Origin of the sequence: Mixta hanseatica (assembly GCF_023517775.1) — a bacterium.
GTDB classification, from domain to species: Bacteria; Pseudomonadota; Gammaproteobacteria; order Enterobacterales; family Enterobacteriaceae; genus Mixta; species Mixta hanseatica.
Window position 1 is genome coordinate 2108452 of sequence record NZ_CP082904.1, and the last position, 115343, is coordinate 2223794.

Below are 115343 nucleotides of genomic sequence, written 5' to 3' on the forward strand. Positions count from 1 at the left end.
CCGTGGGCATTGAGCCGAACCGTGACCGTATTACCCAGCTGTTGAATGAATCGCTGATGCTGGTGACAGCGCTGAATACCCATATCGGCTACGATAAAGCGGCCGAAATCGCTAAAAAAGCGCACAAAGAGGGGCTGACGTTAAAAGCTTCTGCGCTGAAGCTGGGCTATCTGAGCGAAGAAGAGTTTGATGCCTGGGTTCGACCAGAAGAAATGGTCGGCAGCATGAAGCAGTAAGGGGTGCAACGGGGCCGTCTGGCCCCGTTTTTAGCGCGTTGATACCTACTATTTTTTACCTCGCCGTTATATCCTCTGTATAAGCTGTTCATCCTCGTCTGACTGATGCTTGCCTGGTTTTATGCCGTGCCTGTCGGCCGATCGCAGTAAAGATGCAGGCGGGGGATTAACAGCCACAGCGGTTCCGCCTGTGGCTTATAGCGATGGGTAATATTCTCCGCATCATAATTTAACAACTCGCCTAATACCGGCACCTGCTGGCGATGCGGGCAAAGCACCAGCAGCGGTGAAGGGCAGGCCAGCTGCGTCTGCTTTTGCTGCTCTTTATCCCAGATACGCGCAATCGGCTGAACTTTAACCGGCCGCTTTATTTTCAGCCGGGCACCCGCTGGCAGCGACTGTACCGCGATCAGCTCTTGTTGTACTTTCTCCGCCCACTGTTCCCGCGTCCAGGGCGCCTGAGCACGTCCCGCCTTCAGGCTTTTTTCCAGCTTCTCGATAATTTCCTGCGGCGTAACATTTTTAATAATATGCTTATTGGCCCAGCCGAAGCGCACGCTGTCCGGCGCATCAAGCAGGGTAATGGCGCGGTAGGCGTTCAGGGTTAACAGGCCACGCAGATGGGTATGCACAAACTCAAAGCGCGCTTCGCTTGGTAGCCCGGACTCAACGGTTATGATTTGCTCCAGCCGCGCTTTGAGCTGATTAATGTTTTCCACCTGCTGGTGGAGCAGGGCATGCTGATGCTCATCGGTCTCAAAACAGAGCGCGCCAGGCAGACGAACCGCCGCTTTAGTACTGATATTCTCGGACTGACGCTGGATAAACAGGCGACAGTAGTGCTGTAGCGCCAGCTGCCGTGCTTCTTCGCCCAGGTGCTGGGTAACGCTGATCTGCGTAATCGGCTCGTGCTCAGCGCCTTTTGCTACCGGCGGCAATGAGAACACACGACCAACTAACAGCGGCAGCGCGGATAACTGATGTTGTAACGCATTAAGCTCTTCATCCAGCCGGTCGGCGCACTGACGCAGATCTTCAACTAAATCGTAGCGGCTCATTGTGCTTCCTTATGTAATAGATCACCATCTCAATTAGTTACAACATACTTATATATAAATAAAAATACCAGCTCAGCATCGGGGAAATCATCAGTTAAGCAGGAAAAAAGCCGCACAAGGGCGGCCAGAGAAAAAGATGCGTTACAGCTTTTTAGCATAGAGACGGGCGGCGACAAGCAGCGCCAGTAATAGCATGAGCGCGATAAATGCCGTAATGCCCGGCCAGCCGAACGCATGCCAAAATAGGCCGCCCAGCGTACCGGCTACGCTGGAGCCCGCATAGTAGCTAAACAGATAGAGTGATGAGGCCTGGCCTTTAGCACGCCGCGCGCGTGGGCCAATCCAGCCGCTGGCGACAGAGTGGGCAGCAAAAAATCCGGCGGTAAACAGCACCATCCCGGGGAAAATCAGCCACAGCGAATTGAACAGAGTGATAAGTAGGCCGCTCAGCATCAATGCAGTAGAGAACAGCAGCACGGGTCCGCGCCCAAAGCGTGCCGTCATCGCGCCAGCTTTCGGCGAACTCCATGAGCCGGTCAGGTAAACGACTGATAGCAGGCCGACCACCGCCTGGCTGAGAAACCAGGGCGCGCTCAGCAGGCGGTAGCCAATATAGTTAAACAGCGTAACGAACGCGCCCATTAGCAGAAACCCTTCCGCAAACAGCAGCGGTAAACCACGATCGCGCCAATGCAGACGAAAGTTAATCATCAGGCTGCGGGGTTTTAACGAAGCAGGGCGGAAATGACGCGACGCGGGCAGGATTTTCCAAAACATCAGAGCCGAGGCCAGCGCAAAACAACCGATAAAAGCCACCGCCACGCGCCAGGAGCTGAAGTCGGTAATCACGCCGCTTAGCAGGCGGCCGCTCATGCCGCCTATCGAGTTACCGCTAATATAGAGGCCCATCGAAAAGGCGATAACGCTGGGATGGATTTCTTCGCTCAGATAGGTCATACCCACCGCGGCTACGCCGCTCAGCGATAAGCCAATCAGGGCGCGCATAATCAGGATGCCGTGCCAGCTGGTCATGGCGGCGGAAATCAGCGTACAGATCGCTGCCAGCAGTAGCGCAATAACCATGACCGGCTTGCGGCCTACCGCATCGGAAAGCGGGCCGGTAACCAACAGTCCCAGCGCCATAAGCGCGGTTGAAACAGAGAGCGAAATGCTGCTTGCCGCGGGCGAGACGCCAAACTCCTGCGAAAGCACCGGCAGAATAGGCTGAACGCAATAGAGCAGAGCGAAAGTGGCCAGCCCGGCTGAAAACAGCGCCAGCGTTACGCGCATAAATTGCGGCGTACCGCGTTTGATATAAAGGTGTTTATTTACAACAGCGGGCGAGACGCGCTGAGCTTTGTCGGCGGGCAACGTCGCGCTCTGGGATAAGCGTTCCACAACGGTTCCTTATTTAAACATCAACCGTTTAATTGTGATTCGGTCAGATTATACTGTCTAATATATTAATTATCTGAATTGATACTTATAGAATATGAATATCGAGCTGCGTCATTTACGCTATTTTATCGCCGTGGCAGAAGAGCTGCATTTTGGCCGCGCGGCGCTGCGGCTGAATATCTCTCAGCCGCCGTTAAGCCAGCAAATTCAGCTGCTGGAGCAGCAGATTGGCGCCCGTTTGCTGGCGCGAACGAATCGCAGCGTCCAGCTGACGGCGGCTGGACGTCAGTTTTTGCAGGATGCGCGCGCTATTTTACTGGATGTTGACCAGGCGGCCAGCCGCGCCGCACGTTTACATCAGGGAGAAGAGGGGGAAATACGCATCGGTTTCACCTCATCGGCGCCTTTTATCGCCGTCGTTTCTGACGCGCTGTTTACCTTTCGTCAACGTTTTCCGCAGGTACATATCCAGATGCAAGAGATGAACACCCGCCAACAGCTGGCGCCGATCGGTGACGGCCGGCTGGATCTTGGTGTGATGCGCAACACGCCGCTGCCCGATACGCTCGCCTGGCAACTGTTGCTGCGTGAACCGCTATGTTGCGTAGTACATCATGCGCATCCTCTGGCGAGCCGGCAAAGCGTTTCAGTGACCGCGCTACGCAATGAACCTTTTGTTTTTTTCGATGCGCAAAGCGGCACCGCGCTGTATGGCGAAACCATGGCGCTGCTGCATCGTTATCACATCCAGCCATTAATTACGCAGGAAGTGGGCGAGGCGATGACCATTCTTGGGCTGGTCGCCACCGGGTTGGGAATTTCTATTCTGCCGGCTTCTTTCCGCCGCGCGCAGCTGACCGGCGTGGTGTGGCTACCGCTGGAAGAGAAAGATGCGCGTTCGGAAATGTGGTTAGTCTGGTCAAAACAGCGGGAAATGACGGCGGTAATGGCGCAGATGAAAGCGCTGTTACTGCGCGAAGAGTAAGCGTTATCGTAACGAAAAACGTTGTTTTTGTGCAGTAAATCACATATCGAATCAAATAGTTGACGCCCATTAATATCTCATCCACCATAGCCTGAGCAGGTTTATTTTGAAGCGCGAAAATAAGTGGGAGCAGGGGGAGTGATTGCGGACAGTCAACCTGGTCATATTGACCAGATCAAGCAGACAAACGCTGGGGCTGTATATCGCCTGATCGACCAATTTGGCCCGATATCGCGTATTGAGCTTTCCCGGCGGGCCCAGCTGGCGCCGGCCAGTATTACCAAAATCGTGCGTGAAATGCTGGAAGCGCATCTGGTACAGGAAACGGAGTATCAGGAGCCGGGGAGCCGTGGCCGGCCGGCGGTCGGACTGATTCTGGATACCGTTGCCTGGCACTATTTGGGGGTGCGTATCGGCAACGGTGAAATCACGCTGGCGCTGCGCGATCTTAGCAGCGCGCTGGTGACCGAAGAGACTCGCCCGCTACCGGTGCAAAGCGATACGCCACTGCTAAACCGCATTATCCTCGAAGTCGACCAGTTTTTTATCCGCCATCAGCGCCAGCTTGAGCGCCTGACCGCCATAGCCATTACTTTGCCCGGTATTATCCATACCGGTAAAGGGATGGTGCACCGCATGCCATTTTATCACGTCGCTGATATGCCGCTCGGGCCTGAGCTTTCTGCCCATACCGGCCTGCCGGTTTATATTCAGCATGATGTCTGCGCCTGGACCATCGCTGAGTCGCTGTTTGGCGCCTCACGCGGCGCCAGTGATGTTATCCAAATTGTGATTGATGATAATGTCGGCGCGGGCGTGATCACCGGCGGACGTCTGCTGCATAACAGCCGTAGCTCGCTGGTCGAGATTGGGCATACCCAGGTGGATGCGTACGGCAAGCAGTGCTATTGCGGCAATCATGGTTGTCTGGAGACGGTGGCCAGCATCGGCAGTATTCTGGAACTGGCTTCCCAGCGTATGCAAACTTCGCTCAGCTCGATTCTGCATCATCAGGCGTTAACGGTTGAATCCCTGTGTGATGCGGCGCTGAATGGCGATCCGCTGGCGCGCGATATCATTACCGGTATCGGCAACAGCGTTGGGCGTATTCTGGCCATTATGGTCAACCTGTTTAACCCGGAAAAGATCCTGATTGGCTCACCGCTTAATCGCGCCGCCGAGGTGCTTTATCCGGCGATCGGCGCATCAATCCGCCAGCAGGCGCTGCCGGCCTATAGTGCGGATATCCATGTTGAACCCACAGAATTTCCTAACGTTGGCACCATGCCTGGCGCGGCGCTGGTCAAAAACGCCCTGTACAACGGCGAACTGCTGATAAAACTGTTGCAGGGCTAATCTAATATCAGTTATCACTAAAAAATTGCGCTAACGCAAGCCCTGCAAAAGCGCGATTTCCTACACTGTGCAACACAAACCGATGATTAAAGTTTAACTATTTCAGGCCGTCAGCCTGCCGGAGTGTTGCTATGCTGAGTCGTCTTTTCGTTACCGGTACGGATACTGCCGTCGGTAAAACAGTTATTACCCGTGCCCTGATGCAAAAGCTGGCGGAGACGCATCCGGCCGTAGTGGGGTATAAACCGGTAGCAAAAAGCAGCCAGATGACGGCGGACGGGCTGCGTAATAAAGATGCGTTGATATTGCATCGCGCCTCCACGCTTGATGTGCCTTATGAAGCGATCAATCCCGTGACGCTGCTGGAGGATGAGATCAGCACGCATCGCGGCGAAACGATTAACTACGCGCGCCTGAGCAGCGGCCTGCAGTTGTTAGAGGCGCAGGCGGACGTGGTGGTGGTTGAGGGAACCGGCGGCTGGCGTAGCCTGATGAACGATCTACGCCCGTTATCTGACTGGGTTATCCAGGAACAACTGCCGGTGGTATTGGTGGTCGGCATAAAGCTGGGCTGCATTAGCCATGCCTTACTAACCGCGCAGGCAATTATTAACGACGGCCTGCCGCTGATGGGTTGGGTAGCGAACCGAATCAATCCGGGGCTGGCGCACTACGCAGAAATTATTGACGTGCTGCAAGAGAAGATCCCGGCGCCGCTGTTAGGCGAGCTGCCTTATTTACCCCGCGCCGAAGAGCGCGAACTGGCGGGCTATATCGACCTGTCGGCGCTCTCCTTGCCGCAGGCGGTGGCCTGAGTCTCAGGCAGCGAAAGGCAGGGCGTTCCAACAGCAACGTCCTGCGCAGTGGCATTAACGCGCCCTGCGGCGCGTATTTCCTTTAGCGGCTGAGCGCGCGCCGCGTACGGCCTGAGCTGAGATAATCCGCAATATAGTCCTGCGAAATTTCGCCGCTGTAGCGGCCATCTTCATCCACAATCGGCATCCACACCAGGTTATGTTCATAAAGCTTCGACAGCACCACGCGCAGATTCTCTTCCGCCTTGCCGGTTACGGTAAAGCTGTGCAGCTTCTCTTCGCAACAGCCGCTGGCACCGCGCGCTTCACGCCGTTTCACAAATCCCAGCGGGCGGTCATCGTTATCCACTACGGTAATGGAGCGCATATCGTTATCATCCATGATGACAAACGCTTCCGACAACGGCGTGGCGCGTTTAACGGTGAAAGTTTGCTGTTGATCGGTTACGTCGCCCGCCTGCACTAACAGCAGACGCTTCAGGGTACGATCCTGACCAACAAAAGAGCCGACAAATTCATTGGCTGGTTTCGCCAACAGTTCATCTGGCGTGGCGCACTGCACAATTTTTCCCTGACCGAAAACGGCGATACGATCGCCCAGCTTTAACGCCTCATCGATATCGTGACTGACCAGCATTACGGTTTTCTTTAACTGGCGCTGCATTTCCAGGAATTCGTTTTGAATCGACTCGCGGTTAATCGGATCGACCGCGCCGAAAGGCTCGTCCATCAGCAGAACCGGCGGATCTGCCGCCAGGGCGCGGATAACGCCGATGCGCTGCTGCTGCCCGCCGGACATTTCTTTTGGATAGCGGTGTAAAAACTTATGCGGATCGAGGGCCACCATGCTCATCAGTTCACTGGCGCGCTCGCGGCAACGTTTTTTATCCCAGCCCAGCATCCGCGGCACGACGGTGATATTTTCTTCAATCGTCATATTGGGGAACAGGCCGATCTGCTGAATCACATAGCCGATATTGCGGCGCAGGGTAACGGTATCCTGAGTGCTGGTATCTTCACCGTTAATGGTAATTTTGCCGCTGGTCGCCGGGATCAGGCGGTTAATCATCTTCAGCGTGGTGGTTTTGCCACAGCCGGACGGCCCAAGCAGCACGCACATTTCCCCAGCTGGCACATGCAGGCTGACATTATCTACTGCGTTAAGCGTGGTGCCATTCTTTTGAGTGAAGGTTTTAGTCAGGTTTTCCAGTTTTATCATTATCGAATCCCCTTCGGTGTCAGCGCCAGCTGCAGCCGATGCAGCAGCCAGTCAAGAATAATTGCCAAAAGGCAGATCAGCAGCGCGCCGGCGATCAGCATACGAATATCGCTGCCGCTGATGCCATCCAACAGCAGCAGGCCAAGACCTCCAGCGCCGATGACCGCCGCGATGGCCATCACGCCGACATTCATCACTACCGCCGTACGAATGCCGCCGAAAATTACCGGCAGAGCCAGCGGGATTTCCACCCAGCGCAGACGCTGCCAAAAGGTCATGCCGATACCGCGGCCCGCTTCGCGCAGACCGGGCGGTATGCTTTCCAGCGCGGTATGGGTATTGCGTACAATAGGCAACAGAGAATAGAGAAATACTGCCGTAATCGCCGGCACCACGCCGATGCCCTGGCCGATCAGCGAAAAAAGCGGGATCATCAGGCCAAACAGCGCAATTGAGGGAATGGTCAGCACAATGGTCGCCACGCCCAGCACCGGGGTTGCCAGCCATTTAAAGCGTACAATCAAGATGCCCAGCGGCACGCCGGCCAGAATGGCGCAACCGACCGCCACCAGCACCAACCACAGATGTTGCCAGGTGAGGGCGACGAGGTGAGGCCAGTTGCCGATCATATAGTGAATCGTATCCATTAGCGTCTCCTTACAGCATGCCTTTAGACTGCAGGAAATCGCGGGCGACCTGCTGCGGTGATTGATGATCAATATCGACGCGTTTATTCAGTTCGGTAATGACATCATCGGTGATCAGCGCGGAAAGCTGATTAAGTGCCTCCGCCAGGCCCGGGTTCGCTTCCAGCACCTCTTTACGCACCAGCGGCGTCACGTTATAGCTGGGGAAGAAATGTTTATCATCCTCCAGAATTTTCAGATCGAAGCCTTTCACCCGGCCGTCAGTAGTGTAAACCAGCCCGGCATCGACAAAGCCGTCGCGAATGGCGTTATACACCAGGCCGGGATCCATCTGCCGGATTTGCGGACGATCGAGCGTTAATCCATAAAGTTTTTGTAACGGCTTCAGGCCATCGGAGCGGCCGGCGAACTCCAAATCCAGACCCAGCATCCAGTTATGCTTCGGGTCCTGTTTACGGATCTGCTCGATGCGCGCCACCAGCTGGGAAACGGTGGCGATATGCTCTTTTTCGGCCCGTTCACGCTGCATGGCAAAGGCGTAGGTGTTGTTCATCGGCGCTGGATGTAGCCAGACCAGCCCCAGCTTGCCATCCAGTCGCTTTACCGTTTGATAAGCTTCTTCCGAGGTCATCCGGGTAGTTATATGGTTAAAGATAATCAGCGAAGAGCCGGTATATTCCCAGGTCATATCGATCTGCTTGTTCAGCATGGCGTTACGTCCGATCGATACCGGGATATTGGTTTTTGGGATCACCTCGAAGCCTTTCTTATTCAGCCACAGGGTGGTCATCGCCGATAAAATATGCTGCTCGGTAAAGTCTTTAGTGGCCATGGTAATCGGCGCGGCCTGAGCATGGGTAAGGCAGAGTAACAGCATCGCCAGCAGCATGCCCAGCACGCGCGTCATTTTAGCAATAGTCATAAGGCTCCTTTACAACGCGTGTGGGCTTAACCAGCGACCCAGGGCCGCCAGCAGCATATCCAGAATCAGCGCAAACAGCGCCGTCGCCACCGCGCCTAAAATCAGGACGGGAAAGTCGTTGAGGTAAATACCGGGGAAGATCAGCTCGCCATAGCTGCTGGCACCAATCAGGAACGCCAGCGGAGCGGTGCCAACGTTAATCGCCATGGCGATACGGATCCCGGAAAGGATCACCGGCCAGGCGTTCGGTAGCTCGACCTGGCGCAGCCGCTGCCATTTAGTCATGCCGATGCCGTTGGCGGCTTCCAGCAGCGATTCCGGCACGCCAATCAATCCGGCATAGGTGTTGCGTACAATGGGCAGCAGAGAAGCAAGAAACAGGGCGATAATCGCCGGGCGGTCGCCAATACCGATTACCACCATCGCCAGCGCCAGTACCGCCAATGGCGGCAGCGTGTTGCCGACGTTAAAGATCTGCATAATATATTCCGCCCAGCGGCGCATATAAGGACGGCTTAGTAAAATACCGCTGGGGATCCCGACCAGCAGGGCGAACAGCATAGACCAGCCCACCAGCCAGAGATGTTGCCTGCCAAGGTAAATTAAATCGACCTGGCGCGCTTTAATCACCTCAAGACCGACACCGTAAATCAACAGCGCAGCCACCAGCGCTATTACCAGTAGCGCCAGAAGTGTTCGCTTAATCGCGGGGGAAACATGCATGAACAAGGTTCTCCTGGGGATGACCTGAAGCGCATCCTGAAAGATGCCTCAATTGTTATATTAATCCGTGGGCTTCACGCCGAGAGAGGCAGCCTCCCGTCAGCGCAGCCGGACGATAAAGATAAAGTGCTGATTTTTACGCCTTTATCAGCAAAAACAAACGCGGCGCCTTAAAGCTATAGCAGCGCTCAGGCAGGTTCGCCAGTTTTAGCGGCTAAATCAGCGGGATAGTTTTTCGGCTGCGGCGCCCGCAGCGGGCATGGGTAGCCGTTTCCGCGCCGCAGATATCAATAGCGGCCTTTACGTGACGCTGTCACAAAAAGGATTACGCGCTGCGTTACGCGGTGGGCTACGCTTAGTGCATTAACAGGAAGGGATAACATGTCAGAAGCTCAACATCAGACGGTCGTGCATCGTCACTGGATCTTAATCGCCTGTATGCTGGCGATGTTTATGGCGGCGATCGAAGTCACCATCGTTGCGACGGCGATGCCGACTATTATTGCTCAGCTTGGCGGCTTTTCGCAGTTTGGCTGGGTGTTTTCCATTTATTTGCTCACCCAGGCGGTCAGCGTGCCGATCTACGGGCGTCTGGCCGATCTGTGGGGACGCAAGCGGATGTTCCTGATCGGAACCTCACTATTTTTACTCGGTTCGGTGCTGTGCGGCATGGCACAGAGTATGGCCTGGTTGATTCTGTTCCGCGCTTTTCAGGGGTTAGGGGCCGGGGCGATTATGCCGATCACCTCAACTATCGTTGCGGATATCTATTCGCCACGCGAACGGGCGGGCATTCAGGGTTGGCTTTCCAGCGTCTGGGGCGTCGCGGCAATTATCGGGCCGCTAACCGGCGCGTGGATTGTGCAACACTTCAGCTGGTCGCTGGTTTTCTGGGTTAACGTACCGCTGGGCATTATCTCTATGCTGATGCTGATACGCTGGCTGCCTGCGCATCAACAGCCCTCAGCGCAGCGTCTTAACGTTTCTGGCAGCGCCTGGCTGATGTTGAGCGTAAGCGCCTTACTGGTTGCGCTGCTCCAGGCAGAGGCGCTGGGATACTGGCTGCTGCTGTTCCTGGCCGTAGCGCTGATTGCCGGTTTTATCCTGCTGCGCCATGAAAAAAAGGCCGAGGCGCCGCTGTTTCCGCTCGCTATCTGGCAAAGCCGGGTTATCGTTGCCGGCAATGCGGGCAATTTGATCATCGGCGCGGCGATGATGGGCATCAGCGCCTTTTTGCCTACCTGGATCCAGGGAATTAACGGCGGTTCGCCGCTGCAGGCGGGCAGCGCGCTGGCGATGATGTCGATTGGCTGGCCGCTCGCCAGTACCCTGAGCGGTCGTCTGATGTTACGCACCTCCTATCGTTTTACTGCACAGTTGGGCGCGCTGTTATTGATTGCCGGTACCGCGCTGCTGCTGACGCTGCATGCTAACAGCAGCCTGCTGCAGGCGGGCTTTGCCGCCTTTGTGATCGGCACCGGCATGGGCATGACCAGCACCACCTTTCTGGTATCGGTGCAGAACAGCGCGGATTTCGCTATTCGCGGCATCTGTACCGCCTCAATTATGTTTAGCCGGATGCTGGGATCGGCGCTGGGCACAGCTATTATGGGCGCGGTACTGAATTATAATTTGCTATTGCGCCTGCCTGATGCCAGGGATCCGGTACAGCAAATTATGTCGCCGGAGCAGCGGCAGGCGTTAGACGGCGGCACGCTACAGCAAATGACGCTACAAATCGCCGCTTCGCTACATTGGGTGTTTATTGTGTCGTTAGTGATTGCCACAGGCAGCCTGTTTATCGCCTGGAGCATGCCGCGACGCAGACCGGAATAGTGAAAAGTTAAAAAAACAGGCGCTAACTGAAAAGCGCCTGAAATAACAGAAAGTTTACAGCGGCACAAATGACCGACTGTAAACTCTACAGCTATTAAGGATGCTCACTGACAAACTGCCACCATTCATTCTCTTTCTGGGTAGGATAGTACCAGTATTTCCCATCTTCTTTTAAGATAAAATAGCGTTCTGCTGAATCATCCTGATAGAGCCATCCTTTTTTCCCCGTTCTATTCATCTCATCCCATTTATGCACGGGGAGCGAAACAGAAGTAGATAGAGGTTCGTTCTTTTTCGGATATCTACCGACATATTGCCAGTATTCATTATCTACTTTATCTATAGGGAAATAGCCTGCTCCTGCTTTTTTCAGTTTAAAAAACTCAGTGTCATCATTATAGGGATTATGATAGATAAAATAATCGCCAATATTTACCTTATCTTCATTCCTTTCAGACCACTCATAAAGTTTCTGATTGCGAAAAAACAGGTCGTTTATAATAGGGTAACCTTTACCAATAGATTTCCAGTCACTGTTATTAGTTCCTTCCGGCGGGAGAGGGCCGTAAACGCCATCATGCAAAGCCTGATAAATATAGGGTTCCGCATCATCAAGGTTTTTAACAAACATCATGCCTTTATTGGCCATTTTCTGATAGCTTCCCCACTGATGCATGCCTCTATAATTATTACCCAGTAAGGTTAGCGTGCCATTTGTATCCCAGGACGATGATCCATAATCCTTTGGTGTCATGCCGGGCAGAATATATCTTTGTTCACAATTATCCGGCTCGCCATAAGCATCGTCATTTGTCACTAATAGCTCGGCGTCTTTTCCATAATTTCCTTTTATTTGGCCCATTGTCGCCCTGGCGTGCCTTAATGTCGTACAATCATAAGGCCCCTAAAAGTATTCAAGAAAAACGCCATTGGAGCGGTTAAGCCCTTTCCATTTAGGCGTCTTGATCTCGCCTAATATATCTATAGTCCCCAATGTTAGATCGGCTAAAGTTATTTGCCACCAGTCTCCAGCCTCATCAGAGGCGGTTTGCGGGCTTACCTCTATGCGAAAGCGATAATTATGTCCTACCTTCCAGTCATAATCGCCTTTTATACTGCTGCAGGGACCGAACTCATAACAGCCGACAGCAGGTAACCTACCCGACTTAGCATCAAGACCATCCCAAAAAGAGACCAGGGCTATTTTTGTACCTCCGGCGCGCTGCAATCCCAGGTAGCCTCCAGACGCCTCATTAAACGAAACATATTCAGCCCAATAGACAGAAGAGGGAGCGAAACCCGCGTTGGAGTAATACTCCCCTGGGTCGACATCGATACGCAGGGAATAATCTTTAACGTTTATTGATTCATTTTTTAATTCCCAACCTCCTGAAGGCGTAATGGCGCAAGCACTGCTGATACAGCCACCGCCAATAAGTAATGCAGCTATAATATTTTTAAGCATTATGAATTCCTTTTCTAAAATCGGGATTAATAAGCCCCATGAAAAATATGAAAAATTGCTTTGAGTTAAACAGTGTTGCAAGCAATTTTATTTAAACATAAAAAATATCGCACCGTACAGAAAAACTTAACTCCATGGAATGCCAGATAGTATAAATAATTTTATCTTTATATAAGGGAGTATAGCTGTTGACTTATCAAACTATTATTTTTGACGTTGCGGATTAGTTCTTCCTGATATCAGGGAAATATCCTGTCAACTATACGGAATCCTATCGCAGTATCAATACAGAACGTACAGGAATTGTCTGTTTAACTTAAACAAGCAGGGATTTAATGGATGGATAAAGACGTGGCCGAAAGAGTATGAGCGTGAGGCAAAAAACAGGCGCCTGTTCAGGCGCCTTAAGGATGATCAGGAGGCAGGGGCGTCCTGGGTGGTGCCGGCATCGGCAGGCACGTTAGTTTCGCTGTCGACGCCAGTGCGTTTATAGACAATTTTCTGTGAATCGTTTTCACAATGGCCTACCACCTGACCGCCGGCAGCGTCAGCCTGATCGTTAGGCACAATATCCAGCGTAAAGCCTGATTCAGGCACGCCATTATTGATAATCTTCTGACTAATATCCGCTTTTACCGACTCGCACGACGCCTGGGCAGCCAGCGGAGCAACAACCAGCAGGGCGCTTAACATCCACTTCTTCGCTCTCATCACATCATCCTTTTGCAATAAAACCAGCGGTAACTATAGCAGTAAAGTACGATCAGGGCGTGACGGGACGTCCGGTGCGTCGATCCAGGCAGCGCAACGTATTGCCTTCCCAGTAGGCGTTAACGTTATAGCTTTTCTCACAGGCGTCGCGGGTATCAAACGCGCGATCGGTTTTATCGAACTCTTTTTCGACGCGGCTGTTCACTTTTTTGCGCAGCATACGCGTGTCATCCCATTGTTCTTTATCCTGACGCGCTTCTTCATTGCTTAACGCGTTATTGCCGTTTTCAATGACCAGGCGGTCAGTGCGCGCCTGCGCCGCGCCGGATGAGAGCGCCAGGGCGCTGAACAGCGTAAGCGGGAGCAGGGCGATAGCCAGACGTTTAGATAATGTTTGCATCATCGGTTCCTTAACTTTCATGGCAACCTGCCATGAGGTGACTCAGGTTTTAGTATATCATTGCCGATCATTTACTCACCAGCGAGCCAGGCGCTTCGTTTAGCCTGGAGAAAGCTTTTTTATGATCAAAACCACGCTGCTGTTTTTCCTTACCGCGCTGGCGGAAATTATTGGCTGTTTCCTTCCCTGGCTGTGGCTGAAAAAGGGCGCCTCGGTGTTGCTGTTGGTTCCGGCTGCGCTGAGCCTTGCGGCATTTGTCTGGCTTCTGACGCTGCATCCGGCCGCCAGCGGGCGCGTTTATGCCGCCTACGGCGGCGTATATGTGGTCACGGCGCTGCTGTGGTTGCGCTGGGTGGATGGCGTGCGCCTCAGCTATACCGACTGGCTGGGCGCAGCGGTGGCCTTTTGCGGCATGTTGATTATCGTGGCGGGATGGGGAAAGGCCTGACGGCAGCAGGGTAAGGTTGGCCTGCTGAACGCCTGCGCAAAGCCCGATCGCATCGACCGGGCTACGTCAGACACTTGATGTTTGCCGCCTCAGGCGGTTGCCTGGCGCGGCATCAGGACTCTTTAGCCACTTTCAGTCCGGCGGTGGTCTGGCTGACCGGCATCATTTCCAGCGTATTGATATTCACATGCGCAGGCAGCGTCGCTACCCAGTAGACCGCCTCGGTGACATCTTCCGGCGTCAGCGCGGTGGTACCGGCATAGACATTCTCCGCCCGGCTGTCGTCGCCTTTGAAACGAACGTTGGAAAACTCAGTGCCGCCGACCAGGCCTGGCTCGATATCCGTAACGCGCAGCGCGGTGCCGTGCAGATCGGTACGTAAGTTCAGACTAAACTGACGAACAAAAGCTTTGGTTGCGCCATAAACGTTGCCGCCCAGGTAAGGCCAGTTACCGGCAACCGAACCCAGGTTAATAATATGGCCGGTATTGCGTTCGACCATGCCGGGCAGCAGCGCGCGGGTCATATACACCAGCCCTTTATTATTGGTATCGATCATGGTTTCCCAGTCTTCGATACTGGCCTGATGCGCAGGCTCAACGCCCAGCGCCAGCCCGGCGTTATTGACCAGAATATCGATCTGTTGCCAGTCTGCGGGCAGCGTCGCCAGCGCGGCATCCATCGCGGCGCGATCGCGCACGTCGAATTGCAGGGTATAGAGGTTATTTCCCAGCTCCGCCTTCAGCGCATCCAGGCGCTCCTGACGACGTCCGGTGGCGATTACTTTATGTCCTGCCGCAATAAAGCGACGGGCGATGGCCTGACCAAAACCGGCGGTCGCGCCGGTAACGCAAATGATCATCTCACTGTTCCTCAACAGATTTTCCGGGTCGATCACCATAACATTTCGTTTTACTGCTGCCCAGCACCGCTTAAAGATGGATAAAACGCCCCGTACTGGTGCGCTCTGCACCAAAAGTTTGCCTGCGCAGGCACCCGTTCAGCTGTTTTTTTGCCCGTTTTTCACCTGGCGTAAGAAATTAAAGTTTTCTCCCTGCAGGCAAGCGTTTGCGCAATCGATTAGGTCACTGTAGAGGGGGGGTTCTTAATTTAATGTGTTGATTACAAATAAGATTATCGAAATCAGCGGCTGGCATAACTCTTGCAGTTTGCTAATTATCCGCTCACCTGCCATAACGATAATTTAGGTTAAGGAAGCCTTATGTCAGCAACCGAAACGTATGCTATTCGCAGCAGTTTTTTTGATATTACCGCCACGGCCAGCGATCCGCAGAAAATCGAACAGCAGGCGCGCTATATCGAAGATGGCCTGTTACTTATTAACGCGGGCAAGGTGGTCAGCCTGCGTCCCTGGCTGGAGGCGGAGGGCGCCTTGCCGATCGCATGCCCGGTTCTGGATCGGCGCGGGAGCCTGATCGTTCCGGGGTTTATTGATTGCCATATTCACTATCCGCAAACCGAGATGGTCGGCGCCTTTGGCGAACAGCTACTGAGCTGGCTGGAGAACTACACCTTCCCGACTGAGGGACAATACCATTCCGCTGAACATGCGGCAGCAATGTCGGAATTCTTTTTACAGCAGCTGCTCAGCAACGGCACCACCAGCGCGCTGATTTTCGGCACCGTACATCCTGAATCGGTTGAGGCGCTGTTTCAGGCTGCAGAGCGGCGCGAGATGCGCATTATCGCCGGTAAAGTAATGATGGATCGCAACGCGCCGGATTATCTGCTGGAAAGCGCGGAACAGAGCTATCAGCAGACGCGCGCGCTAATTCAGCGCTGGCACAAACGCGGCCGGCTGGGCTACGCGCTGACGCCTCGTTTTGCGCCAACTTCATCGCCAGCGCTGCTGGAAAAGGTGACGCAGCTGCATCAGGAGTTTCCCGACACCTGGATCCATACCCACCTGGCGGAAAACCCGCAGGAAGTCGCATGGGTAAAGAAACTGTTCCCGGAACAGGCAGGCTACCTGGACGTTTATCATCACTATCAGCTCACCGGCCCGCGCAGCGTATTTGCCCACTGTTTACATCTGCAGCCGGAAGAGTGGCGCTGCCTGCATCACACTGACTCCGCCATCGCCTTTTGTCCCACCTCGAACCTGTTTCTCGGCAGCGGGCTGTTTAATTTACAACGCAGCTGGCAGGAGCAGATAAAAATCGGCATCGGCACCGATATCGGCGCGGGCACCACCTTTAACCTGCTGCAAACGCTGGGCGAGGCCTACAAAGTGGGGCAGCTCCAGCACTATAAGCTGCACGCCAGCGAAGCCTTTTATCACGCCACGCTGGGCGGCGCCCGGGCGCTGAGCCTGGATCATCTGATCGGCAACTTTATGCCCGGCAAAGAGGCGGATTTTGTCGTACTGCAACCAGCGGCGACGCCGCTACAGAAAATGCGCTGGCATAACAGCCGCGACATCTGGGAAAAGCTTTTTGTATTAATGACGCTGGGTGACGATCGCACCATCGCCGAAACCTGGATCAACGGCCAGTGCGCCTGGCGCCAACAACACGGGGAGAGGGCATGATTCAATTTCTGCTTAATCAAACGCTGGTCAGCGAGCATCAGATTGATGCCAATACGACGGTGCTGAATTATCTGCGCCAGCGCAAAGGGCGTAGCGGCACGAAAGAGGGCTGCGCCTCCGGCGATTGCGGCGCCTGTACCGTGACGTTGGGCAGCGTGGTAGCGGGCAAAATGCGTTATGAAACGGTTAACAGCTGCCTGTTGCCGATCGGCGCGCTGGACGGTAAGCAGTTAATTACCGTAGAAGATCTCCAGCAGGGCGATCGGCTGCACTGCGTACAACAGGCAATGGTGGACAGCCACGCTTCGCAGTGCGGCTTTTGTACACCGGGTTTTGTTATGTCGCTGTTCGCCCTGCAAAAAAATAGCAGCGGCTGGGATGCACAGCGGGCTGAAAGCGCGCTGGCTGGCAATCTGTGCCGCTGCACCGGCTACCGGCCGATTGTCGAGGCGGCACGTATCGCCTGCGAACAGCCGGAAGAGGACAGTTTTAGTCAGCGTGCAGAGGAGACCGTTGCCCGCCTGCAGGCGTTGCAGCAAAACATTCCAGGTGACGTTGTCACGGAAAGCAGCCGCTGCTTCATTCCGAAAACCTGCGCGCAGCTGGCACGTTTTTATCTGGCGAATCCGCAGGCAGAGCTGCTGGCAGGCGGGACGGACCTGACACTGCGTATTACCCAGCAGTATCAAAAGCTGCCGCTGATGATTGCGCTGGAACAGGTCGAAGAGTTACAGCAGTGGCAGGAAACGCCGGAAGCGATCGTTATCGGCGCTGCCATACCGCTTAGCGTTTGTCAGCAGCGGCTGCGCGCCAGTCTCCCGCCGTTCAGCGAGATGCTGGATCGCTTTGCCTCCTTGCAGATCCGTAATCGCGGCACCCTGGGTGGCAACATCGCCAACGCCTCGCCGATCGGCGACTGCTCTCCCATGCTGCTGGCGCTGGAGGCAACGCTGATTTTGCAGCGGGGCGATCGGTTACGAGAGCTACCGCTCGATCGTTTTTTTCTCGGCTACCGTCGTACGTCGCTGGAAGCGGGCGAGTTTATTCGCGCTATTCGCCTGGATAAAGTGACGCTGTCACCTGATTTTCGCGCCTGGAAAGTCTCAAAACGGCATGAGGATGATATTTCCGCTGTGTTCGCTGCTTTTAATATTAAACGTGTTGAAGGGGTGATTACCGCAGCGCGCCTGGCCTTTGGCGGCATGGCGGAAATCCCGCGTCGCGCCGCGGCCTGCGAAGCGGCGCTTATCGGCCAGGCGCTGACACCTGCCGCGCTGGAAAACGCCTGCCGGGCGCTGGAGCAAGATTTTCAGCCGTTAAGCGATGCGCGAGCCAGCGCCGCCTGGCGTATGCAGCTGGCGAAAAACTTGCTGCGCCGCTATTTCCATCAGCTGAACGGCGAACTGGCCGTGAGCGAGGTATCCCACTATGTCTCATAATCGTCCGCCGGTTGAGCAAGAGGTGCTGGAGGCGCAGTATCTGGCCGGCATACAGAACGGCGTTGGCCGTAATCAGCGCCACGAGAGCGCGGAAAAGCATGTGACCGGCGAAGCGCAATATATTGATGACCGGTTAGCCTTTCCCGGCCTGCTACACCTGTGTCCGCGCCTGAGCGACCAGGCGCACGCGCGCATTTTGCATATCGATACCGCCGCCTGCTATGCCGTGCCCGGCGTGATTGAGGTACTTACCTGGCGCGACGTACCTGGCGAACTGGATATAGGCCCGCTGGAACCCGGCGATCCGCTGCTGGCGCGCGACACGGTCTGTTATGTCGGGCAAATAGTGCTGGTTGTGGCGGCCGAAAGCGAAGAGGCGGCGCGTCTGGGCGCGGAAGCGGCGCGCATTGCATACGCGCCGTTGCCCGCCATTCTTGATGTGGAAATGGCGCTGGCACAGCGTCATTTTGTCCAGGAGCCGCACGTCCATCAGCGCGGCGACGTCGATGCGGCGCTGGCACATGCGCCGCATCGCCTCCAGGGCGCGTTTCATATCGGCGGGCAAGAGCACTTCTATCTGGAAACCCAGATCGCGCTGGTCGCGCCCGGCGAGGATCATTCTTTTCAGGTCTGGTCATCCACGCAAAACCCCACCGAAGTACAGAAACTGGTCGCCTCGGTGATGGGCATCGGGATGAATAACGTGACCATCGATATGCGCCGGATGGGCGGCGGTTTTGGCGGTAAAGAAACCCAGGCGGCGGGCGTCGCCTGTTTATGCGCGCTGGCGGCGCATAAAACCGGGCGACCGGCGAAAATGCGGTTGGCGCGTCGTGACGATATGCGCATTACCGGCAAGCGTCATCCTTTTTTTGTGCGCTATGACGTCGGCTTCGATGATCAGGGGCTGTTTTGTGGGGTCAATATCGAGCTGGCGGGCAACTGCGGCTATTCGCTCGATCTTTCCGGTTCGATTGTCGACCGCGCGATGTTTCACGCCGATAATGCCTATTACCTTGGCGACGCGCGCATTACCGGTTACCGCTGCCGTACGCATACCGCCTCCAATACCGCTTACCGCGGCTTCGGCGGCCCGCAGGGCATGGTGGCGATAGAACAAATTATCGAAGCGATTGCCCGCCATCGCCAGCTGGACCCGCTGATGGTGCGTAAGCGCAACTATTATGGTCAGCAGACGCGCAATATCACTCATTACCACCAGCGGGTAGAGGATAACCTGCTGGAAGAGATTACCACCCAGCTGGAACAGAGCGCGGATTATCAGGCTCGACGGGAGGCGGTACGGCAGTTTAACGCCGCCAGCCCGATCCTGAAACGCGGTCTGGCACTGACGCCGGTGAAATTTGGCATCTCTTTTACCTCCAGCTTTCTCAATCAGGCTGGCGCGCTGATCCTGATTTATACCGACGGCACCGTTCAGCTGAACCATGGCGGCACCGAAATGGGCCAGGGGCTGCATACCAAAGTGGCGCAAATCGTGGCGGAAGTTTTACAGATCGATGTGAGCACAATTCGCATTACCGCCACCGATACCGGTAAAGTACCCAATACCTCGCCGACGGCCGCCTCCAGCGGTACCGATCTTAACGGCAAAGCCGCCCAGCACGCGGCGGAAATTTTGCGCCAGCGCCTGACGGACATGCTGTGTCGCCTGCATCAATGCAAAGCGCAGGAGGTCAGCTTCAGCAACGGTATCGTGCGGGTGAAACAGCAGCATTTTACCTTTAGTCAGGTTGCGCAGCTGGCCTGGTTGAATCAGGTGCCGCTCTCCGCTACCGGTTACTATCGCGTTCCCGGCATCCATTACGATCGCGAAGCGGGGCGCGGCCAGCCTTTTTACTATTTCTCTTACGGCGCGGCCTGTAGCGAAGTGCTGATCGACACCTTAACCGGCGAATATCGCCTGCTGCGCGCGGATATTTTGCATGATGTCGGCGCTTCGCTGAATCCCGCTATTGATGTGGGCCAGGTGGAAGGCGGCTTTGTACAGGGCATGGGCTGGCTCACCTGCGAAGAGCTGGTATGGGATAGCCAGGGTCGGTTAATGACTGACGGTCCGGCCAGCTACAAGATCCCGACGATTGGCGACGTGCCCGCAGATTTACGCGTGCAGTTGCTCGAGAACCGTAAAAACCCGCAGCAAACGGTGTTTCATTCTAAAGCGGTAGGCGAACCGCCGTTTATGCTGGGCATTTCCGTCTGGATCGCGTTGCAGGACGCGATAGCCAGCGTGGCTGATTATCGTCTGCATCCGCATCTGGATACGCCCGCCACGCCGGAACGGGTCTTCTGGGCTGTCGACCGGCTAACGGGAGACAAAAATGCTGGCGCATGAATGGATTGAAACGCTGCAGCAGCTGCGGGCGCAGCGGCAGTCATGCGTGCTGATTACCGTGCTGAACGAACGAGGGTCGGTGCCGCGCGATCGCGGGAGTAAAATGATCGTCACGGCTGATCGGCAGTTTCTGACTATCGGCGGCGGACATCTGGAATTCCAGTGTATTGAAATAGCGCGCAACCTGCTGATACAGGGGCGCGCAGAGCCGCACAGCGAACAGTTCAGCCTTGGCGCCCGACTTGGGCAGTGCTGCGGCGGCGCCAGCACCATTCTATTTGAGCCGCTGCTCTATGTGCAGCCGCAGATTGCCGTTTTCGGCGCAGGCCATGTTGGACAGGCGCTGGTGTCGCTGCTGGCGACGTTACCCTGTCACATTCACTGGATCGATCAGCGCGCTGAACAGTTCATCCAGGTGCCGCCTGGCGTCACCGTCTGCCAGACTGACGATCCGGTAGAGTATGTGCAACAGCTGCCGCCGGAGAGCTATTTTGTGGTGATGACCCATCATCATCCGCTTGATTTAGCGCTATGCGAAGCTATTTTACGCCGCAACGATTACCGTTACGCTGGCGTGATCGGCTCCAGCACCAAACGCCAACGCTTTGAATATCGCCTGAGCGGCAAAGGGTTCAGTCAGCAACAGCTGACGCGTCTGCGTTGTCCAATAGGTTTGCCGCAGGTGACCGGCAAACTGCCGGCGGAAATCGCCGTTGCTATCGCAGCGGAAATTATCGCCGTTTATCAACAGACGCAGAACGCTGGCACCATCGTTTAACTGCGCTTATGATTCTGACTTTACAGGCAAGGAACAGGAGAGTAAGGATATGCGGTTATCGGTGTTATTTTTAGCCATTAGCCTGGCGCTGAGCGGAGCCGCTCAGGCAGCCGACGCGACGGCTAACCACGATCAGGAGAAGACCATGTCCGGCGAACAGCAGAATCCCTTTAGCCAGCCCAGCGCGTTGCCTTTTCAGGCGCCGCCTTTCGATCGTATCAAGGACAGCGACTATCTTCCCGCAATTGAAGCGGGTATCCGTGAGAAACAGCAGGAAGTGGCGCACATCGCCAACGACTCGCAGCCGCCCACCTTTGAAAATACCTATGTGGCGCTGGAAAAAAGCGGCCTGATGCTGAATCGCGTACTTAACGTGTTTAGCGCGATGACCTCGGCCAATACGAATGACGAACTGCAAAAAATTGATGAAGCAATGGCGCCCAAACTGGCGGCGCTGGATGATGAAATCCACCTTAACAGCAAACTCTTTGCGCGCCTCGACAGCATTTATCAGCAGCGCGATAAGCTCCAGCTGGATGCGGAGTCCCGTCGTCTGGTTGAGGTGACCTGGCAGTCATTTCAGCTGGCCGGCGCCAGCCTGAGCGATGAGCAAAAAACCGAACTCAAGGCGCTGAACCAGGAAGCGGCCACGCTCAGCACCCAGTTTACCAATCGTCTGCTGGCGGCGACCAAAGCGGGTGGTCTGGTGGTCAAAGATAAGGCGGCGCTGGCCGGGCTCAGCGAGGGCGAAATCGCCGCTGCGGCGGAAGCGGCCGAGGCGCGCGGTTTGAAACACCAATGGCTGCTGGCGCTGCAAAACACCACGCAGCAGCCGGAGCTGCAAAGCTTGTCTAATCGCCAGACGCGCGAAGCGCTGTTTAACGCCTCATGGCAGCGCGCGGAAAAAGGCGACGCCAACGATACGCGTCAGCTGATTGCGCGGCTGGCCGCGGTGCGGGCACAGCAGGCGAAGCTGCTGGGCTTTGATAGCTACGCCGCCTGGAAATTGCAGGATCAGATGGCGAAAACCCCGCAGGCGGCGCTCGACTTTATGCGCGATATCGTCCCGGCGGCCACGGCGCGCGCGCAGCGCGAAGCGGCGGATATCCAGGCGGTTATTGATAAGCAGCAGGGCGGCTTTAAGCTGGCGCCCTGGGACTGGACCTTTTACGCCGAGCAGGTACGTCGTGCTAAATACGATCTCGATGAATCGCAAATCCGTCCCTATTTCGAACTGAACAACGTGCTGGAGAACGGCGTATTTTATGCTGCTAACCAGCTTTACGGGCTGACCTTTAAGCAGCGTAAAGATTTGCCGGTTTATCAACCTGACGTACGCGTCTATGAGGTATTTGATAAGGATGGCGCCTCGCTGGCGCTGTTCTATACCGATTTCTTTAAGCGTGATAACAAAGGCGGCGGGGCGTGGATGAGCAATTTCGTCGATCAGTCGACGCTGCTGGGCACTAAACCGGTGATTTATAACGTCGCTAACTTTAGCAAACCAGCGGCGGGACAGCCGGCGCTGCTGTCGTGGGACGATGTCATCACTATGTTCCATGAGTTTGGTCATGCGCTGCATGGGATGTTTGCCGATCAGCAATATCCGAGCCTCTCCGGCACCGCCACTCCTCGTGACTTTGTAGAATTTCCGTCGCAGTTTAATGAGCACTGGGCCAGCGACGATAAGGTGTTTAAGCATTTTGCCCGTCACTATCAGAGCGGTGAACCCATGCCGCAGGCGCTACACGATAAGATCCTGAAGGCGGATAAGTTTAACAAAGGCTATGACATGACCGAACTGTTGGCGGCGGCGCTGCTGGATATGCACTGGCACAGCCTCAGCGCCGGTAAGCCGCAGCCAGATGTGGACGCCTTTGAACAGCAGGCGCTGGCGCAGGATAAGGTCAACTTGCCGCAGGTGCCGCCGCGCTATCGTTCCAGCTATTTCCAGCATATCTGGGGCAACGGCTATGCGGCGGGCTATTACGCCTATCTGTGGACCGAAATGCTGGCGGATGACGGCTTCACCTGGTTTAAAGAGCACGGCGGCCTGACGCGTGAAAACGGCCAGCGCTTCCGCGATATGATCCTGTCACGCGGTAACAGCAGCGATCTTAAACAGCTCTATCATGACTGGCGCGGCCACGATCCGGAAATCGAACCGATGCTGATTAACCGTGGCCTGAAAGAAGCGCCGTAAACTTCTTCTTTATCAACCAGTGAAAAGGGCAGCGATGCCCTTTTTTTACGCCTGTCGCACGCGGAACATAGCGGCTAAAACAGGTACTTAATGTACAATAATGCTTCATCTTCAGGGCTATCTTTAACAGGATGTTTCAAATGCAAAAAACGCGGTTATGGCGCTATTCACTGCTGGCTGGATTATTGTCTCTGTGGACGGCTAACGCGCTGGGCAGCGAGGCTTCGCTGACGCAACAACTGGCTGAGCTGGAGAAATCCAGCGGCGGGCGGCTCGGCGTGGCATGGATTGATGGCAATCATCGCTACGGCTATCGGGCCGATGAACGTTTTCCCATGACCAGCACCTTTAAAACGCTGGCGGTCGCGGCCATTCTGCATAAAAGCGTCAGCCAGCCCGATCTGCTGGAGAAAAAAGTGGTAATTAACAATCCGCATCAGGTGCCCTGGACGCCGGTCACCGGAGAATCGTTTGGGAAGCCGATGACTATCGCCGCACTGTGTGCCGCCGCCATCGAATACAGCGATAATCTGGCCGCCAACTATTTATTGCAGGAGCTGGGCGGTCCGCAGGGCGTTACCGCTCTGGCGCGTCAGCTGGGCGACCCGCTAACGCAGCTCGATCGCAATGAGCCAGCGTTAAATACCGCCATTCCGGGGGATAAGCGCGACACCAGCACGCCTGCGGCAATGGCGGCTAATTTGCATCAGCTGGCGCTGGGCGACGCGTTGCCAGTTAAACAGCGCCAGCTATTTAACCGCTGGCTTCAGCAAAATACCACCGGCAATGAGAGCATTCGTGCTGGCGTACCGGCTGACTGGCGCATAGGCGACAAGACCGGCTCCGGCGATTATGGCACCACCAACGATCTGGCGGTGATCTGGCCGACAACCGGGCAGCCCAAAATTTTAGCCATCTACTTTACCCAGCCGCAGCAGAAGGCAGCGAATAATAAAGCGGTGCTGGCAGCCGCCACGCGTGCGGTCATTGCCGAGCTTCCCTGAGAAGCCGGGCGTTATGCCCGGTTTTTTTATGCCAGCGGGCCGCCGATGATGGTCTCCTGCATTCCGCTCAGGATGCGCTCGCCGGTCTCCTGTTTCAGTTCCTCATACCAGGCTTGCGTCACCTCCGGCTGTTTGCCATGGGTAACATCGCAACGTCTGCGCGCCTTGAGTACCAGATCTTTTACCCGCTCTGCGCGGCGCGCCTCATAGCGCCGTAGCGCATCCTCAATTCCCAGCGAATGCGACTGAAGCGTTAATGCCAGCACCACTGCATCCTCCATTGCGGCACAGCCGCCCTGACCAATATCCGGCGTGGTGCTGTGTCCGGCATCGCCCAGCAGCGCGACGCGGCCTTTTACCAGCCGCGGGAAGGGGTCGATATCATGGATTTCGATACGGTTGGTGGTTTGCGGATCAATAGCGGCGATCAGCTTCTGTACCGGCGCGGCCCAGCCGCTGAAATAGCGGGTGAGGTCTGCTTTCACGCTGCTGCGATCTTCCGCCAGTCCCTGCGGCAGCGGAACGTCAAAAAAGAAATAGAAACGGTTGCCGCTGACCGGCATTAGCGAAACCCGTTTGCCTTCGCCGACAAAGGTGGTCCACTGATCGGCAGGCGCAATGGACTCATCAATGCTGACCAGTCCATTCCAGTTGACGTAGCCAGCATAGCGCCGCTCGGCGGGCTGGCCGGTTACCGTGGCGCGGATGACCGAGTGGGTGCCGTCGGCGGCGATCAGAAAGTCGCCGCGCGCCTCGCTGCCATCCTCAAACCAGGCGGTAACGCCCGTGGCATCCTGCTCTATATGGCTGACGCGCTTGCCGAAGTTAACGCGCTGCGCACCGTAACGCTCAAGCAACATCGCCTGCAAATCGGCGCGCGCTACCGGATATGGCCGTTCGCCGACGCTCTCCACCAGCGGTCTCATGGAGAAACGGGTCAGGGTTTGTCCGTGCTGAAAATCGTTATAGGCCATAAACGCCATATTGCCGCCCAGCGCCTGCAGCTGCGTCTTCAGGCCAAGAAAATTCAGGCATTTGACGCCGTTTGGCCAGATAGAGATAGCCGCGCCCACCGGACGGATAATTTTTACCGCTTCATAGACCTCGGTTTGATAACCGCTCTGTTCCAGCGCCAGCGCCGCGCACATTCCACCAATACCGCCACCGATTACGATCGCTTTCATTGCCGTCTCCTTGCTGTTGATAGCAGGAGGTTGCAACTTTTGTACCAGCTTTGCCGAGCGGAGAAACGGCCCTTTTCCCGCTGCGGCTGCGCATTCACAGGGCAACCCGCACGACCAACGACCCTTAATGGTGCATTTTTTTGTGCGTTGAAACCTTTGTTTCAGTAATAATCAGAAGATTGAACAGCCGAGCCGCTCGGAAAGCAGCTCCAGCGCAGCGGTTCCCGCCAGTGAGTTGCCGGAGGCGTCCAGACCCGGCGACCAGACGGCAATAGTCATCTCGCCGGGAATAATGGCAATAATTCCGCCGCCTACGCCCGATTTCGCTGGCATCCCGACCCGCCAGGCAAATTCGCCTGCGCCGTCATACATACCACTGGTAATCAACAGGGCATTAATCTGACGCGTCTGGCGTACCGTCAGCACCGGCGCGGTGCTGCCCAGCGGATAGCCCTGATTCGCCAGATAGGAGAAACAGCGCGCCAGCTCCTGACAGCTCATCGCCAGCGAACAGTAGTGAAAATAGGTTTGCAGCACGCCGGGCACATCATTGTCAAAGTTGCCGAAGGATTTCATCAGCCAGGCGATAGCGGCATTACGCGCGGAGTGTTCGAACTCAGAGCGAGCAACGTGACGATCGTAATTAATCGTCGGTTCATCGCATAGCTGGCGTACCACTTCCAACATTCTTTGCCGCGGGGCGGTCAGGCGAGTTTCGAGCATATCGCAAATCACCAGCGCCCCTGCGTTGATAAAAGGATTACGCGGCTTGCCACGTTCCATCTCCAGCTGCACCAGAGAGTTAAAGGGCTGGCCGGAAGGCTCTTTGCCTACGCGCTGCCAAATCTCCTGTTCCTGATAACGCGTTTGCGCCAGCGTTAGCGACAATACTTTGGAAATAGACTGAATAGAGAAACGCACTTGCGCATCGCCAGCCTGAAATAGCTCGCCGTTACGGGTAAGAACGGCAATGCCAAGATAGTCAGGCGATACCTGCGCCAGCGCCGGGATATAATCGGCAACCTTGCCCTGACGCGTTAAAGGGCGCACCTGATGCAGGATCTCTCCCAGTAAAGCATTGCTGAGTTCAGCCACGACAACCTTCTCCGTTACGTTAGATAGCGCAGCATGATCTGAGGTTGTTTGCGCGACGTCAACGGTCAGTGATGCATTGTTGATTTTTCATTCGTCGCGCAATAGATAAGAATTTGGCGCTTGTCGTCCCGTGCTTTTCGCCAGCGGAAACGGAAAGCGCCCTTAAAGGCTATCAGGAGGGAATAATACGGTTGGCCTTCAGCTTATCAAACAGCGTAAAGAAAGCGTCACGCGTGCTGCGATAGCCGGTAAAGCCCGCTTTGCGGCTTTTGCTGATGTCGGTAAACACTTCCATCGGACGGCCGAGATCGGCATCGGTATGCCACCAGGAGGCCAGGCGGGTAACATCCTTCTCGCGCAGCTGATATTTCTCAGCGATTTTTTCCCAGTCGTGATCGGCATTCAGCATACGGCCTTCCAGCGGCTGCATGTCGCCAGGGAACGGCGCGGCTTTGATACCAAAGTAGTCAGCGATTTGTTCCCACATCCATTGCCAGCGGAAAACGTCGCCGTTAACCACATTGAAATCTTCATTTTTCGCCGCAGGCGAGGTGGCGGCCCATTCCAGCTGCTCGGCTAACAGGCTGGCATCGGTCATGTCGGTCACACCCTTCCACTGCGCTTCTGAACCCGGGAAAATAAACGGCTTGCCGGTCTCTTTGCACAGAGTCGCGTAGACGGCCAGCGTCTGGCCCATATTCATCGCGTTGCCCAGCGCATAGCCAATAATGGTATGCGGACGATGCACGCTCCAGGTACAGCCATATTTTTCTGCGGCGGCGAACAGCTCATCTTCCTGCGCATAGTAAAAGTTATCGACCGGCTGGCGACCCTGTTCCTCACGGAACGGCGTCATCGGCACGCTGCCTTTACCATAAGCGTCAAACGGACCCAGATAGTGTTTAAGGCCGGTAACCAACGCCACATGGCTGCCTTTCAGGCGTTCGCCTATCGCTTCCAGTACGTTGCGCACCATTGCGCCGTTCACCCGAATATTCTCTTTCTCATTGGCCTGACGTGACCAGACGCTAAAGAACAGACTGTCGAAACGCAGATCTTTTAGCGCAGCGTTAACCGATTCCGGGGAAGTCAGATCGGCGGTCAAAGCGTGACAGCCTTGCGGCACCGCCGCGCGTCCGCGCGACAGGCCATAAACTTCCCAGCCATCCGCCTGTAGTTTTTCCGCCAGCGCGCTGCCAACCACGCCACTCACACCAATAATCAATGCCTTCTTACTCATTTAGCCTCCTGTGTAACAGATAGAGATAAGCATAGTGCGGAATTAATTTCATATCTGAGGTATAAATTCACAAGATTTCAGAACAGGATTCACTAATTATGATCGGCAATGACTTGCTTAAGGGCATTATGCCGTTTGTAGCGACGGTAGAAGCGGGTAGCTTCAGCGCGGCAGCCGAGCGGCTGAATCTGACCAGCTCGGCTATCAGTAAGAGTATAGCCAGGCTGGAGCAGCGTCTGGGATCGCGACTGTTTGAACGCACCACACGTAGCCTGCGTCTGACCGATGCCGGAGAAGCCTATTATCAAACCTGTCAGCGTGTGGTGAATGAGTTAAGCGAAGCGGAAACGGTGCTGGCGGCGCAGCGTACCCATGCGGTAGGGCGGCTGCGCGTTGCCGTACCGATGACCTTTGGCCGCACGCATGTGATGCCGCTGGTTAATGACTTTTGCCGCGACTATCCCGATCTGCAGATCAATATGACCTTTGCCGATCGCTTTGTTGATCTGTTTGAGGAGAATATCGATATCGCGGTGCGTATCGGCGGTCCGGCAGACTATCCCGCCTCGCTGGGCATGCGCTATCTGGGCAACGAACAGCTGGTGTTTTGCGCCGCGCCGGGCTATCTGCAGCAATATGGTATCCCACAGAATTTTGATGAGCTGCAACAGCATCGCGCTATCGCCTATGATCGGGTTGACGGCACAACCACGCCGTGGCGCTTTATCGCCGCCGACGGGCGGATCGCCAGCCGTACGGTGAATTCCGCGCTGGCCTTTGGCGACAGCGAAGCGCAGTTGAGCGCGGTCTGCGCCGGCCTGGGCATTGCGCAGATGGCGACATGGCTAATCCGGGATGCGGAACTGGCGGGCAGGGTGAAGATCATCCTGCCGCAGCTGATGCTGGATGGCCTGCCGCTCTGGCTGGTTTGGCCACGTAAGAAACAGCTGTTGCCAAAGGTGGATGCGCTACTGAAAACCTTTCATCATTTAGCGATTCGCTAACAGCCGGCAGCGATAAAATCCCCATTCGGGCTGACCGGCACCACGGTCAGAAACAAAATCAGGGCAAAAAGCAGCAACAACAGGCCACCGGCAATGCGTACCAGCGCCAGGACGCTGGTGGTTGCGCCAGGCGACTCACGTAGCCAGATAGCCGCTACCGTGTCCCGTAAGCGGGTTACGGCGATAGCGAGCAATAACAGGGAAAGCCCGGTGCCTAACGCCATGGTCATCACGCCGAGCATGCCCCATTTCACGATGCCGATAGCGTTAGAGAACAATAAAACGGTAATCGCGCCGCTGCAGGGGCGTAAGCCAATGGCCGCAATTACGCTGATCAGCTCTTTCCAGTTAGCAGGCTGAACCAGCGGAATATGATGATGACCGCATCCGCATTGCTGGTGCATATGATGTGTTGATGTGTGTGTATGGGGCATCGCATCGGGCGACATCGGCGCGGCGCTCAGCGTGTAACCGGCGGCATCGGCTGGTGGCTGTGTTGAAAACGCCTGTCGGTTGGCGAAAGCGAGCGGAAAACCACGCAGACCGCGTAGTAGCATCCAGCCGCCAAAAGCGGCAATCAGCAGCGCGCTAACTTTTTCCATAATCCAGCGGCTCAGGCTTAAATCACCCGCTACCAGGTTAAACCCCACCGCCAGAACAAACACGAATAAAATGGCGCTTAGCCCCTGCACCAGGCTACCAACCAGCGGTACTGCTTTTAGCGCAGTGGACGTGTGCTGCTGTTGCGTACTCAGCCAGGTGGTAACAACAAACTTACCGTGGCCGGGTCCAATCGCATGCAGCACGCCATACAGAAAGGTAAACAACAGCAGCCACAGCCCGCCGCTGTACTGACCGTTGTTGATTTGCAGCAGATGCAGCACCAGATAACGATGCAGCGTAATCTGCGTCGCCAGGCTCCAGGCTAAGAAATCACTCCAGTTCCACCAACAAAGCAGCGCCAGCAGCGCTAACAGCGTGGCGATAATTCCCAGGCTTTGCCTGCCAGAGAAGCGCGCGCGACTGAGCATAAGGCATCCAGATTAAGAAAAAACTGTGTTCAGTATATACGCTAAGTCATTCGTGTTGCAGGCAGACGGCGACACAATGCCCCTGTCGATAACAAGATAGGATCCCGTCGCTAACGGGTCGTCTGACGATATTCATACAGCCGATCCCGGGCCAGATTTTTCATTTTCACTTCGCACATAATATCGAAATCGATAAATGACAATGCCCAGTCATTTAATGTGCTGTTGAAATAATAATCGGAATGCGAGCGAAATTTCATTTTCGACAAGCCTAATAAACATTGGTCGGGAAAACCCTGATCAGGAATTAATCCTTCCTGCGAAATAGAGTAGTGCAACACCGGCCTGACGCCGCGCCATGACTCTTTCACTGTGACGATACGGGGATCGTCAGGTTTAATAAATTCGTTTTCTTTCACCCAGTGATGGTGAATATCTAACACCACCGGGCACAGGGCTTTGGCCTGTAATACATCATCCAGCGAGCAGGATATTTCGTCATTCTCTACCGTCAGCATCAGCCTGGCTTCCGGACTCAGCTTGCCGAAGGAATCTCTAAAACCGGCAAAGCCTTTTTTGCCGTTCATATGGATATTGATCTTAAAATCCTGGAATTCGCGGCCATATCCCATCAACTTTGCGCAAAGTGCATGATATTCCACATCCTCCAATGATCTAACTACCACCGACTCATCTTCAGAAGCCAGTACTGAATATTGTCCCGGATGGAAAGAGAGGCGGATATTATTGGCCTTAGCAAAATCACCACATTTAATAAACAGCGGCAAAAGATCGGGCAGAAATTCATTATACAACGGCGTGGCTTCAGGCACGGTATATAAAGGTAACAGATCGCTGCCAATACGCATCATGCGTAAATCATCCGGCAGCAAAGCCAACTGCTCCAGCGTTTGAAATAAATTAACCAGGTTATTTTTAGCTAATTCATAAATCAGACGCGTTCGTTCTTCATTATTATTCAGACCCAGAAATCGCTTCCGGGTGGTGGCTTTGAACGGAAAAGGCTGTTTTAAATCAGCATTCAAATATTTGCACGCAAAGCCTAATTTCATGATTTCTCCTGTCTGTCGGGCATACTTAAGTGTAACAGTTAACAGAGAAATGGCTAAAAACAGGAGAGGAAAGGGCGACGATAGTTATTTGGCTGAAAGCGGAACAGCAGGTGTGGCAGAGAAAAGCCGCGCAAGGATGGCCTGCGCGGCCTGCATCAGAGAAGATTACCAGCCTTTGATAATATCGCCTTTATACAGTTCGTTGGCTTTGTTAAGCACTTCCTGTGACTGGAAGGCTTCTTTCAGCTTCTGAACATTTGGGCTGTCTTTGTTATCTTCACGCGCCACGATGGCATTAACATAAGGAGAGGCTTTGCCTTCCATAAACATGCCGTCGCGTGACGCAGAGAGATTAACCAGCGCCGCGAAGTTGTTATTGATGATGGAAACATAAACCTGCGGATCGTCCAGGGTGCGGGCCAGCTGTGGCGTATCAACCTCAACGAATTTAATTTTTTTCGGGTTAGAGGTGATATCCAGCGTAGTCGGCAGCAGACCGGCTTCCGGCTTAACGGTGATCAAGCCCTGCGCCTGCAGCAGCAACAGGCTACGACCCAGCGTAGTGGCCTCATTGGAAATGGTGATGGTCGCGCCATCCGGCAGTTCTTTCAGCGATTTGATCTTGTGTGAGTAGCCCGCGATCGGGAAAACAAAGGTATTAGTCACTACCGCAAAACGATAGCCGCGCTCTTTCGACTGCATTTCCAGATAGGGCAAGCTCTGGAAAGCGTTAGCGTCAACGTCTTTGTTAAACAGCGCTTCGTTTGGCTGTACGTAGTCGTTAAAGGCCACCACATCGACATCAAGCTTATACTTATCGTGAGCAACCTGCTTAACGGTTTCCCATAATTGCTGATCGGGCCCGGTATTGATGGCTACTTTGATTTTATTCTCGCTGTCGTTATCACAGGCGCTGAGCAGCGTTACAGATGCGGCAAGCAGTACCGTGAGCAGTGTTTTTTTCATTCTGTAGTTCCCTTATAAGTGTTAGAAAACCACTATAATATACATCCAGACGTCTGTACATCCGTAAGCGTTGCGTTAGTTAAAATTTCAGTTGTCCGTAGCGCTTCTCAGAGTAATGATCACAGCTGGCCGATTTTCTTTTCCATCAGGTCGATCATCGCGCCAGTATGGGCATCAACGTTACGGATGTAGCGCATCAGGGTTTCCGGTTTCTTCCACGTGCCTTCCTGCATGATCTGCGCCACGGCATAACCTTGTTTCGCCATATCCTGAGCGGCGCCCACGCGGGCGCTGTGCCCGCTCCAGCCGCGATAACGATTTTTGTTACCCTTTGGCTGACCTTGCCCAACTTCTCGCCAGGCATGGATAAAAATATCCTCCAGCGCCGGCGTGCTTAAAGGGCGGTGCGCGGTTATCAGGGCTTTATTCGCGCGATGTACCGGACAGAAAAGAAAGGCATCCGGCTCGCTGGTAAGTCCGGCAAGGTTTATCCATTCGGTGAGGCGTAGAGAAGATAAGGTGCTAAGCGCCTTAATCAATCCACCGGTTTGAACAATGGTTTTTGTCCAGGCGACATCAAGGATAATGCGGCCATCGTCAGCGCGGGTAATATCGCTGACCCGCAGACGCGCCAGTTCGCTCACACGCAGCAGCGTACTGTACGCCACATGCAAAAATGCCAGATTACGCACTTCTTTTAATTGCGCGGAGTTTTGCCATCGGCTATCAAGCGCCTTTAAATCTGATAAACAAAAAGGGACGGCCTGGCCGGTGCGTTCGCCAGAGACCACGGCCACACGGTTGATTTTCTTCATGGCGCGGAACACCGCAGGAGAACTATTCGGTGGAAGTAGTCCGGCGTTACGATGCAGCATGGAAATAAGCGATGCGTGCGTGGCGATAGTAGAAGAAGCGCGGCCGCTTGCCTGCAACCAGGTCAGGTAATCCCGCAAATCTTCAGGCGTCATCGGCAAAAAGCACCGACCGTTTTCCGTAGCCCAGTGATGACAAATACGCATTACGCTTAGCAGCTGGCGCCAGGTATTCGGCGAGAAAGCGTCACGATCCTGCACAAACGCGCGCAGCTGTTCGGCGATGTTGTCATCGGCAATCAAGGCCGGTAGTTGCGCATCCTGTTGGATAATTTTTGTCATTTTTAGCTCGGTAAATGTCCATATTGCCTTTGATCGCGCTACGTGAAATCTGAGGAATAAGCAGGGTAGTTATGCTGCAGAATTCACGTAGCGCCACCAAAATAGCGGCGTAAATTTGCCTGGTTAAGGGCGCCGATCATCATACCTGCCTGATAATACGCTGTCATAACTTTATATAAGTCCCATTATATAAGGTTAAGCAGCAGGATCCTCAAACGATCGCAAAGGAGAGGGTAAAGACGGCCTGTTTCCGTGGCGCTCGTTGAAAGGCAGCTATAAATATTAATAGCCTTCCGGTAAGCTTTTTTGTGCCAGGGCGAGCGGAATAAAATTAGGTCTGACGTCTTATTGGCATAACGACTGCGATGAAAATAGACTGAAGGCTACTGACATTGCACAGCAGGACTAAAATTGGCTGATGTAAGCAGCGCCGCCTGAATAAGGGAAATCATGCCGAGAATCATCACTGTTGAACCATACAATCCTGACTGGCCAGCCGCGTATAAAAAAGAAGCGAGTCAATTCAACAATGTTTTATCCGATCTGTTGCTGAACATAGAGCATATCGGCAGCACCGCAGTAACGGGGCTGGCAGCCAAGCCGATCATTGATATTTTATTCGTCGTGAAAAGCCTGCAAGAACTGGACGAGAGCGATGCGGCAATCAAAGCGATGGGATACATACCGCGTGGTGAATATGGCATTGCAGGTCGACGTTATTTTGTTAAGGGCGGTGACAGCCGTACGCATCACGTGCATGCATTTGAAAACGGAAGCCAGCATATCGTCAGGCATTTAGCCTTCAGGGATTATCTGCGTAGACATCATGAAATTGCTGAGCAGTATGCCGAGACTAAGCGCAAAGCCGTTGCAGCATGTGGCGACAGTTCAGCCATCTATAGTCAGCTGAAAAGCGCGTTTATCGGTTGCCATGAAAAACGGGCGCTGGAGGAGCTGAGGGCCAGATAGCTATAACATTGAGCCTGAGAACCACGCCAACTGGCTCAGATATATTGGTGCGCATAATGTATATTATGTTAAATTGCATAGGGGGAATATATTGTTCATAAGCATTTACAAGCCACCATCAATCATTCACTTATCTCATGCGTCCCCTTCTTATAGATCATTAGTCAACAACCAGTCAGTCCTTGCCCGGCACAATAAGGACATCAAGCCTGTCAGCAAGATCGAGCACATCGTCGTAAGTAGCGGGATCGTGAACCAGGCTGAGTGACTCACCGGTCTGGCAAAGCGATCCTGGGGTAATCCGATCACCAAATAGCATCATCGCACGTGCGGTGTCATCCTGCCTCGATACCCATGCCAGCCCCTGCGCCGTCAGGCTTTGCTGATAAAGCTTTTCGGCCCATTTTCGGGTCATTGAGTACTGATCCTTTTCGGTGTCGATTAACGCTTTGCGAGTAATACCCAGCTTACGCAACGACACACTGGCAAGGTCCAGTAGTTCCAGATCCTCGACGACCTCAAGTGTGGAATGCACCTGCCCCTTCAGCTTGCTTTTATCGTAAGTTTTAACTCCAGGCGCAAATGAGACATCATGAAACACCGTCTCCATCATGGCACAGTCTTTGGTTACCCCCGCGTACATAGTCGGGATGGGCTCACCTTCAGCATCCTGTATAGGGCTGAAGCGCGCGTTGCCGCGCTGGCCAGGATTAAACTGGTCGGCCGCATACTGCTCTTGATGGACGCGGTGCAATAGGGTCCCTTTCTTTAACGAGTACGTTGTTGTCTTCAGGAGGCCAGAATGAGGCAGCGGCGTATTCCAGGCGTCATCCTGCTTGGGTTGCTCCGACGCCGCTTTTGCTTTGGCGGGACGCTTAGCCATGCTCTATCCCCTGAACTTCATCCCTGGCCGCTGCAATCACCTGCTCAGGCTGCGTAGCCAGCATGTCCTGTGGCCGTTTCCCGCCCAGAAAGCTGTTGGCCGACAAAAACCAGAACGCCATCCCCCAACTATCTTTATGACTTTCAAACACCTCGATCACATGAGCCAGTGCTTTCAGAGGCCGGAAGCCCTCATCCTTGTTCAGACCATAGGCCGGGAAGTAATCAACACCATTATGATGGATGGCAAAGATGCGGCCGGTCTTCTTCCATTTATTCGGCTGCGCACTTGGGTTGGCGGTGCTTAACTGCGCCAGCTCTGTCAGTTCAGCAGCAGTTAGCCAGTCACCACTTTCCAGCACGGCCTTGCGCGCTTTAACCAACATTGCCACTTCTTTAATAATGTGTGGCGACGCAGGTTTAGGTGGCACCAGCGCCTCTGCCAGGCGATCCAGCGTTGCACGACTTTGCTGCTGCTGTTGAAACACCCCGTACATAGAAGACGCCATGTTTGACAGGTTTTCCATCAGAACCTTTGTCTCGTGATGATTCTGGTGCTCAAAAGAGACAACCAGCACTTGCCTGGCATGGGACTTGTCGAGACGGACTCTCACTTCTTTCGGGGTTCCAATCAGGGTGGAAACCCCAGGGTGCTCTTTCTGGACACTCATGGATGCTCTCCTGCATGGGTTATCAACATGATTTAATAATATCATATCCATGATAACCCTCCAAAGCGTTCCTCTCTTTTATGCCCCTGCTACACGGCCCGCCTTTACACCCAACGTCTCAACCATCAGTCCATCAGCCCATCAACCATTCGGGAGCAGCGAGTGATGCTGAACCAACATTTCTGCCAGCGCATTCTCCATTACCGGCAGATTTGATGTTTCACTCGCCCTGTCCTGCATCACCGTGCTCCATATTTCACTGACAGGTGTGGCCAACGAAACCGGCGTCTCCGTCTGTATCGGTAAGCTCTCCCGTGGCGGCTCGCCGTTATCATTGGCCAGCAACAGTAGCGCGTCCTGTTCGTGAGGCGCCTGCAACCCTAAGGCATCCAGCGTCAGCGCATCGGCTATATCTGCCTTATCCACCAACAGCGACTGAACGGCGGTGACTTCATGGCCAAAGGCGTCGTTGGTTCGCACATAAACCGTATTGGATCCCTCTTCCAATAGCGCCAGCTCCGCAGGAGACAGCGTGAAGCTCCATGTCGAACCATCAGGAATGGTGTAGTAAATACTGTCACCGATAACCATTTCGAGCCGGCTGCCGGGAGCAAACGGACCTTCAAGCGTTCCGCTGATTGTAAGCGGGCTAAGCGCCTCTTCAGGCGTCAGGATGTAGTCCTCGCTGACGGGCGACATGGTGATGTAGCCGCGCGGAGGATCCTGGATAAGCAATAGCTCAGCGGTGCTGACCTCCACACCCCGCTCCGTTGTTACCCGCGCTTCAATCACTTCGCTGTCATTAGTCAGCACCTGCAAATCCGCAGCGGGGATTAACGTTGCCCAGTGGCCATCCGTCGATGTCACCGCAGAGTAATCCTTTCCACCCAGCGTAATAGTAATGTTCTGCCCAGACTGGATGTGCTGCGCGGTTCCGGTTAACGGTTGATCCTGTTGGCTTTCCGCCAGTGAAAGCGAGTTATCGCCGGTGAAGGGATCAATATCAATCTGCGGCTGAGGTTTATTAACGTTGATGATCTGTACGCTGGTTGCCGTCTCGCCGAGATCGGCAAGGCTTGCCAACAGCGTCGCGGTTCCTAAACTCAGCGCATGAAGCGCATCACGAGGGATGTTAAGCTGCCAGTAACCCCCATCCTGTACCTCAGTGGTATAGTGTTCGCCATTGAGCGTGACCGTGATGGTTTTACCGCTGGCCGCATTATAAGCCCTGCCGCTAACAGAAAGATCCTGATAATTTTCAAGCGCATTAAATACGCTATCCTCCGCGAGCGGATTGAGCGTGACTCGGGCCGAGTAGCTATTGCCCCGCCCGCCGGCAACATCGATAACTTTATTACTGGTGTAGATATCGCCGTTTTCACTGATGGCCTGAGCGCGTAACAGCACATTCCCCACCGGCAGGGCCAGCATATCCGCGCTGGGGATCACCGCGCTCCAGGCCCCTTCATGGGTTAACGTAGCGTTATAGCTTTTACCGTTCAACTGTACCGTTAACTGCTGCCAGTCGGCATTACTCTCATCCAGCATGCCGGAGATAACCTGATCGACGCGCTTCTCTCGGCCATAAAAACTGTTGTCGCCACTGACATTATCAATGGTAATGGGCTGGTACGGCGGAACACGGTCAACGATAAAAACGGAAGTATCGGCGCTATAGCGATAAAATTCATCATAGCTGTTTACGTAAACGTAATTTTCACCTTCAACCAGGCTTTCCACTTCGTCGTGAGTCAGCGTGACCTGCCAACTGCCATCCTCCTGAATAAGGGCATAATGATAGATATCATTCACCACCACCTCGACGGTGTTTCCTGCTGTAATCCCCTGGCTGATGCCACTCACACTTAACAACCCCTGCGCTTCATTGGCATCAAGAATGTCATCGCCCGCGATCGCATTCAGCGTTAAGCTACCCGCTTCCGTTACGCCGTGCGCCACCAATAGCGGCTGTGACGTTGCGGCGGTTTCCGTCAGATCGGCGACGGAAGCCAGTAACGATGCTCTACCATTATCTAACGCCTGCAAATCCTCATTTGGTACTGTGATACGCCAGAATCCTCCCGGCTGTACCTGCGTGGTGTAATCCTGATCGTTAAGCGTTACCGTAACCGTCTTTCCGCTGGCGACGTTATAGGTCCGCCCGGAAAATGAGAGGGTCTCTCCCGCGACGATCGCATTAAGAATGGCGTCGTCAGCAACAGGGTTAACCTCAATGCGGGCGGAATATTCATTGCCGCTCCCGGCCTGAAGGGTTAATGATTTGGCCGCGAAACGTTGATTGCCATCCATATCGTTAACGGCGGCCGAGAGCACCGTGTCGCCGGCGGGAAAAGATAAAATATCGCTGGCAGGCACTTGCAGGCTCCAGACGCGGTCATTGCCTACCGTGGCTTGCCAGCGTTGGCCAAACGCCTCAACGGTGACGCTTTCGCCTACGGCAATCTCCTCAGAGACGCGGCCAGAAATAAGCTGATCAACCTGTTTTTCCCGGGCATTAAGCAGATCGTTACCGGAAACACTATCTATAATAATCGGAGATACGAGCTGAATGGCGCTGGGAATCAGGCCATTCTCGCTATAAGGGACAGGACGCGTCGAAGCCATATTAAACTCCTTGTACACCAGTTAGTTAGATAACGCGCACGAAACATCACTGTAGACGCGCTACAGCGTTTGCGTACGGCATTAGCGGTAAGTTTCCCCAGGAGCGGAAACGTTTAATGGTGTACACCGGGATCAATCACGACCCAGAATGAGGTAAAAGTGTGCCAGTAGAGCTGGCGTCTTACTTTTTACTTCTACAGCTATAAGTAATTACGCTGGCTTTGTCTTTGAGTGAAATTTATTGTGATGATTAAATAAATTAATTAATAACCGAAAACAACCGAGTTTAGATCCAACGATAAACGGCATGATTTTCGAATAAGCCGAAAAGCCATTTTTTTATTCCTGTTCCCCTGTCACCGGCAGAAAGGAGATTCTGGTCTTTTTACTATTGCCTGGTCTTGAAAAAAACAGGCGCGGCCCGCTCTGGCAAAATGTAACTTTGTGACAGAAACGGCATTGCTAACATGGAGAAACTATGAGCACCAACAGAACTGAACGCACTTCAGCCGTTCCACGCCAAAGTGTCAGTTCTGACATTCGCGTACACGGAGCGAGAACGCATAATCTGAAAGATGTTTCCCTCTCATTCCCCCGGGATGCAATGGTTATCTTTACCGGCGTTTCCGGTTCGGGCAAATCCTCGCTGGCCTTTGATACGATTTATGCTGAAGCACAGCGAAGATATATGGAATCCATCGCACCGCACGCGCGTCGCTTGATTGAGCAGGCTTCGGTGCCTGAAGTGGATAACATTGATGGCCTGCCACCGGCTGTCGCCCTGCAACAGAGTCGTGCCGGCGCGCAGGAACGTTCCACGGTCGGCAGTCTGACCCGTATCTCGGTCACCCTGCGTTTGCTGTTCTCGCGCGCTGGCATAAAACCGGCTGGCATCCCGTTTCTGGCTGCAGAGGCATTTTCCCCAAATAATCCTCAGGGAGCCTGTCCGGTTTGCCAGGGCCTGGGCAGGGTTCATGAAGTTAAACCAGAGGCGATGGTACCCGATAAATCATTAAGCATCCGCGAAGGAGCTATCGCTTCATGGCCTAACGGCTGGCAGGCTAAAAACCTGCGCACCATTCTTGACGCGCTGGGCTATGATATTGATGCGCCCTGGGAAACGCTGCCCCTGAAAGCACAGCAATGGATATTGTTTACCGATGAGCAGCCCACTCTTCCGGTATTTTCTGGCCTGAATGCTGAACAGCGCAAAGCGGCGATAGCCGCTGGCATGGAGCCATCTTACAACGGCACCTATACCAGCGCCCGGAGATATGTGCTGCAAAGCTATGCCAGCGGGAAGGAGTCCGTTAAAAAACGCCTTGCGCCTTTTGTCACCATTGCTTCTTGCCCGGCGTGCCACGGAAAAAGGCTGAATCAACACGCCCTTTCCGTCAAATTTGCGGGCTACAATATCGCCGAGCTGGGAGAATTAACGGTGACGCAGCTCAGAGCATTACTTCATCCCTACGCGCAAGGCACATCCGCCGACCTTCCTGAAGAGATGGCGCTTCGGGAAGCGGTGATCCGAATGAGCGCTGATATCTGTCGACGCCTTGATCAGCTGGATGAATTAGGGCTTGGGCACCTTGCGTTGGGGCGACGAACCACCATGCTGTCATCCGGGGAGCTGCAGCGGATACGGCTGGCGACACAGCTGATTTCCCGGCTTTTCGGCGTGCTGTATGTTCTGGATGAACCCTCTGCCGGGCTGCACCCGGAAGATGTCAAAGCGCTGATGCAGTCGTTGCGCTCGCTTCTGGATGCCGGCAACTCGCTGGCCATCGTTGAGCACAACCTTGATGTCATTTCTGAAGCCGACTGGCTGATCGAAGTCGGTCCTGGCCCGGGCCGTCTGGGCGGCGAAGTGGTATATAGCGGCGTCCCGGCTGGGCTGGCAAACATCGCGGCATCACGTACGGCTGGGTATCTTTTTAATCAAAGCCATAGCGGCTTGCGCCAGCGTCACGCCCCTGATAGCTGGCTCAAACTGGCACAGGTTAGCTGCAACAATATTTCAATGCTTGATGCCGCTATTCCGCTTGAACGCATGACGGTAATTACCGGCGTTTCCGGTTCGGGTAAGTCAACGCTGCTGGCGCGCGTGCTACCTGCATTGCTTGAGCGGCTTGATAAAACGCATACGGATGAGGATAAGCAGGAAGAAGATGTCGCCTTAGAAATAAAGGGGAAAATCATTTCCGGCGCCGCTTTACTTCAACGGCTGGTACGCATCGATCAGCGCCCTATCGGACGTACCCCGCGCTCAAACCTGGCGACATACACCGGTTTTTTCGACACGGTACGTAAACTGTTTGCAGAAACCGAGGAAGCTAAGCGCAGAGGCTTTGATGCCAGCCGTTTTTCCTTCAATCTTCCCGCCGGTCGCTGTCCGGTCTGTGAGGGCCAGGGACAAATCATCATTGAACTGCTGTTTATGCCTGAAGCCAGCGCGCCCTGCTCAACCTGCGGCGGCACCCGCTACAACGAGGAGACGCTTGCGGTACGCTGGGAGAACAGAACCATTGCTGATGTTCTTGACCTGACGGTGGACGATGCCGTGGAGGCGTTCAAAAACAATCCGTCCATTCAACGTTCTCTGACGGCGCTTACCGCCCTGGGGCTGGGCTATTTGAAATTAGGACAGCCAGCAACGGAGTTATCTGGCGGCGAGTGCCAGCGCATTAAACTGGCCTGGGAGCTGCAACGGGTACAACGCGGCAAAACCCTCTATCTGCTGGACGAGCCATCCTCGGGTTTACACCCTTCCGATATGGATAAGTTAATGCGGGTACTGGATCAGCTGGTTCAACGTGGCAATACCGTGGTTATGGCTGAACATGATATGCGCATCGCATCAGAAGCGGACTGGGTTATCGACCTGGGGCCAGGTTCGGGAGTGAACGGCGGCCGCATCGTTGCGGCAGGCACGCCTGAAGAAGTGAGTCAGTCAGCACAAAGCCTTACTGCGCCCTGGCTGGCCAGACAACTGCAAAAAAGAGTTGGCGATCCGCAATAATAAAAAAGGCTGGTTAAAAACCAGCCTTTTTATTTACCGAACCGGGGAATGCAATGTTCTACATCCGCCGGTTAAGCTAACCTTACAGCGCCATATCGTGCTGCGGTTCTGCCGCTTTCGGCGCCTGAGCTGCCGGCGCGTCAGTAGATTTACCGGCCATATTAATCACTGGCGGTTTGGTCAGCTGCAGCGTAGCCGCAGTATCGTTCCACACCTGCTGTGCCAGCGCCGGGTCGTCGTTCAGCTTCTTGCCGTAGCTCGGTACGAAGTTACGGATTTTCGCCTGCCATTCCGGGGTCTTGAACTGCTCAGGGAACAGCTGCTTAACCACGTTCAGCGCAATCGGTGCTGCGGTTGATGCGCCCGGAGATGCGCCCAACAATGCCGCGACAGTTTTCTGCTGATCGGTGACGATTTCAGTGCCCAGTTTCAGCACGCCGCCCTTCTCTGCGTCTTTCTTGATGATCTGTACGCGCTGACCCGCCTGAATCAGGTGCCAGTCTTCTTTCTTCGCATTCGGATAGTACTCTTTCAGCGCCGCGAAACGGTCATCGTCGCTCAGCATTACCTGACCAATCAGATATTTGACCAGATCAAAGTTATCCATACCAACATGCGTCATCGGCATGAAGTTATTGGTAGTGGTGGTGCTCAGCAGATCAAACAACGATCCGTTTTTCAGGAACTTGGTTGAGAACGTCGCAAAAGGTCCGAACAGCACAACCTGTTTGCCATCCAGATAGCGGGAATCCAGATGCGGAACAGACATCGGCGGCGCGCCCACGGAAGCCTGACCATACACTTTCTGGTTATGACGCTTGGCAATTGCCGGATTTTCGGTTACCAGGAAAGAGCCGCCAACCGGGAAGCCTGCATAGTTATCCGCTTCCGGAATACCGGTTTCCTGCAGCAGCTTCAGCGCCCCGCCACCAGCACCGATAAAGACATATTTGGCATCAACGGCACGCGTTTCGCCATTTTTGGCATCTTTGATAGTAACATGCCAGGAATTATCGCCGTTACGTTTGAAATCAGTAACTTCAGACGAGGTTTCCAGCTTGAAGTTATCGTTCTTCTTCAGACTGCCGATCAGCTGACGGGTGATTTCGCCATAGTTAACATCGGTGCCCACCGGCGTCCAGGTCGCGGCTACTTTCTGCTGCGGATCGCGGCCTTCCATAATCAGTGGCGACCATTGTTCAATCTGCTTATGATCGGTAGAGAATTTCATGCCCTGGAACAGCACAGTTTTCTGCAGCGCCTGATAACGACGGCTCAGATAGTCCACGTTCTTATCGCCCCAGACAAAGCTCATGTGCGCCGTGGAGTTGATAAAGGAGTGCGGATTATTCAACACACCGCTTTTAACCTGCGCCGACCAGAACTGACGGGAGATCATAAAGGCTTCGTTGATTTCTAACGCTTTCGTCACATCGATTGAACCGTCCGCGCGCTCTGGCGTGTAGTTCAGTTCCATGTTCGCTGAGTGACCGGTACCGGCATTGTTCCAGCCATTAGAGGATTCCAGCGCGACGCCGTCGAGTTTTTCAACCATGATCTGTTTCCAGTCAGGCTGCAGCTCTTCAAGGAAGGTTCCTAATGAAGCGCTCATAATGCCGCCGCCGATCAGTAATACATCAGTTTTCTCTGGTGTAGTTTCAGCATGCGCTGCGGAAGTGACTAACAGGGCCAAAAGGGAAAGCGAAGGCAGTACTTTTGTTGATTTAATCATGCTTAATCTTCAATATATCGCTGTAACGGTTAAAAAATACTGGGTAACTTTAAAATATTGTTACTGATTAGTTGATATATTTTTAGTTACTTAATTAAAAAAATCGATCCGCGAGTAACTTTAGTTACTAAACACCTCACGCTAAGAATGCAATTAATGAATCTGTCACCACAGCTCACGCCCGCGCCTAAGCGCCCAATGAAACTCAGTACCCTGGCTACGTTAATGATGGTTGGGGTGATATTTACGGTGCTGCTTAGCGTTCACCTTCTCTATTTTATTCAGATCGATAATTTCACTCATTCGCATGTGAAAGATAAGGCCTTAGCTGTTGCGCGCACGCTGGCTGAAGATCCGCAAATTCAGCGCGGCCTGACCCTGCCCGCTGACCAGGGTATTATCCAGCCTGTCGCCAAAGCGGTGCAAAAGCGTAACGATCTGCTGTTTGTCACCGTAACCGATATGCAAGGCGTGCGTTATTCACATGCTAATAGCGCTTTAGTTAATAAACGTTTTATTGGCCAGGATCTGCAACCAGCGCTGGCCGGTCATGAAAACGTCTCGGTTAATCACGGTACGCTGGTTGAAGCCTTACGCGTATTCACACCGGTATTTAATACGCGCCACCAGCAAATCGGCGTGGTAGCGATCGGCATCTCCCTTAGCGATGTCACGGCACAAATTAATCGAAGCCGCTGGAATATTTTCTGGACTATTTTGCTGGGCGGTTCGGTAGGCATATTAGGCGTGCTGATATTGGTCAGGCGCCTGAAGACGATTCTGCTGGGGCTGGAGCCACATGAGATTTCCAGCCTGTTTGAACAGCGGCAGGCGATTCTTGATTCGGTAAAGGAAGGCGTCATTGCGGTGGATGCCGATGCGCGCGTGACGCTGATTAATCAGGCCGCGCAGCAGCTGTTGCGGGAAACAGCGATCGAAGCGCCGCTCAGCGGCGATCGCATCCCTGAGCATTCGCTGATGTTAAGCCATCTGCGGGACGCGCTGCATGACGGCACGGCCCGCTACGATGGAGAACTTAACGTGCAGGGACGCATTATGATCAGCAATACGGTGCCGGTGCGCAGTCACAAACGAATTATCGGCGCGGTATGTACCTTCCGCGATAAAACGGAAATCAGCCAGCTGATGCAGCGTCTCGACGGCATGGTAAACTATGTCGATGCGTTACGTGAACGCTCCCATGAGTTTATGAATAAACTGCACGTTATCCTCGGGCTGCTGCATATGAAAAACTATGCCCAGATGGAAGCCTATATATTAAAAACCGCAAATAATTATCAGACCGAGATCGGCTCCCTGTTGCAACGCATTAAGCCGCCGATAATAGCAGGATGTTTGTTAAGTAAAATTAACCGGGCATCGGATAAGGGGCATCGCTTAATTCTGAACGAGGCCAGTTATCTGCCTGACAGCGGCAGCGAAAAACAGGTTGCGGCGCTGGTAAGCATCCTGGGAAACCTGATTGAGAATGCGCTGGAAGCGTTAGACCAGCAGCAGGAAGGCGAAATACATCTGTTGCTGCATTACCAGAATGGATGGTTGTCCTGCGAGGTCAGCGATGACGGCCCGGGTATTCCCGCCCCGCTGGCAAGTGCCATTTTCACTAAAGGTTTTTCTTCAAAAGGCGATGAACGCGGGATGGGCCTGTTTTTGGTTAAACAGCAAACAGAAAGCCTTGGCGGGAATATTAGCGTCGAATCGGAACCGGGCGTCTATACCCAATTTTTTGTACAACTCCCGTGGGATAAAGGAAATTAAGCTTTATGATGAATGTATTAGTGGTCGACGATGATGCGATGGTCGCTGAGCTTAACCGTTGCTACATTGAACAGATCCCAGGGTTGACCTGCTGTGGTACCGCATCGACCTTACAGCAGGCCAAAGATCGATTACTACAAATCGAACCGCCTGTAGATCTCATCCTGCTGGATATCTACATGCAGCAGGAAAACGGACTGGATCTACTGACAGAGCTACGTCATTCTCACTATCCCGTGGATGTGATTATTATCTCGTCCGCAGCGGATGCAGCCACCATCAAAGCATCGCTTAACTATGGTGTGGTCGACTACCTGATCAAACCTTTCCAGTTCTCTCGTTTTGAGGAAGCATTAACCCACTGGCGACAGAAACGCTCGCAGATGGATAATCAGCAATATTACCAACAGGCGGAGCTTGATCGCTTAATTCATGGCCGTTCCAACCCCACTGAGCAAAAACGGCTGCCGAAAGGATTAACGCCGCAAACATTACGCACCTTATGCCAGTGGATTGATGAGCATCCCGACCGGGAGTTTTCCACCGATGAACTGGCCGCTGAGGTCAATATCTCGCGCGTCTCCTGTCGTAAATATCTTATCTGGCTGGCGGAAATTAATATTCTGTTCACCACCATTCATTACGGCGCCACCGGCAGGCCAGTTTACCGTTATCGCCTGCAGGCGGAATATCACTCCCTGCTAAAGCACTATTGCTAATACGCGCGGCCGGTAAAATTTCCCTTTTACCGGCCTGTCTATAAAGTGCAACCAGGCACGCCCTGATAAAACCAGTAACTTTATGCCAGTCAGTGATTATCCGGCGTAGCGCCTTCAACGACGATACGCGCAAAAAAGGGAAAGGCGCCAAGGGTAATCGGGACAATCGCTGCTGTGCTGCCGAGCGTGGTGCCAACCAGTAAACGCGTAAAGGGGATCAGCGCAATCAACAGCACCACAAACGGTAAGGCGCGTCCGGTGTTAACCAGCACATTGAGCAGCAATGAGACGCTGCGGTTAGGTAAAATGCCCTCTTTACGCGTCAGAAACAGCAGCACGCCGACTGGCAGGCCCAGCGCTATAGTAAACAGCGCGGCGATTAGCACCATATAGAGGTTTCTCCCGTGGCATTCAGCAGCAACTCCGACTCATAATTTGGGCAATGCTGCCGCTCTCCACCAGCTGGCCATGCTCCAGCAACGCCGCGCCGTGGCAAATACGTTTCACCACTGCCATTTCATGAGTAATCAGCACGATAGTAATGTTGAGCTTCTGCTGAATATCGGCCAACAAATCAAGAATCGATCCGGTGGTTTCCGGGTCGAGAGCGCTGGTCGCTTCGTCACACAACAAATAACGTGGCTGCGCCGCCAGCGCGCGCGCAATACCAACGCGTTGCTTCTGCCCGCCGGAAAGTTGCGATGGCCAGGCGCCAGCGAATGTTTCCAGCCCCACCAGCTGCAACAGCGCGTCTACCCGCTGACGCCGTTCTTTCGCGGCAACGCCGGCAATTTCCAGCGGCAAATCGATGTTGTCATGCACATTGCGCGAGTGCAGCAAATTGAAATGCTGAAATATCATGCCCATTTGCTGACGCTGACGGCGACGCCGGGAGCTGATAAATCGGCACCACCTTATCGAGCTGGGCGCCAAGGAAAAAGGCCATAGAGAGGCGCTGATGCGCCGCCTGCGGCGATACCACACGATGCACCGTGGCGCGCAGATAGCCATTGGTTGCCAGCTCCAGCAATTCCCCGATATTCACCACGAAGGAACCAGGCAGCGGCGACGCGGCAACCCAGTTATCGGGCATCACTTCCACTTCGAGGCCGGGTTGGTCATCCTGCAGCAGCAGCGTCAGGAAGCCGGAATCTTTATGGGCGCCAACGCCCTGACGGGATTCGCTATCCGTACGACCGGGATAGCGAATTAGCTTGATGTGTTCATTAGGATAGTCGCCATACAGGTTATCGAAGGCGTTACGCGGCAGATGTAGCGCTTCGGCAAAAGCGCGCAGCAACTCCAGCGCGACTTGGGTCATCGCCTGCTGCCATTGAGTAAGGATGCTTTGCAGTTCGGGCAAGGCGGACGGCCATTGATTCGGCCCCTGCATCCGTTGCCAGCTGGGGGAATCGGCGGTTCGGCGGTGATGGGCAACGCTTCCCGCTCGGCGCCGATATCAAATTGTTCACGAAAATCGGGCTGGCGGCGGGTGATTTCTACGCCGGCCAGATTGTAACCGCGAAAGTGCGGCGAGTTGGCCATGCTAACTTTTAGCTTCTCATCCTGCGGCAGGGCAAAAAAAGCGCGCGTAACGCGTTGTACGTTATCTAATAATTCACGATCAATGCCATGATTGATCAGATAAAAGAAACCGACGTCGCGCGCGGCCTGGCCCAGGTTTTCAAGCAATGCTGTGCGCTCGGCCCCTGCGCCCGATGATAAGTGGGCAAAATTAACGATCGGCAGCGTTAACGAATTCAACTTACTCATTATTAATGACCGGGTTGCAGAGAATAAAACAACATTGCCACTTCGTTAGCTGCTTAACTACGAAGTAATCCTGCTATCAATATGCAACCCGTAGAAATGAGTATATTCCGTTGTGCTTAGCGCCAGCCCAGCTCAGGCGCGACCTGAGTCAAAATCGCTTCCAGCACGTGCGCGCAATAGTCCACGCCCAGCTGGTTAGGGATCGTCAGCAACAGCGTATCCGCTTCGGCGATCGCCTCATCCTGTTTCAGTTGCGCAATCAGTTGTTCCGGCTCTGCGGCATAGCTGCGGCCAAAAATTGCCCGCGTTTTCTCATCCAGATAACCCACCTGATCGCCCTCCTGTCTGCTGGCGCCAAAGTAAGCGCGATCCTGTTCGTTAACTAACGGGAAAATGCTGCGGCTTACCGAAACCCGCGGTTTGCGTGCATGCCCAGCCTCCAGCCAGGCGGCGCGCCAGGCACGGATCTGCTTAGCCTGCTGAATATGAAACGCTTCGCCGGTTTCATCATCCTTCAGCGTGGAGCTCTGCAGATTCATCCCCAGCTTTGCCGCCCAGACCGCGGTGGCGTTGGAACCCGATCCCCACCAGATACGATCGCGCAGCCCTTCGGAAAAAGGCTCCGGTCGTAACAGCCCCGGCGGATTGGCAAACATCGGCTGCGGATTCGGTTTGGCAAATCCTTCGCCGCGCAGCACATCAAGCAATACTTCGCTATGACGTCGCCCCATATCCGCGTCGCTTTCCTCTTCCTGCGGCTGATAGCCGAAATAGCGCCAGCCATCAATCACCTGCTCTGGCGAACCACGGCTGATGCCCAGCTGCAGGCGGCCGCCGCTGATTAAATCGGCTACGCCCGCCTCTTCCGCCATATAAAACGGATTCTCATAGCGCATATCGATCACGCCAGTGCCGATTTCAATACGTCGCGTGCGCGCGCCCACTGCCGCCAGCAAGGGAAACGGCGCGCTAAGCTGACGGGCAAAGTGATGCACGCGGAAGTAAGCGCCGTCCGCTCCCAGGTCTTCCGCCGCCTCGGCCAGTTCGATCGATTGCTGCAGCGCATCAGCGGCGGTACGCGTTGCCGACTGGAACGACGGTCCCCAATGGCCAAATGACAGAAATCCAATTTTTTTCATGCTGTTGCCTTCTGTATAGATGCGGGTTAAGCGGCACGATTAGTGCGGCTTTTCATCCGTTAACTGTAGCGGCCCGTCAGTTGGAAAGCATCTTCTCTGGCGCGAGGAACAGGATTTTTAGCGGTAAAATTTGTTGTACAGCCACAGCCTGGCTATCTGTCATGAATATTTGACGGAGTGTAAAGCTTCCCTTACCCTGCGCGCACGAAGATGAAAGCGGAACCGGACATTCAGGGGAAAGCGTGAAGAACCGCATTTTTGGCAGTATTTTTCTTGTGGCTGGCACCACTATCGGCGCCGGCATGTTGGCGATGCCGTTGGCAGCCGCCGGTATCGGACCCGGCGTCACCCTGCTGTTGCTGGTCGGACTGTGGGCGTTAATGTGTTATACCGCGCTGCTGCTGGTAGAGGTTTATCAGCACGCCTCAGCGGATACCGGGCTGGGCACGCTTACCCAGCGTTATCTTGGCCGGCCGGGCCAGTGGCTGACCGGCTTTAGCATGCTGTTCTTGCTGTATGCCCTGACTGCCGCCTATATCAGCGGCGCGGGCGAATTACTGGCGACCAGCCTGAGCCAGTGGTTCTCTACTGAGATCTCCGCCAGCAGCGGCGTTTTACTGTTTACCCTGGTAGCGGGCAGTATTGTCTGCGTCGGCACCTCTATGGTGGATATGTTTAATCGCCTGTTATTCAGCGCCAAGATCATTTTGCTGGTAGTGATGCTGGGGCTGATGATGCCGCATATCCATCAAACCAACCTGCTGTCGCTGCCGCTGGAGAAAGGCCTGGTGCTGGCCGCCATTCCGGTGATCTTTACCTCGTTTGGCTTTCACGGCAGTGTGCCCAGCATTATCAGCTATCTGAACGGCGACCTGCGCAAGCTGCGCTGGGTGTTTATCACCGGCAGCGCGATCCCGCTGGTAGCCTATATCTTCTGGCAGCTGGCGACGCTCGGCGCTATCGATCAAACCGCCTTTAGCGCCCTGCTCGCCAGCCATGCCGGGCTGAATGGCCTGTTACAGGCGATTCGTGAGATTGTCGCTTCGCCGCACGTTGAGCTGGCGGTGCATCTGTTCGCCGATCTGGCGCTGGCCACCTCCTTTTTAGGCGTATCGCTGGGTCTGTTCGATTATCTGGCTGATATCTGCAAGCGTAACGCCAGCGTTACAGGGCGACTGCAAAGTGGACTGATGACCTTTCTGCCGCCGCTGCTGTTTGCTCTTTTCTATCCGCAGGGTTTTGTGTTGGCGCTGGGCTATGCCGGCGTGGCGCTGGCGGTGCTGGCGCTGATTATTCCCTCTCTGCTGGTATGGCGTAGCCGCCAGCGGCACGGCGCGGCGAATTATCACGTCGTGGGTGGCAAACCGGCTCTGCTGTTGGTGTTTCTCTGCGGTATCGGCGTCATCGTCATTCAGCTATTGATGGCGCTGGGCTGGCTGCCGGAAGTGGGATAAGAGATTTAATAAAAAACGGAGGCCTGGCCTCCGTTTTTGTCGGGCGTCAGGATTATTTATCCTTGCCGAAGCCCTGTTTTAATAGCGCCGGCAATACGTCCGGGAAGTAGATGTTTTTATAGTAGTTAGCTACGGTCTGGCTCCAGTTTTCGCCGCCGTCGCGCTTAATATCACGCCAGTGCTGCTCCAGTTGCTGGTTGAATTCGCCAATTTTCTCAACCATGCCTTCCGTCTGATATTTCTCTTCATGGCGGAACGTCGACATCGGCAGACGCGGCTTCAGATCGGCAGGACGATCGACATAGCCCAGCGCCAGGCCCACCAGCGGGAAGGTCAGCGGTGGCAGATCGAACAGTTCGATAAACTCCGCCGGGCTTCTTCTCATTCCGCCAATCGGCACCACACCCAGCCCCTGCGCATGGGCAGCTGCCATGGCAGATGCCAGTGCAATCCCGACGTCGGTGCTGCCGGAAACGATGCTTTCAATACTTTCATGCGCGATATGCTGCTCATCAATCAGATTCATTGCCTCACGCGTTTTATGCATATCCAGCACAAAGGTGATAAACACCGGCGCCTGTGCGATCCACGGCTGGCCGCCCGCCAGCTCGGCGATTTTCGCCCTGGTGGCTTTATCACGCGTAACGATCACCGAAACCTGTTGCGAGTGAACTGAGGTCGGGGCACGGTAAGCCGCCAGGATAATATTATCCAGAATGTCATCCGGGACGGCTTTATCCAGATAGCTGCGATCGCTGCGGTGATTAATAAGTGTGTCAATTACCGGATTCATGACTTTTCCCTTGTTATAAGATTCCGGCGAAGTGTAGAGGAGCGTGATTCTAGCGGCTTCGCACTCTGTGCCGCCGATGCTGTCAATACGCCCTCCCTGGCGCGCAATTTACGGCAGTTGCGGCCAAACGCCCGGCCCAATCGGCAGCCCAAGCAGATACCAGACCAGCAGCAGTGCGATCCAAGTGATAAAAAACACCAGCGGATAAGGGAATATCAGCACATTGCCGGCGGCACGCAAACCGCGGTTTTCCAGCGAGGTCAGCGCCGCCAGGCGCTCGCCGTTGCCCTCCTGCCACTGCGGCAGACGCGGCTCGACGAATTTATCGGTCAGAATTGCGCCGGCGAGAGTTAAAACAATCACCGAGGTGGCCATAAAGAACCAGTTATCAATCACACTAACATGCACGGTATCGCTGACCGCTTTTGCCGCTTCGGTGCTGATGCCGGACAGCAGCACATCGGTGGTCACGATAAGCAGGTTGGCGGTAAAACCAGAGGCAACCCCGGCAATCGCCGCCAGTAGCCCGGCGACGGGATGGCGACCCACCGCCAAAAAGATCAGCGCGCCAAGCGGCGGCATTACCACCAGCGCAGCATCAGAGGAGATATGACTGAAAAAAGCGATAAACAGCACCATATAACTGGCATAACGCCGACTGACCCGCGAAGCCAGCTTAACCATCAGCGCCTGCAACAGCCCCACCTTCTCCGCCAGACCGGCGCCGATAACCAGCGCCAGAATCGAGCCCAGCGGGGTAAAATTGCTGAAATTTTTAATAATATTCGGCAGGATCCACTGTAAACCGGCAATGCTCATTAGGTTATTGACGCGCACCATTTCGCCATTGGTCGGGTTTTTCACCGCCAGATCAAAGCTGCTAATAATGGCGGTGGCGACCATCAGCACCAGAATCAGATAAACAAACAACAAAAAGGGGTTCGGCACCTTATTGCCGATGCGCTCAATCCAACTGAATACCTTCCCGGGGCTAGGGTTCTCCGATGTCGCTTCCATCGTTATGTCCTCGTTTATGTTGTATTTGCATGATGTTCTTTTTTTATCGGTCCGCGCCTGCTGGCGCGGTCGCGGCTCAGTTGGCCAGTTTTGAAGGCTTTACGCCTTCCGGGACAGGACAAATATAAGGTTGCGCGCTGCGTACCCGGGCAGCGCGGTATGCCGTCAGCGCGGCAGACCAAAATGTTGCAAGTAGCGTGCCATCACCGCCTCCAGCGTGCGGTTCGGAACATAGTCAGAGCAGGCTTTATCAAAGCGCACCGTGAGCTGCGTATCGGTCATCAGCGCTGCCCCTTCGGCTACCCTGATCACGCGCTGATAGATTGTCTGCGCCTGGGGCAACTCTGGTGCACGGATCAGATAGAGCACCTCAGCATCCGCCTGCACTACATTGGGCGATACGCCGCCGCTGTTAGTGACGGCATAGTGCAGACGCGCTTCCGGGACAATATGCTCACGCAGAAAATTCGCGCCGGTATTCAATCCGCATTCATTGGCCGCCTCCAAACTGCGCCTGATTAAGCGCCAGCGTCGCCAGGGTTTTAACGGCGGTCGCCATCACCTGCTCATTAAAGTCGAACCTGGCGTTGTGATGACCGGCCGCCAGATCACAGCCGAAAATCAGATAGGTTGCCTGGCCGCCGCGCTGCTTCACGCGCTCCATCATGTAGGTGGCATCTTCCGAGCCTGCCGCCTGGGCGGTGCGATCGATTACCGAATTGAACTCACCGAGCGCGACCGCCTGCTGATGAATAAAATCGACCCAGGGCTGCGTCGGGGTGCAACTGCGCGCTGCGCCCATCAGTTTCACTTGATACTCCACGCCATACATCGCCGCTGCGCCAGCAATAACCCGTAACGCCTGCTGGTAAATATCATCATTCACCTGATTGCTGACGCCGCGCGTTTCCAGTTTCATCAGGGCCGTATCCGCCACGACATTGCGTCCGCTACCGGCCTGCAATACGCCAACGTTAATCCGTGCCACGCCGCCGCTGTGCTGCGGCAGGCTATACAGCCCTAATGTGGCCTGCGCCGCGGCCAGTAGCGCGTTACGCCCCGCTTCCGGCTTGCCGCCCGCATGGGCGCCGACACCGGTAAAATGCACATCCAGCTTGGTGGTGGCCAGAAAGCTGTCGTTGCCGCACACCAGTTCGCCCGCCGGGACGCCGGTGCCGAGGTGAATGGCGGTAAAGAGATCGACATCATCAACCACGCCCGCTTCCACCATCGCTTTTGCGCCGCGCACGCCCTCTTCGGCTGGCTGAAAAATCAGTTTAATGACACCGGACAGCTGCACCTTCATCGCCATCACCACGGTGGCAAGGCCAAGGCCGATGGTTGTATGGCCATCGTGCGCGCAGGCATGCATCATGCCGGGATTGCAGGAACCGAAACCTTCGCGCTGCGGCAGATGATCCGCCGCCTGACTTTCATTGAGATCGAGCGCATCCATATCGACGCGAAAGCCCATTACCGGACCGGGGCGGCCGGTATCCAGCGTGGCGACAATACCGCAAAAACCGCCGGAGAAATGTGGCAGCCACTGCGCCAGCGCGCCCTGAGCGAGCGCCCGTGCCTCCTGCTGCCGTAGCGTTTCCGCATCCGGCAAGCCCATGCGCGCCTCGGCGGCAATCACTTCACGTCCCAACTGCAGCTGATAACCCAGCTGACGTAACTCTTCAGCTACCAGAGTGGCGGTGCGGAATTCCAGCCAGCCAGATTCAGCAAAGCGATGCAGATCGCGGCGCCAGTTTTGCAGCTTCGGCACCAGCACGCTGACGTGATCGGAGAGGGTTTTCATCGGAGAGGGTTTTCATCAGGATATCCTTACTGTTGGTTTTTTATGCGCTGGTTCGAATTTACACAACGCCCTGCGGCAACGTAAGATGCCAAAACCTTGCTCCTGATAAACAATGGTTATCAACCAAACGATGTCAGCAAACCTTAAACTTCATCAGTTGCGCGCTTTTGTTCAGGTGGCGCGTCAGGGCAGCATTCGTGCCGCCAGCCGCATCTCCGGGCTTTCCCAGCCGGCTCTTACTAAATCGATTCAGGAGCTGGAGCTGTTTTTGGGCGCGCGCCTGTTTATCCGTCGGCAGCAGGGCGTGGTGCTTACCGATATGGGTGATAACTTTTTTCGGCATGCCAGTCTGGTGCTGGAGGAATTACGCGTGGCTCAGGAGGATATTCAGCAGCGGCTGGGGCTGGCGGGCGGTCAGGTAAATATCGGTGTGGGCGGCAGCGTGGCGCGCACGCTGATGCCGCAGGTCATCACCCAGTTTCATCGGGAATATCCGTTGGTAAAAGTGCGCATCGTTGAGGGGCAACTGGTCTCAATGATCCCGGAGTTGCGTCAGGGAGAACTGGATTTTACTATCAGCACCTACGATCGTAGCCATCTCGATCAGGAGTTAACCTGCGAACGGCTGATGCAGCGCAAATATAAAGTGGCGGTACGCAAAGGCCATCCGATGGAGAAGGCGCGATCGCTGGCTGAGCTACAACAGTGTGAATGGACGATGCCGACGCCCCGGGGCAGCTATTATCGTCTGCTGCATGACATGTTCGCTGAGCGCGGCATAGCGCCCAATATTGTGGTGACGTGTGAAACCTTTATGGCCTGCGTCAGCCTGGTGGCGAAAAGTGATTTCGTCACCATCCTTTCCGTCGATGTGCTGGATGATCCGCTGTTAAGTCAACATCTGACGGCGCTGGAGCTGGACGAGCCGCTGCCACAGGCGACCTTTTACCTTATCCAGCGTAAGGATACCGCCCTTACGCCGATGAGCGCGCATATGGCTCAGCTGTTTCGCCGCTCCTGTCAGCGCTGAACCCGGCAAAATTAAAACCTGCAGATAGCGGTGAAAAAGCGGCCACAGGCCAGCTTGTCAGGCGCTGCGAAAGTTGCTGTTTATAAAAGCGTTAGGAGAACCAGTCGCTTTCAGGGCCAGCAATAACCGGATAAAAAATATCCATACAGCCTATATGGATATTGCTTTCCAGGTAATCTTTACTAACTTTAATAACGAGTTCCTGTGTAACCCTTTTTGCTGTAGACGCTTTTCGTCGTCCGGCACCGCTTCATTGCCACGGTGCCGGATTTTTTTATGTTCTAGCGGCGAGCCCGCACCAGCTGGTAACGGCGGGTAAAGTATTCAAACGGCGCGCTCCAGACGTGAACCAGACGGGTGAAAGGAAAGATCAGGAAAATCGTCATCCCCAGCACCAGATGAACGCGATAAATCCATTCAACCCCATCCAGCCAGGTAGAAGCGTTACCCTGGAAGGTTACTACCGACTGTGCCCAGCCCACCAGTTTCATCATTCCCACGCCGTCCAGGTGGCGTAGCGAGAACAGAATAGAGGTCAGGCCGAGGATCAGCTGCGTCATCAAAATCCCCAGAATCACAATATCAGCCCGGCTTGAGGTGGCACGCACGCGTGGATTAAACATGCGGCGTTTCAGCAGCATTAACCCGCCCACCAGCGCCATCAGGCCAAAGACCCCGCCGGCGATCATCGCCAGTTTCTGCTTGGTGGCGATCTCCAGGAACGGTTCATAGACCCAGTGCGGCGTCAGCAGGCCAAACAGATGACCGAAGAAAATGCCGATAATCCCGATATGGAACAGGTTCGAGGCCAGACGGAAGTTGCCTTTATCCAGCATCTGACTGGATCCGGCGCGCCAGGTGTACTGCCCATAGTCATAACGTAACCAGCTGCCGATCAGAAACACCGTCCCGCACAGATAGGGATAGATATCGAAAAAGAAGATGTTCAGATAGTGCATTATTTCGATCCTCCGGCTGACAAATCCAGATATTGCGGGATGGGCTGCTGCTGAAAACGCTGCTGATGCGCTTTTTCCAGTGAGGTGTCGCACGCCTGCGCCCGGTCGTCGATAAATTTTATTTGCGCCTCTTCCCATACGGCATCCAGCGCCTGGCGGGTATCGTCGCGCGGCTCTTTGCTGACCTGTCCGGCCACGCTGCTGCTGCGCAGCGGACTGCCCGCCCAGATCAGCAGCGTATCGAACAGCTGGCTAAAAGCGCTGGCGCGCTGCTGTAGCCGCCCGCCAATCAGCGCCAAAATCGGCGCCACATCCAACAGCCCTTCGCGCGCCGCCATCTCTGGCTGCTGGCTCAGATACTCCAGATAAAGCGGCAAATAGTCCGGCAGCTCGCGGCAGTCCAGCAGCAGCCCCGCCTGCTCATACTGCGCCAGCAAATTGACCATCGCCTGGCCGCGATCGCGTGATTCGCCATGTACATGCTCAAACAGCAGCAGCGAGGTGGCGCAGCCGCGATCGAAAGTTTCACACCACTCCGACTGCCGATCCAGCAGCTCGCCGCTGAGCCAGTGGCTGGCAAACGACTGCAGCATTGGCGCCTGCTGCGCCACCAGCGCTTTCAGCTCCTCCCTCTCCTCCCACAGCGTCTTATCCGGGTACTCCAGCAGCAGGGCAATCACTTTAAGCATCAGCATTATTCGCCCTCCGCCCGGTGGGTGATATTGATGGCATCGATGCGGCGGCTATTGAACAGGTTGAATTTGCTGTCGCTGCCATGGCAGCCGTCGCCAAAGGTAAAGCCGCAGCCGTTGCGCTCCGGGAAAGCGTCCGCCGCCAGCTCGCGATGGCTGGTGGGGATCACGAAGCGATCCTCATAGTTGGCGATGGCCAAATAGCGATACATCTCTTCCACCTGCGCCACGCTCAGGCCAACCTGCTCAATGGCGCGGGTATCGGTCTCGCCATCCACCGTTTGCGCGCGCTTGTAATGGCGCATCGCCATCATTCTTTTCAGTGCCCGCAGCACCGGCGCGGTATCGCCAGCGCTCAGCAGGTTCGCCAGGTATTGCACCGGAATGCGCAGCGTTTCCACCGCCGGCAGCGCGCCATCCATCGGCAGCGCGCCCGCGTCAGCCACCGACTGAATCGGCGACAAGGGCGGCACGTACCAGACCATCGGCAAGGTACGGTATTCAGGGTGCAGCGGCAGCGCCAGTTTCCAGTCCATCGCCAGCTTCCAGACCGGCGATTTTTGCGCCGCGTCCAGCACGTTTTCCGGGATGCCCTGCGCCAGCGCTTCCGCAATCACTTCCGGGTCATTGGGATCCAAAAACACGTCAAGCTGACGCTCATAGAGATCGGTTTCATGCTCGGTGCTGGCGGCATCGGCAATGCGGTCGGCGTCATACAGCACCACGCCAAGATAGCGGATACGGCCAACGCAGGTTTCTGAACAGACGGTCGGCATGCCGGATTCGATACGTGGATAACAAAAAATGCACTTCTCCGATTTCCCGCTTTTCCAGTTAAAGTAGATTTTTTTGTAGGGGCAGCCGCTGATGCACAGGCGCCAGCCGCGGCAGCGGTCCTGATCAATCAGTACGATGCCGTCCTCTTCGCGCTTATAGATAGCGCCGCTGGGACAGGTAGCCACGCAGCTGGGGTTCAGGCAGTGTTCGCACAGGCGCGGCAGATACATCATAAAGGTGTTTTCAAACTGGCCGTACATCTCCTTCTGCATCGCCACGAAGTTGCTGTCCTGCGAGCGCATACTGAATTCGCCGCCAAGAATCTCTTCCCAGTTCGGTCCCCACTCCACCTTTTTCATGCGCTGCCCGCTGATCAGCGAACGCGGGCGGGCGATCGGCTGATATTTACCCTCTTTGGCGTTATGCAGATGCTGATAGTCAAAGCTGAACGGCTCGTAGTAATCATCAATGCCCGGCACTTCCGGGTTAGCGAAGATTTTAGCCATGACGCCCGCTTTGCCGCCCAGCCTTGGCTCCAGCTTGCCGTTGATTTTACGGATCCAGCCGCCCTTCCATTTGTCCTGATCTTCCCAGGCTTTGGGATAGCCGATGCCCGGCTTGGTTTCCACATTATTAAACCAGGCGTATTCCATGCCTTCGCGTCCGGTCCAGACGTTTTTACAGGTAACGGAGCAGGTATGACAGCCAATGCATTTGTCGAGATTCATCACCATCCCGACCTGTGAACGTATTTTCATTGCGCTTCCCCCTGCACCTGGTCCTGGCCTTCGCCATCCAGCCAGTTGATGTTTTTCATTTTGCGGATCATGATGAACTCGTCGCGGTTAGAGCCGACGGTGCCGTAATAGTTAAAGCTGTAGGCCAGATGTGCATAGCCGCCGATCATATGGGTGGGTTTCGGGCAGATGCGGGTCACGGAGTTATGGAAGCCGCCGCGAATGCCGGTTACCTCCGAACCGGGGATATTGGTGATGCGCTCCTGCGCGTGATACATCATGGTGGAGCCAGGCTTCACGCGCTGGCTCACCACCGCGCGACAGGTCAGCGCACCGTTGGCGTTAAACACCTCTACCCAGTCGTTATCCTTGATCCGTAGCTCACGCGCGTCATCCTCGCTCATCCAGATAATCGGTCCGCCGCGCGACATGGTCAGCATCAGCAGGTTTTCGCTGTAGGTAGAGTGAATGCCCCATTTCTGATGCGGCGTCAGGAAGTTCAGCGCCTTTTCCGGGAAACCGTTCGACGGAATATGCTGTAGCTGGGTGACGCTTCGCGTATCAATCGGCGGACGATAGGAGACCAGGCTTTCGCCAAAAGCGCGCATCCACGGATGATCCTGATAAAGCTGCTGACGTCCGGAAAGCGTGCGCCACGGAATCAGCTCATGCACGTTGGTATAGCTGGAGTTATAAGAGACATGCTCATCCTCCAGGCCGGACCAGGTGGGACTGGAGATAATTTTGCGCGGCTGCGCCTGAATATCGCGGAAGCGGATTTTCTCCTCTTCTTTGCGGCGCGCCAGATGGGTATGTTCGCGGCCAGTGATCTCGCCCAGCGCTTCCCAGGCTTTTACCGCCACCTGGCCATTGGTCTCTGGCGCCAGCGTCAGGATCATCTCCGCCGCGTCGATAGCGCTGTTGATCATCGGCTGCCCTTTCGCCGGGCCATCCGCCTTCACATAGTTCAACTTACGCAGCAGCTCGACCTCATTGGCCGTCTGCCAGTTAATCCCCTTGCCGCCGTTACCGATGCTCTCCAGCAGGGGGCCAACCGAGGTAAAGCGCTCCCAGGTGGCCGGATAGTCGCGTTCAACCGTGATGATATTGGGCGCGGTTTTGCCGGGGATCAGATCGCACTCGCCTTTATGCCACTCTTTGATGTCGTAGGGCTGGGCCAGTTCGGCGGGCGAATCGTGCTGAATCGGCTGCAGCACGACATCGGTTTCCTTGCCCAGATGGCCCACACAGAGCGTGGAGAAGGTTTTAGCGATATCTTTATAGATCTCCCAGTCCGAGCGCGACTCCCAGACCGGATCGACCGCGGCAGAAAGCGGATGAATAAACGGATGCATATCCGTGGTGTTCATATCATCCTTCTCATACCAGGAGGCGGTCGGCAGCACCACGTCCGAGTAGAGACAGGTGGTGGACATGCGAAAATCGAGCGTTACCAGCAGATCCAGCTTGCCCTCCAGCGCCTGGGTCTGCCATTCCACCTCTTCCGGGATAGCATCGCCCTTGCCCACGCACTCTTCCCCCTGAATGCCGCTGTCGGTGCCCAGCAGATATTTCAGCAGGTACTCATGGCCCTTGCCGGAGGACCCGAGCAGATTGGATCGCCAGATAAACAGATTACGCGGATGGTTATTGCCGTCGTCCGGCTGTTCACAGGCGAAGCGCAGTTTGCCGCTTTTCAACGCGTCGACGGTGTAATCCACCGGCGACTGTCCCGCCTCTTTCGCCAGCCCGGCGAGGCGCAGCGGGTTGGTGTTCAGCTGCGGCGCCGAAGGCAGCCAGCCCATACGCTCGGCGCGGACATTGAAATCGATCAGCTGGCCGGTGAATTTTTGTTTCTGAGCGATAGGCGACAGCAGCTCGCCGATGCTCAGTTTCTCAAAACGCCACTGGCTGGCATGCGCGTAAAAATAAGAGGTGCTGTTCATCTGACGCGGCGGCCGCGCCCAGTCCAGCGCAAAGGCCAGCGGCATCCAGCCAGTTTGCGGCCGCAGCTTCTCCTGGCCGACATAGTGCGCCCAGCCGCCGCCGGTTTGCCCTACGCAGCCGCAAAAGACCAGCATGTTAATCAGGCCGCGGTAGTTCATATCCATGTGGTACCAGTGGTTGAGACCGGCACCGACGATAATCATTGAGCGCCCACGCGTTTTATGGGCGGTCTCGGCGAACTCGCGCGCGATATGTTCCAGGTTTTTACGCGGCACGCCGCTGATCTGCTCCGCCCAGGCAGGCGTATAGGCCTTGATATCATCGTAGCTTTGCGCGCAGTTGGCATCGTCCATCCCGCGATCCAGCCCGTAATTCGCCAGCATCAAATCGTATACCGTCACCACGCGTCCAGCGCTGCCGTCCGCCAGGGTAATATGCTTCACCGGTAGCTGATGCAGCAGCACCGGCTCTTGCTTCACATGACGGAAGTTAGGGTTTTCGTTACCGCCATAGTAGGGAAAGGCGACTGAGACCACCTCGTCGCGATCGTCAATCAACGAGAGGCGCAGTTCTACCTCGCTGCCTGCCGCCTGCGGCTCCAGGTTCCATTTCCCCTTTTCGCCCCAGCGGAAACCGATGGATCCGTTTGGCACCACCAGATCGCCGCTGGCGCTCAGGGCCACGGTTTTCCAGTCCGGATTATTGGCTTCGCCCAGCGCATCGGTGAGATCGGCGGCGCGCAGCAGCCGGCCCGATGTGTAATAGCCGCTTTCATCTGGCTCCAGCAGCACCAGCATCGGCATATCGGTATAGCGCCGCGCATAGCTGAGAAAATATTCGCTGGGGTTATTCAGATGGAACTCTTTCAGGATCACATGGCCCATCGCCATCGCCAGCGCGCTGTCGGTCCCCTGTTTCGGCGACAGCCACTGATCGCACAGCTTGGCGACTTCTGAATAGTCCGGGCTAATGGCGATGGTTTTGGTGCCTTTGTAACGCACTTCGGTAAAGAAATGGGCATCTGGCGTACGGGTCTGCGGTACGTTTGACCCCCAGGCGATGATATAGCTGGAGTTATACCAGTCGGCCGATTCCGGCACGTCGGTCTGTTCGCCCCAGGTCATCGGCGAGGCGGGCGGCAAATCGCAGTACCAGTCATAAAAGCTCAGACTGGTGGCGCCAATCAGCGAAAGATAGCGCGTGCCGGCAGCGTAGGAGATCATCGACATCGCCGGGATGGGTGAAAAACCAGCGACGCGATCGGGGCCGCAGTGCTTAATGGTCCAGATATTGGCGGCGGCGATCAGCGTATTCAGCTCTTTCCAGTCAGAGCGGATAAAGCCGCCGTGCCCGCGCGCCTGTTTATAACTGCGGCTTTTTTCCGGATCGGTGACAATGGCGTTCCAGGCCAGCACCGGATCGCCATGCTGCGCCAGCGCCTCGCGCCACAGTTCCACCAGCCGTCTGCGCACCAGCGGATATTTCAGCCGGTTGGCGCTGTAGATATACCAGGAGTAGCTGGCGCCGCGTGGGCAGCCGCGCGGCTCATGGTTAGGTAAATCGGGACGGGTGCGCGGATAGTCGGTCTGCTGCGTTTCCCAGGTGACCAGCCCATTTTTGACATAAATTTTCCAGCTACAGGAGCCGGTACAGTTTACGCCGTGGGTCGATCTTACGATTTTGTCGTACTGCCAGCGCTGGCGATAGCTGTCTTCCCAATCGCGGTTGCTGTTCATCAACTGCCCGTGTCCATCCGAGAAGGAGTCGCTTTTCTGGCGGAAATAGCGAAACTTGTCCACTAGCTTGCTCATTACCCACTCCTGGCAGAGAGTTTCCCTGCGGTTACATGGCTCAAATTGCACAACCTGAAAAACAGGTCGAAGAAGATGCCGTGATTAGCCTTGAGAAAAGCGGCGCCCGTAAACCAGCCAGGTCACCAATATGCAGACAAGGTAGAAAACCAGAAAGACTTTCATCGCCCCGACCGGCGAGCCGGTCATCGCCAGCGACGTGCCGAAGGCTTTAGGAATAAAGAAACCGCCGATCGCGCCGATGGCAGAGATAAAGCCCAGCGCCGCAGCGGTTTCGGTAACCGCGATATGCTGCGCCTGGGCTTCGCTGCCGCCTTCCGCCAGCACCCGTTTGCGCGTCAAGGTGCGGAAGATGACCGCGATCATCTGGAAAGTAGAGCCGCTGCCCAGGCCTGCGGTCAGGAACAGTCCCATAAACACGGCGTAAAAAGCGGTAAAACTGCCGGTGCCATAACCCGGCAGCGTGGAAAACAGCAGCAGCGTGAACAGCGCCATCAGAATAAAGTTCACCAGCGTTACGCGGATACCGCCAAGCTTATCGGAGATAATGCCGCCCGCCGATCGCGCCAGCGCGCCGAGAAACGGCCCGAAAAAGGCCAGCTTGAGAATATCGATGTTGGGAAACTGCGTTTTTGCCAGCATGCCGAAACCGGCGGAAAAACCGATAAAAGATCCGAACGTCGCCAGATAGAGCAGGCTCAGCAGCCACATATGACCGCGTTTCAGTACCGTAAGCTGTTCGCGTAGCGAAGCCTGCGTGCCCGCCAGCGTATCCATGCAGAACCAGGCGGCCAGCACCGCAATCAGCAGCAGCGGCACCCACAGCCACGCGGCATTAGCCAGCCACAGACGGCTACCGTCCGGCTGCTCTACGCCGTGCACGCCAAGGAAAGTAAAAATCGGTAGCGAGATCACCACTGGCGTTAACAGCTGCATCACGCTGACGCCTAAATTACCCAGCCCGCCGTTAATTCCTAACGCGCTACCCTGACGCGCCCGGGGAAAGAAAAAACTGATATTTCCCATACTGGAGGCAAAGTTCGCGCCGGCAAAACCACACAGCAGTGAAATTACAATAAATACGCCGTACGGCGTCGCGGGGTTCTGAATGGCAAAGCCCAGCCAGACGCAAGGGATAATCAGAATGGCGGTGCTGATCACCGTCCATTGCCGTCCGCCAAACAGCGGCACCGCAAAGGAATAAGGCACGCGCAGAATCGCGCCGGAAAGTGAAGGCAGCGCAGTAAGCAGAAACAGCTGATCGGTGGTGAAATGAAAGCCGACCTTATTCAGGTTTACCGCCACGGCGCTGAATAACATCCAGACGCAGAAGGCTAACAGCAGAGCAAAAACAGAGGTCCATAAATTACGCTGCGCAATCTTTTTGCCGCTCTTTTCCCAGTAGCGTGGGTTTTCGGCATCCCAGCCGCGCAGCGCGGCATGCGTCGATTTCTCATGTGTAGCCATATTCACGTTCCCAGCCTGGATTCAATGAAGACGGAATGAAGCAAAGCGACAAATTCCCGTAAGCGTAGTCGGGTTATTTAGAGTGATCAATAATCAATACGAAATTATGACGAAGGTAACAATTAGGCAGGGGAACAAAAATAGCTATTTAAATACAATAATTTAAATTAAACCCAGCGGCTAGCTAAAAAGAGTTACCCCCCCTACTGTCGGTAGCAGGCCGGCGAAATCCTTCTGCGCCTGTTAGCCTCTCTGCTCTGAACAGAACACTGATAAATGGCATAATTTTGCCTATGGCAGAGAGGCTTTCACAGATCGGCCTGGTTTTACGTCAGGCGTGCGGCAGAGAAAATTAGCATGGCCCTGCCGCTGCTGTTTAATTGAACGCTATCACACTTTCAGCCCGCCGCGCCCGCTTCAGTACCTAATGCGGAACAGGATTGCAGACGGCTATAGCACAGTAGTGACAGCATGGCCGATAATGACAGCAGAGCGGCAGGCAGTGCGACGTAGTTCCAGGGAAAAAGCGCATTCAGCATCATGCCGCCGCAGAAAGCGCCCACCGCGCTGCCCAGATTAAAGGCGATTTGCCCGCCCGCCGCGCCCAGCATCTCGCCGCCTTTGGCATTTTGCAGCAGGAGGATCTGCAGCGGCGCGGAGAGCGCAAACAGCCCGGCACAGATGATAAACGCGAGGCTCAGCGAGGCGCCTTTATGCCAGGCAAGCACCAGGATCAGCGCTAACGCGACGGCAATCGTGAGGTTGGTCATAACGGCAATACGCAGCGGTGAAAAGCGGCTGGATAATTTCCCGCTGACCATATTTCCCAGCACCATCCCCAGCCCGGCCAGCATCATAATCAGCGGCATACTGGTTTCCGGAAAACCTGAAACAGCGATCATCACCGGTTTGATATAGCTGAACCAGGCAAATACTCCAGCATTGCTGCACAGGGTCGCCAGAAAAATCAGCCATGGCGCGGCTGATTTGAGGAAATGGAACTGTTCACTGAGTTTGGTCGGCGCATTATCAGAAATATCAGGGATCCAGAAAATAATCGAAACCAGTACCGCGATATCAAACAGGGAAATGAGTAAAAAAGGGGCGCGCCAGCTGAATTCGTGGCTCAAAAAAGTACCCAGCGGGATACCAATCAGGTTCGCCAGCGTCATTCCGGAGACCATACCCGCTACCGCGCCGGTCACTTTTCCAGGGCTAATCACTTTTGTCAGGATAATCGCGCCGATGCCGAAAAACGCGCCGTGCGGAAAGCCGGAAACCAGTCGGCCAATAACCAGCATGATATACGAAGAGGAGAAAGTGAAAATGGCGTTGCCAATAACGCACAGCGCCGCCAAAAAGAGCAGAATGGATCGCAGCGAGAACTTATTAGAAAAAAGCGCCATCATCGGCGCGCCGATAACCACACCGAGCGCATAATAAGAGATCATATAACCTGCCGCCGCAACCGGGATTTTTCTGTCGTGCGCCAGCTCGGTCAGGATCCCCATAATGCCAAACTCGGCCATGCCCAGCCCAAATGTTCCCAGCGCCAGGGAAATAATCACTTTGTTCATACCGCTAACCCTTTATCCATTTTCCTTATAGTGGCATGGGAGGGTTAAGCCGCGCATTCACGATTCTGGTGATGTTATTAATAAACTTGCTAATCGCTGACGCTCGCCAACATGAGGAGATAGCGGCCCTGCGCCCGCGCCGTCTAAACCGTGCGCTGAAGGGAATAAAATCAGTGTTGCATTTGCGCCAGCTCTTCTGCTGATAGGCCGGTCATTTTAATGATGGTTTGATGATCGATACCGTTTTGCAGCATGTTGCGCGCGATTTTGATTGTGGCTTCGCGTACGCCTTCGGAACGCCCTGCCTGACGGCCAAGCTGAATCCCTTTTTCGATGCCCTGCTCGATCCCTTTCTCGATCCCTTTCTGTTCAAGCTGCTGTGCGATGGTCATCAGATCGTCCTCGTGTTGTGGCACCCGCTGTGCCAGTTGGCGAACAAAGGCCTCTGCGTTTGATGTTTCGCCGGTCTGTAGCAGGTAGTTTATCAATGAAACCAGTTGCTGTCCTGTCATGTGCTCTGTCATCAGCAGCGTCGCCAACCTGTCCAGCAGATCAGCCAGGTCACGCTGATGAATATGTTTCTGCAATAGGGTAAGCGCGGCCATGCGGCGGTGTTTCATAATATCGTCATCAGAAATAACCGTCACATCAACCAAAGGAAATGCATTGCTATAGAGCTTTTCGGCCATTACGGGATCGGTAAACTCATCCAGCCATCTAACTGAATAGGGATAGGGGCTTTGCCTGCCGGTATAGAACAATATCGGAATTACCAACGGGAGTTCTTTATGTCCAGCATCAAGATGGCGCTGCATCGCCGCTACCGCGTAGCGGATAAGACGGAAGGCCATATGCTTATCCGGCGTGGATTGATGTTCAATTAATACATAAACGTATGCATCGCCGGAAACGGCTTGCAGACTGTAAAGCACATCGCTGAAGTATGGACGCAGACGCTCTTCGACAAAACTGCCTGATTCCAGCTTTAGCGTGCTGAGATCGCAGTGCGCCTGTAAGTCTGCTGGCAAATGCAGTTGTATAAAATCCCGGGCACTCTCGGGATGAGTTAAAAACTGCTTAAAAACCAGGTCATGTGGCGTTGGCGTAATCCTTTTGCTGTTCTTTGCTTGCGCATTTCTTTCAAACATCCCCTGCTCCATTGGGCTGATGGTTTACCCGGCTGATTATACCTGGATAGCGGCCTGGATAGCGGCTGTTTCTCCTGGTTTGCGGTATCGCTCGCAATCAGGCTTAACCGCGCTGATGGACAATTAAATCCGACCATTTGTTAAGATGACCACTTCGGTTTAGCCAGCCGCGACGGCTTTCCGCTATGCTTGCCCACAAGAAAACAACGCGGCTCCGCCGCTTTTTATAAGGTGAACGATGTCATACTTTCAGCCCGTCGCGCTCAATCACGCCAGCCGTCTGCTTAACCACGGCCCTACCGTTCTGATCACCAGTTTCGATGCCGCCTCCGACAAACGTAATGTTATGGCCGCCGCCTGGTCAACGCCGGTTGAGTTTGTTCCGGCGCGCATTGCTATTGTGGTGGATAAAGGCGCCTGGTCGCGTGAAATCATTGAACGAAATCAGGCGTTCGCCATCTGTGTGCCTACCGCGGCCATTGCCGATTTAACCTGGGCGGTCGGCAGCGTTTCCGGGCGTGATGAGGATAAGTTTGCGCGCTATGGTATTGAGGCGCTAGGCGGGCCGGAGCTGGGCCTGCCGGTGATTGAACAGGGCTGCGCCGCCTGGCTGGAGTGTCGTCTGCTGCCGGAAACCGAGGCGCAGCAGCAATACGATACGCTGTTTGGCGAGGTGGTTGCCGCCGCCGCCGATACGCGTATTTTCAATCAGGGTCGCTGGCAGTTCTCTGCCGAACACCCTGAGCACCATACGCTGCATCATCTGGGCGCGGGCAGCTTTGTCACCAGCGGGCCGCTGGTGCAGGCAAAGCCGCTTTGAACCTCAGATACAGCGATAAAAAAAGCGCCCTTACGGGCGCTTTTTTCTTTACTGCGCGGGTTATTTCAAACGGAACGCCACTACGCTGTCGCCTTGTTTGGTGCCCAGCGAGCCGTGGCCGCCTGCGGCGATGACTACATACTGCTTGCCATCGTTGCCCTGCCAGGTCGACGGCGTCGCCTGTGCGCCAGCGCTCAGCTCGGTCTGCCACAGCAGCTTGCCGGTATTGATATCATAAGCGCGGAAGAAGTTATCCGCCGTCGCGCCGTGGAATACCACGTCACCCGCCGTCACCAGCGGACCGCCGTGCGCCACCATTCCCATCGGGAAACCGATGGGGAAGCGGCCCGGCAGGAAGCTGGTGCTCAGGTTTTTCGTGGTGCCTACGCGGCGCAGCCATTCTGTCTTACCGGTTTTCAGATCCACACCCACCATGCGTCCCCACGGCGGCGCGATGCAGGGGATCCCCAGGTTAGAGGCCAACTGCTGGATATGAATGGCGTAGTCGCCGTGGAAGTTTTCATTCCAGTAAGGCTGGCCATCCTGGGTGAACATGCGTTTAGTGGCCGTCTCCGGCGTACGCTTGATCAGCGTATATTTATAGGCCAGACGCACCGGCGAGGCGACCAGAATCTGACGCTCGGGATCCACCGCCACAGAACCCCAGTTAAACACGCCGATGTTGCCCGGGAACACAATCGATCCCTGCTCGGTAGATGGCGTCCAGGGATTACCGTCATAGCGCAGCGATTTAAAATCAATACGGCAGGCCATTTGGTCGAACGGCGTAATGCCCCACATCGATTTTTCACTCAGCGGTTCCGGCAGGAAGTTCAGGCTGGAGACCGGCTGGGTCGCAGCAAATTTTTCGCCAGGCACGCCATCGGTAGAGACCGGAACCTGCTTGATCGGATAAACCGGTTGACCGGTCAGGCGGTTAAGCACAAACAGGTTGCCGGTTTTGGTCGGCAGGATCACCACCGGCTGTTTACTGCCCTGATAATTGATATCAAGCAGTGACGGCTGCGAGGGATTATCGCGATCCCACAGATCGTGGTTAGAACTCTGGAAACGCCATTTAAAGGCGCCGGTCCGCAGATCCAGGGCGACCAGCGCATCACGGAACTTCTCGGTATTGCTGTTGGCATCACGCTCGATACCCAGCTCATCCGGTGAGGCGTTGCCAAACGGCACATAGACCAGACCGTTGTGCAGGTCGGCGCTCAGCGTGCCCCAGGCCACCGGCGTATCGTACGGATAGTTCTGGTTAGCGGCGATCGGTTGAGTTTGCTCTGGATTAGCCGGATCGAAATTCCATACCAGCCGGCCGCTTTGCGCGTCATAAGCACGAATCACGCCGGACGGGTTGCCCTTGTCGAAGCCGTTATCCATCACCGAGCCGCCAACGATAACCAGATTGCCTGCCACCAGCGGCGCGGCAGTCTGCATCAGCGCATGCGGGCGGATGTCGCCCATATTCGCGCACAGATCGACAATGCCATCCTGCCCGAAATCGGCGCACCGTTTACCGGTATCCGCATCCAGCGCCACCAGTTTGGCATCGGTGGTAGCGTTAAAGATACGCTTGCGGCAGATTGCCGGCGCATTATCCTGCGGCTGCGCGGCGCTGGCTTCGTAGTAGCTCACGCCACGACAGGTCTGATGTTGCTGCAGATAAGATCGATCCTGCTGCGGCACATATTTCCATTTCAGCTTGCCGGTTTCCGGCACCAGCGCATGAATTTCATTATGCGGGGTACAGAAATAGAGGGTGTTGTTGGCCTTCAGCGGCGTCGCTTCAAAGGTATATTCACTGGCATCATCGCTTTTGCGCAGATCGCCGGTATGGTAAGTCCATGCGACCTCCAGATTATTCACGTTTTGCTTATTAATCTGGTTTAACGCCGAGAAGCGCAGGCCGTTGTTAGTGCCGCCGTAAGCGACCCAGTCACCGTGCGCTACATCCGTGCTGCCAGGCTGGCGGGCGTTGGTAATATTCCCTTCCTGCGGCAGCGGATCGTAGAACATCAGGCCAATCACCACCGCGATAATGATGATCAGCGTAGAGCCGAGGAGCGGATGAAATTTGCGTCCGGTTAGCGGGCGCACCACCCACGGCATCGCCAGCCAGACGCCGATCAGGCCGAGGATATCGCCACGCGGGATCCACTGCCATTTATCGAAGCCAACTTCATAGATAATCCAGAACAGCGTAATCCACAGCAAAACGGCGCAGGCCGTTAAGGCGATTTTTTTATTCATCGCCAGCGTAATAGCGATAATCAGCAGGCCGACGGCCATCACGGCATAGAATGGGCTCCCCCCAAGCAGTAATAACCTGCCGCCCATATAGAGCATAGCGACGCCGATCAGGGCGATCGCTATCCCGGTAATTTTGTTAAGCATGTTTCCCTCGTAACAATTTACAAAAACTGAAATTAATTTCAAAAAACATTACATCAAATAAACACAATTTTAACTTCGATACATGAGCAATAAAATTAAACTAAATCTTATCTGTTTAGATATTTTGATGAATTAATGGCTAAAACAGCGCGGCTGGCACCCTGCGCAGCCGCCAGCGCCGTATCAAAATTAATAAATTAGCGAAAATAATTAGACAGGTTGTAAAACATAGAAAAGAATTGCCGCGTAATGCTAAAAATGAGCATTCGCGAAGAGACGATCTACTGATACTGAAAGGTTTTTCGCCTGGATAATCTTCGCCCGGATCTCCAGAGATGCAGGCAATTAATCAATTGCCCTGTCCCTGCAACGGGGCTACTTGTTGCTTTCTGCCAGCGCCATCTTGCCCAACAGTCGCACAAATTCATCCTGCTCGCGTTGTTCGAGCCGGTTAAGAAACGCCTGGTCAGCTTTACAGGCTAACGGAATCGCCTGTTGTAACTGCTGCTCGCCCTCTGGCGTAAGAAAAACAAAGCGGCGACGCTTATCCTCTGGCGCGTGCTCACGCCGTAAAATGCCGCGCTTTTCAAGTCGCGAGAGCATTTCTGCCAGCGTCGCTTTGGTGCTGACGGCAGCCTCAATCAGTTCCACCTGTTCAATGCCCGGTTTTTCCGCCACCGCCCGCAGTACTGAATATTGCGGTTTGGTCAGGTCCGGCAACAGCTGCTGCCAGTAAGCGGTATGCTCCTGAAACAGCTGACGCATTAAATGAAAAGCTTCTTTATTCAGCGTTAAAGGCATTGGCCGCTCTTCCCATAAATAATCAGAGCGCCATTATAGAGCCATCAGACCAAACGGAAAATGCCCGTGTGTTGCCCTGGCTTATCGCCTCGGGTTCTCTTCGCTTAAGGGATATTCCCTGTCCGTTTAAGAGAACGTTCTTGTACGAACTTTTTTACCGGCTGCGCTTGCATTCACGCAAATTGCAGCCTAAGGTAAATCCATTAGTTCGTATACGAACGATATGGAGGCGGAATGAATCTGATCGTAGGAATGACCGGTGCCACGGGCGCGCCGCTGGGCGTGGCGCTGCTGCAGGCGTTGCAGGCAATGCCTGAGGTGGAAACACACCTGGTGATGTCGAAATGGGCGAAGACCACCATTGAACTGGAAACGCCATGGCGCGCGCGCGATGTCGCCGCGATGGCGGATATCTGTCATAACGCCAGCGATCAGGCTGCCACCATCTCTTCAGGCTCGTTTAAAACCGACGGCATGATCATCGTCCCCTGCAGCATGAAAACGCTGGCCGGTATTCGCGCCGGCTATGCCGATGGTCTGGTAGGTCGCGCCGCAGACGTGGTGCTGAAAGAGCAGCGCAAGCTGGTGCTGGTGCCGCGTGAAACGCCACTCAGCACCATTCATTTGGAAAACATGCTGGCATTGTCGCGACTTGGCGTCGCGATGGTGCCGCCGATGCCCGCCTGGTACAACCACCCTGCTTCGGTTGAAGAGATTACCCATCACATTGTGGCGCGCGTTCTTGATCAGTTTGGCCTCTCTTATCCGCAGGCCCGGCGCTGGCAGGGATTATCGCAGGCTCGCCCGCGCTGTGGTTTGATAATATCGCTGGCTTTACCGATGCGCGCGTCGCCCTGAATACCCTCGGCTCTTGGCAAAATCATGCCATCGCGCTGGGCCTGCCGCCCAATACCCCAACCCGTGCGCAGATCGAGGCGTTTATTCGCCGCTGGGATACCTTTCCGGTCGCCCCCGAGCGCCGCGACAGCGCGCCGTGGCAGGAAAATAGCGCCGAAGGCGACGACATCAACCTGTTTGATACTTTGCCGCTGTTCCGTTTGAACGATGGCGACGGCGGTTTTTATCTTGATAAAGCCTGTGTGGTCTCGCGCGATCCGCGCGATCCCGATAACTTCGGTAAACAAAACGTCGGCATTTACCGTATGGAGGTAAAAGGTAAGCGTAAGCTCGGCCTGCAGCCGGTGCCGATGCACGATATTGCGTTGCACCTGCACAAGGCGGAAGAGCGCGGTGAGGATTTGCCCGTCGCCATTACGCTGGGCAACGATCCGATTATCACCCTGATGGGCGCCACCCCGCTGAAATATGACCAGTCGGAATATGAAATGGCAGGCGCGCTGCGCGAAGCGCCCTATCCGATAGTCAGCGCGCCGCTGACCGGCTTTGATGTGCCGTGGGGGTCGGAAGTGATCCTTGAAGGGGTGATTGAAGGACGCAAGCGCGAGATCGAAGGGCCATTCGGCGAATTTACCGGCCACTACTCCGGCGGACGCAATATGACGGTGGTGCGTATCGATCGTGTCAGCTGGCGCAGCCAGCCCATCTTTGAGTCGCTCTATCTTGGCATGCCGTGGACCGAGATCGATTATCTGATTGGCCCTGCCACTTGCGTGCCGCTTTATCAACAACTGAAGGCGGAGTTTCCGGAAGTGCAGGCGGTTAACGCCATGTATACCCACGGCCTGCTGGCAATTATCTCCACGAAAAAACGCTACGGCGGCTTTGCCCGCGCGGTCGGTCTGCGCGCTATGACCACCCCGCACGGTCTGGGCTACGTCAAGATGGTGATTATGGTAGATGAGGATGTCGATCCGTTCGATTTGCCGCAGGTAATGTGGGCGCTCTCTTCTAAAGTGAATCCGGCAGGCGATTTGGTCCAGCTGCCGAATATGTCGGTGCTGGAGCTGGATCCGGGTTCGTCGCCCGCCGGCATTACCGACAAGCTGATTATTGACGCCACCACGCCGGTCGCGCCGGATAACCGCGGCCACTACAGCCAGCCGGTTAAAGATCTGCCGGAGACGGCCGCCTGGGTGGAAAAACTGAGCGCAATGCTGGCAAACCGTAAATAACAGGAGAAGAGCTATGCTATGTCCACGCTGTGGCGATCAACATATTGAATTAATGGCAACCTCGCCGGTTGCCGATGTCTGGACCGTACATCAGTGTCAGCGCTGCCTCTATACCTGGCGCTCAACCGAACCGCTGCGTCGCACCAGCCGGGAACATTATCCGCAGGCATTCCGGATGACGCAGCAGGATATCGATAATGCGCCACAGGTGCCCGCTATCCCGCCGTTGCTCCCGGAGGACGAGCGCTGATTTGCACGCTGGCAGCGCCCTGTTTCGGGCGCTTGCCTGCAAAGAGTGCAACCTTTACCGGCCGCAAACGCGCTATCCCCCCGCGCTTAATGCTTTTCTCCAGCTGGCATCGCCTTTGCTTAATAGCAAACGTTGCTCATGTTTTCAGGAGAAAAGCTATGCATGTTACCGCTGCGGCCAGTCGCTACCGCTTTAAAATTTTTGCCCTGCTGTTTTTTATCGCCCTGATTAACTATATCGACCGCGGGGCGCTCTCGTTTGCCGCCAGCGCCATCGCCGCTGAATATCATTTTACTAAGGTGCAGCTTGGCGCGGTGCTGGGCTATTTCGGCTTCGGCTACCTGTTTGGTTCGCTGTGCGGCGGCTTCCTCGCTGACCGCTTCGGGACGAAAAAGGTCTGGCTGATGGCGGGCGTCCTCTGGTCAATTTTAGAGATCGCTACGGCCTGGGCGGGTGATTTGGGGATGGCGCTGTTCGGCGGTTCAGCGATCATGGGGTTTGCGGCGCTGCGTATTCTGTTTGGCTTCGCGGAAGGCCCCGCCTATGCGCTGATGAATAAGGCCATTGCCCACTGGGCACCGGACAACGAGCGTGGCATGGCGCTGGGGATCGGTTTACTCAGCACCCAGGTCGGCTCGCTGCTTACCGCGCCGGTAGCGGTCACGCTGCTGTTGCTGACCAACGACTGGCGGATGATGTTTATCCTGCTGGGTGTAATGTCGCTGGTGGCGATGGTGCTGTTTGCCCGCGCCTTTAGCGATACGCCAGAACAGCAGCCCGCCGCGAATACGGCCGAACGCCTGCTGATTAGCCACGGACAGGCGCCGGAGCCGGCAGGCGGTGCGCCATTGCCCTGGTGGCGTTTCTTTACCAGCCGGACGCTGGTTTGCAATGCGCTGGGTTATTTTTCGTTTCTCTATATCACCTTTACCCTGGTAACCTGGGCGCCCAAATATTTGCAGGATAATTTCCATTTTGATCTGCAGTCGCTGGGCTATATCGCCATGATCCCCTGGAGCGGCGCCTGTATCACCGTGCTGCTGGGCGGACGCATTGCCGATCTGCTGCTGCGTCGGTTTGCTAATTTGCGCCTGGCGCGTAACCTCTTCGCCGCGTTAACGCTGCTGCTGGCCGGCGGCTGCTTTCTGGCGATTCCATGGATGCCTTCCGCCAGCCTGGTTATTGTGATGATGACGCTGGGCAATGCCTTAAATGCGCTGGTGAATAATGTTTACTGGTCGGTGGTAATTGACGTTACGCCGCGCGCCAGCGTGGGCACCTACAGCGGCATCACGCTGGCGATTGCTAACCTGGCCTCGATTATTTCACCGATGCTAAGCGGCTGGCTGGCGCAATATTATGGCTATAACGCAATGTTTACCGCCACCGCGCTGATCGCCTTTGTCAGTATGCTGGCGATGACGCTGCTGCAGCCGGAGAAAAAACTGGGGGCTGAGCGCGTCGGCCCGTTGCCGGTTAGCCGGGCGGCAAGCCACTGAAACGCGACGTAATACCAAAAACAGGCGTTATTCTTCTGTGAATAATGCCTGTTTTATTACTGCTGGATAAAAACGGATTATTATTTTTTCTGGTTAAGATAATCCGTCAGGAAATGTTGAGCATTGCCATAGGATGAAAGCGATTGGCTGTAGCTAATGCGGTAAGACTGTTTATCATCAGGAAGATAAAGCTCGCCCATGCCGGAACCGAACATATTCAAGGCGACGAAACGGTTGCCATTAACTTTTAACGAGTAGGTTTTCTTCTTATCGTTTTTTTGCACATCCATTAACTGAATGCGTTGGCTCCAGGGATGATCGATATTGGTGATCTGCACCAGTGCTTTATTTTCCTCACGTGGACCATAACGCAATACCCACACCTGAATCCCCTCTTCGCCCTGCCACGCTTTCACTTCTTCTGCGACTTCCGGGCGTACAGCAGGCGTGGTCTGGGTCACTCCCTTACTCTGCGCGATAACATCCTGCGTTACTGGCATCAGCGCCAGCGTAACCAGCATAAAGGCCATATTTATTTTCTTCACCGATAAACTCCTTTTTTATTTCGGGACGGCGAAAATAATAATCAATATATCCTCTTCGTCAATAACAATTATATCAATTAGCGCTATCAGACACGTAATTTGGCGTGAATCATTTTATTGCGAATGTATATAATTGGCCTACTATTCTTTTTAATTACCCGAACGATTTATTAAAGCCGACCACACATTTGGTCGGCTTTATCTATTTAATTATTTAATCTCAGAAGGCTTCCCATCCTTCTGTTGACAGCGTTTCCTTTGGACGCGCGGCCGCAGAACGCGCAACATTCATCACCGGCTTTTTAACGGCTGCCTGTGACAGTGTCACTCCTGCCATCAGGCGGAAAGTCGCTACCGTCTGGTTCAGATGGCGCGCCTGATCTTCCAGTTGGCTGGCGGCCGAAGACGATTCTTCCACCAGCGAGGCGTTCTGCTGCGTCACCTGATCCAGCTCGGTCACCGCAATGCCGACCTGGCTGATGCCGCGGCTTTGTTCGTCAGAAGCGGACGAGATCTCATCCATTATATCGCGCACCTGCTTAACGCCAACCACGATAGCTTCCATTGACTCTTCCGCCGCGACGGCCAGCTTAGTGCCTTTCTCTACACGGGCAGAGGATTCTTCGATCAGCCCTTTGATATCTTTCGCTGCCGCCGCGCTGCGCTGGGCCAGATTGCGCACCTCGCCCGCCACCACCGCGAAGCCGCGGCCATTCTCTCCGGCACGTGCCGCTTCAACCGCCGCGTTCAGCGCCAGGATATTGGTCTGGAAAGCGATACTTTCAATAACGCCGGTAATTTCGGCAATCTTCTTCGCGCTCTCTTCCAGATCGTAAATAGTTTTAATCACCCCATCGACAATATCGCCGCCCTTCTCAGCGGTATCCGAGGCCGATATGGCCAGCTTCGATGCCTGCTGCGCATTATCCGCATTCTGTTTTACCGTTGCGGTGATCTGCTCCATGCTGGCGGCCGTCTGCTCCAGCGAAGCCGCCTGCTGCTCGGTGCGCGAGGAGAGATCGGCATTGCCTGCGGCAATCTCACTCACGCCGGTCAGGATAGTTTGCGCGCCGTTGCGCACGTTGCTGACGGTATTTACCAGCGCCTGCTGCATCCGCGCCAGGCCATTATGCAGCCGTCCCATTTCGGTACGCGCCAGCGGATCCGCCTGCACCGGCTGCGTTAGATCGCCATGCTCAATCGCATCGATGTGGCTAAGCGCGGCGGCCAGCGGCTGCAGCAGCACGCGCTGCAATACGCGCCAGCTGAGCGTTATACAAGCCAATACCAGCAGCATAGTGCCCGCCAGCAGCGCCTTCATCTGACCGAAATGGCGATCGCTGTTTTCTGCGGCCTGCGTCGTCAAATGATTTACCGCGCTGCGCCAGCGCTCGTAATCTTCCAGCATCGCCTGCTGCTTTGGCGCGGCGTTAATCGCGAACATCGCCGCCAGACTGTGGGTCTCTGCAGTATCCATCAGCTGCTGCAGCAGCGTGAAGTACGCTTTGTAGCTGGCATTCAGCTGAGCCGTCAGCGCCGGATCAAGCCCTTTCAGCGGCGTGCCGGACTGATATTCCTGATATCCGCGTTCTGCCACCTGCAGCTGTTGGCGCCCGTGCTCAATCATTCCCGGCAGCTTCGCGCTGCCGGGGCCTTCCTGCTGGATCCAGATAACGATGCGGTTCGCGTCGGAACGAACCGCGTTCAGCGCATACCAGGCGTTGGTTAGCGCGGTAACCTTGTCATTGGCCGCCGAAGCGGTAAGAAAATTTTCTTTGTCATTGCTGAGTGAATTCAGAAACAGTCCGCCGGAAACTAACTGCAACAGGCCAAACAGCGCGATGCAGCAAATCAGAAAGGTAGACGTTTTAATGCGGCTGAAAAAGGACATAGCTCCCTCAAATAAAGTGATAAGCATCACACTTATCGGCAGCTTTACCGGTAACATTAGCGCCGTTGATTATTAATCAACCGGTTGTAACAGCCTGTTATACTGCTTCCACACGCGTGGCGCGCATCCGGCAGCGAAAGAGAGCTGAAATCGCCCTTTCGCTAAGCGTTAATCTGAATATCAGGCTGGATCATTGATTAATAGTTTATTTATGCGCTTTCATCAGGCTGGATTGTCAGGCCATGAACAACGTATGATGACGCCGGTCAGGCAGTGTCGTTATCCTGTCGACCCAGGCAGGAGTCCCCTGTACGAATCACATGCAGCGTAATGGCTATCTGTTAGAGTCGCTAACCTGTTGCAGCGCCAGAAGTGCCGGTAACCCACTGATGAGCGTCAAATTTATCGATGATAAGTTACGCCTTACCTGTTGTTAGGTTTTACTTATTGATTCAATAAAGGATACGCATTAGATCTCGATCACGTTTTTCGGTAACTTTCACGCTAACCAATATGAAGGAGTAACTGATGTCTATCATTAACACCAAAATCAAACCGTTCAAAAACAACGCGTTCAAAAACGGTGAGTTCATCGAAGTGACTGAGAAAGATGTCGAAGGTAAATGGAGTGTATTCTTCTTCTACCCGGCTGACTTCACCTTCGTTTGCCCGACCGAACTGGGTGACGTTGCTGACCACTACGCGGAATTCCAGAAACTGGGCGTAGACATTTACTCTGTTTCTACCGATACCCACTTTACCCACAAAGCATGGCACGGCAGCTCTGACACCATCGCGAAAATCCAGTACGCGATGATCGGCGACCCGACCGGCGCGCTGACCCGTAACTTCGACATCATGCGTGAAGATCAGGGTCTGGCTGACCGTGGTACCTTCATCGTTGACCCGGAAGGCATCATCCAGGCAGTAGAAATCACTGCTGAAGGTATTGGCCGTGACGCATCTGACCTGCTGCGTAAAGTGAAAGCGGCACAGTACGTTGCCAGCCACCCGGGCGAAGTTTGCCCTGCAAAATGGAAAGAAGGCGAAGCGACCCTGGCTCCTTCTCTCGACCTGGTTGGCAAAATCTAAGTTAACCAGCAGTTTTTTGTCTTTTTCATCGGGTGCTGCGGCACCCGATTTTTTGCCTGGAGACCCTCATGCTCGACACCACGATGAAAAACCAACTCAAGGCCTATCTTGAGAAATTAACTAAGCCTGTTGAGTTAATCGCTACGCTGGACGACAGCGCGAAATCCGCTGAAATCAAAGAGCTGTTGGCGGAAATTGCTGAGCTGTCTGAAAAAGTAACGTTCCGTGAAGACAACACCCTGCCGGAGCGCAAACCTTCATTCCTGATTACTAACCCAGGCAACAGCACCGGCCCGCGTTTTGCCGGCTCGCCGCTGGGTCACGAATTCACTTCGCTGGTACTGGCTCTGCTGCAGACCGGCGGACATCCGTCCAAAGAGACGCAGGCGCTGCTGGATCAGATCCGCCAGCTGGATGACGACCTGCATTTCGAAACCTATTACTCGCTCTCCTGTCACAACTGCCCGGACGTGGTGCAGGCGCTGAATCTGATGGCGATTCTGAACCCGCGCATCAGCCATACGGCGATTGACGGCGGCGTATTCCAGAATGAGATTCAGGATCGTAACGTCATGGGCGTTCCGGCAGTATTCCTGAACGGGAAAGAGTTCGGCCAGGGCCGTATGAGCCTGGCGGAAATCGTCAGCAAAGTGGACGTCAACGCCGACAAACGCGCAGCGGAAGAGCTGAACAAGCGTGACGCTTACGACGTGCTGATTGTCGGCAGCGGCCCGGCGGGCGCGGCGGCGGCGATTTACTCAGCGCGTAAAGGCATCCGTACCGCCCTGCTGGGCGAGCGTTTTGGCGGCCAGGTATTGGATACGGTTGATATTGAAAACTATATCTCCGTGCCGAAAACCGAAGGGTCTAAACTGGCTGGCGCGCTGAAAGCGCACGTCAGCGAATATCCGATCGACGTGATCGACAGCCAGAGCGCCAGCAAGCTGATCCCGGCCAGCGTAGAAGGCGGCCTGCATACGCTGCAAACCGCTTCCGGCGCCGAGCTGAAATCACGCAGCATCATCGTCGCTACCGGTGCGCGCTGGCGTAACATGAACGTTCCGGGCGAAGAGCAGTATCGCACCCGTGGCGTTACCTACTGCCCGCACTGCGACGGCCCGCTCTACAAAGGTAAGCGCGTGGCGGTCATCGGCGGCGGTAACTCCGGTGTTGAAGCGGCGATCGATCTGGCCGGTATCGTTGAACACGTTACCCTGCTGGAGTTCGCGCCAGCGATGAAAGCGGACGCCGTGCTGCAGCAAAAAGTACGCAGCCTGGAAAACGTGGATATCATCCTGAACGCGCAGACGCTGGAAGTGAAAGGCGACGGTAGCAAGCTGACCAGCCTGGAATATAAAGATCGCGTGAACGAGACGGTTCATCAGATCGACGTGGCCGGTATCTTCGTACAGATTGGCCTGCTGCCGAACACCACCTGGCTGGACGGCACCATCGAGCGTAACCAGATGGGCGAAATCCTGATCGATGCGAAATGCGAAACCAGCGTGAAAGGCGTATTTGCTGCCGGCGACTGTACCACTGTGCCGTACAAGCAGATCATTATCGCCAGCGGTGAAGGCGCGAAAGCCTCCCTGAGCGCGTTTGATTATCTGATTCGTACTCAGCCGGTCGGCTAAGGCTCACCCGCTAAAACTGTAGCGGCATCTCGGGATGCCGCTTTTTTTTGCCCGCCGTTCAGCGGTCAAGGAAACGCTGTGGATGATCCGCGGTGAGATGATGCACATTATCGTAGCGGCCAAACAGTCGGTAGCGGTTACGGGCGATAAGATCATAGCAGCGGTTGCTCAGGGCGGTGGGCAGGAAACGCAGCAGCGACAGCGCGCGCCACGGCCACGGCAGCCCAGCCATTACGCGAAAGATCGCCTCCGCCCGCAGCCAGACCTGTCCCTGCCTGATCAGCACAATGGTGCTGATGTTTTCCGTTGACAGACCGGCCCAGCGCAACAGCGCTTTCCCCTGCTCACTCTGCACCGCTGCCAGCCTGACGGTATGATATCTGTCGTAGCGCAGCAGGAAATTGACCCAGCCGTTGCACAACTTACAGGTGCCGTCATACAGCACTACCTGTTCGTTGGGCGCTATCAGCGGCGGCGCGGCGCGATCAGTCATTACGGATGCCGGGATCCTCATCGCTGGTCGGCACCGGATTTTCCTCTTCGGTGCCGCTTTCCAGCTCATGCAGGCTTATCAGTTGCACCGGGGCATCTTCCAGCCGATCCAGCCAGCGCTCGCTGACATCCGGCAGGCTGGTAAATTGCCCGTCGAGGAACAGAAAATCGAGCTGCTCGCCCAAATCTTCCAGTAACTCTTCCGGCGCGCTGTAGTTCTCGCCGTGCAGATCGCTGCCGTCAATGTGATACCCGATCAGCCCATCATGAACGTTCGCCTGGCCCAGCTCAATAATATGGCCATCGATATTCTGCGCCAACAGGGTGCCGTCGCAGTAGAAAAGGTTATAGGGCATTAAGTCCTGGTTACGATTATCGGGCATAGATCCTCCTGTATAAGATTCAGGTTGATAAGTATAGCCAGGCTCAGCAGCAGTGCTTTATTGCGCGCTATCCAGCCGCGTCATCGCCTGGATAAATTCCTCTTCGCTCACGCCATACAGCGAGTGTTTAACCCCAAGGCGAAATGCATCCTGTAGCAGTTGATACAGCGCGCGCAGATCATCCAGGGTGCGCCGCTCCGGCTCTGTGCCATAACGACTAAAGCGCCGGTTTTCCAGCGACAGCTGACCGCCGTCCGGCAGATAACGCGCCGCCAGCAGATGATGGCGAAAGTGGGAGTGCGGCCAGGTAGAGACAAAGTGATTGGCCATCAGATAATCGGAAGGAAACTGCGTCACCAGGTCAAAGCGATAAAGCGGCTGCCACTCATCGTGACGGCGCAGGCAGAGTAACCACTCTTCGCCCAGCGACTGCAGCTGATATTCACCGTGCGGCGTCGCCTGCGACCGATCTGCCAGCAGGCGGATCGGCGCGCTGAGCGTCGGCCCGCCAAAGCCGACATCGGCGATCCAGAAAGCCCCTTCCAGCTGCACCAGCAGCAGCATATGAGTACGCGGCGGCACCGAGGGCGGCTGGGCTATTACCACGCGAGCGGCCAGCCCGCGCGCCTCAAAGCCCATCTGCTGTAGCGCCAGCAGAAACAGCGCATTCTGCTCATAGCAATAGCCGCCGCGCCGCGCGACGACCAGCTTCTCCTGAATCGCTTCAGTTTCAAGATGAATCGAACGATCAAGAATAACATCCAGATTTTCAAACGGGATGGCGCAAACATGCGCCTGATGCAGCTGTGAAAGCGTAGCCAATGACGGGCGCGTCGCGCCGGTATAACCGATACGCGCCAGATAAGCGTGAAGATCGAACGGCATAATTTCTTCCTGGTAAAAATGATGCTTATCTTATAGCTGATTTCTGGCGCGGGAGGTTGATCTCAGGTGCGCGCGGGCATCCATTCATTTTATTTGACTAATCCCACGCTGTTTTTCAACAGCTGGCGCGCCCGCCAACAGCTAATAATCATTTCATCGTCCTCCGCGCTGTCGGCCAGGCCGCCCAGACGTGAACAAAGTGCATCATAACTTAATGCCCGTTTTTCCTGGGCTAATGCCACGACAGCCCGGCCTACCAACGCTAAAAATTCTGCGTCATGCTCGGCTTCTTCAGATAACCAGGACAATTTTGTTCCCTCCTTTTGGTTAAAAAGACCCCTTAACTATGACCGCTCAAAAAATTTGGGGATCCCTGTAATCGATTTCTGAGACTTATCTCACGAGGAAGATTGTCAAGGCGCAGCGGCGGCTGGGCAAAACGCGCAGAAAAAACTATAACAATTTAATAACCTACCCGCCGTTCACCCAAAAAGAGGCAAAAATGAAATTTACCCGCTGTGCGACCCTGCTGTTTGCTCTAAGCTGCCCCGCTTTCGCGGCTGATACTCTGCCTGCTGCGCCGCAGGCAAAAGCGGTATCAGTGGTAACCGGCGCCACGCCGGAATCGTATATTAGCCATCCGATGCAGCGGGATGCACGCGGTATCTGGTCATGGACCAGCGCCCCGCTGGCGCCTGACCTTTATGAATACTTCTTTAATGTCGACGGCTTGCGCACCATTGATCCTTCCGGCGCAATGCCGAAACCACAGCGCCAGGTCAACACCAGCCTGATCCTGGTGCCCGGTTCGCTATTAGATGTGCGTCAGGTGCCACACGGCGAGCTTCACGCCCTGACCTACCACTCGCAGGCGTTAAACGCCGAGCGTCAGCTGTATGTCTGGACGCCGCCCGGCATGGAGAAAATGCGCGATCCGCTGCCGGTACTCTATTTCTGGCACGGCTTTGGCGATAGCGGGCTCTCCGCTGTGGCGCAAGGGCGTATTCCGCAAATCATGGATAATCTGCTGGCCGAGAAGAAAATTGTGCCGATGCTGGTGGTGATGCCGGACACCGAAACCGATGCACCCGGCATAGTGCCGGAGGACTATATTCCGGCCGAGCGGCGCAAGGCGTTTTATCCACGCAACGCGGCGGCGGCGGATCGCGAGCTGATGCAGGATATTATTCCGCTGATTTCGCAGCGCTATCAGGTACGGCAGGACGCCGAAGGCCGGGCGCTGGCGGGCTTGTCGCAGGGCGGCTATCAGGCGTTAGTCAGCGGCATGAGCCACCTGGATCAGATCGGCTGGCTGGGCAGTTTCAGCGGCGTGACCACCGAAACGGTGCCGAACGCGGCGGTCAGCGCGCAGCTGGCGCAGGGAGCACAGGTTAATCAGCAGTTGAAGAACTTCACCCTGGCGATTGGCGAACGGGATAGCGTTACCGGCGCGGATATTGCCGGTCTGAAACAGCAGCTTGAGCAACAGAGCATCCATTTTGATTACGATGCTTACCCGCAGCTGGGCCATGAAATGGCGGTCTGGCGCCCGGCATACATTAAATTTGTGCAGAAGCTGTTCCGTTAAGCCTTATCCGGCCGCCGGGGAATGTTATTAAGCCTCGCTGTAACGCTTCTGCCTGCGGTGGCAGTGAAGACCACCGCCAGGATTAGCGCTGCGCAGGGCCGGCTAACAGCGGAGAACTATATCTTCCTGCGGCCCGCCGCCGCCCCGCAATAGCATATCTCAGCTATGCTTAAGTAAAGATTTAACAAGGTAAAAAAGGAGCAGTGATGAAAAAGCGACTGGCGATAATGCTGTTAATGGCAAGCTGCGGCGTAGCGCAGGCAGCCGATGAGGCAAGCAGCGAAGCGGAGACCTATATTGCGGGGCTCTGTACCCTCACCGGTGAACAACAAGCGCCGGGCGCATCGAAAGAAGAGTATGTGCAGAAGCTGAAAAATATGGTGATGCGCGGATCGGCTCCTTATGGCATGAACAAACCTGAATTTAATCAGGACGAGGCGGAAAAAGTGGCGGATGCGTATATAAAACTGCCTGACGACGTGAAAAAGAGTAACCTGAAAAACGCCGACGCCTGTAAAAAGGCGACGCTGGAGCAATATCAGAAAGCGGAATAGATTGAAGCAGAGATAGATAGAGATAGCGAGTTGTCGGCCTGAACGCGCTAAGGCCCGAACTCTAACCCCGCCTGCCTCTGCACGCGTTAACAGCCCCTTCATGATGGAAGGGGCCTTTAATTCGCTTTACTCTTTACCGGTTAAAAAACGGTAAATTACCGCCAAATCCTGCTCGCCATAGCCCGCTTCCACCGCCTGTTGCCAGAGCTGAGAGATATGCTGCAGCCCCGGCATCGACTGATCTTCCGCCGCGCTCAACGCCAGCTGCGCATCCTTAAGCGCCCAGGCCAGCTGCATTTGCGGGGTATAGTCGCCGCCTTTAATGGTATCCAGCTTTACCTTTGCATAGGGCGCAGCTAACGGCCCGCCTTCCAGCACTGACCAGAGTTCGTCGGGCGTAAAACCCAGCTGCTGCGCCAGGCTGGCGCTTTCCGCCAGTCCTTGCATCATGGCAATCAGCCAGGCGTTAACGACCAGCTTCATCCGCGATCCGGCGCCCGCCTCGCCTAACCAACGCGCCCCCTTGCTGATGGCAGCGAATACCGGCTCCAGGCTGGCGGCACGCTGCCGATCGCCGCTGGCCAGCACCAGGATCTGCGCGTTTTCCGCCGGAGCTTTGGTGCCGGAAACGGGCGCATCGATATAAACCACATCCGGACGCGCCGCCGCCAGCTGCGCAATCAATTTCTCAGTGGCTTCCACGCCGATGGTGCCCATCTGGCAGAAAACCGCGTTGGGTTTTAGCGCGGACATAATCTGTTGCAGAACGTTTTCGGTAGTGGTGCCGTCTGACAGCATCGCCAGCACCACATCCGCCTGCTCCACCGCCAGCTGCGGCTCATCGCAAAGCCGCATGCCTGCCGTCGCCAGATCTTCGCCGCGCGCGCGGGTGCGGTTCCAGCCGGCCACCTGAAACGTTTTTTTGACCAGATTAGCCGCGAAAGCGTGCCCCATGGCGCCTAATCCCAATACCGCTACAGCGGGACGTTGATTCATGGTGTAAATCCTTCTCTATTAATGTCGGTTAATTCTTACCTCGGGCTTGATAATAGATCGGCACGACGGCAGGCCAGAGATATTTTATGCGCGATTTTTTGCAAAATATGTCAGGGCTGCCAGGCTTATGCGCAGAAGTTACGGAACGTTATTGATTATTTCTGTTGCAGGACGCCTTTATGAAAATCACCCGCATCACTTCCCCTTCTGCCCGCCTGGTGGCGGTGGCTGCCCTGCTGGCGTTTAGCTGCGCTTGCGCCGTGGCCAGCGATGAATCAACCCTGGTAGTCAGCGCCTCTGCCGACGGGCTTTCTGAACTGGATACGCCCGCCGCCGTGAGCGTGGTGAGCGGCGACGATCTGCGCCGGGCCGCGCCGCGCATTAATCTGTCGGAGAATCTCTCTGGCCTGCCCGGCGTGCAAATCCAGAACCGGCAGAACTATGCGCAGGACTTACAGATTTCGATTCGCGGCTTTGGCTCGCGATCCACTTACGGGGTACGCGGGATGCGTATTTATGTGGATGGCATACCCGCCACCATGCCGGACGGCCAGGGACAAACCTCCAATATTGATCTGAACTCGGTCGATCGGGTGGAAGTGCTGCGCGGTCCCTTCTCCGCGCTGTACGGCAACGCTTCCGGCGGCGTGATCAATATTGCTACGCAGCAAGGCAGCCAGCCCGCCAGCGTTGAAGCCAGCAGCTACTACGGCAGCTTCGGCAGCTGGCGCTACGGATTAAAAGCGCAGGGCGCTACCGGCGACGGCAGCCAGGCGGGCGATGTGAATTATACGGTGTCGGCGACGCGCTTCAGCACTCATGGCTACCGCGATCACAGCAGCGCGCAGAAAAATCTGGGCAACGCGCGGCTGGGCGTACGGATCGATGATGTCAGTACCCTGACGCTGCTGTTTAACAGCGTGGATATTAACGCGCAGGATGCCGGCGGCCTGACCAACGCGGAATGGCGCGACAATCCGCGCCAGTCGCCGCGGGCAGAAGCGTACAATACGCGTAAAACCACGAAGCAAACGCAGGCCGGGCTGCGCTATGAGCGGCAAATAAGCGCAAACGACGATCTCAGCCTGATGGCCTGGGCGGGCGAGCGCGAAACGGTGCAATATCAGTCGATCCCGCGCGCGCCGCAGTTGCGACCGACCCACGCCGGCGGCGTAATCGATTTAACTCGCCACTATCAGGGCATCGATGCGCGCTGGACGCATCGCGACGCCATCGGTGCGGTGCCGGTCACCGTGACCGGCGGCCTTGATTACGAGACCATGAGCGAACGCCGCAAAGGCTATGAAAATTTTGTTCTGCGCAACGGCACGTCAGACTTTGGCCATAAAGGAGACCTGCGCCGCAACGAGCGCAACCTGATGTGGAACCTGGATCCCTACTTGCAAACCTCATGGCAGCTGACGCCAAAGCTAACGCTGGACGCGGGCGTGCGCTTCAGTACGGTGAACTTTGATGATAACGATCATTACATTACCCCCGACAACGGCGACGACAGCGGCGAAGCGAGCTATCACCGCTGGCTGCCGGCCGCCGCGCTGAAATATGCGGTGACCGATGCCTGGAATATCTACACCTCTGCCGGGCGCGGTTTTGAGTCGCCGACGATTACCGAGCTTTCCTATCGCAACGACGATCAGGGCGGCCTGAATAATCTGCTGCGGCCCGCGACCAGCGATACGCTGGAGATCGGCAGCAAAACCCGCATTGGCAACGGCCTGTTCAACGCGGCGCTGTTTCAGACCGACACCAAAAATGAAATTGTCGTGGCTAATAGCGAAGGCGGACGCAGCAGCTATAAAAATGCCGGACAGACGCGGCGGCGCGGCCTGGAGCTGTCGCTCGATCAGCAGTTTGCGCTCGACTGGCGGCTGCGTATGGCCTGGACCCTGCTGGACGCCACCTATCGCGACAGCAGCGATAGCGCCAAAAACCCGGTGACGCGCGGCAATCGTCTGCCCGGCATTGCCCGCAATATGGCCTTTGCGGCGTTGGAATATGCCCCGGAAGCGGGCTGGTATGGCGGCGCCGAGCTGCGCTATATCAGCAAAATCCAGGCCAACGACAATAACAGCGAGCAGGCCCCGGCTTACGCCGTAACCGCGCTAAACGGCGGCTATAAATTCCGCTCCGGCAACTGGGTGCTGGATCTGTTTGGCCGTGTGGATAACCTGTTCGACCGCAGCTATGTGGGCTCGGTGATTGTTAATGAGGGCAATGGCCGCTACTTCGAACCGGCGCCGGGACGCAATTACGGCGTTGGCGCCTCTCTGAGCTGGGAATTTAATTAATTGCCTGTAGCCGCGCGGCAAATCATCAACGCCCTGTTTGCGGTTTCTGCTGATTTATCCCGCGCGCGGATAGTGAATCAGATTGTGGATTAACGTCGGCTGGCCGCTGCTGTTGCGATAGGCATGCGGCACGTCGGCGTTAAAACGCAGCACCTCGCCCTGCCTTAGCTGATGCCAGCGCTGTGCGACCTGCACCTCCAGCGTACCGGTAATGACGATCACATGTTCCGTTACGCCCGGCGCATGCGGCGCGGATGCGCTAAACGCATTGGCGGAGAAGGTAATTTCCAGCAGATCCAGCCCCAGCAACGCATCAAAATCCGCCAGCGACCTGACCTGCATCTGCGCATTTTGCTGGTGAAACGGCGGACGTTCCCCTTCCCGATAGTGCACCACCTCTCTTGCAGCCTCTGGCGGTGTGATAAACAGTGAAAACGGCACGGCAAACCCGGTGGCGATTTTCCATAAGGTCGCCACCGTTGGGCTGGACTCGCCGCGCTCTATTTGCCCCAGCATCGCCTTACTGACACCGCTGTGCTCGGCCGCCTGCGTCAGGCTCCACTGGCGCTGGGCGCGCAGGGCTTTTAGCGTTTGAGCCAGATGTTGCGATAGCGCCTGCATCTTTTTCTCCTCTGCGAAGCTTACCTTGTGCGCTATAACGCACGATGCTACTGTGTGCGCTATAGCGCACAGGAGAGAATACTATGTTAGCGGTGCAGCATGCACGTCAGATCGGGTTTCCTGCCGCAATCGCCGGTTTTATCGCCACCCTTATCGGCTACGCCAGCTCGGCGGCAATTGTTTATCAGGCCGCGGCGGCGGCCGGCGTCGGCGCGGATGAGATTGGCGGCTGGTTTACCGCGCTGGGCCTGGCGATGGGTGTTAGCTCGCTCGGGCTTTCCCTCTGGTATCGCCAGCCTATTCTTACCGCCTGGTCAACGCCCGGCGCTGCCATGCTGGCAACCAGTCTGGATGGCGTGACGCTGGCGCAAACTATCGGCATCTTTATCTTCACCAATCTGCTAATTATGCTGTGCGGCATCACCGGGCTGTTTGCCCGTTTAATGAAGGTAATTCCACAGGCGATTACCGCCGCCATGCTGGCCGGTATTCTGCTGCGTTTTGGCCTGCAGGCCTTTGGCGGGCTGCAAACGGATTTAATGCTGTGCGGCCTGATGTGCGGCTGCTGGCTTTTGGCGCGTCGCCTGCTGCCGCGTTACGCCATTATTATGACGCTGCTGGCGGGCCTGCTGGTTACGCTGGCGCGTGGCGATCTACATTTAGCTCAGCCGTTGCTGACGCTGCGCTGGCCGACGTTTATTATGCCGTCGTTTTCTCTGCCGGCGCTACTGGGCGTTGGGCTCCCCTTTTTTTTGGTGACCATGGCCTCGCAAAACGCGCCGGGCATCGCCACGCTCCAGGCGCACGGCTATACCGCACCAGTTTCGACGCTTATTGGCTGGAGTGGCCTGATCGCCCTGCTGCTGTCGCCGTTCGGCGGCTTTTCCGTGTGTCTCGCCGCCATCACCGCCGCTATCTGTATGAGCGAGGAAGTTCATCCCGATCGCAACAAACGCTGGCTGGCGGCGGCAATGGCCGGATTTTTTTATCTGCTGGCTGGCGTGTTTGGCGGCGCCGTTGGCCTGCTGTTAACGGCCCTGCCGATCACGCTGATCCATACGCTGGCGGGACTGGCGCTGCTGGCTACGTTGACCAACAGTATTCAACGTGCGCTACACCAGGAAGAGACGCGCGATGCGGCAATGGTCACCTTTTTAGTGACCGCCTCCGGCGTTACGCTGGCGGGCGTGGGCGCGCCCTTTTGGGGGTTAATAGCTGGAATGCTGGTATGGCTGATATTATCATCTCACCGGCTTCGTTAATAAGAACAAGCGTTTATTTATCGCAGTTGTTCATCTGTGGAAAAATTATTTGTACAAGTATATTGATACTTGTACAGATATGGCGCTATCCGATGCGGTCATTTATCAGCGCTGAATCCTTAAAGTTTATATTTCCGGCAACGTTAATTCCGGGCGAAATATTCATCAGGGAAATGATAATGGAATAAAGAGCGCTAACCATAAAGAGTGAAGGCGTTAATAATGGAATAAGAGGCGATAAATAAATCACTCCGACATAATTTACGCAGATTATGCCGGAGTGAAGAGGCGTTAAAAAATGGAATTGCCGTTAAATTTATTCTGCGGGCTTGCGGCCTCCGCCATGGCTGTTCTGGCCGCCTTTACGCCCAGCCTCAGACGCTTTCTGCGGGTTGTTCTTGAAGTTTCCTCCGCTGCGCTGACCGCCCTTTTTGCCAGCTTCGGATGCACGTTGACGATCGTTTGCGAAATTACCTGCACCACCGCGATACTGAGTCATAACAATTCCTCTTTTATTAACATTAAAGTGGTCAACTCACTCCCACGATGGGAGATAAGCAAGCGTAACAACGTTATTAAATGTAGAAGCTGAGTAACGAAGTGCAACTATTTTTCATCGGTCTTAAATGTGCTTTCCGGCATAAACTTAGCCAGACCGCAATTGTTTTAATTAAATAATTAGCCTGCAAAACATAATAACACTCACTATTTAAGATTTTTCCTAAAAAGCGATAAATTAAGGTGTGCGCCTGATTTTTTAGATCGCCTCAACTTCGTAAACATTCATCTATAGTTACTCAGGGACGGGAGCAGGGCCTGATGCCTTACTTAACAGTCACCTGACGTGATTGATGTGTTGATCGCCTTTGTCAGAGGAATATCAATCAAATACGCGCTCTTTTCCGGCGTTTGATTTACCTCATGTAAAGATAAACTCATCCGAATACCTGATACCACACGATTTTCTGCTTCTGGCAGCGTCAAATAAGGGCCCTTACAGGTGGCAAAAACATTTTTACGCAGTGGGAATTTAGATGCAGTTCTTGCCTTAGGTGAAAACGGCCAGCCCGTTTACCTTTCTGCGCTTCAGCTGCGCGAGACGCTGCGCCTGCGCAAGCAGCAAAAACTTGCCGATTGCCTGGCGATCCCACAGGCCAATGAGCGCGGCGATCGCCTTGACTGGTACGCACCTTTTAATGGCCGGGTAAAATCCTGGCTCAACGCCAGCGAAAGCGAGCGCCGTCAGGCACTGGCAGAGCTGGAAAGCTATCAACAAACGCTGAATGCCATGAGTCAGCGCGCGCTTAGCGCTGACAAACCCGCACTTAAACTGTTCGGCGCCCTGCTGAGCAAAGCCTTTCAGTTTCCCGATCGCCAATATATTTATCTGGTTAACGGCCGCCCGGTACTGACCTTTTGGGGCTTCGTCGATCTGGATAAGCGTTCTCGCAGCGATGCGCTTGACTGCCTGCGCAGTTCGCTTCAGCCGGATCCCCAGCCGCTCTCTGATGCGCCTTTGATTAGCGTGCCCGCGCCGGAAATCTTACCGGTGGCGCCCAAGCCCGAGCCTGAACCCTCGCCCGTGCCGCTACCGGTGGCCCCTGCCGCCTCCGTAAGCGCCTATCAGGCCATCACGGAACTACACGAAGAAGAAGAACAGGTTATCGAGCCGCCGCAGCCGCCAACGCCGAAGCGTTCACGCCGTCGGTTGTGGATTGCCGCGCCGCTGGGTCTGGCTATCGCCGCTGCGCTGGCCTACAACTTCTGGCCGCATCAGCCTGATTCCGCGCTCATCGCCAGCGAGCCGGGCAAACCGACTGAGCCATTGCCAGCGATCAAACCACGGGTGGTGATCCCGGCCGCAATCCAGGCGCAAGCTGTCGCGCTGCATAAAACGCTGCCGCTGAGCAATGCGGCAGTAGTTGCCGCGCCGCCGGAAGTGCCAGCGCCAGCAGAGCCGACGCCTGCCGTCGTGCCGGCGGCGAAAGATGATCTGGTCATGCCGCCTGATGCCGTGCGGGTCGGTTCGATTAAGTTCCTTGACGGCAACTGGCGTGTTTCGCTGCAACTCGGCAATATGCGCGGCTTTAAGGCGCCCAGCCTGCGCTATCAGTTGCGCGACGGTAAAGGCACCGCCACTATCATTCAGGGTGACGGCACACGCTGCAAGGCGGAAACCACTGCGGGGCTGATGAGTTCAGGTAATTTAATTATTAACAGCCGCTATACTGCCCGCTGCGGCAACGGTACGCGTTATAAAATGCCGCAGATAGTCTGTAAACAAGGGGATGGCGCTGCCATGTGTGAAGCGCAGTTTGGCAGCGATGCCGCATATCCAATGACGATCAAGCGTGAGAGTAAATAATAATGCTGGCGCCCATCACGGATTTTAAACAGAAGATTACCCTGATTGCCGAAAGCGGTGTTCAGTTCCTTGATTTTGCTATCGCCGTCAGCGAAAGCCAGCCGCGCAAATTTGTACGCCAGACGGCAAACGGCCCGCTGCTGCGCATTACACATGACGCCGCCAGCGGCCGTTTTTTGCTGCCGCTGGAAGATGGTGCCGCGCCGGAAGTGGTGAAACCGGAATGCAGCACAACTCAGGAACAGTCGCTGAACTTGCTTAACGGCATCTGGCTGCCGGTTCCCGTTTTACGCTGCGCCCCGCCGCGCCAGTTTATCGGCGGCCCGGAAAACTGGGCGCGCATGCAGATCGTCGCGCTGGATAAGCCGGACGTTGAGGGCTATACCCACCGCGTGATTCTGGCGTTTGATACCCAAACGGCGCCCGACGACAGCGATCAGGCGCAGCTGGCCCTGACCCCTTCCGATGCCAATAACGGCGTGGGCTTTGCGCTGGCGTGGCAAAATTACGAGCTGGGCGACTTTCTCGATCTGACCTGGGTTGACGGCTGGCTGCGCGAAGCCTTTATTCAGCGCGCCACTGAACTGGAATCGCGCCACGAAAGCGACATCAAAATGGCGCTGCGCGAATTTGAATATCAGGCGCACTATCTTAACCTGCTTGAACTGCTGGGAACCCAGCTGGCGCTGACCGATATGCGTATCCTGACCGCCACGCTGCAGGAACCGGTGGTGAATGTCGATCTGATCCTTGACGTCGGTAACTCTCATACCTGCGGCATTCTGGTGGAGGATCACCCGGACGAAGTCAACGGTCTGAAACAGACCTATGAATTACAGCTGCGCGACCTTTCGCAGCCGCACCAGGTCTATAACGAGATGTTCGATAGCCGGGTTGAGTTTGCGGAAGCGCACTTCGGGAAAAAGAATTTTTCCGTGGAGAGCGGTCGCGAAGAGGCGTTTGTCTGGCCCTCCTTAACCCGCGTGGGACGCGAGGCGAGCCGTATGGCACTGCAGCGCGCCGGCACCGATGGCACCACCGGCATCTCCAGCCCGCGCCGCTATTTGTGGGATGAGGCGCGCTACGCCGCAGGCTGGCGCTTTAACCGCGCCGATCGCGCAGGCGCAGAGCCGCAGGCGATCGCCGCGCCGCTGATGACGCTGATTAACGATGAAGGCGAACCGCTGTGGCAGATCGAAGAAGATGCGCGTCTGCCGGTGTTTTCCGCCCACTACAGCCGCAGCTCGCTGATGACCTTTATGCTCAGCGAACTCCTGGCCCAGGCAATGATGCAGATGAACAGCGCCGCGCAGCGTCAGAAAATGCCGCACAGCTATGCGCCGCGCCAGCTGCGACACATTATTCTTACCTTGCCCTCGGCGATGCCGAAACCAGAGCGCGAAATTTTCCGCTGCCGTATGCAGGACGCCATCGGCCTGGTGTGGAAGGCGATGGGCTGGCATCCTGCCGATGCGCCATTCGACAGCGTCAAAGATAAAGCGCTCAGCAGCCGTCCGGTGCCGGATGTGCAGATGGAGTGGGATGAAGCGACCTGTGGTCAGATGGTGTATCTGTTTAATGAAACCCAGGTTAATTTTGCCGGACGCGCAGAGGCCTTTTTCGCCAGCATGGCGCGCCCCGATCGCCTGCGCGACGCCAATGAGCCCGCCGGTAAAACGCTGCGTATCGCCTCGATTGATATCGGCGGCGGCACCACGGATCTGGCCATTACCCATTACGCGTTGGATGATGGTCAGGGCAACAATGTAAAAATCAATCCGCGCTTACTGTTTCGCGAAGGCTTTAAGGTGGCCGGTGACGATATTCTGCTGGATGTGATCCAGCTTTATGTGCTGCCTGCGCTGCACGCCTCACTGAAACAGGCCGGGCTGGCCAGCCCGGATAACCTGCTTGATAAGTTATTTGGCTCCAACGGGCGCATGGATGGGTTTTCCACGCTGCGTCAACAGGCGACGCTGCAGCTGTTTATCCCGCTGGCGCAGGCGGTGCTGGAGCGCTATGAGAGCTACGATCCGCTGGATGTCAGCGCGGAAATCGAAGCCCTGTATGGCGAACTGCTGACGCAGCGTCCCGGCGCGGCGGTGCTGGATTATATTAACGGCGAAGTGCAGCGCGCGCTGGGCGGCCAGGTGGCGTTTGATATTTTGCAGGTGCCGATGGTGGTAAGCCTTAGCAAGCTGCACGGCGAATTTTTGTCGCACCGCATGGCGATTGTGCCTGCGCTGCGCTCGATGGCAGAAGTGATCTCGCTTTACAGTTGTGATGTGCTGCTGCTGACCGGCCGTCCGTCGCGTTTCCCTGGCGTGCAGGCGCTGTTCCGCCATCTGCAGCCGCTGCCGGGCAGCCGCATTCTGTCGCTGGAGGGTTATCACACCAGCGACTGGTATCCGTTTAATAAAATGGGCCGTATCGATAATCCAAAATCGACCGCGGCGGTCGGCGCGATGCTCTGCCTGCTGGCCCTTGACTTACGCCTGTCGAGCTTCTGGTTTAAGGCCGGGGATTTCCAGCCCTACTCCACGATTCGCTATCTCGGCATGCTGGATGATAACCATGCGTTGACCAGCGAAAACGTCTGTTACAGCGAAATCGATCTGGACGACCCCAGCTGGACGCCCGATCGTAAAAGCAGTTTCCAGATCCGCGGCAATGTTTGCCTGGGCTTCCGTCAACTGGATAATGACCGCTGGCTGGCGTCGCCGCTTTACAGCCTGACCATTAACGATGCGCAACTGGCGCGTAAAGTGGCTGGCGACAGCGTGCTGCGCGTGAAGCTGGCGGTAGAACCTGGCGCGCAGTCGGGATCGCCGGAGCGTTTTGTGCTGGCCGATGCGCGACTGGATGACGGTACACGCGTACCGCTTTCACAGCTCAGCCTTAAACTAAATACATTGTCCGCCAGCGGCAATGGCAATGCCCAATACTGGATCGACAGCGGGAGCGTATTTAAGAAATGACAGCCTTTACGCTGAAACAGCAGGCTTCTCCGTTCAGCCAGCAGATAGCGGAAATGAACGAAGGCATCGACCTCGCCCTTTCATGGATCGATGCGCAACGCGCGCAGTCTTCGCGGCTGGATATGGAAGCCGATGGTCTGAAGCTTTCTCTGCGCCGCGGTAAATATCAGCTGCGTCAAATGCAGAAGACGCAGCCTGGTGAGAATACGCTCGGTTTTTACGGGCTTTCACAGGCGGGAAAGGCTTCACTGCTGCAGGCTCTGGTGGGCGATGTGCAGGGGAAATTAACCGCCGCCTTTAGCGGGAAAATCCTTAACTATCTGACGCACATTAATCCCGGTAACCATGATTATGGTCTGGCGACGCGCTTCAGCCACTGCCGCGAGCCGGAAGACGCCAGCCGACCGTTGACGTTAACCCTGCTAAGCGAAGCGGAAATGACCCGCATGGTGCTGATGGCCGCTTTCCAGCAGCCCAAAGGCGAGCCGGAAGCCAAACAGCTGGAGGCACGACTGGAACATCTTCAGCGTCTGCGCCAGCCGCAGCCGGTTAAGGGGCTCGCCAGCGATGAAATGGTGGCGCTGTGGGATTTCTGCCGCCGTCAGGATGCTGGCCGCGCTGCGCTGCTAAACCGCCATTTTTGGCCGCAGGCCTGTGAACTGGCGCCGCTGCTGAGCGTAGACGACCGCGCGCAGCTCTTCGCCCTGCTGTGGAATGAAGATGAAGCCCTGACCGTGCTGTGGCGTCAGCTGGCGCATACTCTGCATGCGTTGCAGCATGCGCCCTGCGTGCTGGCGCCGCTTTCGCTGCTGGTCGATGAATCGCTGTTGCCTGCCGAACTGTTATTCAGCACCGCCGCCACGCCAAACCTGACCGCGCGTCGGGCGGAAGTGGTGCCATGGCTGGCTGGGCGTCCCGCCAGCCCGGTCACGCTGTCGCTGACAGAGCTGCAACTGCTGACGCTGGAGGTGCTGATTCCCTTATCCACTCCGCCGCGTCAGGCGTTGTTCGATCAGGTTGAGGTAGTAGATATTCCCGGCTACGGCGTCGCGCTGGATGAGGATGCGCGCCAGGAACAGGCGCAGGCCGCCCAGCGCGATCCGTTGACGGCACGCCTGATGCAGGCCCGCCGCGCGCTGTTTCTGGAATTTTATGGCGAGCGTCATAGTCTGGATATGCTGTTGGTCTGCACGGCCGCCAGCCAGCGCCAGGATGCCAGCCTTGTCGGACGCATGTTGACGCAATGGCTGAAAACCATGCGGCGCGACAAAAACGAGCAGCAAAGCGGCCAGAAGCCGGTACTGGTCTGGGCGGTAACCCGTTTCGACGGCCGTTATTTACAGACGGCGAATATCGATGAAGCGGTGCAGCGCCAAACCGGCATTGCCGGCAGCGACTGGGGATCAATGCTGGCGCAGGATGCGGGCGGCATTGAGCGCATGGCGGCATGGCTGCAAAACGAGATCAAGCCCGAAAATAAACAACAGCGCTTACAGGATCAACAGCAGCGTCTGAGCCGCGAGCTGAGCGATCGTCTGTTAGCCAACTGGGCGCAGCCGGTTGATGATGTGCAGCAGAAGCAGCAGATTGCCGACAATTTATTAAAAGCGCTGCAAACCCGCACCGGTCTGCATGGCGAGCTGTTGGAGCGGCTGCAACCCTCACGGGAACAGCTACGGGCGCTTTATCTGCTGCCGCAGCAGCAGGCTGCCGCCGGGGCGCACGCCACGCCGGCGGCGCCTGATTTACCGGGCAGCCATTTCGGCATCGGTTTTGAATTTGATCTGTTCAGCAATCAGCCTGAACCGGCGCTGAACGGTGAAAACGAAGAGCCATTGCAGGATAGCGACAGTCTGTTTGCGCAGAACGTGCAGCGCTACTGGATCCATCATCTGCGCAGCCTGCCGGATAATGACGGCCTGCTGGCCTTGTTGGGCGTGAGCAAAAGTACGCTGCAAATGCTGATAGAGGAGCTGATCACCGCCAGCTTCCGTCTGGATATCGCCGGCAGCCTGCTACGTACGCTAACCGAGCATGAGGCGGCCAACGCCCCGCGCGAAGGCAAGGTAGATCGTCAGGTTTCACGGGCGTTGACGGTGCTGGGTGATTTTGTCGCCTGGCTTGGCTTCCTGAAGCGCGACGCGGCTGAACGGCCTGACAGCCGCGTGAATCGCGGCCAGAAGATCTTTGCCCAGCCACAAACGCCTACCGTGACCTTTGGCAATACGCAGCGCCTGACGCGCCTTTCCGCCGCGCCGGCCAACACCACCGCATTTTATATTTATGACTGGCTGGTTGGTCTGAATACGCTGATTGTGGAAAATAACGGCTATGCGGGCGGCAGTGAAATCGCCGACAGCGCGCGGCTGCCGCTCAAGCAGGCGCTGAAACTGATCCGCGCTGAATAACTTGCGGGGCCATGTTGCCCTGCGGTTTTCATTCCCCACATACCTGTACCCGCTGCACAATAAATTCGCCCTGCAGAGTTTGCGCCGCCTGTTCCAACAGCGCAATGATCGCCGCCAGATCGCCGCGCTGTTGTACCGATGGCAGATGGTAAAGCCATGCGCGCGCCGGCAGCCGTAATTCGCCCGTTAGCATTTCCCATAGCGCATCAAGGTTATCGCCTAACTCGCCGGCGACGCCACTCTGCTCAATAAAGCAGCGATAGAACTCTTCGCCGCTGCGGATAGCTAAAAAATCGAAATGCAGTTCCAGCACAGATGACTCCACGCAGTGAAATTGCGGTAATGATCGGTTGTCAGAAAGATTAGTCCATCGCAGGGATAACGTGCCTGCCCTCAGCGGGAAATCATCCTCTTTTGCTAACCGAGATCAATAATAAGCTGCGGATTCCAGCCCGACGGCAACGGCTCAGGCCGATTGATTTGTATCTGACTGAGCGACAGCGCCGTAACGCCGCGGGCAAACAGCCCCGGCATGCCGCCAGGCCAGGCCTCTACGCCCCACGGACGCTGCGTAGCCGGATTCAGGGCATAAGCGTTATCCAGCCCCATGCCGGTGGGATTAGCCGGATTACAGGGCGGACGAATATCATACCCGCCCTGTTCCGGATGCTCGCAGGGCTGCTGGTCAATTAATAGATGATCGAAACTGATATGATGCAGCGCGCCGGGGATCTCATTGTGCAGATTAATCGCGCCCTGCGTGGTGCCGGTAAGATGGCTGAACTGAACCCAGGCGATTTCCCCCGGCATAATATCGGGATGACGTCGGCGCACCGAGATAAAGACCGGATCGGCTTTTCCCCAGTGCACCGCGGGCGCATAAACGCAATTGAAAGTGATATGGCTGAAAGAGAGCCGACGAAAACGTCCGCCGTCGCGGCTAAGCAGACCGATGCCGCGATTGGAATCGATGATAGTGCAGCCGGTCACCACTACATCTTCAATATCGTCCCAGGTTTCCGTGCCGATTTTTAGCGCGCAGCTGTTGGAACGCAGAATGGTGCCGGTAATGGTAATGTGCGCTGCCGGCCCGTTCAGCGGCGCCGGTTTGCGCGTGGTTTTGATACAGATGCCATCATCCGCCGCGCTAAAATAGCTGTCGCTGATATGAACATAGCGGCAACTGTCAATATCCAGCGCATCGGTATTCGCCATGGTTAAATCGTTATCAACGCAGAGACGGCTAATCCTCACCTGTTCACAGCTCACCAAATGAATGGTCCACATCGGTGCCTGTTCGATGGCGAAGTCCTGAAGCGTGACCTGACGGCAGGCTTCCAGCACCAGCATGCGCGGCCGCTGCGCCAGCGGCAAGCGGTAGCCCATCTCATCGGCCTGCGGGGCAAACCAGGCGCGGGCATTGCCATCAATACGCCCTTTCCCCTCAATGGTGATATTTTTCTCGCCGTAAGCATACAGCAGCGCCCGCGTTGAACATTCTGCCTGGCTTTTTGCCTGTATGACATAATCCTCCGCCCGGCTACTGGCAATTAACGTTGCCCCGGCGGCAAGATGCAGCGTGAAATTCGCGGGAAGCGTCAGGGAACCGATCAGATATGGGCCGGGAGGCACATAGAGTGTGCCACCGCCCTGAGCGGCGATATCGTCAATTGCGCGTTGAAAATGGGCGGTATCGGCAGTTTGGCCATCGGCTGCGGGGTGATAGTCATCCAGGGAGATTAGCATCGGTGCGTTTCCGTTAAAAAACGATGCGTTAATCCCAACACAGATTATATTGAAACGCCATTTCAGAATGAGCTGAGTAACCGGGAAGTGTGAGATCTTTCACAACGCGGGCCGGTGGATCCGGCCCTGGCGATCGCTCAGCTTTGTAATGACTTACCGTGCTGCTGAACCACGCTACGACGCCATGCGCCTGGCGCCTGGCCAAACTGACGTTTAAAGCTGCGGTTAAAAGATTGCTGAGAATCAAAACCTAAAGAGATAGCCACATTCAGGATCGGCTCGTTGCTGCGGGTCAGACGGTCGGCTGACTTTTTCAGCTTCTGCGAGCGAATATACTCGCCCAGCGGATGGCCGGTATGCTCTTTAAACATACGCTGCAGGTGCCATTTTGAATAACCTGCGCGCTCGGAAACGGTATCTAAATCCAGCCGGCCTTCAATGTTGTTATCAATCCAGTCAATCAGATCGTGAATAAACGCGTCACTTCTCATCTTCTCTCTCCCGTCGCCAGGGCTAACAGTATTAGTATCAGTTGCAGTTACACTTTAACGGTGACTGAATTTACACGAAATTGCAAACTATATTGATACATTAAACGAGACCTGGCGAATCGGCGACATAACGCCCACTGGATGCGATAGTGTAAATGTTTGAATATAAAAAGATAAAAATCGATCCTCAAATTTATGGCGCTTCTGCCGATAGCATTGATAGGCATCATCTGGCAGGAGAACGGTATGTGGTTCACACTGGCTGAAGTAGAGAAAATGACGCGGGCTTCAACGACGCAGTTGCAACAGGCAATGGTCTCTGGTCAGCTTAACGGGCGCATCACCCAGCGGGGAGAAATCGAAATCGAGCTGAGCAGCGTGTTGCGCCTCTTTGTTGGCAGCCAGGCGGGAGCCAGCGATGTTGACGAGATGAGCCAGCGTCTTGATAAAGAGTGGAATGTTTTGTGGCATCGCCGCAACGCCTGCTAGCGCCAATGCGCTTATTGACAGGAGCGTTTATTTATACCAGGTAGGCGAAGGTAAATAACCTTGGCGTACCTGACTTAGGTTTAATTAAACGATAACGCTACCCATCATTTATTAAATAAATGAAAAATTAATTTTAATTAATAGAAAAACAATCAAGTCACACACATGCTGCCGTATTTCAATATCGCACAAAATACCTTATCGCTTTAAAATCAACTCATTGATTATTAACAATAAAGACCACCTACCTTCGAATAATATCTGTAATTTACCAATCCTGTAATAAGCACGCATTTATTTGCGCATGCGATAAATCATTACGCGTTATTTTGTGCAATGGTTATGATAGCAAGCGCTGACGCTAAGGATAAACTCAATGATTAAATGGATCGCCCTATTCTTTTTTATCTGGATTATTATTGGCTATTTTTATAATCATCTTACCGAAGAGCCTGAGGACGAATAAGGTGCCCTCTTTTTGCTGCCTGACTGATGGTTTGCTCGATGCTTAGGTATTATTTATGATATTAATTTAGTATGTTGTAACTAAAGAAAGCCCCACTTTACCGCTCGATTGCCCACCGCTATCCGCAACGGGGTAAACAGCAGGGATAAAAAAAGCCGCATTTAGCGGCTCTTTTTACAAACAATTTCAGCTTCAGGCTCCGGCACGGCCTCGCAGCCGCTGGTATCCCGTGTTTTAAGCTCTTCCAGCGCATCGGCGACGGTACGCTTAGCCAGCACCTTAAGCGAGGCCTCTTCCGCCTCTTGCGCGATGGCTTTGAAATACCAACAGGCGTTAGCGCTAACTACGCAGCGCGCCGGCACTTCTGGGCGCGATGCCCAAATCTTCTTATCCTCGATCACCGAAACATAAATATCACGTAGTGTGATTTGATCGGCGGGGCGACCAAGGTGAATCGAACCGGTACGGCCTAAGGTAGAAACGATAATGCCATCGCGCGTTAGCGGCACCATTAGCTTACGAATAAAGCTCGGGTTGGCTTCCAGACCATACGCCAAAATAGCGCTGGTAGAACGTTTGCCCGACTGCTCCGCCATCGCTACGCTTAAAACCATCTGCAAAGCTGTCGGGAAGCGATAATCTAACATTTCATCATCCTGAGTTGCGGTGAATCTTGTTCTTTTTGGCACCGCGGCTGTGAAGAATCATACAAAATAATATAACAAACACGGTTGCTTTTATGAAGCCAGCCGCAGGCGCAAGGCACATAATCACAATTTTCGCCGCGTTTTACCGGCGAAAACGGGCCGTTCGGCGGTGCTCTGCCGCCCTGCCGTTACGACGCGCGCGCTGGCGACATTCGGCTTTTCAATACCAGGGTAAGCAGTACATTGAGCAACGCCAGCACACACAGCAGCAGTAAGGTAGCCTGCGCGCCGAAGTGTTGGAAAATCCAGCCGCCTATCAGAGGCGTTAATGCCTGACCAATCAGCGCCGGACGCGCCATCCGCCCGGCGATAATTGCGTATTCTTCCGGTTTTACCAGCGCCAGCGGCAGCGTTCCGCGAACAATCGCTCGCAACCCGTTTCCCGCCCCGTAAAGCAGCATACCGATCAGCGCCAATTGAGGAAATAGCGCCAACATGACCAACCCCAGCGCCACCAATCCCACGGAAAATAATGTGGTCCAGACCGGATGACCGCGCCGGAATGCCATATCCACCACGCGCGAGGCGACCTGACACGGCCCCAGTACGGTGCTAATCGCCAGCGCAGCGGCCAGCGTATAGCCCTGACTCTGCAGTAAGGTAATCAGCTGTACCGAAACGGCGGTCATAACTACCGACGCCAGGGTAAAAATGGCGCACAGCAGCCAGAAGAGATCGCGCGGTATCGCCGCCTGTTTGCCTGACATCTTATGTCTGGCCGCCCCGCTTGTTTGCCCGCCGCCCGCGGGTAAAGAGTAGAGATAAGCCGGGAAAACGCTAATCAGCAATAACGCGGCATAAGCGAAACAGGCGTGTCGCCAGCCCAGCCATGCAATAAGTAAGGCGCAAAACGGCCACACCAGGGTGGTGCAGAAGCCGGAAATCAGGGTGATGCTGGTAATGGCGCGACGGGCCGTGCCGCCATACAGGGTGCCCAGCGTGGCAAACAGTGCATCATACAGCCCCATCGCCATACCGACGCCGATAATCGTCCAGGCCAGTAGAAATAACCACAGCGTATGACTTAGCCCAACCAGCGTCAGTCCAAGGGCCAATATGCCGCCGCTGGCAGCCAGCATGGCGCGACCGCCGGTACGGGCGATAATGCGGCCGCTTAACGGGGCCAGCATGCCGGAAACGAGAATAGCCAGCGACAGCGCCCCGTAAATCCACTGCTGCGACCAGCCAGTTTCCCGGCTTATCGGCGCAGCCAGTACCGCCATAATGTAAAAAGAGCCGCCCCATGCGATGATCTGTACCACGCCCAACAGCAGGATGCCGGTCAGACCGGGGTAAGCGATTTTCTGTTGCAATCCATTGTTCTCAGTTAGTTAGCAGAGGTGATCGCCTGAAGCGCAGCCGCGCTGGCCTCATCGTCCGGGATATAAACCAACAGGCGGTCGCCGTTACGCGGAGCCGACCACCAGTTATTCTGCCGCAGAGCCAGCCTGCCGGCCTGCGGATGAAAAAAATATTTAACCCGGTTCTCAATGCTGCGCAGTTCATAACGCTGCCAGGTATCACGGAATTCAGCCGAGCTGGCCAGCAGTCGCGCAAGAAAATCTTCCCAGTGCGGATCGCCTAAGTGTTCGCCCATCTGCGCGCGAAACATTGCGACCATTTGCGGCATCACCTCTTCCCAGTTAGCCACCGCGCTGCGCCAGCCAGCATGGTTAAACGCCAGCCACATACAGTTGCGCTGCTCTTCCGGCAGCGTGTCCACATCCACATTCATCAGGCGCGCCCAGGCCTGATTGTGACCCATAATATCGAAACGCTGATTCTGCACCACCGCCGGCAGCGGATTCAGACTGTCCAGCATAATACGCGTATGGGCTGACAGTTTGGCGCAGGCTTTAGCCGCCCGGGTAGCGGGATGCGTTTGTCCAGCCAGGCGGAACAGATGCTCGGTTTCCGCTTCGTTACACTGTAACGCAGAAGCAATGGCGGCCAGCGTTTTAGCGGAGGCTTTAATTTCTCTGCCCTGCTCCAGCCAGGTATACCAGGTTACGCCGACATCGGCCAGCTGCGCCACCTCTTCCCGCCGCAGGCCCGGCGTGCGGCGATGGCGCATACGCGGTAGCCCAAGCCGCACCGGGTCAAGGCTCTCGCGTCGACTACGCAAAAAATCGCCCAGCAGACGGCTGCTGGATTTATCCTGCGTTTCTGCGCGGCTCACGTTCGACATGCTCTTTGCTCTCCTCAGGCGGGTAGCGCTAATACCATGATAAGCAAAAACTGGTACCCGTTTAATTGATGGTTGATGCTAAGCCTCACCTGTTACAAAAACAAGAGAAGCATGATGAATACCTCTACGTTAGGAAAGGCCGGGCTGGTCGTTTTGCTGGCCGGGCAGCTGCTACCGATGATTGATTTCTCCATTGTTAACGTCGCGCTGGATGCCATGGCCGCCAGCCTGCACGCCACGCCGATTGAGCTGGCGCTGATTGTGGCGATTTATGGCATCGCCTTTGCCGTTTGTCTGGCGATGGGCAGCCGACTCGGCGATAACGTTGGCCGCCGCAAACTGTTTATCAGCGGCGTTTGGCTGTTTGCGCTGGCCTCGCTGCTGTGCGGTCTGGCGGGCAATGTCAAAATGCTACTGCTGGCGCGGGCGCTGCAGGGCGTGGGCGCGGCGCTGGTGGTGCCGCAAATTCTGGCCACGCTGCACGTTACCCTGCAGGGACGCGCGCATGCGCGAGCGATTGGCCTGTATGGGGGGATTGGCGGGTTGGCGTTTATTATCGGCCAGGTATTGGGCGGTTTTTTAATCGGGGCGGATATCGCAGGCTACGGCTGGCGCAGCGTGTTTTTAATTAATCTACCAATCTGTTTACTCATTTTATTGACCGCACACCGTTTTATTCCGGAAACCCGCAATGATCGGCCGCTGCCAATCGATAAAGCCGGGACGTTGTTATTGGCGGGCGCCACCGGCAGTTTGATGGTGGCGCTGGCGCTCGGCCCGGTGCTGCATTGGTCATGGCCCTGTCTGCTGCTGTTAATGCTGTTTCCCCTGCTGCTGGCGCAGCTGTGGCGAACAGAGATTGCCCTGGAGAAGCGCGGCGGCGCGCCGTTGCTGCCCCCGGTGCTGTTACGCCTGCCCAGCATGGGTTTTGGCATCAGCCTCGCCGTACTCTTTTTTAGCTGCTGGAGCGGTTTTATGTTTGCCGTCGCGTTAACGCTGCAGTCAGGCATTGGCATGAGCGCCTTTTCCTCCGGCAACGCATTTATTGCGTTAGGCGCGACCTACTTTATGGTATCGGTCAGCTCGACGCGCATTGTGGAAAGGCTGGGAAAACGGCATACCCTGCTGCTGGGCTGCGCGATACAAATGAGCGGCCTGCTGTTACTGATGGCGATGTTTTACTACGGCTGGAGAGCGGTGAATATCTTCACCCTGATACCGGCGACAGCGGTGATCGGTGGCGGACAGGCATTAATTGTCAGCACCTTTTATCGTATCGGCATGGCTGACGTGCCGACGCACTATGCCGGGGCCGGCAGCGCCACGCTGTCAACGGTGCAGCAGGCAGCTTTTGGTATGGGCCCGATGGCATTAGGATCGCTGTTTACACAAATGCTGCAGCAGGGAGATTATCAACAGGCGGTGCTGGCTACGCTGGCGGCGGAATGGCTGCTGATGTTCATCCTGGTGCTGCGCACCCTGGGATCGAAACGCACCTTCGTTGCTTCATGTCAGTTAACGGGCAAGCTTAAGTAATAATCAGGCCGGATTGTCCGGCCTTTCTTATCTTTTACGTGACAATATCCAGTGAAATTTTAACCTGCCGCAACTTCTCATAAATATTGAAAAATATTACCAATGTTCATTCAATTAATTTGACCCCGCCCTTTATTTACCAGGAAATGTGCGTCTCAATTTTTATTCACTCTCTATATCCAACCTGTTTAACCACGAGAAATAAACTTAAGCTATTGTTTATAAAGATAATTAATAAATCAACATGGGCGATGTGGTGATTGTTATATTCCACCATGCTGGCTGCTTTATTTTTATTTGGCTTTTCAAAAAAAATCACTATATTAAATAACTATGTTGCAAATTGTTACATCAGCAGAGGGTGAGTTATGGGCCAATTTTATTATGTACACACTAAGGCAGGATCTTCGGGTATTAACCGGGTGCATTGCGCCGGTTGTCCTTCGCTCCCCTCGCTGGACGACCGTTTCTTCCTGGGCACTTTCTATGCCCCGCTTGATGCCCTTAAGCAGGCAAGAAAATATTATCCCCGTGCCGAAGGATGCAAAAATTGCTGCCCACAGCTAAAAAAGAAAAAAGCCATTAAAAATCAGCAACCTTTTACGCTACTCTCTTTTTGCTGAGGTTTCATACCGGTAACGCTGCCCTCGTATTTTAGGGTTTGCGCTTACACCGCTGCTTTTGACTCTGGCGCTGCTTTAGCTCTTTTTAATCGCCAGAGCAGAATGCGTTTTCTTTTCGAGCCGATACGCCGGGCAGATAATTTTTTTACTGTACTGTTTCACTCTTGCTATAAATCGCCCACAATAGTGATTAAATGTGATATGCATCACCTTTTGGTGATGAAACCATCAATTCTGTTAACACGTCTGGCATCCATTTATTCCTATGCAAACACCTGTTTCCCGTAAAACGGCCTGGCTTCGCGTTGTACTGCTGGCCGTCGCAGCCTTTATTTTTAATACCACCGAGTTTGTTCCGGTGGGCCTGCTTTCTGACATTGCCGCCTCCTTTTCCATGAAGACGCCGGAAGTGGGCATTATGCTGACCATCTACGCCTGGGTGGTGGCGTTGATGTCGTTGCCGCTGATGCTGGCGACGCGCAACGTAGAGCGCCGTCTGCTGCTAATGGTGCTTTTTTTGCTGTTTAGCATCAGCCATCTTCTGTCGCTGCTGGCCTGGAATTTTTGGGTGCTGGTGCTGTCTCGTATCGGCATTGCGTTGGCGCATGCCATTTTCTGGTCGATTACCGCCTCGCTGGCAATTCGCGTTGCCCCTGCCGGTAAGAAAACTCAGGCGCTTAGTATGCTGGCAACCGGCACCGCGCTGGCGATGGTGTTGGGCGTACCGATTGGACGCATTATCGGCCAGTATCTGGGCTGGCGTATTACCTTCGGCATGATCGGCGCCTCGGCGCTGGTGCTACTGCTGATGCTGGTTAAGCTGCTGCCGAAATTGCCGAGTGAGCATACCGGCTCGCTTAGCAGCGTGCCGATGCTGTTCCGTCGTCCGGCGCTGGTGGGTATGTATTTGCTGGTCACGCTGGTAGTGACCGCGCACTATACCGCCTACAGCTATATTGAGCCGTTTATGCAGGTGATTGCCTCACAGGGCGAGAACTTTACCACCTTCCTGTTGTTGATTTTCGGCACTGCCGGCATCGTAGGCAGCATTATCTTCAGCCTGCTGGGAAACAAGTTCCCTTCCGCGCTGCTGCTTAGCGCTATTGGGTTAATTACCCTGTGCATGGGACTGCTGCTGTTCGCCGCGATTCATCCGGTGGCGGTTTCCATCCTCTGTGTAATCTGGGGTATGGGTATGATGACTATCGGCCTGGCGATGCAGGTACGGGTGCTGTCGCTGGCACCGGACGCCACCGACGTGGCAATGTCGCTATTTTCCGGTATCTATAATATCGGGATTGGCGCGGGCGCGCTGCTGGGTAATCAGGTCAGCCTGCACTTTAAAATGGCTGATGTCGGCAATGTCGGCGCCATCCTCGGCCTGCTGGCGCTGTTCTGGTGCATTTTTATTTTCCGACGCTATCCGCAGTTGCGCAGCAACGGTTAACAGATAAAACAAAGGGGCCATAGGGCCCCTTTTTATTGCTCGCGTTCAGGCCGTAATAAAATAGCCTACTCCAGATAAAAAACCGGCTTCAGCGGCTGACTCACCGGGCTGTTATCCGCATTAGAGGGCATAAGTTCGCGCATTGATGCCCACCAACGCTGGCATACTTCGGTCTGCGCGACCGCTGCCCAACGCTCTTCGGACTCGATTTCCACGTAAGCAAACAGCAGGCTGCGCTGCGCATCCAGAAAAATAGAGTAATGATGCGCGCCATGCATCTTCAACGTCTGTTCCAGCTCCGGCCAGATGGGCGAATGGCGCTGCTGATAGGTTTCATGGCAGTCGGGATAAACCTGCATCACAAAGGCTTTACGCAACATGGGCCGGTCCCGTATCCAGCGCTGCCTGCCAAGGGTTAACGTTAAAACGTTTACCCAGCGCCACCAGCTGTTCGGTGGTAATACTCTGGCGCAGGCCGCCCATTGAAATGACCTTCACCAGTACTTCCGACGATTTTTCAGCGGTATCGATCAGGCCAAAGGTTTCATCCAGCGTCGGTCCAGCGCCGAAGATGCCGTGGAAAGGCCACATCACCAGGCTGTGCGCCTGCATCTGTTGTGCGGTAGCATCGCCAATTTCATCGGTGCCGGGCACCATCCAGGGAACGATGCCGACGCCATCCGGGAAGACCACCAGGCATTCGGTGCTGCCTTCCCACAGCAAACGGGTAAAGCGCGCCGAATCCAGCTCTACGACATAGCTCAGCGCCATAAAGTTGGTGGCGTGACAGTGCATAATCACCCGGTCGGCGCCGTTAGTCAGCTGCTTGCGCACGCTATGCGACTGAAAATGCGAGGCCAGCTCGGAAGTCGGCACGCCGCCGTTCACCAGGCCCCAGTGAATTTTATAGGAGAGCCCCTTCTCATCCACCTGCAGTAGCGCCAGACAATCAGCCGGATCAAGTTGAACATTGCGGAAAAACTTGCCGGAACCGGTGACGATAAACCAGTCATTGGCCAGCGCAGGCGCCGGACGGCTCAGTTCGATACAGCGCGGCTCCGCCACAAAGTCCTGTTCGAATGCGGCTACCTCTTCCGGCAGCAGGCGCATCGTTACGTTGCCGCCGTTACGCTCATCCCAGCCTTTCAGCCACATGTCGCTGGTAGCTTTCACCATTCCCTGTACAAACCAGGAAGAAAGAATCGATTGCATAAGTGTCATCCTTACCGTTGACTGAGGGTCTGTTCTTCATAATCGCGCACGTTGCGCAGCCAGCCAGCATCCGCCGGTACATCGTGGCGCAGACAATAGCTTTCCCATACCGCCTGCCACGGTAGCGATTTCTGTTCTTCCAGCAGCGCCAGACGTGCGGTGTAGTCGCCGGCGGCTTCAATGGCGCGCAGCTTATCGGTGGGCTCCAGCAGGGCGCGCAGCAGCGCTTTTTTGGCGTTGCGCGTACCGATAACCCAGGCCGCGATGCGGTTAATCGAGGCATCAAAGAAATCGAGGCCGATATGCACTTTATCAAACAGCTTCTGGCGCACGATCTCATGCGCAATCGCCTGGGTTTCATCATCCAGCAGCACGACATGGTCGCTGTCCCAGCGCACCGGACGGCTGACGTGCAGCAGCAGACGCGGTACATAAAGCATCACGGTAGAGATTTTGTCTGAGATCATCTCGGTGGGATGGAAATGGCCCGCATCCAGCGTCAGCGCGGTTTGACGGCTGGTGGCGTAACCCAGATAGAATTCATTGGAGCCCACCGTATAGCTCTCCGCGCCGATGCCGAACAGCTTGCTTTCGACGGCATCGATATGATGCGCCGGATTCAGTTTTTCGCTCAGTACCTCATCCAGTGCCTGCATCAGCCGCTGGCGCGGCGCCAGGCGATCGACGGTCAGGTCTTTCATGCCGTCCGGCACCCAGATGTTCATCACCGAGGGCGTACCCAGTTGCTCGCCGAACCAGGCGGAAACCTTACGGCTCGCTTTGCAGTGATCGATCCAGAACTGACGGATGCGGTCATCGGCATGGGAAAGCGTAAAGCCGTCGGCGCTTAATGGATGAGAAAAACAGGTGGGATTAAAGTCCAGCCCCAGCTGACGCTCTTTCGCCCAACTGACCCAGTTAGCGAAGTGTTGCGGTTCGATCTCATTCCGATCCACCGGCCCCTCGCTTTCCAGATAGATAGCGTGCAGATTAAAACGTTTTGGTCCGGGAATCAGCCCCAGAGCGACATCGACATCCGCCCGCAGCTCCTGCGCGTTACGCGCGCGGCCCGGATAGTTGCCGGTGGCCTGAATGCCGCCGGTCAACGCGCCCTGCGGGTTTTCGAAACCGCGTACGTCGTCCCCTTGCCAGCAATGCATGGATACCGGGATAGTATCCAACTGATTCATTGCGGCTTCAACGTCAACGCCGGTCTCAGCGTAGCGCTGTTTCGCCAGTTCAAAAGCCTGTTCGGTAAGCCTGGTCATAAGCATAGTTCCTTACGCGGTTGTTTCAGCGCCTGAAAACGCGACCAGCTGTCGGTTAGCGCGCTGTCTGAAATAGGTTGGATAAGATGAGAAGGAAAATTTTGCGCGATGCAGCGCCGGAAGGCGTCTACATCCGCCATCTCGCCATGGGCGATCAGCTGGCTACCAATATTGCCCAGCGTCGAGGCTTCAATCGGACCGACGCTCACCGGCAGCTGACAGGCATTGGCGCAAAGTTGGTTCAGCAACGGGTTCTGACTGCCGCCGCCGACAATATGCAGACGCTTAAAGGCGGCGCCGCGCAGCGCGGCCAGCTCTTCGCTTACCTGACGGTAAAGCAGCGCCAGGCTATCAAAGATGCAGCGCGCCAGCGCAACCGGGCTGTGCGGCACCGGCATCGCCTGCTCAGCGCAGGCATCCTGAATTTCGCGCACCATGCTGGCCGGATTGATAAAACGCGCATCGTTGGCATCGATAATCGCCAGACAGGCGGGATAGTGCGCCGCCTCATCAATCAGCGCGCACAGATCATCAATTTGCAGCTCATCGCAGACGCGCTGCAGCAGCCACAGCCCCATAATATTTTTCAGCACGCGATAGCGCCCTTCCGCGCCGCCCTCGTTGGTAATATTGGCTGCCAGCGCGGCGGCGTCATTAAACGGCGTCCGGCTTTCACAGCCCAACAGCGACCAGGTGCCCGAGCAAAGATAAGCCTCGTCGGCGCCGGTGAGCGGCGTGGCCAACACCGCGCTGGCGGTATCGTGCGTGGCGACGGCAACAACCGGAATGCGTAAACCGCTGCGGCTCTGCCATTCTCCCACCGGAGCGCCGGGCAGGCGCGGCTTGCCAAACCACTCGGCGCGTGCGCCGGCCCAGTTCAACAGCGCGCCGTCCCACTCGCCGGTGGCGAGGTTAAGCAATTGGGTGGTGCTGGCGTTGGTATATTCCCAGTTCATCTGGCCGGTTAAACGGTACTGCAGATAGTCCGGGATCATCAGAGCGTGCGCAACGCGATCCCGCAGTTCAGGATGCGCCTGGCTAAAAGCGCGCAGCTGATAGAGGGTATTAAACGGCAGGAACTGGATGCCGGTATGCTGCCAAATCACCTCGCGGCCCAGCTCGCGCTGCGCCTGTGCCATCAGGCCGTGGGTACGCTTATCGCGATAGGAAATCGGCAGGCCGACGCGTTCGCCTGTCGCGTCGAGCATGATCATATCCACGCCCCATGTGTCGATGCCGATACTGTCCGGCACCACGCCGCGGGCCAGCAGCTGTTCCAGTCCTTCACGGATCGCCTGCTCCAGCGCGTCGATATCCCAGCAGTCATATCCATCAATCTGACAACGTTGATTAGCAAAGCGGCTAACTTGCTCCAGCGTGAGCGCCTGAGTCTCCGGCTGGTAGCGTGCCAGCATGATACGGCCGCTGGAGGCGCCGAGATCGATAGCAACAAAATGGCGGTGCATCATAAGATTCGCTTCCTGATGAAACATGCTCACCAGTGTAAAAAGCTGCGAATTCCGCACCTTGCTGCCAGTGCCAACGTTTTTACCCGGCTGGCAGGGGCGTAAAGAAGGACGTGAAGCAGCTCACAAAACTGTTTTTCCCCGCCGTGGCGATAGGGTGTGACCCTTGCCGCAATTTTGAAGATTTCCAGCTATTTCTGGAAAAATTAACCGCTTAACCCTGTTTTGCGGTGCAAAATTCAAGGTAAGTTAAGCGCGCGCTGGCTAGTATCGGTCGCACAGAGGTAAACGAGGACGCATCATGACCGTATTACATAGCGACGATTTTTTTCCGCAGGGCGATCTACCGGTAGCTATTGAACCCCGGGCGCCGCAGGGCGTTTTTCCTGAACATCATCATGACTTTCATGAAATCGTGCTGGTGGAACAGGGTGCGGGCATTCATATATTTAACGGCCAGCCCCAGTCGCTGTGCGGCGGCTGCGTCTGCTTTGTGCGCGATCACGATCGTCATCTCTATGAACAGACGGAGAACTTATTCCTGACCAATGTGCTGTGGCGTGGTCCTCAGGCGTTTCGCTTTCTTACCGGGCTACAGGATTTACTGCCGCAGGAGCACGATGGCCGTTACCCTTCCCACTGGCGCATCAGCAATCGGGTTATGACGCAGGCGAAAACGTTGGTGGCGCAGCTGCAGGAGCCTGACGGCAGCGATGCCATGGGGCAACGCGTACACCAGGAGCTGACTTTTATGCAACTGCTGGTTCTGCTACGTCAGGGCTGCCGCGAGCAGGAGAGCGATGCGCAAGAGGCCCGCCTGCTGCGCCTGCTTGACTGGCTTAACGAACACTACAGCGAAGATATCGACTGGGAGGCGCTGGCGGATCGCTTTTCGCTGTCGCTGCGAACCCTGCACCGTCAGCTTAAACAGCAAACCGGTAGTACGCCGCAGCGCTATCTTAATCGGCTGCGTCTTTTGCAGGCGCGCCACCTACTACGCCATAGCGAAATGCGGATTACGGATATTGCGTTTCAGTGCGGCTTTGGCGACAGCAATCACTTTTCAACGCTGTTTCGTCGTGAATTTGGCTGCGCGCCGCGCGCCGAGCGACAGCAGATGTGGTAACACAGGAGAACACCATGGGGTTAACCCTGGCGAAGGCGGACTATTTTCCCTCTGAAGCGATGCCGGTGTCGGTCGCCGACCGTGCGCCGCAGCCCTCTTTCCCGCCCCATCAACATGAATTCAGTGAAATTGTTATCGTCTGGCGCGGCAACGGCCTGCACGTGCTGAACGATCGCCCATGGCTGGTCACCTGCGGCGATCTGTTTTATATCCAGCACAGCGACTGCCACAGCTATGAATCGGTCAACGATCTGGTGCTGGATAATATCCTTTATTGTCAGGAGCGTTTTCGGCTGGGGCTGGACTGGAGCCAGCTGCTGCCGCTGGATGATGCTGACTATCGTGTCCACTGGCGCTTAACCACGCGCGGCATGGCGCTGGCGCGCGGCGTGATTTTGCAACTGGAGCAGGAGAGCCGTAAAACCGATATGCTTTCTATGCAGTTGGCGGAGGCGCTGTTTCTACAGCTGGCGCTTATCCTGCGGCGGCATCGCTACGTGGCCGAGCGTGCCGGCGAACTGCCGGAAGGCGAGCAGCTCGATTTGCTGATGTCCGCTATCCAGGCCAGCACCGCCCGTCCCTTCGATCTGGCCGCCTTCTGCCAGCATAACCGGCTCAGCGAACGCGCCCTGAAACAGCTGTTTCGTCAGCAAACCGGAATGACCATTGGCCATTATCTGCGTCAGCTGCAGCTGTGCCAGGCTAAATATCTGCTGCGCAGTACGGCGTTACTGATTGGCGAAGTGGCCTCCCGCTGCGGCTTTGATGACAGCAACTACTTTTCCGCCGTCTTTACGCGCGAAACCGGCTTTACCCCCAGCGCCTGGCGGCAACGCTTTGAGCGTCCCGGCAAATTTCAGCTACAGCCGGAACAGCAAAAATAACCCCCGCCTGGTCCTGCGTTGTCGGTAGGAACGGGGCGCTTTTCCCTCTGGCGCCCGCCCCAAAGCGGCGGCTGTGGCAAAATCGCCAGGGGCTGCAAACAGGCCGCGGCCTGGCTCTGTTGCCGCCAGGCCGCCCGCCCGTTAACCGGCCATGCCCATGCCAACTACGTTCGCCGCCAGAATAATGACCAGACACCCCACCGAAAGCACCCTGACCGGACGACGCCCTACCGCGTGCCACTCTTTCATCAGCAATCCGACGATGCCGCCGCACAGTACATACAGGCTCATATGCAGCATCCAGCTGACAAAGTCATACTGCGCCGGAATATTGGCGTGGCCCCAGGCATAGAAAAAGAATTGTAGATACCACATCAGGCCGCCAAGCATGGCAAAGGCGATATTCGCTCCCAGCAGGGGTTTCGCCAGAGAGAAATCCGCTTTTACCGACAGCGTTGGTTTTACCGCCAGACGCACAAAGCAGTAAGCCAGGTTTACCAACGCCCCACCCCCCATGATGACTACATAGCTCGGCAGCGCAACGTATAGCGGGTTGATACCGGCAGCGGCGGCAGCTTCGTGCATCGGTTTTGCCGCATCCATTGCAAATGACATGCCGGCGGAAAAAATGCCGCACAGCACCGCCAGTACTAACCCCTTTTTCAGGTTGAACTCTTCCGCGCTGATGCCCAGCGCACGCTCTTTCAGGAAACCCGCGCGGGAAACAATGATCACCCCGACCAGCGCAATCAGTACGCCCAGCAGCGTCATTCGCCCGCCGGCAGAGCTGAACAGTACCATAAAGCGCCCCTGCAGCAGCGGCGTCATCAGCGTACCGACCACCAGCGTAATGCCAATAGCGATGCCAATGCCCATCGACATGCCGAGATAGCGCATCGTTAGTCCATAGTTAACATTACCGATTCCCCACATGGCGCCGAACAAAAACACCGGCAGCAGCTGCGACAAACTGAATTGCTGGAAATATCCCCAGAAATCGGGCAGCAGCACCGCGCTGACCGACCAGGGCAGAATTAACCAGGACATAACGCCGCCCACTGACCACATCGTTTCCCATGACCAGTTTCTGACGCGTTTCAACGGGGCATAAAAACAGGCGGCGCTGGCGGCACCGACCAGATGCCAGAGAATGCCGGCAAGGATTGCGTTGTTCATCGTTATTCCTTAGTAAGGTTGAGGCCAGCAGGAGAAGAGACTCCCGATTACTGCGAGTCTAAAGAGTTCATTTCCTCGCCAGCCTTTCGCTGGCTGCCCGCCTGCGGATTGTGATGGCAAAAATCAGCAGGTCCCGGCGATAACGATCACAAATTAATCACAGCGTCCCTTCTGCGCATTGTCCGGCGCCTTTGGCGTTAAATTATTGCTGTAAAAGCGTAATTTCAGGTTATGTAATCCAGGTCAGGTCAATTTCTGTATTTTTGCCAGTGAACCGGAATAAATGGCATTCAACGGAAGGTGAATTCCCGGCCCCCAGGTAAAGGTGGCGAGATTAAACAATTTCATATCTTTTTATTAACCAGAAGAAGCAGAATTGATAACGGAGAGCGGGCGCATGGCAACCATTCAAAAACAAATGTATATCGACGGTGAATTTCAGTCTCATCAGGGCGCATGGATTGACGTGATTAACCCGGCGACGGAAGCGGTGATTGCCCAGGTGCCGGAAGGCAGCCGTGAAGACGCGCAGCGCGCCATTGATGCAGCGGAGGCGGCACAGCCGCAGTGGGAAGCGTTACCCGCGGTAGCGCGCGGCGTCTGGCTGCATAAAATCGCCGCCGCCATTCGCCAGCGCGAGCCGGAGCTGACCGCAACCATTGTTGCCGAAGGCGGCAAAACCCAGGGGCTGGCGCAAACCGAAGTGCTGTTTACCGCCGATTATCTGGATTATATGGCGGAGTGGGCGCGACGCTATGAAGGCGAAATCGTGCAGAGCGATCGCCCCAATGAAAACATTTTCGTCTTTAAAAAGGCGATTGGCGTCACCACCGGCATTCTGCCGTGGAACTTCCCTTTCTTTCTGATCGCGCGTAAAGCCGCGCCGGCGCTGATCACCGGCAATACGATTGTGCTGAAGCCCAGCGAAGTGACGCCGCTTAACGCCGTGATCTTTGCAGAAATCGTGCAGCAGGTAGGCCTGCCGAAAGGGGTGTTCAATATTGTTTTCGGCTACGGTCCGGTAGTGGGCCAGGAGCTGGCCGCTAATCCGAAGGTCGGCATGGTCAGCCTGACCGGCAGCGTTAATGCCGGTATTCAGACCATGACAGCGGCGGCGCAGAACGTCACTAAAGTGTCGCTGGAGCTGGGCGGTAAAGCGCCAGCGATTGTCATGAACGATGCCGATGTTGAGTTGGCGGTAAAAGCCATTGTCAGCTCGCGCATCATCAATTCAGGTCAGGTGTGTAACTGCGCAGAGCGCGTCTACGTGCAGGAGGGCATCTATGACGCCTTTATGGCGCGCCTGACGGCAGCGTTCAGCAAGATCACCTACGGCAACCCGGCGGAACAGCACGATGTGGATATGGGGCCGCTGATCAATGCCGCCGCCCTGCAGCGCGTGGAAGAAAAAGTAGCGCATGCGTTACAACAGGGCGCGCAGCTGATTGCCGGCGGTAAGCGGGCCGGTGCGACGGGCTATTTCTTTCAACCCACAATCCTGAGCGGGGTTACGCAGGATATGGCGATCATGCAGGAAGAGATTTTCGGCCCGGTGTTGCCGGTTACCACGTTCCGCACGCTGGACGAGGCGATTGCGCTGGCTAACGACAGTGAATATGGCCTGACCTCCTCGCTCTATACGCAAAATTTGAATACCGCCATGCTGGCCCTGCGCCAGTTAAAATTTGGCGAAACCTATATCAATCGCGAGAATTTTGAAGCAATGCAGGGTTTTCATGCTGGCTGGCGTAAGTCCGGCATCGGCGGCGCGGACGGGCGTCATGGCCTGGAGGAATATCTGCAAACCCACGTTGCCTATTTACAGTTCAGCTAAGGCGGATAAGCAAGCGGCACAGAGCTGCCGCTTGCTTCCCGTACCCCGTGTCCGCTACGTCTGGCGGACTGCAAGTAAAAAGTGACGCTGTCACGCAACGCATCCCCCTTCTTAAGGCGCAATCAGGCTGCCGCGTAGCGGAGGAAAGCAGGACTGCTCGCCGCGGATAAGCTGCAGCGCCCGCTGCGCCAGCATATCCAGCGGCCATGCCATTTGCGGCATCTCAGGCGCGCCTACCACCGGCACCGCGCCGTCCAGGCTGAATACCATCACCTCCTGCGGCACCTGACGCTGATAGCGCCGCAGCAGCGCGATCGCCTCGCGGCTTTTTATATAGTCGGTGACCAGCAGCGCATCGAAAGCGGTATGACGATTGATCAACGTCTGCAGCGCAACGCTAACCGACTCTTCCTGTCCACAGATAAGCTGACGATTATAGGGCAGCGCCGCGCTTTCCAGCGCCGCGCAATAACCCGCCAACACCTGCTCTGCCGCCTCGCCGTGGCTAAAATTAAACAGCACGATTTTGCGCCGCTGCTGGCTGAAAAGGTAATGACAGGCGGTCAGGCTGGCGAACTGGTAATCGATCGCCAGCTGCGGCCCTTCGCCGCCGTCAAGACAATCGATCAGCACCGCCTGTTTCGCCTCCTCCGGCAACGCAAAGCGTGCGCCCACTACCATCACCGCATCACAGCGCCCGGCTCCCAGCTCCTCCATCGCCACCGCCACCGCCGGTGCGCTATTAGCAAAGCGCAGCAGCAGATGTTTGCCATCCTGACTAAGCGCTTTTTCCAGCGCCTGCAGATAGCCGGTAGCCTGCTGGACATGCTCAGTAGCGCAGATAACGCCGATGCAGTGGGTTTTTTGGTAGCTTAAAGACTGGGCAATCGCGTTCGGTTTATAGTTCAGTTTCTCAACGGCGCGCAGCACAGCATCGCGGCTCTCGTCCTTAACGCCGCGACTGCCGCTAAGCACCCGGGAAACGGTTGCT

General features: G+C 55.4%; 95 protein-coding genes and 6 pseudogenes (2 of these 101 only partly in view). 41 read left to right on the top strand and 60 right to left on the bottom strand.

The features are described from left to right. Positions 1-236 carry the end of a class II fumarate hydratase gene (gene fumC, locus K6958_RS10235; RefSeq protein WP_249894533.1) on the top strand. It extends 1162 nt beyond the left edge of the window, so 236 of the gene's 1398 nt are visible here — the last part of the coding sequence; its start codon lies off the left edge, out of view; it ends in the stop codon at positions 234-236. Between the two features lie 119 nt (positions 237-355). Here fumC and tus read toward each other — a convergent pair whose 3' ends face one another. Both tus and K6958_RS10245 read right to left on the bottom strand, forming a co-directional pair. Further along, positions 356-1294: a DNA replication terminus site-binding protein gene (gene tus / locus K6958_RS10240; RefSeq protein ID WP_249894534.1), complete on the bottom strand. Its 939-nt coding sequence runs from the start codon at positions 1292-1294 to the stop codon at positions 356-358. A gap of 141 nt (positions 1295-1435) precedes the next feature. After that, the gene (locus tag K6958_RS10245; RefSeq protein WP_249894659.1) at positions 1436-2665 is read right to left on the bottom strand and encodes an MFS transporter; all 1230 of its coding nucleotides are present in this window, start codon (positions 2663-2665) and stop codon (positions 1436-1438) included. Positions 2666-2786: 121 nt separating this feature from the next. Here K6958_RS10245 and K6958_RS10250 point away from each other — a divergent pair, with 121 nt between their 5' ends. From K6958_RS10250 to bioD, 3 genes are all read left to right on the top strand, one after another. Further along, positions 2787-3677 carry a LysR family transcriptional regulator gene (locus K6958_RS10250; protein ID WP_249894535.1) on the top strand — a complete coding sequence of 297 codons (891 nt, stop codon included), beginning with the start codon at positions 2787-2789 and terminating at the stop codon, positions 3675-3677. A 138-nt stretch (positions 3678-3815) separates the two neighbouring features. Then, positions 3816-5033 carry a sugar metabolism global transcriptional regulator Mlc gene (gene mlc, locus K6958_RS10255; RefSeq protein ID WP_249894536.1) on the top strand — a complete coding sequence of 406 codons (1218 nt, stop codon included), beginning with the start codon at positions 3816-3818 and terminating at the stop codon, positions 5031-5033. Between the two features lie 131 nt (positions 5034-5164). After that, positions 5165-5848, top strand: a complete 684-nt coding sequence (gene bioD, locus K6958_RS10260) for a dethiobiotin synthase (protein ID WP_249894537.1) — start codon at positions 5165-5167, stop codon at positions 5846-5848. A gap of 82 nt (positions 5849-5930) precedes the next feature. Here bioD and osmV read toward each other — a convergent pair whose 3' ends face one another. Genes osmV through osmY form a run of 4 tightly spaced genes read right to left on the bottom strand, consistent with a single transcriptional unit; the run spans position 5931 to position 9359 of the window. Further along, entirely contained in the window at positions 5931-7067 is a 1137-nt protein-coding gene (osmV, locus tag K6958_RS10265; RefSeq protein WP_249894538.1) for an osmoprotectant ABC transporter ATP-binding protein OsmV, read from the bottom strand. Further along, a complete protein-coding gene (gene osmW, locus K6958_RS10270; protein WP_249894539.1) occupies positions 7067-7714 on the bottom strand; it encodes an osmoprotectant ABC transporter permease OsmW in 648 nt (215 codons plus the stop codon). The genes osmV and osmW overlap by 1 nt, the downstream gene beginning before the upstream one ends. Positions 7715-7724: 10 nt before the next feature. After that, complete coding sequence (locus K6958_RS10275) at positions 7725-8621, bottom strand: glycine betaine ABC transporter substrate-binding protein (RefSeq protein ID WP_249894660.1); 897 nt, start codon at positions 8619-8621, stop codon at positions 7725-7727. A 24-nt stretch (positions 8622-8645) separates the two neighbouring features. Next, positions 8646-9359: an osmoprotectant ABC transporter permease OsmY gene (gene osmY / locus K6958_RS10280; protein WP_249894540.1), complete on the bottom strand. Its 714-nt coding sequence runs from the start codon at positions 9357-9359 to the stop codon at positions 8646-8648. On the opposite strand from osmY, the gene K6958_RS10285 reads away from it, so the two are divergent. Both K6958_RS10285 and K6958_RS10290 read left to right on the top strand, forming a co-directional pair. After that, positions 9354-9533, top strand: a complete 180-nt coding sequence (locus tag K6958_RS10285; protein ID WP_249894541.1) for a hypothetical protein — start codon at positions 9354-9356, stop codon at positions 9531-9533. The two genes, osmY and K6958_RS10285, sit on opposite strands and share 6 nt — an antisense overlap. 207 nt (positions 9534-9740) lie before the next feature. Beyond that, positions 9741-11195, top strand: a complete 1455-nt coding sequence (locus K6958_RS10290) for an MDR family MFS transporter (RefSeq protein WP_249894542.1) — start codon at positions 9741-9743, stop codon at positions 11193-11195. A 94-nt stretch (positions 11196-11289) separates the two neighbouring features. On the opposite strand, the gene K6958_RS10295 is transcribed toward K6958_RS10290, so the two are convergent. The 4 genes from K6958_RS10295 to K6958_RS10310 form a co-directional block, all read right to left on the bottom strand. Further along, positions 11290-12057, bottom strand: a complete 768-nt coding sequence (locus K6958_RS10295; protein ID WP_249894543.1) for a hypothetical protein — start codon at positions 12055-12057, stop codon at positions 11290-11292. Between the two features lie 42 nt (positions 12058-12099). Next, complete coding sequence (locus K6958_RS10300; protein ID WP_249894544.1) at positions 12100-12660, bottom strand: DUF3472 domain-containing protein; 561 nt, start codon at positions 12658-12660, stop codon at positions 12100-12102. A gap of 414 nt (positions 12661-13074) precedes the next feature. Further along, positions 13075-13371, bottom strand: coding sequence for a DUF1161 domain-containing protein (locus tag K6958_RS10305; protein WP_249894545.1), 297 nt, complete (start codon positions 13369-13371; stop codon positions 13075-13077). A gap of 52 nt (positions 13372-13423) precedes the next feature. Beyond that, the gene (locus K6958_RS10310) at positions 13424-13771 is read right to left on the bottom strand and encodes a DUF1283 family protein (protein WP_249894661.1); all 348 of its coding nucleotides are present in this window, start codon (positions 13769-13771) and stop codon (positions 13424-13426) included. A gap of 121 nt (positions 13772-13892) precedes the next feature. Here K6958_RS10310 and K6958_RS10315 point away from each other — a divergent pair, with 121 nt between their 5' ends. Continuing rightward, positions 13893-14219: a YnfA family protein gene (locus tag K6958_RS10315; RefSeq protein ID WP_249894546.1), complete on the top strand. Its 327-nt coding sequence runs from the start codon at positions 13893-13895 to the stop codon at positions 14217-14219. A 112-nt stretch (positions 14220-14331) separates the two neighbouring features. Here the strand turns inward: K6958_RS10315 and ydfG are convergent, their stop codons facing one another. Continuing rightward, positions 14332-15081, bottom strand: coding sequence for a bifunctional NADP-dependent 3-hydroxy acid dehydrogenase/3-hydroxypropionate dehydrogenase YdfG (gene ydfG / locus K6958_RS10320; RefSeq protein WP_249894547.1), 750 nt, complete (start codon positions 15079-15081; stop codon positions 14332-14334). Between the two features lie 360 nt (positions 15082-15441). Here ydfG and guaD point away from each other — a divergent pair, with 360 nt between their 5' ends. The 6 genes from guaD to bla all read left to right on the top strand — a co-directional run bounded on the left by guaD (position 15442) and on the right by bla (position 24550). Then, entirely contained in the window at positions 15442-16770 is a 1329-nt protein-coding gene (gene guaD, locus K6958_RS10325; RefSeq protein ID WP_249894548.1) for a guanine deaminase, read from the top strand. Next, positions 16767-18209 carry a xanthine dehydrogenase small subunit gene (xdhA, locus tag K6958_RS10330; protein WP_249894549.1) on the top strand — a complete coding sequence of 481 codons (1443 nt, stop codon included), beginning with the start codon at positions 16767-16769 and terminating at the stop codon, positions 18207-18209. Before guaD ends, xdhA begins: the two co-directional genes overlap by 4 nt. Next, positions 18199-20565 carry a xanthine dehydrogenase molybdopterin binding subunit gene (gene xdhB, locus K6958_RS10335; protein WP_249894550.1) on the top strand — a complete coding sequence of 789 codons (2367 nt, stop codon included), beginning with the start codon at positions 18199-18201 and terminating at the stop codon, positions 20563-20565. Before xdhA ends, xdhB begins: the two co-directional genes overlap by 11 nt. Next, on the top strand, positions 20552-21343 hold the full coding sequence (gene xdhC, locus K6958_RS10340; protein ID WP_249894551.1) for a xanthine dehydrogenase accessory protein XdhC: 792 nt from the start codon (positions 20552-20554) through the stop codon (positions 21341-21343). The genes xdhB and xdhC overlap by 14 nt, the downstream gene beginning before the upstream one ends. 49 nt (positions 21344-21392) lie before the next feature. After that, the gene (gene dcp, locus K6958_RS10345; protein WP_249894552.1) at positions 21393-23546 is read left to right on the top strand and encodes a peptidyl-dipeptidase Dcp; all 2154 of its coding nucleotides are present in this window, start codon (positions 21393-21395) and stop codon (positions 23544-23546) included. A gap of 140 nt (positions 23547-23686) precedes the next feature. Continuing rightward, positions 23687-24550, top strand: a complete 864-nt coding sequence (bla, locus tag K6958_RS10350; protein WP_249894553.1) for a class A beta-lactamase — start codon at positions 23687-23689, stop codon at positions 24548-24550. Between the two features lie 26 nt (positions 24551-24576). Here bla and hpxO read toward each other — a convergent pair whose 3' ends face one another. From hpxO to K6958_RS10365, 3 genes are all read right to left on the bottom strand, one after another. Further along, positions 24577-25734: an FAD-dependent urate hydroxylase HpxO gene (gene hpxO / locus K6958_RS10355; RefSeq protein WP_249894554.1), complete on the bottom strand. Its 1158-nt coding sequence runs from the start codon at positions 25732-25734 to the stop codon at positions 24577-24579. Between the two features lie 171 nt (positions 25735-25905). After that, a complete protein-coding gene (gene glsB, locus K6958_RS10360) occupies positions 25906-26829 on the bottom strand; it encodes a glutaminase B (protein WP_249894555.1) in 924 nt (307 codons plus the stop codon). Positions 26830-27001: 172 nt separating this feature from the next. Further along, the gene (locus tag K6958_RS10365) at positions 27002-28069 is read right to left on the bottom strand and encodes an SDR family oxidoreductase (RefSeq protein WP_249894556.1); all 1068 of its coding nucleotides are present in this window, start codon (positions 28067-28069) and stop codon (positions 27002-27004) included. A 98-nt stretch (positions 28070-28167) separates the two neighbouring features. On the opposite strand from K6958_RS10365, the gene K6958_RS10370 reads away from it, so the two are divergent. Then, positions 28168-29073: a LysR family transcriptional regulator gene (locus K6958_RS10370; protein ID WP_249894557.1), complete on the top strand. Its 906-nt coding sequence runs from the start codon at positions 28168-28170 to the stop codon at positions 29071-29073. Here K6958_RS10370 and K6958_RS10375 read toward each other — a convergent pair. From K6958_RS10375 to K6958_RS10390, 4 genes are all read right to left on the bottom strand, one after another. Then, entirely contained in the window at positions 29070-30104 is a 1035-nt protein-coding gene (locus K6958_RS10375) for a nickel/cobalt transporter (protein ID WP_249894558.1), read from the bottom strand. The genes K6958_RS10370 and K6958_RS10375 overlap by 4 nt on opposite strands. A 110-nt stretch (positions 30105-30214) precedes the next feature. Then, positions 30215-31177: an apurinic/apyrimidinic endonuclease family protein gene (locus K6958_RS10380; RefSeq protein WP_249894559.1), complete on the bottom strand. Its 963-nt coding sequence runs from the start codon at positions 31175-31177 to the stop codon at positions 30215-30217. Between the two features lie 165 nt (positions 31178-31342). Continuing rightward, a complete protein-coding gene (locus tag K6958_RS10385; RefSeq protein WP_249894560.1) occupies positions 31343-32143 on the bottom strand; it encodes a MetQ/NlpA family ABC transporter substrate-binding protein in 801 nt (266 codons plus the stop codon). A gap of 119 nt (positions 32144-32262) precedes the next feature. Then, positions 32263-33297 (bottom strand): tyrosine-type recombinase/integrase, encoded by a 1035-nt coding sequence (locus K6958_RS10390; protein ID WP_249894561.1) that lies wholly within the window; start codon positions 33295-33297, stop codon positions 32263-32265. 450 nt (positions 33298-33747) lie between these two features. Between K6958_RS10390 and K6958_RS10395 the strand changes: the two genes are divergently transcribed. Further along, positions 33748-34266, top strand: coding sequence for a GrpB family protein (locus K6958_RS10395; RefSeq protein ID WP_249894562.1), 519 nt, complete (start codon positions 33748-33750; stop codon positions 34264-34266). Between the two features lie 175 nt (positions 34267-34441). Here K6958_RS10395 and K6958_RS10400 read toward each other — a convergent pair whose 3' ends face one another. The 3 genes from K6958_RS10400 to K6958_RS10410 form a co-directional block, all read right to left on the bottom strand. Then, positions 34442-35149 carry an RES family NAD+ phosphorylase gene (locus tag K6958_RS10400; RefSeq protein ID WP_249894563.1) on the bottom strand — a complete coding sequence of 236 codons (708 nt, stop codon included), beginning with the start codon at positions 35147-35149 and terminating at the stop codon, positions 34442-34444. Next, complete coding sequence (locus tag K6958_RS10405; RefSeq protein ID WP_249894564.1) at positions 35142-35819, bottom strand: hypothetical protein; 678 nt, start codon at positions 35817-35819, stop codon at positions 35142-35144. The genes K6958_RS10400 and K6958_RS10405 overlap by 8 nt, the downstream gene beginning before the upstream one ends. A 141-nt stretch (positions 35820-35960) precedes the next feature. Continuing rightward, positions 35961-38444 (bottom strand): hypothetical protein, encoded by a 2484-nt coding sequence (locus K6958_RS10410; RefSeq protein ID WP_249894565.1) that lies wholly within the window; start codon positions 38442-38444, stop codon positions 35961-35963. 604 nt (positions 38445-39048) lie between these two features. On the opposite strand from K6958_RS10410, the gene K6958_RS10415 reads away from it, so the two are divergent. Further along, entirely contained in the window at positions 39049-41463 is a 2415-nt protein-coding gene (locus K6958_RS10415; protein WP_249894566.1) for an AAA family ATPase, read from the top strand. Positions 41464-41545: 82 nt separating this feature from the next. Here the strand turns inward: K6958_RS10415 and mqo are convergent, their stop codons facing one another. Beyond that, positions 41546-43195 (bottom strand): malate dehydrogenase (quinone), encoded by a 1650-nt coding sequence (mqo, locus tag K6958_RS10420; protein ID WP_249894567.1) that lies wholly within the window; start codon positions 43193-43195, stop codon positions 41546-41548. A gap of 156 nt (positions 43196-43351) precedes the next feature. Here mqo and K6958_RS10425 point away from each other — a divergent pair, with 156 nt between their 5' ends. Beyond that, a complete protein-coding gene (locus tag K6958_RS10425; RefSeq protein ID WP_434085156.1) occupies positions 43352-44974 on the top strand; it encodes a sensor histidine kinase in 1623 nt (540 codons plus the stop codon). 5 nt (positions 44975-44979) lie between these two features. Beyond that, positions 44980-45693, top strand: coding sequence for a two-component system response regulator DcuR (gene dcuR / locus K6958_RS10430; protein ID WP_249891055.1), 714 nt, complete (start codon positions 44980-44982; stop codon positions 45691-45693). Positions 45694-45812: 119 nt separating this feature from the next. On the opposite strand, the pseudogene K6958_RS10435 reads toward dcuR, so the two are convergent. The 4 genes and pseudogenes from K6958_RS10435 to K6958_RS10450 form a co-directional block, all read right to left on the bottom strand. Next, positions 45813-46111: pseudogene (locus K6958_RS10435) on the bottom strand (metal ABC transporter permease); the annotation flags it as partial. Positions 46112-46116: 5 nt separating this feature from the next. Then, positions 46117-46578, bottom strand: a pseudogene (locus K6958_RS10440) (methionine ABC transporter ATP-binding protein); the annotation flags it as partial. Beyond that, positions 46550-47457: pseudogene (locus tag K6958_RS10445) on the bottom strand (isopenicillin N synthase family dioxygenase); the annotation flags it as partial. The pseudogenes K6958_RS10445 and K6958_RS10440, both read right to left, overlap by 29 nt. A gap of 125 nt (positions 47458-47582) precedes the next feature. After that, on the bottom strand, positions 47583-48605 hold the full coding sequence (locus K6958_RS10450) for an LLM class flavin-dependent oxidoreductase (RefSeq protein ID WP_249891057.1): 1023 nt from the start codon (positions 48603-48605) through the stop codon (positions 47583-47585). Positions 48606-48847: 242 nt separating this feature from the next. On the opposite strand from K6958_RS10450, the gene tyrP reads away from it, so the two are divergent. Then, positions 48848-50059 carry a tyrosine transporter TyrP gene (gene tyrP / locus K6958_RS10455; protein ID WP_249891058.1) on the top strand — a complete coding sequence of 404 codons (1212 nt, stop codon included), beginning with the start codon at positions 48848-48850 and terminating at the stop codon, positions 50057-50059. A gap of 52 nt (positions 50060-50111) precedes the next feature. Here tyrP and K6958_RS10460 read toward each other — a convergent pair whose 3' ends face one another. From K6958_RS10460 to K6958_RS10475, 4 genes and pseudogenes are all read right to left on the bottom strand, one after another. Further along, positions 50112-50852: a nitroreductase family protein gene (locus K6958_RS10460; protein ID WP_249891059.1), complete on the bottom strand. Its 741-nt coding sequence runs from the start codon at positions 50850-50852 to the stop codon at positions 50112-50114. A gap of 162 nt (positions 50853-51014) precedes the next feature. Continuing rightward, a pseudogene (locus K6958_RS10465) lies at positions 51015-51869 on the bottom strand (AbgT family transporter); the annotation flags it as partial. 171 nt (positions 51870-52040) lie between these two features. After that, a pseudogene (locus K6958_RS10470) lies at positions 52041-52352 on the bottom strand (amidohydrolase); the annotation flags it as partial. A 7-nt stretch (positions 52353-52359) separates the two neighbouring features. After that, positions 52360-53673 (bottom strand): amidohydrolase, encoded by a 1314-nt coding sequence (locus tag K6958_RS10475; protein ID WP_249891061.1) that lies wholly within the window; start codon positions 53671-53673, stop codon positions 52360-52362. Between the two features lie 130 nt (positions 53674-53803). On the opposite strand from K6958_RS10475, the gene K6958_RS10480 reads away from it, so the two are divergent. After that, positions 53804-54703, top strand: coding sequence for a LysR family transcriptional regulator (locus K6958_RS10480; protein WP_249891062.1), 900 nt, complete (start codon positions 53804-53806; stop codon positions 54701-54703). Positions 54704-54984: 281 nt separating this feature from the next. On the opposite strand, the gene narI is transcribed toward K6958_RS10480, so the two are convergent. The 7 genes from narI to K6958_RS10515 all read right to left on the bottom strand — a co-directional run bounded on the left by narI (position 54985) and on the right by K6958_RS10515 (position 65818). After that, positions 54985-55665: a respiratory nitrate reductase subunit gamma gene (gene narI, locus K6958_RS10485; protein ID WP_249894662.1), complete on the bottom strand. Its 681-nt coding sequence runs from the start codon at positions 55663-55665 to the stop codon at positions 54985-54987. Beyond that, positions 55662-56357 carry a nitrate reductase molybdenum cofactor assembly chaperone gene (gene narJ / locus K6958_RS10490; protein ID WP_249891063.1) on the bottom strand — a complete coding sequence of 232 codons (696 nt, stop codon included), beginning with the start codon at positions 56355-56357 and terminating at the stop codon, positions 55662-55664. Before narJ ends, narI begins: the two co-directional genes overlap by 4 nt. Further along, complete coding sequence (narH, locus tag K6958_RS10495; protein ID WP_249891064.1) at positions 56357-57889, bottom strand: nitrate reductase subunit beta; 1533 nt, start codon at positions 57887-57889, stop codon at positions 56357-56359. Before narH ends, narJ begins: the two co-directional genes overlap by 1 nt. After that, positions 57886-61626, bottom strand: a complete 3741-nt coding sequence (locus K6958_RS10500; RefSeq protein WP_249891065.1) for a nitrate reductase subunit alpha — start codon at positions 61624-61626, stop codon at positions 57886-57888. The genes narH and K6958_RS10500 overlap by 4 nt, the downstream gene beginning before the upstream one ends. A gap of 84 nt (positions 61627-61710) precedes the next feature. Further along, on the bottom strand, positions 61711-63093 hold the full coding sequence (gene narU / locus K6958_RS10505) for a nitrate/nitrite transporter NarU (RefSeq protein WP_249891066.1): 1383 nt from the start codon (positions 63091-63093) through the stop codon (positions 61711-61713). Positions 63094-63491: 398 nt separating this feature from the next. Next, complete coding sequence (araJ, locus tag K6958_RS10510; protein ID WP_249891067.1) at positions 63492-64670, bottom strand: MFS transporter AraJ; 1179 nt, start codon at positions 64668-64670, stop codon at positions 63492-63494. A 170-nt stretch (positions 64671-64840) separates the two neighbouring features. Next, positions 64841-65818 (bottom strand): Rpn family recombination-promoting nuclease/putative transposase, encoded by a 978-nt coding sequence (locus tag K6958_RS10515; RefSeq protein ID WP_249894663.1) that lies wholly within the window; start codon positions 65816-65818, stop codon positions 64841-64843. Positions 65819-66056: 238 nt separating this feature from the next. Here K6958_RS10515 and K6958_RS10520 point away from each other — a divergent pair, with 238 nt between their 5' ends. Next, on the top strand, positions 66057-66638 hold the full coding sequence (locus tag K6958_RS10520; RefSeq protein WP_249891068.1) for a flavin reductase family protein: 582 nt from the start codon (positions 66057-66059) through the stop codon (positions 66636-66638). Positions 66639-66698: 60 nt separating this feature from the next. Here the strand turns inward: K6958_RS10520 and K6958_RS10525 are convergent, their stop codons facing one another. Both K6958_RS10525 and K6958_RS10530 read right to left on the bottom strand, forming a co-directional pair. Beyond that, positions 66699-69044: a membrane-bound PQQ-dependent dehydrogenase, glucose/quinate/shikimate family gene (locus K6958_RS10525; RefSeq protein ID WP_249891069.1), complete on the bottom strand. Its 2346-nt coding sequence runs from the start codon at positions 69042-69044 to the stop codon at positions 66699-66701. 375 nt (positions 69045-69419) lie between these two features. Continuing rightward, entirely contained in the window at positions 69420-69845 is a 426-nt protein-coding gene (locus K6958_RS10530; protein WP_249891070.1) for a MarR family winged helix-turn-helix transcriptional regulator, read from the bottom strand. A 234-nt stretch (positions 69846-70079) separates the two neighbouring features. On the opposite strand from K6958_RS10530, the gene K6958_RS10535 reads away from it, so the two are divergent. From K6958_RS10535 to K6958_RS10550, 4 genes and pseudogenes are all read left to right on the top strand, one after another. Then, entirely contained in the window at positions 70080-70703 is a 624-nt protein-coding gene (locus tag K6958_RS10535; RefSeq protein WP_249891071.1) for a non-oxidative hydroxyarylic acid decarboxylases subunit B, read from the top strand. After that, positions 70640-71938, top strand: a pseudogene (locus K6958_RS10540) (non-oxidative hydroxyarylic acid decarboxylases subunit C); the annotation flags it as partial. The gene K6958_RS10535 and the pseudogene K6958_RS10540, both read left to right, overlap by 64 nt. Positions 71939-71951: 13 nt before the next feature. Continuing rightward, complete coding sequence (locus K6958_RS10545) at positions 71952-72188, top strand: non-oxidative hydroxyarylic acid decarboxylases subunit D (RefSeq protein WP_249891072.1); 237 nt, start codon at positions 71952-71954, stop codon at positions 72186-72188. Between the two features lie 158 nt (positions 72189-72346). Next, positions 72347-73687 carry an MFS transporter gene (locus tag K6958_RS10550; protein ID WP_249891073.1) on the top strand — a complete coding sequence of 447 codons (1341 nt, stop codon included), beginning with the start codon at positions 72347-72349 and terminating at the stop codon, positions 73685-73687. An 80-nt stretch (positions 73688-73767) separates the two neighbouring features. Here the strand turns inward: K6958_RS10550 and K6958_RS10555 are convergent, their stop codons facing one another. Both K6958_RS10555 and K6958_RS10560 read right to left on the bottom strand, forming a co-directional pair. After that, a complete protein-coding gene (locus K6958_RS10555) occupies positions 73768-74232 on the bottom strand; it encodes a hypothetical protein (RefSeq protein WP_249891074.1) in 465 nt (154 codons plus the stop codon). Between the two features lie 220 nt (positions 74233-74452). Continuing rightward, positions 74453-76123, bottom strand: coding sequence for a methyl-accepting chemotaxis protein (locus K6958_RS10560; protein ID WP_249891075.1), 1671 nt, complete (start codon positions 76121-76123; stop codon positions 74453-74455). Between the two features lie 528 nt (positions 76124-76651). Here K6958_RS10560 and ahpC point away from each other — a divergent pair. Both ahpC and ahpF read left to right on the top strand, forming a co-directional pair. After that, a complete protein-coding gene (gene ahpC, locus K6958_RS10565) occupies positions 76652-77215 on the top strand; it encodes an alkyl hydroperoxide reductase subunit C (RefSeq protein WP_249891076.1) in 564 nt (187 codons plus the stop codon). A gap of 68 nt (positions 77216-77283) precedes the next feature. Beyond that, the gene (gene ahpF / locus K6958_RS10570) at positions 77284-78852 is read left to right on the top strand and encodes an alkyl hydroperoxide reductase subunit F (RefSeq protein ID WP_249891077.1); all 1569 of its coding nucleotides are present in this window, start codon (positions 77284-77286) and stop codon (positions 78850-78852) included. 58 nt (positions 78853-78910) lie between these two features. Here the strand turns inward: ahpF and K6958_RS10575 are convergent, their stop codons facing one another. The 4 genes from K6958_RS10575 to K6958_RS10590 form a co-directional block, all read right to left on the bottom strand. After that, a complete protein-coding gene (locus K6958_RS10575; RefSeq protein WP_249891078.1) occupies positions 78911-79345 on the bottom strand; it encodes a thiol-disulfide oxidoreductase DCC family protein in 435 nt (144 codons plus the stop codon). Further along, on the bottom strand, positions 79338-79727 hold the full coding sequence (locus K6958_RS10580) for a hypothetical protein (protein WP_249891079.1): 390 nt from the start codon (positions 79725-79727) through the stop codon (positions 79338-79340). The genes K6958_RS10575 and K6958_RS10580 overlap by 8 nt, the downstream gene beginning before the upstream one ends. Positions 79728-79784: 57 nt before the next feature. Next, positions 79785-80615, bottom strand: a complete 831-nt coding sequence (locus K6958_RS10585; protein ID WP_434085214.1) for an arylamine N-acetyltransferase family protein — start codon at positions 80613-80615, stop codon at positions 79785-79787. Between the two features lie 86 nt (positions 80616-80701). After that, a complete protein-coding gene (locus K6958_RS10590) occupies positions 80702-80920 on the bottom strand; it encodes a hypothetical protein (RefSeq protein WP_249891081.1) in 219 nt (72 codons plus the stop codon). A gap of 194 nt (positions 80921-81114) precedes the next feature. Between K6958_RS10590 and K6958_RS10595 the strand changes: the two genes are divergently transcribed. Together K6958_RS10595 and K6958_RS10600 are read left to right on the top strand one after the other, a co-directional pair. Continuing rightward, positions 81115-82200, top strand: coding sequence for an alpha/beta hydrolase-fold protein (locus tag K6958_RS10595; RefSeq protein WP_249891082.1), 1086 nt, complete (start codon positions 81115-81117; stop codon positions 82198-82200). A 206-nt stretch (positions 82201-82406) separates the two neighbouring features. Next, positions 82407-82754, top strand: coding sequence for a hypothetical protein (locus tag K6958_RS10600; RefSeq protein WP_249891083.1), 348 nt, complete (start codon positions 82407-82409; stop codon positions 82752-82754). A 126-nt stretch (positions 82755-82880) separates the two neighbouring features. On the opposite strand, the gene K6958_RS10605 is transcribed toward K6958_RS10600, so the two are convergent. Next, positions 82881-83750, bottom strand: coding sequence for an NAD(P)-dependent oxidoreductase (locus K6958_RS10605; RefSeq protein ID WP_249891084.1), 870 nt, complete (start codon positions 83748-83750; stop codon positions 82881-82883). Between the two features lie 179 nt (positions 83751-83929). On the opposite strand from K6958_RS10605, the gene pqqU reads away from it, so the two are divergent. After that, entirely contained in the window at positions 83930-86059 is a 2130-nt protein-coding gene (gene pqqU, locus K6958_RS10610; protein ID WP_249891085.1) for a TonB-dependent receptor PqqU, read from the top strand. A 54-nt stretch (positions 86060-86113) separates the two neighbouring features. Here pqqU and K6958_RS10615 read toward each other — a convergent pair whose 3' ends face one another. Further along, on the bottom strand, positions 86114-86680 hold the full coding sequence (locus tag K6958_RS10615) for a helix-turn-helix domain-containing protein (RefSeq protein WP_249891086.1): 567 nt from the start codon (positions 86678-86680) through the stop codon (positions 86114-86116). 83 nt (positions 86681-86763) lie between these two features. On the opposite strand from K6958_RS10615, the gene K6958_RS10620 reads away from it, so the two are divergent. Continuing rightward, the gene (locus tag K6958_RS10620) at positions 86764-87942 is read left to right on the top strand and encodes a benzoate/H(+) symporter BenE family transporter (RefSeq protein WP_249891087.1); all 1179 of its coding nucleotides are present in this window, start codon (positions 86764-86766) and stop codon (positions 87940-87942) included. Between the two features lie 316 nt (positions 87943-88258). On the opposite strand, the gene K6958_RS10625 is transcribed toward K6958_RS10620, so the two are convergent. After that, positions 88259-88441, bottom strand: a complete 183-nt coding sequence (locus K6958_RS10625) for a con-10 family general stress protein (RefSeq protein ID WP_038626107.1) — start codon at positions 88439-88441, stop codon at positions 88259-88261. A 501-nt stretch (positions 88442-88942) separates the two neighbouring features. Between K6958_RS10625 and K6958_RS10630 the strand changes: the two genes are divergently transcribed. Genes K6958_RS10630 through K6958_RS10640 form a run of 3 tightly spaced genes read left to right on the top strand, consistent with a single transcriptional unit; the run spans position 88943 to position 95693 of the window. After that, a complete protein-coding gene (locus tag K6958_RS10630; RefSeq protein WP_249891088.1) occupies positions 88943-90307 on the top strand; it encodes an SrfA family protein in 1365 nt (454 codons plus the stop codon). A 2-nt stretch (positions 90308-90309) separates the two neighbouring features. Beyond that, positions 90310-93285 carry a virulence factor SrfB gene (locus K6958_RS10635; protein WP_249891089.1) on the top strand — a complete coding sequence of 992 codons (2976 nt, stop codon included), beginning with the start codon at positions 90310-90312 and terminating at the stop codon, positions 93283-93285. Continuing rightward, entirely contained in the window at positions 93282-95693 is a 2412-nt protein-coding gene (locus tag K6958_RS10640; protein ID WP_249891090.1) for a virulence factor SrfC family protein, read from the top strand. The genes K6958_RS10635 and K6958_RS10640 overlap by 4 nt, the downstream gene beginning before the upstream one ends. Before the next feature lie 28 nt (positions 95694-95721). Here the strand turns inward: K6958_RS10640 and K6958_RS10645 are convergent, their stop codons facing one another. The 3 genes from K6958_RS10645 to K6958_RS10655 all read right to left on the bottom strand — a co-directional run bounded on the left by K6958_RS10645 (position 95722) and on the right by K6958_RS10655 (position 97930). Then, positions 95722-96006, bottom strand: a complete 285-nt coding sequence (locus tag K6958_RS10645; RefSeq protein ID WP_249891091.1) for a barstar family protein — start codon at positions 96004-96006, stop codon at positions 95722-95724. A gap of 104 nt (positions 96007-96110) precedes the next feature. After that, a complete protein-coding gene (locus K6958_RS10650) occupies positions 96111-97439 on the bottom strand; it encodes a glycoside hydrolase family 28 protein (protein ID WP_249891092.1) in 1329 nt (442 codons plus the stop codon). 137 nt (positions 97440-97576) lie between these two features. Continuing rightward, positions 97577-97930, bottom strand: coding sequence for a helix-turn-helix domain-containing protein (locus tag K6958_RS10655; RefSeq protein WP_085071702.1), 354 nt, complete (start codon positions 97928-97930; stop codon positions 97577-97579). Between the two features lie 246 nt (positions 97931-98176). On the opposite strand from K6958_RS10655, the gene K6958_RS10660 reads away from it, so the two are divergent. Then, the gene (locus K6958_RS10660) at positions 98177-98419 is read left to right on the top strand and encodes a hypothetical protein (RefSeq protein WP_249891093.1); all 243 of its coding nucleotides are present in this window, start codon (positions 98177-98179) and stop codon (positions 98417-98419) included. 627 nt (positions 98420-99046) lie between these two features. Here the strand turns inward: K6958_RS10660 and oqxR are convergent. The 3 genes from oqxR to K6958_RS10675 form a co-directional block, all read right to left on the bottom strand. Beyond that, on the bottom strand, positions 99047-99532 hold the full coding sequence (oqxR, locus tag K6958_RS10665) for an efflux pump transcriptional repressor OqxR (protein WP_249891094.1): 486 nt from the start codon (positions 99530-99532) through the stop codon (positions 99047-99049). 188 nt (positions 99533-99720) lie between these two features. Continuing rightward, the gene (locus K6958_RS10670) at positions 99721-100905 is read right to left on the bottom strand and encodes an MFS transporter (RefSeq protein ID WP_249891095.1); all 1185 of its coding nucleotides are present in this window, start codon (positions 100903-100905) and stop codon (positions 99721-99723) included. Positions 100906-100919: 14 nt separating this feature from the next. Then, entirely contained in the window at positions 100920-101780 is an 861-nt protein-coding gene (locus K6958_RS10675) for a helix-turn-helix transcriptional regulator (RefSeq protein WP_249891096.1), read from the bottom strand. Between the two features lie 114 nt (positions 101781-101894). On the opposite strand from K6958_RS10675, the gene K6958_RS10680 reads away from it, so the two are divergent. The 3 genes from K6958_RS10680 to K6958_RS10690 all read left to right on the top strand — a co-directional run bounded on the left by K6958_RS10680 (position 101895) and on the right by K6958_RS10690 (position 105386). Next, a complete protein-coding gene (locus tag K6958_RS10680; protein WP_249894664.1) occupies positions 101895-103316 on the top strand; it encodes an MFS transporter in 1422 nt (473 codons plus the stop codon). 368 nt (positions 103317-103684) lie between these two features. After that, positions 103685-103939 carry a hypothetical protein gene (locus K6958_RS10685; protein WP_249891097.1) on the top strand — a complete coding sequence of 85 codons (255 nt, stop codon included), beginning with the start codon at positions 103685-103687 and terminating at the stop codon, positions 103937-103939. A 265-nt stretch (positions 103940-104204) separates the two neighbouring features. Then, the gene (locus K6958_RS10690; protein WP_249891098.1) at positions 104205-105386 is read left to right on the top strand and encodes a sugar transporter; all 1182 of its coding nucleotides are present in this window, start codon (positions 104205-104207) and stop codon (positions 105384-105386) included. 65 nt (positions 105387-105451) lie between these two features. On the opposite strand, the gene rhaM is transcribed toward K6958_RS10690, so the two are convergent. From rhaM to rhaB, 4 genes are read right to left on the bottom strand one after another with little or no spacing between them, the layout of a single operon-like run. Further along, complete coding sequence (rhaM, locus tag K6958_RS10695) at positions 105452-105766, bottom strand: L-rhamnose mutarotase (protein WP_249891099.1); 315 nt, start codon at positions 105764-105766, stop codon at positions 105452-105454. Next, positions 105756-106598, bottom strand: coding sequence for a rhamnulose-1-phosphate aldolase (gene rhaD, locus K6958_RS10700; RefSeq protein WP_249891100.1), 843 nt, complete (start codon positions 106596-106598; stop codon positions 105756-105758). Before rhaD ends, rhaM begins: the two co-directional genes overlap by 11 nt. A gap of 11 nt (positions 106599-106609) precedes the next feature. Next, positions 106610-107866, bottom strand: coding sequence for an L-rhamnose isomerase (locus K6958_RS10705; RefSeq protein ID WP_249891101.1), 1257 nt, complete (start codon positions 107864-107866; stop codon positions 106610-106612). Beyond that, entirely contained in the window at positions 107863-109335 is a 1473-nt protein-coding gene (rhaB, locus tag K6958_RS10710; RefSeq protein WP_249891102.1) for a rhamnulokinase, read from the bottom strand. Before rhaB ends, K6958_RS10705 begins: the two co-directional genes overlap by 4 nt. A 298-nt stretch (positions 109336-109633) precedes the next feature. Between rhaB and rhaS the strand changes: the two genes are divergently transcribed. Both rhaS and rhaR read left to right on the top strand, forming a co-directional pair. Further along, a complete protein-coding gene (gene rhaS / locus K6958_RS10715; RefSeq protein ID WP_249891103.1) occupies positions 109634-110458 on the top strand; it encodes an HTH-type transcriptional activator RhaS in 825 nt (274 codons plus the stop codon). Between the two features lie 14 nt (positions 110459-110472). Continuing rightward, positions 110473-111342, top strand: a complete 870-nt coding sequence (rhaR, locus tag K6958_RS10720; protein ID WP_249891104.1) for an HTH-type transcriptional activator RhaR — start codon at positions 110473-110475, stop codon at positions 111340-111342. A gap of 141 nt (positions 111343-111483) precedes the next feature. Here rhaR and rhaT read toward each other — a convergent pair whose 3' ends face one another. Next, a complete protein-coding gene (rhaT, locus tag K6958_RS10725) occupies positions 111484-112518 on the bottom strand; it encodes an L-rhamnose/proton symporter RhaT (protein WP_249891105.1) in 1035 nt (344 codons plus the stop codon). A gap of 397 nt (positions 112519-112915) precedes the next feature. On the opposite strand from rhaT, the gene aldA reads away from it, so the two are divergent. Beyond that, the gene (gene aldA, locus K6958_RS10730) at positions 112916-114352 is read left to right on the top strand and encodes an aldehyde dehydrogenase (protein WP_249891106.1); all 1437 of its coding nucleotides are present in this window, start codon (positions 112916-112918) and stop codon (positions 114350-114352) included. 111 nt (positions 114353-114463) lie between these two features. Here the strand turns inward: aldA and K6958_RS10735 are convergent, their stop codons facing one another. Continuing rightward, positions 114464-115343, bottom strand: partial view of a LacI family DNA-binding transcriptional regulator gene (locus tag K6958_RS10735; protein WP_249891107.1) — the 3' portion only. Its footprint extends 44 nt past the window's final position; only the last 880 of its 924 coding nucleotides appear in the window; its start codon lies off the right edge, out of view — the gene reads right to left on this strand; its stop codon occupies positions 114464-114466.

What these genes read in the sequence shown, in the direction of transcription:
- tus (WP_249894534.1), bottom strand. Translation starts at nt 1,294, where the DNA reads ATGAGCCGCTACGATTTAGTTGAAGATCTGCGTCAGTGCGCCGACCGG.
- K6958_RS10250 (WP_249894535.1), top strand. Translation starts at nt 2,787, where the DNA reads ATGAATATCGAGCTGCGTCATTTACGCTATTTTATCGCCGTGGCAGAA.
- bioD (WP_249894537.1), top strand. Translation starts at nt 5,165, where the DNA reads ATGCTGAGTCGTCTTTTCGTTACCGGTACGGATACTGCCGTCGGTAAA.
- osmV (WP_249894538.1), bottom strand. Translation starts at nt 7,067, where the DNA reads ATGATAAAACTGGAAAACCTGACTAAAACCTTCACTCAAAAGAATGGC.
- osmW (WP_249894539.1), bottom strand. Translation starts at nt 7,714, where the DNA reads ATGGATACGATTCACTATATGATCGGCAACTGGCCTCACCTCGTCGCC.
- K6958_RS10275 (WP_249894660.1), bottom strand. Translation starts at nt 8,621, where the DNA reads ATGACGCGCGTGCTGGGCATGCTGCTGGCGATGCTGTTACTCTGCCTT.
- K6958_RS10285 (WP_249894541.1), top strand. Translation starts at nt 9,354, where the DNA reads ATGCATGAACAAGGTTCTCCTGGGGATGACCTGAAGCGCATCCTGAAA.
- osmY (WP_249894540.1), bottom strand. Translation starts at nt 9,359, where the DNA reads ATGCATGTTTCCCCCGCGATTAAGCGAACACTTCTGGCGCTACTGGTA.
- K6958_RS10290 (WP_249894542.1), top strand. Translation starts at nt 9,741, where the DNA reads ATGTCAGAAGCTCAACATCAGACGGTCGTGCATCGTCACTGGATCTTA.
- K6958_RS10295 (WP_249894543.1), bottom strand. Translation starts at nt 12,057, where the DNA reads ATGGGCCAAATAAAAGGAAATTATGGAAAAGACGCCGAGCTATTAGTG.
- K6958_RS10300 (WP_249894544.1), bottom strand. Translation starts at nt 12,660, where the DNA reads ATGCTTAAAAATATTATAGCTGCATTACTTATTGGCGGTGGCTGTATC.
- K6958_RS10305 (WP_249894545.1), bottom strand. Translation starts at nt 13,371, where the DNA reads ATGAGAGCGAAGAAGTGGATGTTAAGCGCCCTGCTGGTTGTTGCTCCG.
- K6958_RS10310 (WP_249894661.1), bottom strand. Translation starts at nt 13,771, where the DNA reads ATGCAAACATTATCTAAACGTCTGGCTATCGCCCTGCTCCCGCTTACG.
- K6958_RS10315 (WP_249894546.1), top strand. Translation starts at nt 13,893, where the DNA reads ATGATCAAAACCACGCTGCTGTTTTTCCTTACCGCGCTGGCGGAAATT.
- ydfG (WP_249894547.1), bottom strand. Translation starts at nt 15,081, where the DNA reads ATGATCATTTGCGTTACCGGCGCGACCGCCGGTTTTGGTCAGGCCATC.
- guaD (WP_249894548.1), top strand. Translation starts at nt 15,442, where the DNA reads ATGTCAGCAACCGAAACGTATGCTATTCGCAGCAGTTTTTTTGATATT.
- xdhA (WP_249894549.1), top strand. Translation starts at nt 16,767, where the DNA reads ATGATTCAATTTCTGCTTAATCAAACGCTGGTCAGCGAGCATCAGATT.
- xdhB (WP_249894550.1), top strand. Translation starts at nt 18,199, where the DNA reads ATGTCTCATAATCGTCCGCCGGTTGAGCAAGAGGTGCTGGAGGCGCAG.
- xdhC (WP_249894551.1), top strand. Translation starts at nt 20,552, where the DNA reads ATGCTGGCGCATGAATGGATTGAAACGCTGCAGCAGCTGCGGGCGCAG.
- dcp (WP_249894552.1), top strand. Translation starts at nt 21,393, where the DNA reads ATGCGGTTATCGGTGTTATTTTTAGCCATTAGCCTGGCGCTGAGCGGA.
- bla (WP_249894553.1), top strand. Translation starts at nt 23,687, where the DNA reads ATGCAAAAAACGCGGTTATGGCGCTATTCACTGCTGGCTGGATTATTG.
- hpxO (WP_249894554.1), bottom strand. Translation starts at nt 25,734, where the DNA reads ATGAAAGCGATCGTAATCGGTGGCGGTATTGGTGGAATGTGCGCGGCG.
- K6958_RS10365 (WP_249894556.1), bottom strand. Translation starts at nt 28,069, where the DNA reads ATGAGTAAGAAGGCATTGATTATTGGTGTGAGTGGCGTGGTTGGCAGC.
- K6958_RS10370 (WP_249894557.1), top strand. Translation starts at nt 28,168, where the DNA reads ATGATCGGCAATGACTTGCTTAAGGGCATTATGCCGTTTGTAGCGACG.
- K6958_RS10375 (WP_249894558.1), bottom strand. Translation starts at nt 30,104, where the DNA reads ATGCTCAGTCGCGCGCGCTTCTCTGGCAGGCAAAGCCTGGGAATTATC.
- K6958_RS10380 (WP_249894559.1), bottom strand. Translation starts at nt 31,177, where the DNA reads ATGAAATTAGGCTTTGCGTGCAAATATTTGAATGCTGATTTAAAACAG.
- K6958_RS10385 (WP_249894560.1), bottom strand. Translation starts at nt 32,143, where the DNA reads ATGAAAAAAACACTGCTCACGGTACTGCTTGCCGCATCTGTAACGCTG.
- K6958_RS10390 (WP_249894561.1), bottom strand. Translation starts at nt 33,297, where the DNA reads ATGACAAAAATTATCCAACAGGATGCGCAACTACCGGCCTTGATTGCC.
- K6958_RS10395 (WP_249894562.1), top strand. Translation starts at nt 33,748, where the DNA reads ATGCCGAGAATCATCACTGTTGAACCATACAATCCTGACTGGCCAGCC.
- K6958_RS10400 (WP_249894563.1), bottom strand. Translation starts at nt 35,149, where the DNA reads ATGGCTAAGCGTCCCGCCAAAGCAAAAGCGGCGTCGGAGCAACCCAAG.
- K6958_RS10405 (WP_249894564.1), bottom strand. Translation starts at nt 35,819, where the DNA reads ATGAGTGTCCAGAAAGAGCACCCTGGGGTTTCCACCCTGATTGGAACC.
- K6958_RS10410 (WP_249894565.1), bottom strand. Translation starts at nt 38,444, where the DNA reads ATGGCTTCGACGCGTCCTGTCCCTTATAGCGAGAATGGCCTGATTCCC.
- K6958_RS10415 (WP_249894566.1), top strand. Translation starts at nt 39,049, where the DNA reads ATGGTTATCTTTACCGGCGTTTCCGGTTCGGGCAAATCCTCGCTGGCC.
- mqo (WP_249894567.1), bottom strand. Translation starts at nt 43,195, where the DNA reads ATGATTAAATCAACAAAAGTACTGCCTTCGCTTTCCCTTTTGGCCCTG.
- K6958_RS10425 (WP_434085156.1), top strand. Translation starts at nt 43,352, where the DNA reads ATGAATCTGTCACCACAGCTCACGCCCGCGCCTAAGCGCCCAATGAAA.
- dcuR (WP_249891055.1), top strand. Translation starts at nt 44,980, where the DNA reads ATGATGAATGTATTAGTGGTCGACGATGATGCGATGGTCGCTGAGCTT.
- K6958_RS10450 (WP_249891057.1), bottom strand. Translation starts at nt 48,605, where the DNA reads ATGAAAAAAATTGGATTTCTGTCATTTGGCCATTGGGGACCGTCGTTC.
- K6958_RS10460 (WP_249891059.1), bottom strand. Translation starts at nt 50,852, where the DNA reads ATGAATCCGGTAATTGACACACTTATTAATCACCGCAGCGATCGCAGC.
- K6958_RS10475 (WP_249891061.1), bottom strand. Translation starts at nt 53,673, where the DNA reads ATGAAAACCCTCTCCGATCACGTCAGCGTGCTGGTGCCGAAGCTGCAA.
- K6958_RS10480 (WP_249891062.1), top strand. Translation starts at nt 53,804, where the DNA reads ATGTCAGCAAACCTTAAACTTCATCAGTTGCGCGCTTTTGTTCAGGTG.
- narJ (WP_249891063.1), bottom strand. Translation starts at nt 56,357, where the DNA reads ATGCTGATGCTTAAAGTGATTGCCCTGCTGCTGGAGTACCCGGATAAG.
- narH (WP_249891064.1), bottom strand. Translation starts at nt 57,889, where the DNA reads ATGAAAATACGTTCACAGGTCGGGATGGTGATGAATCTCGACAAATGC.
- K6958_RS10500 (WP_249891065.1), bottom strand. Translation starts at nt 61,626, where the DNA reads ATGAGCAAGCTAGTGGACAAGTTTCGCTATTTCCGCCAGAAAAGCGAC.
- narU (WP_249891066.1), bottom strand. Translation starts at nt 63,093, where the DNA reads ATGGCTACACATGAGAAATCGACGCATGCCGCGCTGCGCGGCTGGGAT.
- araJ (WP_249891067.1), bottom strand. Translation starts at nt 64,670, where the DNA reads ATGAACAAAGTGATTATTTCCCTGGCGCTGGGAACATTTGGGCTGGGC.
- K6958_RS10515 (WP_249894663.1), bottom strand. Translation starts at nt 65,818, where the DNA reads ATGTTTGAAAGAAATGCGCAAGCAAAGAACAGCAAAAGGATTACGCCA.
- K6958_RS10520 (WP_249891068.1), top strand. Translation starts at nt 66,057, where the DNA reads ATGTCATACTTTCAGCCCGTCGCGCTCAATCACGCCAGCCGTCTGCTT.
- K6958_RS10525 (WP_249891069.1), bottom strand. Translation starts at nt 69,044, where the DNA reads ATGCTTAACAAAATTACCGGGATAGCGATCGCCCTGATCGGCGTCGCT.
- K6958_RS10530 (WP_249891070.1), bottom strand. Translation starts at nt 69,845, where the DNA reads ATGCCTTTAACGCTGAATAAAGAAGCTTTTCATTTAATGCGTCAGCTG.
- K6958_RS10535 (WP_249891071.1), top strand. Translation starts at nt 70,080, where the DNA reads ATGAATCTGATCGTAGGAATGACCGGTGCCACGGGCGCGCCGCTGGGC.
- K6958_RS10545 (WP_249891072.1), top strand. Translation starts at nt 71,952, where the DNA reads ATGCTATGTCCACGCTGTGGCGATCAACATATTGAATTAATGGCAACC.
- K6958_RS10550 (WP_249891073.1), top strand. Translation starts at nt 72,347, where the DNA reads ATGCATGTTACCGCTGCGGCCAGTCGCTACCGCTTTAAAATTTTTGCC.
- K6958_RS10560 (WP_249891075.1), bottom strand. Translation starts at nt 76,123, where the DNA reads ATGTCCTTTTTCAGCCGCATTAAAACGTCTACCTTTCTGATTTGCTGC.
- ahpC (WP_249891076.1), top strand. Translation starts at nt 76,652, where the DNA reads ATGTCTATCATTAACACCAAAATCAAACCGTTCAAAAACAACGCGTTC.
- ahpF (WP_249891077.1), top strand. Translation starts at nt 77,284, where the DNA reads ATGCTCGACACCACGATGAAAAACCAACTCAAGGCCTATCTTGAGAAA.
- K6958_RS10575 (WP_249891078.1), bottom strand. Translation starts at nt 79,345, where the DNA reads ATGACTGATCGCGCCGCGCCGCCGCTGATAGCGCCCAACGAACAGGTA.
- K6958_RS10580 (WP_249891079.1), bottom strand. Translation starts at nt 79,727, where the DNA reads ATGCCCGATAATCGTAACCAGGACTTAATGCCCTATAACCTTTTCTAC.
- K6958_RS10595 (WP_249891082.1), top strand. Translation starts at nt 81,115, where the DNA reads ATGAAATTTACCCGCTGTGCGACCCTGCTGTTTGCTCTAAGCTGCCCC.
- K6958_RS10600 (WP_249891083.1), top strand. Translation starts at nt 82,407, where the DNA reads ATGAAAAAGCGACTGGCGATAATGCTGTTAATGGCAAGCTGCGGCGTA.
- K6958_RS10605 (WP_249891084.1), bottom strand. Translation starts at nt 83,750, where the DNA reads ATGAATCAACGTCCCGCTGTAGCGGTATTGGGATTAGGCGCCATGGGG.
- pqqU (WP_249891085.1), top strand. Translation starts at nt 83,930, where the DNA reads ATGAAAATCACCCGCATCACTTCCCCTTCTGCCCGCCTGGTGGCGGTG.
- K6958_RS10615 (WP_249891086.1), bottom strand. Translation starts at nt 86,680, where the DNA reads ATGCAGGCGCTATCGCAACATCTGGCTCAAACGCTAAAAGCCCTGCGC.
- K6958_RS10620 (WP_249891087.1), top strand. Translation starts at nt 86,764, where the DNA reads ATGTTAGCGGTGCAGCATGCACGTCAGATCGGGTTTCCTGCCGCAATC.
- K6958_RS10625 (WP_038626107.1), bottom strand. Translation starts at nt 88,441, where the DNA reads ATGACTCAGTATCGCGGTGGTGCAGGTAATTTCGCAAACGATCGTCAA.
- K6958_RS10635 (WP_249891089.1), top strand. Translation starts at nt 90,310, where the DNA reads ATGCTGGCGCCCATCACGGATTTTAAACAGAAGATTACCCTGATTGCC.
- K6958_RS10640 (WP_249891090.1), top strand. Translation starts at nt 93,282, where the DNA reads ATGACAGCCTTTACGCTGAAACAGCAGGCTTCTCCGTTCAGCCAGCAG.
- K6958_RS10650 (WP_249891092.1), bottom strand. Translation starts at nt 97,439, where the DNA reads ATGCTAATCTCCCTGGATGACTATCACCCCGCAGCCGATGGCCAAACT.
- K6958_RS10655 (WP_085071702.1), bottom strand. Translation starts at nt 97,930, where the DNA reads ATGAGAAGTGACGCGTTTATTCACGATCTGATTGACTGGATTGATAAC.
- K6958_RS10660 (WP_249891093.1), top strand. Translation starts at nt 98,177, where the DNA reads ATGTGGTTCACACTGGCTGAAGTAGAGAAAATGACGCGGGCTTCAACG.
- oqxR (WP_249891094.1), bottom strand. Translation starts at nt 99,532, where the DNA reads ATGTTAGATTATCGCTTCCCGACAGCTTTGCAGATGGTTTTAAGCGTA.
- K6958_RS10675 (WP_249891096.1), bottom strand. Translation starts at nt 101,780, where the DNA reads ATGTCGAACGTGAGCCGCGCAGAAACGCAGGATAAATCCAGCAGCCGT.
- K6958_RS10680 (WP_249894664.1), top strand. Translation starts at nt 101,895, where the DNA reads ATGAATACCTCTACGTTAGGAAAGGCCGGGCTGGTCGTTTTGCTGGCC.
- K6958_RS10685 (WP_249891097.1), top strand. Translation starts at nt 103,685, where the DNA reads ATGGGCCAATTTTATTATGTACACACTAAGGCAGGATCTTCGGGTATT.
- K6958_RS10690 (WP_249891098.1), top strand. Translation starts at nt 104,205, where the DNA reads ATGCAAACACCTGTTTCCCGTAAAACGGCCTGGCTTCGCGTTGTACTG.
- rhaM (WP_249891099.1), bottom strand. Translation starts at nt 105,766, where the DNA reads ATGTTGCGTAAAGCCTTTGTGATGCAGGTTTATCCCGACTGCCATGAA.
- rhaD (WP_249891100.1), bottom strand. Translation starts at nt 106,598, where the DNA reads ATGCAATCGATTCTTTCTTCCTGGTTTGTACAGGGAATGGTGAAAGCT.
- K6958_RS10705 (WP_249891101.1), bottom strand. Translation starts at nt 107,866, where the DNA reads ATGACCAGGCTTACCGAACAGGCTTTTGAACTGGCGAAACAGCGCTAC.
- rhaB (WP_249891102.1), bottom strand. Translation starts at nt 109,335, where the DNA reads ATGATGCACCGCCATTTTGTTGCTATCGATCTCGGCGCCTCCAGCGGC.
- rhaS (WP_249891103.1), top strand. Translation starts at nt 109,634, where the DNA reads ATGACCGTATTACATAGCGACGATTTTTTTCCGCAGGGCGATCTACCG.
- rhaR (WP_249891104.1), top strand. Translation starts at nt 110,473, where the DNA reads ATGGGGTTAACCCTGGCGAAGGCGGACTATTTTCCCTCTGAAGCGATG.
- rhaT (WP_249891105.1), bottom strand. Translation starts at nt 112,518, where the DNA reads ATGAACAACGCAATCCTTGCCGGCATTCTCTGGCATCTGGTCGGTGCC.
- aldA (WP_249891106.1), top strand. Translation starts at nt 112,916, where the DNA reads ATGGCAACCATTCAAAAACAAATGTATATCGACGGTGAATTTCAGTCT.